Genomic DNA, 113,209 nt, shown 5'->3' with positions numbered 1-113,209 from the left:
CGACGGGCGTGGTGAAGAGCGAGGTGACGATCACGCTGGATGTCGCGCCGCAGGACATGACGATCGCGTTGACTTCTGCGACGACGTGGGACCCGGTCAACGGCACCACCCGGCCGCTGGCCTTTCCGGGCAGCAAGGGCCGGACGAGCCTGACCGTGCGCAATCCCGATCTGGTCGCGCTCGACGACGGGTCGATCGCCATCGTCTACAAGGTGCCGGCGAAGGCCAGCGTCGCGCTGGACGGCGACGGCAGCGGATCGGCGACGGTGGTCGGCTTCGCCGACGGATCGCCAGCGTCGGGAACGACGTTCAGCGCCGCGACGGACGTGTCCTATTCGGCCGACAAGGTCGATCAGGTGACCGGCACGACCAACTGGAGCTATGCGCCGGTCGCGGGCAATCGCGCGTCGGAGGCGGCGGTGACCTTCGTCCGCTTCCGCCCGCGCGGCGCGATGAAGGCCGGGACCAGCTTCACGCTGTCCGTCCCGTATCTCGTGCGCTGAACCTCAAGACTGCGGCGGGACCGCGCTCCAGCCGAGGCCCAGCGCCTTTTGCAGCGACACGAAATCGCCGGTGAGCGCGGCGAGCCCGGACGATAGGTTCTCATCGGCGGCGACACGCTGGCGTTCGGCGTCGAGCGTGTCGATCAGCGTCGCGGTGCCCGCCTGGAACCGCTGCTGCATCAGCGCCGCGGCACGATCGGCGCTCGCCTTGCTGCGCATCAGGCTGGCGACCGTTTCGCGGCGGTGGCCGAAGCGCGACAGCGAATCCTCCGCATCGCGCAAGCCGGCGAGGACCGCGCCGCGATATTGCGCCTCCGCCTCGTCGCGCTGCCCCTTCGCCTGATCGATCCGCGCGCGGTTGCGGCCGAAATCGAGGAAATTCCATTGCAGCATCGGCGCGGCGATGGCGACGAGCTTGTCGGGGCTGATATCGGACAGCTGCCTGCCGCCAAGCCCGATCAGCCCGAGGATGTTGAGCCGCGGGAAACGGGCGGCGTCGGCGATGCCGACCTGCGCGGTGCGCTGCGCCAGCTGGCGTTCGGCGGCGCGAATGTCGGGGCGGCGCTGGAGCAGTGCGGCGGGATCGCCGACCGCGACCTCGGCCGGGGGCAGCGGCACTGGGGCGGGCGTTGCAAGCACAGTATCGAGCGAACCCGGTTCCTGCCCGGTCAGCACCGCGAGCGCGTTGAGGTAGCCGTCGACCTCCGCCTGCACCGGCACGATCTGGCCGTTGGTCGTCTCGACCTGTCCGCCGAGCCGTTCGACGTCGAGTGCCGAGGCCGCGCCGCGGTCGAACCGCTGCCGGACGAGCGTCAGCATCCGTTGCTGCATCGCCGCCGACTGGCGGGCGAGCGCGATCCGGCGCTGCGCGTCGCGCAGGTTGACATAGGCCTGCGCGACATCGGCGGTCAGGCTGACCTGCGCGTCGGCGACGTTCGCCTCCGCAGCTTGCGCCTGCGCACGCGACGCCTCGACCTGACGGCGCTTGCCGCCGAACAGGTCGACCTCCCAGCTGGCGTCGAAGCCGAGATTGTAGAAGTCGACGGCGCTGGCGCCGGTGTCGGTCGCACTACCGGAGCCGCCGAGGTCGATGCCCGGCACGCGGGCGTGGAGGTAGGTCGCCGAGGCGTTGGCGCTCGGCGCCTGGTTGGCGCGGTTCAGCCGCAGCGAGGCGCGTGCCTGCCGCAGCCGCGCCTGCGCGACCGCGATATTCGGATTGGCGGCGAGCGCGCGGGTTTCGAGATCGGTCAGCGTCGCGTCGCCCAGCTGCGTCCACCAGTCGGCGACGCCGGGTGCGGCGGCGCTGGTCGTCGGGCTGACGCGCTTGAAGCCCGTGGTGCCCGCGGCATCGGACAATGTCTTCGGCGGCCCGGCATAGTTCGGGCCGACGGTGCAGGCGCCCAGCAGCAGGGCGAGCGAGAGGAGGGGGAGGGTACGCATCAATCGCCTCAATGCATCGCCGCGACTTTGCCGTGCGGCAGCGGACGGAGGAACAGGGTCAGCGGCACGACACAGCAGATGCCGACCGACAGCAGCCAGAACAGATCGTTGTAGGTCATCACCAGCGCCTCGCGCTGGATCGTCAGGCCGAGTGTACGGAGCGCGGTAGCGCTGCTGCGCAGGTAATCCTGCACGACGAGCGAATTGGCGTTGACCAGATCGTCGAGCCGGCGGCTGTGCAGGTATGATCGCTGGTCCTGCAGCGTCGCGATCCCGGCAAGCGCGAACGACCCGCCGATATTGCGCGCGGCGCTGAACAGCCCCGCTGCGTCGCCTGCCTCGGACGGCTTCACCGAGGCGATCGCCGCCTGATTGAGGAACACGAAGCCGAGGATCGTGCCGACGCCGCGCAGCAGCTGCGATTCGACGAAGGCGCTGCCGGTCGATTCGGCGGTCAGCGTGGTATCGAGGTGGCAGCTGAGCGCCATCAGCAACAGGCCGGTCGCCACCGCGAGGCGGATGTCGAGGTTGCGGATCATGACCGGTACCAGCGGCATCAACAACAGGCTGGGGATGCCGCTGAGCAGCACGACCTTGCCCGATTGCAGCGCGTTGTAATCGGCGATCGCGGCGAGGAACTGCGGGATGACGTAGCTGCTGCCGTACAGCACCATGCCGAGGACGAGGCCCATCGTCGCGACGCTGCCGAACTGGCGGTCGAGCAGCAGGCGCAACTTCACCACCGGATTGCGCGAGATGATCTGCCCGGCGAACAGCATGCCGAGCCCGACCAGCGTGAGCGCGGTCAGCTTGATGATGAGCGCCGACTGGAACCATTGTTCGCGCTGGCCCTCCTCGAGCACCACCGTCAGCCCGCCGAGACCGAGCGCGAGGCCGGCGATGCCGAGCCAGTCGGCCTTCAGCAATTCGCTCAAGTGCGCCTTCTGGTGCGGCAGGCCGACGAGCAGCAGGACGAGCAGCACCGCGCCGACCGGCACGTTGAGGAAGAAGGCGTAATGCCAGCTGACGTTCTCGGTCAGGTAACCGCCGATCAGCGGCCCGAGCACCGGCCCGAGGATCGCGGTGACGCCGAACAGCGCGGTGCCGATCGGCTGTTGCGAGCGGGGCAGGCGGGTAGCGATGATCGTCATCGCGGTCGGGATCAGCGCGCCGCCGGTGATGCCCTGGCCCGCGCGCCCGACGATCATCATCGTCAGCGAGGTCGACAAGCCGCACACCACCGAGAAACCGGTGAACAGGATCGACGCGATGAGCAGGAAGGTACGCAGGCCGAGCACCCGCTCCAGCCAGGCGGCGAGCGGGATGATGATGATCTCCGCGACCAGATACGACGTCGCGATCCATGTCCCTTCGGTGCCGCTGGCGCCGATCTCGCCCTGGATGACGGGCAAAGCGGAATTGACGATCGAGATGTCGAGCGTCGCCATCAGCGCGCCGAGGCTGCCCGCCGCGACCGCCAGCCATGCGCCGAGATCGGCGCGTCCGGGCGGGGCGGCGCGTTCGGGCAGCGACGAGCCGCGCCGGTCGGGGGCCGCGGCAGCGGCGCTCATCGGCCGCGCGCCTCGTTATGCTGGTCCTGCTCCTCGCGGATGCGTTGTACCGCGCCCTTCGCCGAACGGGTATCGACGGTAACGTCGACCGACATGCCGGGCACCAGCAGCTTGCGCGTCTCCGCGCCGGCGTCGAGCGCGATGCGCACCGGCACGCGCTGGACGATCTTGGTGAAATTGCCCGTCGCATTCTGCGGCGGCAGCAGCGAGAATTGCGCGCCGGTGCCGGGCGAGACGCTCTCGACATGACCGTGGATCTCGACGCCGGGAAGCGCATCCGCCTCCAGCGTCACCGGCTGCCCGACGCGCATCAGGCCGAGCTGCGTCTCCTTGAAATTCGCCGTGACGTAGAGCTGCTGGACGGGGACGATCGACATCAGCCGGGTGCCGGCCTGAACGAATTGCCCCGTGCGCACCGTCTTGTCGCCGACGCGGCCGTCGATGCTGGCGCGCAGGATCGTCGCGCCGACGTTGACGTTGGCGGCCTGCAGCTGCGCGCGACTCGCCTCGCCCTGCGCCTGCGCCTGTCGCACCTGCGCCTGCAGCGTGCCGACGCGGCGGGTGGCGCTGATCAGCGCGGCATTGGCGGCGGCGACCTGCGCATCGGCCTGACGCGCCTGGTTCTGCAGCTGCGACAGCTTCTCGCGCGTCTCGGCGCCCGAGGCCGCGAGCGGCTGGTAGCGGACGACCTCGGCATGCGCGAAGGCGGCGTCGCTGCGCGCGGCGGCGAGGTCCGAACGCGCCTTGTCGATCGCCGCCTGCTGTTCGCTGATCTGCGCACGGACGCCGGCGGCATTGGCGCGGGCGACATCGATCTGCGCCTCGACCTGTGCCGCCTGCGCGCGATAGTCGCGGGCGTCGATCTGGAGCAGCGGCGCGCCGGCCTTCACCTGCTGGTTGTCGGCGACGAACAGTCTGTCGACATAGCCCGACACCTTGGGCGAGATCGTCACCGCATCCGCCTGGATATAGGCGTCGTCGGTGCCTTGCATGAACTTGCCGACGCTCTGGTAGCGCACGTACCACAGCACACCGCCGATCACCGCGGCGGCGAGCACCAGCAGCAGGACGATGCGGACCCGTGGGTTCTTGAGCGGCGAGGATTTCGGCTCGCTCGTTTCCGCGGGCGCGTCGGCGGTGTCGTCCTGCGGTTGCTGCTGCTCGGCCATGCTCATCATCTTCGTCGGATCGGAGCGGCGTAAATGCTCGCACTTGCAGCATAGTGCAAGACCATTTAATGAGGGTCCTCACATATGCCCTGCCCCGAACCTCTTGCCGCTGATCTGTTCCGCCTCTTCCTGCGCCTGCACCGGCTGATGGACCGGCGGATGGCGGAGCAGGGCGCATCGCTGGCGCGGACGAAGCTGCTGCTGCTCCTCGACCGGCGGGGGCCGGCGCGCGCCGCGGATATTGCCGATTTCTTCGATCAGGCGCCACGGACGGTGACCGAGGCGATCGACGGGCTCGAACGCGACGGCCTCGTCGTGCGCAGCCCCGACACGCACGACCGCCGCGTCAAGCAGGTGTCGATCACCGACGAAGGGCGGCGGGTGACCGGCGAGACCGAACCGTTGCGGCAGGAACTGATCGACGGCGTGTTCGGCACGCTGAGCGAGGACGAGCAGGCGCGCCTGTCCGCGATGTTCGCCAAGATGCAGGCGGCGCTCGACGTCGAGGAAGCACGCGGCCGCGCCTGACGTTTCGGGCTTGCGTCCGGTTCGGCCCGTGATACTCTCTCCGTACCGCCGATAGAGCGGAAGGATAGGAGAGGTGCTGTGGAACGGTATCAGCCGACCTTGTGCCAATGCGGTTTCGGGATCCTGTGCTGCGCGAGCGGCACGGCGCTGTCGATCTGCGCGGTGACGTTCATGCTGCTGGGCTGAACGCCCTGCGATCAATGCCGACCCATGCGCTGCGCCTTAGCAGCAACGCCCGCCGTTGCGCCCGCCGTAGCGCGCCTCCTGCCGGTTCCTGAAGAAGGCGGTCTCGTCCATCACCGGCTGGTCCGGGTGCGCGGCGGCCATGTGCGCGCGATAGGCGCGATAGGACGGCACGCCGACCATTAGCCGCGCGGTGTCGGCGATGCCGCGCCACAGGCGGGCGAGCGTCATTCCGCCGCCACCGCCAGCGCGGGGATCTCGCTGGCGCTCGGGTGATCCAGGCGACGGGCGATCACGCAGGTGCGGATGCCGTAGCCGATGATCGACACCACCACGGCGAGGAACAGCGCACAGAGCGCGGCGTCGATGCGGTCGTTCATCACGACCCGGCCCATCTCGGCGAGCGACTTGGCCGGCGCCAGCGTCTGCCCCCGCGCGATCGCGTCGGAGAAGCGCGCGGCATGCGCGAGGAAGCCGACCGCGGGGTTGCTGGAGAACAGCTTCATCAGGCTGGCGGTGACGGTGCACAGCACCAGCCAGGATGCGGGCAGGATCGTCACCCAGGCATAGCGTTCGCGCTTCATGCGGAACAGCACGACCGTCGCCAGCACCAGCGCGACCGCGGCGAGCATCTGGTTGGAGATGCCGAACAGCGGCCAGAGGGTATTCACCCCGCCGAGCGGATCGGTGACGCCTTGATAGAGGAAGAAGCCCCAGGCGGCGACGCACAGCCCGGTGCCGATCAGGCCGGGCACGAACGAGGTCGCATTGCGGAAGCTGGGCACGGCGAGGCCGATCAGGTCTTGCAGCATGAACCGCCCGGCGCGCGTTCCGGCATCGACCGCGGTCAGGATGAACAATGCCTCGAACAGGATCGCGAAATGGTACCAGAAGGCCATCATGGCGCGTCCGCCGACCAGCTGGCTGAAGATCTGCGCCATGCCGACCGCGAGCGTCGGGGCGCCGCCGGCGCGGCTGATGATCGTCGCCTCGCCGACGTCCTTCGCGGTCGCGGCGATCGTGTCGGCGGTGATCGGGAAGCCCATGGCGGTGACCGCGCTCGCGGCGCTGGCGGCATCGGTGCCGACCACCGCGGCGGGGCTGTTCATCGTGAAATAGACGCCCGGATCGATCACCGACGCCGCGACCAGCGCCATGATCGCGACGAAGCTCTCCATCAGCATCGCGCCGTAACCGATGAAGCGCGCGTCGCCCTCGCTGGCGATCAGCTTGGGCGTGGTGCCGCTGGCGATCAGCGCGTGGAAGCCCGATACCGCGCCGCAGGCGATGGTGATGAACAGGAAGGGGAAGAGCGACCCCGACCACACCGGCCCGGTGCCGTCGACGAAGCGGGTCAGCGCCGGCATGCGCAGCGGCGGCGCGACGACCAGGATGCCGATCGCCAGCGCGGCGATCGCGCCGATCTTGAGAAAGGTCGAGAGGTAATCGCGCGGCGCGAGCAGCAGCCAGACGGGGAGCAGCGAGGCGACCGCGCCATAGCCGATCAGGATCCAGCACAGTTGCACCGGCGTATAGGTGAACCACGGCGCCCATGAGGCCGACGCCGCGACATCCTGCCCGTAGAGAATCGCGAGGATCAGCCCGACGAGGCCGAGCAGCGACACTTCGCCGATCCGCCCCGGCCTGATCCAGCGGCTGTAGACGCCCATCATCAACGCCAGCGGGATCGTCGCGACGACGGTGAACATCCCCCACGGGCTGCCCGCCAGCGCCCGCACGACGATCAGCGCGAGCACCGCGAGGATGATGACCATGATCGTGAAGGCACCAACCAAGGCGATGGTACCCGGCACCGGCCCCATCTCCATGCGGATCAACTCGCCGAGCGAACGCCCGTCGCGGCGCATCGAGAGGAACAGCACCATGAAATCCTGCACCGCGCCGGCCAGCACGACACCAGCGAGCAGCCACAGCATGCCGGGCAGATAGCCGATCTGCGCGGCGAGCACCGGCCCGACCAGCGGTCCCGCGCCGGCGATGGCGGCGAAATGGTGGCCGAACAGCACGCGCCGGTCGGTGGGCACGAAGTCGAGCCCGTCGGGGTGGCGCACCGCGGGCGTGGGGCGCGCGGGGTCGATGCCGACGACGACCTTGGCGAGGTACAGCGCGTAGAAGCGATAGGCGATGAGGTAGACCGAGACCGCGGCGACGACGACCCAGACGGCGTTGACCGCCTCGCCCCGCGCGGTAGCGATCACCGCGAGCGCGGCGGCGCCGACCAAGGCGAGCGCGATCCAGCCGATGCGGCCTGCGATGGTCATTGATCCGTCTCCCCTTTTGTCCTGCCTAATGGGGGCTGGGGCGAGGGACAACCCGGACCAGCGCGTTCGCAGGACAGCATCGTCCGGGACGGAGACTCATGCGGGAGCCACAAACACCCCGTCACCCCGGACTTGTTCCGGGGTCCACGGGTCCACAAACCCAACACGCCGTTGGTACGCGGCACGGTGGACCCCGGAACAAGTCCGGGGTGACGGAGGGGTTTAGGAGAGGTTCGCCCGCCAATCTTACCCGAACGCCTCAACCCACCCGGTTCGCGACCAGATCGTCGACCACGGCCGGGTCCGCCAGCGTCGAGGTGTCCCCGAGGCTCGTCACGTCCCCCTCGGCGATCTTGCGAAGGATGCGGCGCATGATCTTGCCAGAGCGCGTCTTGGGGAGGGCGGGGGCGAACTGGAGCTTGTCGGGGGTGGCGATCGGACCGATCTCCTGCCGGACCCATGCGACCAGTGCCTTGCGCAGGTCGTCATCGCCCTCGCGGCCGGCGTTCAGCGTCACATAGGCGTAGATACCCTGGCCCTTGACGTCGTGCGGCATGCCGACGACCGCGGCCTCCGCCACCGCCTCGTGCAGCACCAGCGCGCTCTCGACCTCGGCGGTGCCCATGCGGTGGCCCGAGACGTTGATGACGTCATCGACCCGGCCGGTGATCCAGTAATAGCCGTCCGCATCGCGGCGGCAGCCGTCGCCGGTGAAATACTTGCCCTCGTAGGTCGTGAAATAGGTCTGGAAGAAGCGTTCGGGATCGCCCCACACGCCGCGCATCTGCCCGGGCCAGCTTTCGGTGATGCAGAGGTTGCCCTGCGCCGCGCCGGTCAGCGCCTTGCCCTGGTCGTCGACCAGTTGCGGCGACACGCCGGGGAGCGGCTTGGAGGCGGAGCCCGGCTTCATCGGCACCGCGCCGGGCAAAGGCGCGATCATGATGCCGCCGGTCTCGGTCTGCCACCACGCGTCGACGATCGGCGCGCGACCTTCGCCGACGACGTCGTGATACCAGCGCCATGCCTCAGGGTTGATCGGTTCGCCGACCGAGCCGAGCAGCTTCAGCGACGACCGGTCGGTGCGGGTCACATAATCGTCGCCCTCCTTCATCAGCGCACGCAAGGCGGTGGGGGCGGTGAAGAGCGTGTGGACCTTGTGCCGGTCGACCACCTGCCAGATGCGGCTGGCGTCGGGCCAGTTGGGCAGCCCTTCGTACATCAGCGTCGTCGCGCCATTGGAAAGCGGGCCGTAGAGGATGTAGGTGTGCCCGGTCACCCAGCCGATGTCGGCGGCGCACCAGAAGACCTGGCCGGGCTCGTGGTCGAAGGCGATCTTGAAGGTGTAGTCGGCCCAGAGCAGGTAGCCGGCGGAGCTGTGCAGCACGCCCTTGGGCTTGCCGGTCGAGCCGCTGGTGTAGAGGATGAACAACGGATCCTCCGCCGCCATCCGCTCCGCAGGGCAGTCGGCGCCGACGCTCGCCGCGGCGTCATGATACCAGACGTCGCGATCGGTCATCGCGACCTCGGCGCCGGTCGCCTTGACGACGATCACCTTTTCCAGTGTCGGCGCGCGCGTGGCGGCTTCGTCGACGCAGGCCTTGAGCTTGATGCGCTTGCCGCCGCGGCGGCCTTCGTCGGCGGTGACGACCACCTTCGACCCGCAATCCTCGATCCGCCCGGCGAGCGCGTCGGCGGAAAAACCGCCGAACACCACCGAATGGATCGCGCCGATCCGCGCGCAGGCGAGGACGGCGAACGCCGCCTCCGGGATCATCGGCATGTAGATGGTGACGCGGTCGCCCTCACCGACGCCCTGACCCTTCAGCACGTTGGCGAAGCGGCCGACCTCGGCATGGAGCTCGCGATAGGTGATGTACCGTGCGTCTTCGGTGGGGACGTCGGGTTCCCAGATGATCGCGACGGTATCGCCGTTTTTGGCGAGATGGCGGTCGAGGCAATTGGCGGCGACGTTGAGCGCGCCGTCGGCGAACCATTTGATATGAAAGTCGGCCTTGGCAAACGACCAGTCGCCCGCGATCGTCGGTTCGGCGATCCAGTCGAGCCGCTTGGTCGCCTGATCGAGCCAGAAGCCGCCGGGGTTGCTCGCCGCGGCTTCGCAGAGTTCGGCGTATTTCTTGGCGTCGAGGCTGGCATTGGTCCAATCGCCGCTGATCGGATAGATTTCTGAATCGGTCATCACGCATCCCGACAAGGCACCGCGGACGCCGGACGGCGCCCGCGGCACTGCTTAGTCAAGCGACCCGCGGTGCGCCAGCCGCTGAAAACTTCCGTTCGTGCTGGGCTTGTCGAAGCACGTTGAGACTCACCTGCCCTTCGACAGGCTCAGGGCGAACGGGCGGGGCATCACCGACCTAGGAAGGTCAGCAGGTCGTTGGTCAGGCGGTCGCCATGCGTCGCGAACAGGCCGTGGGGGGCGCCGTCATATTCGACCAGCTGGCTGTTCGCGATGCCCGCCGCGGCGGCGCGGGCGGAGGCGTCGATCGGCACGGTGTGATCGGCGGTGCCGTGGATGATGAGCGTCGGCACGTTGAACGCCGCCAGATCGGGGCGGAAATCGGTATGGCCGAACGCCTCGGCACAGGCGAGCGTAGACTTGAGCCCCCCCTGCAACGCCAGCGAAGTCGCCCAGTCCAGTACGTCGTCGCTGACCGGATGGCTGATGATGCCGACGCCGAAGAACTGCTTGACGAAGGTGTCGCGGAAGAAGTGCGGGCGATCCGCCTTGATGCCGTCCGCGATCCCGGCGAGCGCCTCTTCGGGAACGCCGTGCGGATTGTCTTCGGTCTTGAGCATATATGGGACGACGGACGAGACCAGCGCGGCGGCGATCACGCCCTTGCCGCCGTGGCGGCTCATGTAGCGCGCTACCTCGCCGCCGCCCATCGAGAAGCCGACCAGCGTCGCCTCGCTGTCCGCGCCGGTCGCCGCCATGACGTCGGCGAGATCGTCGGCCAGCGTGTCATAGTCATAGCCGTTCCACGGCTGACCCGACCGCCCGAAGCCGCGCCGGTCGTAGGCGATCGCGCGGAAACCCGCGTCGGCGAGCGCCATCGCCTGCGGGTCCCAGCTGTCCGACGACAGCGGCCAGCCGTGCAACAGGATCACCGGGCGGCCCGATCCCCAGTCCTTGACGTAGATGTCGGTGCCGTCGCGGGTCTTTACATAGGGCATGGGCCGGTTCCTTTTCGCAGGTGACGGTTTAACGACGACCGCCCCTCCGCGTTCCCGCCGAGCGGACGGACTGGCGCAGGTGCGCGGCCGGTGTCAGGATCGCGCCGACGCATGATCGGGAGTTGGACGATGCGATTCGGGATGACGGCATCGGTGCGGGCGCTGGCGATCGGCGCGATGCTGGCGGGATGTTCGGTGGGCGGAAATGCGGCGAACGAGCCTAGGGCCGCAGCTGCGACGCCCGAGGCGACAGCGACGAGCGGCTGGTCGAAGTTTCGCGACGGATTTATCGAGGGCTGGTTCAAAATCGATCCTGCCAATGCGGTCTATCAGGGCCGCCACGACTTCGACGGCCAGCTGCCCGACTGGAGCGCGCCAGGGTTGCAGCGCCAGTCAGCCTATCTGCATCAGGCGATCGACCGCGCGCGGGCGTTCGGCGATGCCGATCTGAAGCCCGACGAACGGTTCGAACGCGACTATCTGATCCGCGTCGCCGAGGGGAAGCTGTTCTGGCTCGACGATGCCGACCAGCCGCATACCAACCCGGCCTATTATGTCGGCGGCGGGCTCGATCCCAACGTCTATATCGCGCGTCCCTACGCCGATTCGACTACGCGGCTGAAGGCGCTGATCGCCTTCCTGCAGCGCGTGCCCGCGGCGGCGGGTAATATCCGCGCGAACCTCAAGACGCCGATGCCGCGATCGTTCGTCGATTATGGCGTCGCCGGCTTCAACGGCTTCGCGGACTATTATGTCGGCGATGCAAGGAAGGCGTTCGCCGACGTCGCCGATCCCGCGCTCCAGCAGCAGCTGACCGACGCGTCGACCAAGGCGAGCGCGGCGATGCGCGCGCTCGGCGGCTGGCTGGCGAGCCAGCGCGCCACCGCGACCGGCGACTTTGCATTGGGTGCCGATCGCTTCCAGCGGATGGTGCGCGCAACCGAAGGCGTCGATACGCCGCTCGACCGGCTGGAGGCGGCGGGGCGCGCAGACCTCAAGCGCAACCAGGATGCGCTCGCCGCCGCGTGCAAGCTGTTCGCGCCGGGCGCCACCATCCCCGCGTGCATCGACAGGATGAACGCCAACAAGTCCGCCGACGGCCCGGTCGCCGAGGCGCGGCGGCAGATCCCGACGCTGCGCGCCTTCGTCGTCGCCAAGGACCTCGTCACCATTCCCGGCACCGAACAGGCGAAGGTCGAGGAAAGCCCGCCCTACAACCGCCAGAACAGCGCCTATATCGACCCCGCCGGGCCGTATGAAAAGAACGTGCCCTCGGTCTATTACATCTCGCCGCCCGACCCGGCGTGGGACAGGAAGACGCAGGATGCGTTCGTACCGGGGCGCAAGGACCTGCTGTTCACCTCGGTGCACGAGGTGATGCCGGGGCATTTCCTGCAGTTCCTGCACGCCAACCGATCCAGGTCGATGTTCGGGCGGCTGTTCGTCGGCTACGCCTTCGCCGAGGGCTGGGCACATTATGCCGAGGAGATGATGTGGGAGGCGGGGCTCGATGACGGCGATCCCGAGACGCACATCGGCCAGATCAGCAACGCGCTGCTACGCGACTGCCGCTACCTGTCCGCGATCGGGCTGCACGCGCGAGGCATGACGCAGGAACAGAGCCTCAGGATGTTCCGCGAGCAATGCTATCAGGACGAGGGCAATTCGCGGCAGCAGGCGGCGCGCGGGACATACGATCCGGCGTACCTCAACTACACGATGGGCAAACTGATGATCCGCCGCCTGCGCGCCGACTGGACCGCCAGCCGCGGCGGGCGCAAGGCGTGGAAGGCGTTCCACGACCAGTTCCTGAGCTACGGCGGCCCGGCAATTCCACTGGTGCGCCAGCGGATGATGGGCGAGGCCGAGGCGAAGGCGGTGTTCTGATCCTCCCCGGCACGGGGAGGGGGCGCCGCTCCCTCCTCAGCCATGGCCGATCCTCAAATCCTCCGTCACCCCGGACGTGTTCCGGGGTCCACCGGGCCGCGGGCACACGACAAGAGGCTCCAGCCTTACGCCAGCCGCACCGTGGACCCCGGAACAAGTCCGGGGTGACGCAGGGAAGGGGGCGACGGCATAGCCATCCGATCGGCCACGGCTCAACCTCCGCCGACAAGGCGCTTAGCGGCTGACCTGCGTCCCCGGCTGTTCGTCCTCAGCCTCTTCGCTACGCGGGTTGCGGATCGAGGGGCGCAATCGCGCGAGGCTGCACAGCCCCGCGACCAGCGCCAGCCCGGCCGCAACCAGCGGCGGCGTCGTGCCCGCGCCGACACCCATCGCCAGCAATGCCGCAACCAACGTCGCGCCCGTCGTCTGCCCGACCAGCCGCACCGTGCCGACCAGCCCGCCCGCTGCGGCGGCGCGCTCGCGCGGGGCGGAGCCGATGATGAGCCGCGCGTTGGGCGGCAGGAACAGCCCGAACCCCGATCCGCACAGCGCCATCCGCCACGCGATGTCGAAATAGGTCGCATCGACCGGCAGCAGCGCGATCAGCGTCAGCGCGACGATCGACACGCCCATGCCGATCCCGCCGAGCAGCCCCGCCGGCACCCGGTCGGACAGCCAGCCGGCGAGCGGCGCGACGATCATGTTGGTGAGCGGCCAGGGCGCGATCGCCGCGCCGACCTCTGCCGCGGTGAAGCCATAGCCGTGCTGCAAGCGGAACGGCGTCGACAGCAGCAACGTCATCGACGCGGTGAAGGCGGTGTACGCGCCGATCGCCGACAGCGCGATCACCGGCCGGGCGAGCAGGTCGATCGGCAGGATCGGCTTCGCCTCGCCGCGCTCGCGCCGGATGAAGAACCAGCCGATCGCGACGCCGACCGCAACGATCGCCGCGGACACGACCGGGCTGTCGCCGTGCACCGCGCTTTCCGCGCCCGAGATGACAAGGCCGATCATGCTCGCGCACAGCACCGCGCCAAGCACGTCGAACGGCTCGTCGCGCGGCTGCGGCGCGGGCAGGGCGCGGCCAAGGATCAGGCTGAGGATCGCGAACGGCACCGCGCTCGCGAATACCCAAGGCCAGGGCGCGATACCGAGCACCAGCCCGCCGATCGTCGGCGCCAGCGCCGCCGAACTCGACACCACCACCGAATTGATGCCGAGCCCGCGGCCCAGTTGCTTGGCGGGATAGATCGAGCGGATCAGCGCCGACGATACGCTCAGGGCCGCCGCCGCCCCCAGCGCCTGCGCTGCGCGGACGACGAGCAGGAACGGCAGGCTCTTGGCGAAGAAGCAGAGCAGCGTCGCGACGGTGAAGACGGCCTGCCCGAACTGGTACGTGCGCTTCAGCCCGAATTTGTCGCCGAGGCCGGCGAACGGCAGGATCATCATCGCCAGGATCAGCTGATAGACGGTCACCACCGCCACCACCGCGCTGTTGTCGACGTGCAGGTCGCGCGCGATCGTCGGCAGCGCGACCGTGGCGATGCCGCCGTCGATAATGACCAGCGCGGTGCCGGCCGAGATCGCGCCGATCGCGACATAGCGGCGGGGAAGGGGCAGGCCGTCGATCATGAACACTCCATCGGATGGCGGCGCATTGCGCGCTCGCGCTTTGCCGGGCAAGCTCGGGCGATTTCAGGAGATTTCGACCCCATGATCCTTCGCCCGCTGCTGATCGCCTCGACCCTGCTTGCCGCCGCGCCGGTGCTCGCCCAGAGCGCACGGATGACCGATAACGATCCCTATATCTGGCTCGAGGACAAGGACGGCGCCAAGCCGCTCGCCTGGGTCGAAACGGAAAACGCCCGCACGCTGCCGCGGTTGCAGAACGATCCGCGCTATGCGGCCTTCCATGCCGAGGCGCTGGCGATCGCCGCCGCCAAGGATCGCATCCCGATGCCCGACCAGCGCTTCGGGCGGATCTACAATTTCTGGCGCGACGCCGATCATCCGCAGGGTATCTGGCGCTGGACGAGCGAAGCGGGCTACGCCGCGCCCGCGCCGCAATGGACCACGGTCCTCGACCTCGACGCGCTGTCGAAGGCGGAGGGGAAGAAATGGGTGTGGAAGGGCGCGACCTGCCTGCAGCCCGACGAGCGATTGTGCCTGGTCGCACTGTCCGAAGGCGGCGAGGATGCGATCACCTATCGCGAATTCGACCTCGGCATCGGCCGGTTCGTCGCGAACGGCTTCGTCCTGCCGAAGTCGAAGCAGGGTGCCAGCTGGCTCGACAAGGATACGCTGCTCGTCAGCCGCGACTGGGGCGCGGGCACGATGACCGCATCGAGCTATCCGTTCGTCGTCAAGACGGTCAAGCGCGGCCAGCCGCTCGCCGCCGCGACCGAGATCTTCCGCGGCGCGGCCGGCGACCAGCTCGGCACCTATGCCGGCGTCATGACCGACGGGCAGGGCAACCGGCTGGTGACGATCGTCCGCCGCACCACTTTCTTCGGCGGCGAGACGCACGTCTGGACGCCGGCGGGAACGAAGAAGCTCGACATCCCCGCGCGCACCTTCCCGACCGGCATGGTCGCCGGGCAGGTGCTGTTCGAGACCAGCGATCCCTGGGGCGCGGTACCGGCAGGCGGAGTCGCCTCGGCGCCACTCGCCGCGGTGCAGGCGGGCGCGATCACGCCGACCGTGCTGTTCGCGCCGACGCCGCGACAGTCGGTCGACGAGGTGGTGACGACCAAAGACCATGTCGTGCTGATCTACAACGACAACGTGCGCGGCCGTGCGGCGATCTATACGCCCGGCAGGAACGGCTGGACGTCGCGACCGGTGGCGCTGCCCGACAACGCCTCGCTCGGCGTCGCCAGCGCCGACGACAAGAGCGACCATGCCTATCTGACCGTCACCGGCTTCCTGACGCCGACGACGCTGCTGCCGCTCGACGCCACCACCGCGACCGCCGCTGCGCCGGTCAAGACGCTGCCCGCCAAGTTCGACGCCAGCGGCCTCGTCGTCGAACAGCATGAGGCGACCTCGACCGACGGGACGAAGGTCCCCTATTTCATCGTCCACAAGAAGGGCATCGCGCTCGACGGCAGCACGCCGACGATCATGACGGCCTATGGCGGGTTCCAGCTGCCGATGTTGCCGAGCTATTCGGCGATCACCGGCAAATTGTGGCTGGAGCGCGGTGGTTCCTACGTGCTCGCCAACATCCGCGGTGGCGGCGAGTTCGGCCCGGCATGGCACGATGCCGGCCGCAAGACCAAGCGGCAGGTGATCTATGACGATTTCGCCAGCGTCGCGAAGGACCTGTTCGCGCGGAAACTGACCAGCGCGCAGAAGCTCGGCATCTACGGCGGGTCGAACGGCGGCCTGCTGATGGGCGTCGAGTTCAACCAGCACCCCGATCTGTGGAAGGCGGTGACCATCCAGGTGCCGCTGCTCGACATGATCCGCTACGAGGGGATCGAGGCGGGCAAGTCCTGGGTCGACGAATATGGCTCGGTGAGCGTGCCCGAGGAGAAGGCGTTCCTCGAGACGATCTCCCCCTATCGCAACATCCGGAAGGGCGTCGCCTATCCCGAACCCTATATCTGGACGACGACCAAGGACGACCGCGTCGGCCCGCAGCACGCGCGCAAATTCGCCGCGCGGCTGAAGGAATACGGCCTGCCGTACCTCTTCTACGAGGACACCGCCGGCGGCCATTCGGGCGACGCCGACATCGCGCAGGGCGCCCGGTTGCAGGCGCTGCAGATGACCTATTTCGCGCAGAAGCTGATGGGGCCGCCCGGGGCGCAGACTGCGGCGAAGTAATTAAGCCGTTCCTCATATCCTCCGTCATGCCGGACTTGTTCCGGCATCCACCGGGCCGCGAGCTTCGCGCTTGCGGCCCGGTGCCTCCCGGAACAGGTCCGGGGTGACGGGGGACTGTTGGCGAGGCGCGAGAATGAAAAAACTGGCGGAGGGAGTGGGATTCGAACCCACGGTAGGCTTCCACCCACGGCGGTTTTCAAGACCGCTGCCTTAAACCACTCGGCCATCCCTCCGCGCGGGCCTTCGGATAGTCGCTCCACGGCTGCCCGTGCAAGCCCTGCGACGATAAGAGGTTCACGCCGCCACACCCCTGTGGCACGACGATTCCCATGTGGGGGACACGATCGCAACGCGGGCTGCGGGCCGGCATCATGGCAGTAACGCTGGCGCTGGCATCCGCCGGGCCGGCGACGGCGCAGGACGAACAGGGCTTCCAGTCCTACCTGGCCACTCTCCGCCAGCAGGCGCTGGCCGAGGGCGTGACGCAGCGGACGGTCGATGCCGTCTTTCCGACGCTGACGCTCAGCCAGCGCACGATCGAGCTCGATCGCGCGCAGCCCGGCAATCCGGGCAGCACCGCGACGCCGCCGTTCGCGCCGTACAGGGCGAGCCATGTCGATGCGGCGCGGATCGGGCGCGGGCGATCGACCTATCAGGCGCAGCGCGCGCGGCTGGCGCGGGTCGAGCGCGAGACGGGCGTGCCCGAATCGATCATGGTCGCGATCTGGGGTCATGAGACCAATTACGGTGCCTATACCGGCAATTTCGACCTGCTGCGCAGCCTCGCCAGCCTCGCCTATGAAGGGCGCCGGCGCGAGCTGTTCGCGGGCGAGTTCATCGCCGGGCTCAAGATCCTCGACCGCGGCATCTCGCGCGAGACGCTGAAGGGCAGCTGGGCGGGGGCGACCGGCAATCCGCAGTTCCTGCCCTCCGTCTATATCCGCCTTGCACGCGACGGCGATGGCGACGGGCGCGCCGATATCTGGACGAGCCCGGCCGATACGCTGGCATCGATCGGCAATTACTTTGCCAATGCGGGGTGGCGGCCGGGACAGCCATGGGGGCTGGCGGTCAGCGTGCCGGCGGGGCTCGATCGCGCCGGCCTGACCAACCGGCTGGTCAGTCCACGGTGCCCGCGCGTGTTCGAACGGCACAGCCGCTGGCGGACGATGGCCGAATGGCGCGCGGCAGGGCTGGTGCCGCAGGGCAGGGGCTGGCCCGCTGACAGCGTGCAGGCGACGCTGATCGAGCCCGATGGCCCGGGCACGACCGCCTATCTGCTGACCGGCAATTATCGGGTGATCCTCGACTATAATTGCTCGAACTTCTACGCGCTGTCGGTCGGGCTGCTCGCCGACGCGATCGAGGGCTGACGCCGCGCATCCGCGGCGCTATGCCATCCGCAATCCTGCCTGATCTTTCCGGAAAGCCGAAGTCGCCGTCATGAACACGCTGATCGCCACCCCGCTCGCCATCGTCGCTGCCGCAGTCCCGTCGGTCGCCGCGGCGCCCCAGTTCCAGGGGACGGCGCCGATCGCCTATATGGAGGATCTGTCGTCGGGGGCGGTGCTGTACCAGCGCGACGCCGACCGTCGCATGCCGCCCGCGTCGATGGCCAAGATGATGACCGTCTATGTCGCGTTCGACATGATAAAGAAGGGCGAGCTGAAGCTCGACCAGACGTTCCAGGTGCGCCCGGAGACGTGGCAGCGCTGGCACGGGCCGCAGGCGGGATCGACGATGTTCCTGTCGACCGGCGAGAACGTCAGCGTCGAGAACCTGCTGAAGGGCATCGTGACGCTGTCGGGCAACGACGCCTGCGTCGTGCTGGCGGAGGGGATTTCGGGGACCGAACAGACCTTCACCGACCGGATGAACCAGCAAGCGAAGAAGATCGGCCTCGCCAACAGCCATTTCGGCACGTCGAACGGCTGGCCCGATAACGGTGTCACCTATGTCACCGCGCGCGATCTCGCGCACCTCGCCGCGGCGACGATCAAGGACTTCCCCGACCTCTACAAGCGCTTCTATTCGCTGCGCAGCTTCACCTGGGGCAAGACGCTGGGCGCGGGCGCCGACATCACCCAGGCGAACCGCGATCCGCTGCTCGGCCGCGTCGCCGGGGCCGATGGCCTGAAGACCGGGCATACCGACGAGGCGGGCTATGGCTTCACCGGCTCGGCCGAGCAGAACGGGCGCCGGCTGGTCATGGTCGTCGCCGGCCTCACCTCCTTCAACGGCCGCGCCGAGGAATCGGTGAAGTTCATGGATTGGGGTTTCCGCGCGTGGCAGGCGAAGCCCGTCGTCGCGGCAGGCAAGCAGGTATCGACCGCCGAGGTGCAGATGGGCAGTTCGAGCAGCGTCGGCCTCGCCGCCCCGAAGCAGCTGACCGTGACGTTGCCCGCCGGCGCGGTGCCGCAGATGAGCGCCAAGGTCGTCTATGAAGGCCCCGTGCGCGCGCCGATCAAGGCGGGTCAGCATATTGCCGACCTCGTGGTGAAATCGCCCGAGATGCCCGAGCAGCGCCTGCCGCTGGTCGCCGCCGCGGACGTGGGCGAGGCGGGCTTCTTCGGGCGCGCCTGGGCGGGGCTGACCTCGCTGTTCGGCTGAGCCGGAGCGCGTGACGGAGGTATTCGGTAACGCTGAAGCGCAGGCCGCTTTCGTCGCGGCGCTGCGCAGCGGGGCGTTGCACCATGCGTGGCTGCTGGTCGGACCCGAAGGCGTCGGCAAGGCGCGCTTCGCGCAGGCCGCGGCGTTGCGGATGCTGGCGGAGGCGAGCGCGACAGGCGTGTCCGCCCCCGGCCTGATCGTGCCGGAGGGGCATCCGACGCGTGCGCTGGTGGATGCCGGATCGCACCCCGATCTGCGCGTACTGCATCGCCTGCCCAAGGATGCCGAAAAGCCCGATCAGGATTTCGCACGCAGCATTACGATCGCGCAGGTGCGCTCGCTCCAGCCGATGTTCGCGACGACGCCGTCGATGGGCGCACGCCGCGCCGTCATCATCGATGCCGCCGACGATCTCGAGCGCAACGGCGCCAATGCGCTGCTCAAGAACCTGGAGGAGCCGCCGGTCGGCACGATCTTCCTGCTCGTCAGCCATGCGCCCGGGCGGCTGCTGCCGACGATCCGTTCGCGCTGCCGCGTGCTGCGGTTCGGGCCGCTCGACGATGGCGAGATGGGCGATGCGTTGCGGACCCTGCTGCCCGACGCGGACGCTGAGGAGATCGGATCGCTGATCGCCAGCGGCGAAGGGTCGCCGGGGCGGGCGATCCGCTATGCCGGGCTCGACGTGCAGGGGCTCGACCGCGCGATTGTGGGAATCGCGCAGGACGGCGACCCGATGAACGCACGTCGCGCCGCGCTCGCCAAGGCGCTGGCGGGGAAGGGCAATGCCGCGCGCTACGAGGCATTCCTCGACCGCGTTCCCGCGATGATCGCGCGCGAGGCGCGAACCCGCAGCGGCGCGCGGCTCAAGACCGCGCTCGACGCGCAGGCCGCGGCGCGCGATCTCGCCGGCGCTGCCATGGGCTTGTCGCTCGACGCACAGGCGACGGTGTTCGAGATGATGGCGATCGTCGCGACGCTGCGCTGACGCCGCTTCACCTCGCGCGGGGAAACGACTAGAACGCCCGCCATGGCCGATCCTTATTATATCACGACCGCGATCCACTACCCGAACGGGCGCCCGCACATCGGCCATGCCTATGAGATGATCGCCGCCGATGCGATCGCGCGTTTCCAGCGACAGGCGGGGCGCGACGTCCGCTTCCAGACCGGCACCGACGAGCACGGGCTGAAGATGGCGCAGACCGCGCGCGCCAAGGGTGTCGAAGTGCGTGCCTTCGCCGATGAAATGTCGTCACATTTCAGCGCGATGGCTGATACTCTCAACATCTCGTACGATCGCTTTATCCGCACCGTCGAGCCCGACCATTATGCCGCCAGCCAGGCGATCTGGCAGGCGATGCGCGACAAGGGCGACCTGTACCTCGACCGCTACGAAGGCTGGTATTCGGTGCGCGACGAGGCCTTCTACGACGAGAAGGAACTGGTCGACGGGGAGGGGGGGCAACGCCTCTCGCCGCAGGGAACGCCGGTCGAGTGGACCGCGGAGGAGACGTGGTTCTTCCGCCTGTCGAAATACCAGCAGCCGCTGCTCGACCTTTACGCCGCCAACCCCGATTTCATCCGCCCCGAGGCGCGGCGTAACGAGGTCATGCGCTTCGTCGAGGGCGGGTTGTCCGACCTGTCGGTATCGCGGACCAGCTTCGACTGGGGCGTGCCGGTGCCGGACAGCCCCGGGCACGTCATGTACGTCTGGGTCGATGCGCTGACCAATTACCTGACCGGTGCCGGCTATCCCGACAACGCGGAGGAACTGGGGCGCTTCTGGCCGGCCGATCTGCATCTGATCGGCAAGGATATCACGCGCTTCCACACCGTCTATTGGCCGGCCTTCCTGATGTCGGCCAACCTCGCATTGCCGAAACAGGTGTTTGCGCACGGCTTCGTGCTGCACCGGGGCGAAAAGATGTCGAAATCGGTCGGCAACGTCGTCAGCCCCGACGAGCTGACGCAGGCGTTCGGCGTCGATGCGGTGCGCTACTTCCTGCTGCGCGAGGTCAGCTTCGGGCAGGACGGCAGCTATTCTGCCGAGGCGATCGTGACGCGGGTCAATGCCGAACTCGCCAACAGCTTCGGCAATCTGGCGCAGCGGACGTTGTCGTTCATCGCCAAGAATCTGGGCGGCGCGCTGCCGGACGCCGGGCGCAGCGATCCCGCCGATGCGATGCTGATCGAAGAGGTCGTCGTCGCCTGCGCTGGCCTCACGACCGCGTTCGACGACCTGATGCTGAGCCAGGGGATCGAGGCGTGGATGCGCGGCGTCTTCGCCTGCAACCAGTATATCGATGCACAGGCACCGTGGGCGTTGCGCAAGACCGACCCTGAGCGGATGCATGCGGTGCTCGGCACGCTGGTGCGCGCGATTCGCATGCTGGCGATCGCGATCCTGCCGGTGGTGCCGGATTCGGCGGCCAAGGTGCTCGACCAGATCGGCGCGACCGAGCGCGATCATGCCGCGGTCGACGACGACGGCTGGTACGCGCGCCATGCCGCCACCGGCTTCGTGATCGCACCGCCGTCGCCGGTGTTTCCGCGGCTCGAGATGCCTGCCGTGGCGGAGGCGTGATGTTCGCCGACAGCCACTGCCACCTCAATTACAAGGGCGTCTTCGAACAGCAGGGCGAGGTGCTGGCGCGCGCGAGGGCGAGGGGGGTGGGCGCGATGCTCAACATCTCGACGCGCGAGAGCGAGTGGGACGCGGTGGTCGCCACCGCCGAGCGCGAGCCCGACGTCTGGGCCTCGATCGGCATCCATCCGCACGAGGCAGACCAGCATCCACACGTCGATCTGGCCAAGCTGGTCGATCGCGCGAGCCACCCGCGCGTCGTCGGCATCGGCGAATCGGGCCTCGATTATTATTACGACCATTCCGACCGCGCCCGGCAGCAGGCGAGCTTCCGCACGCATATCGCCGCCTGCCGCGAAACCGGCCTGCCGCTGATCGTCCATACCCGCGATGCCGAGGACGATACGCTGGCGATCCTGCGCGAGGAAATGGAGCAGGGGGCCTATAAGGGCGTCATCCATTGTTTCACTGCGAGCGACGCGTTTGCGGATGCCGCCATGGCGCTGGGCTTCTACATCTCGATTTCCGGGATCGTCACGTTCAAGAACGCGCGTGATTTGCAGGAAACCGCGGCACGACTGCCGATCGAGCGGCTTCTGATCGAAACCGACGCGCCGTTTCTTGCCCCGGTGCCGAACCGCGGCAAGCCAGGTGAACCGGCGTTTGTGGCCGATACCGCCGTCTTCCTCGCGAAGCTCCGCGACGAGCCGATCGATGAACTGGCGGCCAGAACGGCGGATAACTTCTTCACATTGTTCGACAAGGCCCGGCAATGAAGATCCGCATCCTCGGCTCCGGCACGTCGTCGGGGGTGCCGCGGATCGGCAACGACTGGGGGGCGTGCGACCCTATGGAACCGCGCAACCGGCGCACGCGCGCGTCGCTGCTGGTCGAGCATGACGGCACGCGGGTGCTGATCGACACCGGCCCGGACATGCGCGAGCAGTTGCTCGCCGCCGACGTCGCGGCGGTCGATGCGATCATCTGGACGCACGATCATGCCGATCACTGCCACGGCATCGACGACGTCCGCCAGATCTTCCACGCGCTCGGGCGGCCGGTACGCGGCTATGCCAGGCCGCGGACGCTGGAGGCCTTGCGCGAACGCTTCACCTATGTCTTCGCCGGGCGGCAGGGCTATCCGCCGACGATCGATGCCGCATCCTTGCCGGACCGGCTGACGATCGGCGGCATCACGATCGACGTCGTCGACCAGCCGCATGGCAGCATCACTTCCGCCGGCTTGCGCTTCACCGCCGGCGATGCGGTCGTCGGCTATGCGACCGATTTCCACGCGCTGACCCCGGCGATGCGCACGCTCTACACCGGTCTCGACGTGTGGATCGTCGATGCGTTGCGCTATGCGCCGCACCCGACGCATCCGGACGTGCCAACCGTGCTCGGCTGGATCGAGGAGCTGCGACCGCGCCGGTCAGCCTTCATACACATGGATCATAGCATGGATTATGCGACGCTGGTCGCCGCGCTGCCGCCGGGCGTCGAACCTGGCTATGACGGACTCGAATTCGCTCCATGAACATCGATCTGGGCGGTCACGCGCTCCTGTATCTGCTGCTGCTCATCCTGCCGGTGTCGGCGCTGATCGCGCGGCGCGTGCCGGTCGTGCGCGTGCTGCTGTCGCTGGCAAGCTGGGCGATCATCGCCGGCCTGCTGGTGATGGTGGTTAGCCAGCGCGAGCGGTTCGATCCGTACCTCCAGCGCGTCGCCAGCCTGCTCAAGCTCGACGATCAGAATGTCGTCGGCAAGGAAACGCGCATCCGCATGGCGGCGGACGGGCATTTCTGGGCGCGCGTGACGCTGGACGGCGTGACGCGGCGGATGCTGGTCGACAGCGGCGCGACGGTGACGGCGCTGTCGACACCGACCGCACGGGCCGCGGCGCTCGATATGCAGAAGAGCATCTTTCCGATGATCCTCAATACCGCCAACGGTCAGATCAGCGCGCAGACCGCGACGGTGCGCGAGCTGAGGCTGGGCGACATCGTCGCACGCGATCTGGGCGTCGTGGTGTCGCCGGCGTTCGGCGATACCGACGTGCTCGGCATGAATTTCCTGTCCAAGCTGAAGTCGTGGCGGGTGGAGGGAAACACGCTCATTCTCGAACCACACCACCATCAGGAATTTACATAATGTATATTATCGATCTTGATATGGTGCATGTGAGAGGGGTGCCGGCGTGATCGAACGGCTGGTCGCGATCATGGCGCGGCTGCGCGATCCGGTGAACGGTTGCGAATGGGACGTCGCGCAGACATGGGCGACGATCGTACCCTATACGATCGAGGAAGCCTATGAGGTCGCCGACGCGATCGCGCGCGACGATGCGGGCGATGTAAAGGACGAACTCGGCGACCTGCTGCTCCAGGTCGTCTTCCACAGCCGCATTGCCGAGGAAGCCGGTGCCTTCGCGCTGGCGGACGTCGTCGCGGCGATCAGCGACAAGATGGAACGCCGTCACCCGCATATCTTCGGCGATGCCGCCGCCAGTCCCGGCTGGGAGGAACTGAAAGCCGCGGAACGGCACGGCAAGGACGACCCCAGCGCCCTCGCCGGAGTCGCCGCGGGATTGCCGGCACTGATGCGGGCGGTGAAGTTGCAGAAGCGCGCCGCACGCGTCGGCTTCGACTGGCCCGACGCCGATGGCTCCAAGGCCAAGGTCATCGAGGAAATCGAAGAGGTTACCGACGCTCCTGCCGATATGGTGGAAGAAGAGGTCGGCGATTTGCTGTTCGCCGTCGTCAACTGGGCACGGCATCTTGGAATCGACCCGGAGGCCGCGCTGCGTGCCGGCAACGCCAAGTTCGAACGGCGCTTCCGGGCGATGGAGCAGGTGGCCGGCGATGGGTTTGCCGCGCTCAGCCTGGATGACAAGGAAGCACTCTGGCAGCAGGTGAAGCGCGGCTGATCCGGCTCAGCGTTGCAGGAACCGTTCGTAGTCGCGTTCCGCCAGCCGGACCTCGTAAAAGGTCTCGAGGCCCTCGCTGCTCTGCCCGAGCACCTCGCCATGCGCGTGCAGCCACGCGGCGCCCGCGCCGTCGCCGGCCTCCAGCGTGATGCGGTAGCGGCGATGGCCGGCGGTCAGCTTGGCCGCGACCTCCTCGATCATCGTCTCGACGCCCTCGCCGCTCAGCGCCGAAATCGCGACGACGTCGTCGCGGCGCGCCGCCTCCGCCGCAACCGCATCGTGCCGTTCGGGGTCGAGCAGGTCGAGCTTGTTCCACGCCTCGAACCGCGGCGTCATCTCGGACACGCCGATCTCGGCGAGCACCGCCTCGACGTCGGTGCGCTGCGCCTCGGTATCGGGGTGCGCGATGTCGCGGACGTGGATGAGGAGGTCGGCGGACACCACCTCCTCCAGCGTCGCCTTGAACGCGGCGACGAGTTGCGTCGGCAGGTCCGAGACGAAGCCGACGGTGTCCGACAGGATCGCCTTGTCGATCCCCGGCAGCGCGATCTGACGCAGCGTCGGGTCGAGCGTCGCGAAGAGCAGGTTTTCCGCCATGACGTCGGCACCGGTCAGCCGGTTGAACAGCGTCGATTTGCCGGCATTGGTATAACCGACCAGCGCAATGATCGGCCAAGGCGCACGCTGGCGCCGGTCGCGGTGCAGCCCGCGGGTGCGGCTGACCTGTTCGAGCTCGCGGCGCAGGCGCGCCATGCGGTCGCGGATCAGCCGGCGGTCGGCCTCGATCTGCGTCTCACCAGGACCGCCGAGGAAGCCGAAGCCGCCGCGCTGGCGTTCGAGGTGGGTCCAGCTGCGCACCAGCCGCCCGGCCTGATAGTCGAGATGGGCAAGTTCGACCTGCAAACGCCCCTCGGCAGTTGCGGCGCGCTCGCCGAAGATTTCGAGGATCAGGCCGGTGCGATCGATGACCTTGGCCTCGAGCGCGGTTTCGAGATTGCGCTGCTGCACCGGGGTCAGGCTGGCGTCGAACACCACGAGGTCCGCCTCGTCCTGTCGTACCTGGACCGCCAGCTGTTCGACCTGGCCGCTGCCGATCAGCGTCGCGGGCTTGGGCGCCCTCACTCGCACCGCGACCTTGTCGGTGACGACGAGGCCGATCGCGGCGGCAAGGCCGGCGGTCTCTCCCAGACGCGCGTCGGCGTCGCGGTGCGCGTCACCCTGATCGGGCAGGACGATCAGCGCACGTCCGCCGCGGGTGAATTCGTCGCGATCGCGATCGAAACCGGTGGTCATGATTATTCGTCCGTCTCGCCCTCATCGGCGAGGTTGAGCGCGCGCGCCGGCTGGATGGTCGACACCGCGTGCTTGTAGACGAGCTGCGCCATGCCCTCGCGCTGGAGCAGCATGCAGAACAGGTCGAACCCGGCGATCTGGCCCTGCAGCATGACGCCGTTGATGAGGAACATCGTGACCGAATCTTCGGATTTGCGCACCGCGTTGAGGAAAATCTCCTGCAGCAACGGCTGTTTGCGCTGCGCTTCTCCCACCGATTCGACCAAGGCGGCGATGTCCATCGGACCCGAGGGCATGATCGTCGAAATGGCGTGCTTGTAGATCAGCTGCGACTGGCCGTCGCGGCGCAGCAGCACCGAGAAATTGTCGAACCAGGTGACGATGCCTTGCAGCTTGACGCCCTTCACCAGGAACATGGTGACCGGGGTCTTGGAACGACGCAGAGCGTTGAGGAAGAGGTCCTGTAGCGAGCCTTGCTTTTCGGCCATGGATTGAGCCTTTCGCTTATTGGCGGGCCGTTCGCCCGCTATCGCGCCGTTTCCCGGCGTCGGATGGCGCCCGGGTCGGGCGCACCTTCCATCTATGAACGATGCACCCCCGCGTCCAGCGATCAATCCTCCCGCAGGTCGGTGATGCCGAGCAGCTTGAGCTTGCGATGCAGCGCCGAGCGCTCCATACCGATGAAGCTCGCGGTGCGGCTGATATTGCCCGAAAAGCGACGGATCTGGACGCGCAGATATTCGCGTTCGAACGTTTCGCGCGCCTCGCGCAAGGGCGCGCCCATGATCGCGCCGCCCCCGCCGCTGCCGAGGTCGCCTTGATCGCCGAGCACTTCGGCGGGCAGCAGGTCGAGGTCGATGCGGCCGATGCGATCACCCGGCGCGAGGATGATCGTGCGTTCGACGACGTTGCGCAACTGGCGGACGTTGCCCGGCCAGTCGTAGGACTGGAGCGCCACCATCGCATCGGCGGCGATTTCCGGCGTCGGTACGCGGCGGTCGGCGGCGTAATGCGCCATGAAATGCTCGACCAGCGCCGGGATATCCTCGCGCCGTTCGGCGAGCGCCGGCAGGACGACGGGGACGACGTTGAGCCGGTAGTAGAGGTCCTCGCGGAAGCGACCCTCGGCGATCTCGTCGGTCAGCACGCGCGACGTCGCCGAGACGACGCGGACGTCGACCTTGACGGTGCGGGTGCCGCCGATGCGGCTGAAGCTCTGGTCGGTCAGCACGCGCAGGATCCGCGCCTGCGTCGCGACCGGCATGTCGGCGATCTCGTCGAGGAACAGCGTGCCGCCGTGCGCCTGTTCGAGCAGGCCGGGGCGGACGAGGTCGCCCCCCTCCTCCACCCCGAACAGCTCCTCCTCGACGCGTTCGGGCGTCATCCGCGCGGCGCTGACGATGACGAAGGGCGCTTGCGCGCGGTTGCTCCAGCCATGGAGCAGACGCGCGGCGACCTCCTTGCCGACGCCGGCGGGGCCCATGATGAGCACGCGGCTGCCCGTCGCGGCGACGCGCTTCAGCGTCGCGCGGACGCCGTTGATCGCGGCGGAACGACCGGTGAGATCGTCCTCGCGCCCGGCGGAGACGCGCAGGCTGGCGACCTCGCGGCGCAGGCGCTCGGTCTCGGTCGCGCGGGCGACGAGCAGGAGCAGGCGTTCGGCCTCGAACGGCTTTTCGATGAAGTCGCTGGCACCGCGGCGGATCGCGGCGACCGCGGTGTCGAGGTTGCCGTGGCCCGAGATCACCAGCACCGGGATCGACGGATCGCGGCGCTTGATCTCGTCGAGCAGTTCGAGGCCGTCGAGCCGCGAACCCTGCAGCCAGACGTCGAGCAGCACCAGCGACGGGCGCCGCGTCGCGATCGCCTCCAGCGTCGCGTCGCTGTCGGCGGCGGAGCGGGTGTCGTAGCCCTCGTCTTCCAGGACGCCGGCGACCAGTTCGCGGATGTCGTGTTCGTCGTCGACGACGAGGATGTCGAGCGCCATAACTTAATTCCGATTGCGTGTGAGGGCGGCGAGCTGGTCGGTGCCGGTTTCGTCGGGGGTGGCGGCGCCCTGGTCGAGCGCGGCGAGGGCGGCGGCGTCGAAGGTCATGCGCACGACCGTGCCCCCGCCGTCGCGGTCGGCGAAGGTCATCAGCCCGTGATGTTCCTCGACGATCTTCTTGACGATGGCGAGGCCGAGGCCGGTGCCACGGGCGCGGGTGGTCATGTATGGCTCGACGATGCGGTCGCGGTCTGGGGGCAGGCCGACGCCGGTGTCGGCGACCTCGACGGTCGTACCTTCGCCATCTTCACGCACACGCATCACCACCGATCCGCTCTCGTCGCCTTTGCTTTCAATGGCTTCGACGGCATTCTTGACGATGTTCGTGAACGCCTGTCCCAATTGGCGGCGGTCGCAGACGAGGATCGGCGCGGGAAAGCTGTGGTCGAGTTCGAAGCGGACGTTGGGATGCGCGACCTCGTGCAGGAACAGCGCCTGGCGCGCGATGTCGACAAGCGATTCCTCGCGGAAGACGGGTTTGGGCATCCGCGCGAAGGAGGAGAATTCGTCGACCATGCGGCGCAGGTCGCCGACCTGGCGGACGATCGTATCAGTGAGGCGCGCGAAGGTCGTGTCCGCGGGGTCGATCTTGCTGCCGTAGCGGCGCTGGAGGCGTTCGGCGGCGAGCTGGATCGGGGTAAGCGGGTTCTTGATCTCGTGTGCGATCCGCCGCGCGACGTCGGACCAGGCCGCACGGCGCTGATCGAGCAGCTGCTGGGTGATGTCGTCGAAGGTCAGGATCGGGCCGGCATCGGTACGCGCGATGCGGACGGCGAGCGTGCGCGCGTCGCCACGCCGCGCCATCTGCACGATCGCCTCGCGATCGCCGTTCGCGACCAGCTCGGCGAGTTCGGGCGCGACCTGATCGAGCGGATGGCCGACCAGTCCGTCGGCACCGGCACCGATCAGTTCCGTCGCCGAGCGATTGACGATACGGATCGTGCCATCGACCGCCGTTGCCACCACGCCCGCCGATACGCCCGCCATGACCGCCTCGATCAGCGCGCGGCGGCTTTCCGCCGCGGCATTGGCGGTGACCAGCGCGCCGGTCTGCTCGCCCAGCCGCTCGGTCATGCGGTTGAACGCGTGCGCAAGCATGCCGATCTCGTCGGCCGAACGCGGCACCGCGACGCGCGAGGTCAGATCGCCGCCGGCGACGCGGTCGGCGGCGCTCACCAGCTCCCCAACCGGATTGGCGAGCCAGTCGGCGACTTTCAACGCGATCCATGTCGCCAGCCCGACGATCAGCAGCGCCACCGCGAACAGCGCAAGATTGAAGCGCAGCTGCAACGTGCGCGCGCGCGCCTGTAGGCTGTCATAGGCAGCAAGCTGTTGCGTCGCGGCGAGGTTCTGCTTGTTGAGAAAATCGACGTTGTTGGGCGTGGCGACGTAGAGAAACAGGCCCCGCGATCGATCAATCGGCGTGACGACCCAGATCATCCGCGTGTCGAAATTGGTATAGCTATCCTTATCGGTCAGCATGTTCAGCACGCGGCCGGAGACCCGCTGTTTGAACAGATCGGGCGCCGGAACCTCGTAGCCGTATAGCGCTTCGATCGTCTTGCCGCCGACGATCTGAAACAGCAGCGCCTGATAGAGCGACCGGTTATAGGTCTGTTGCAGGAAGAATTTGTTGAACTCGCGATTATCGCGCGGGATCGTCGGGTAAAGACGACGGGTGTCCTCAGCCATGGCGCGTGCCTCACCCGTCCAGCGTTCGACGACGAGATCCTGTCCCTGTTTCGCCAACGCGATGGTCGCATTGAACGCGCCGCGCGCGCGTTCCGACCCCCAGAACTGGATACCCGACTGGAACAGGATCGAGGCGGCGACGACCGCCAGGATGATCGGCACGCTGGCCATCAGCGAGAAGGTCGCGACGAGCCGGACATGCAGCCGACCACCGCCGACGAGCGACGTCCGCGCCGCGCGGCGCAGCGCGATGCGGCGACCCAGCAACGCGACGAGCAGCACCGCCCATAACAGGTTCGCCATCAGCAGCGTTGCGGCCACCGCCGGACTGAGCAGCGAGACCTCCGCCTTGGTGCCGGAGATCAACCGCCATGACGTCAGCACGGTCACCATCGCAATCGCGAGGACCAGCAGCTCCACCGCAGGCGTGATGCGCAGCCGGCTGGCCGGGGTCGTGTCGGTCGGATCGGGCGTCGGGGCCGCGTGCATCACGTCTTCCGTACAACGGCGATTGTTGCACGGAAACCACATAATTCTCGATTGCGGTGGTTTGGGGCCACAGTGCGGCGAGGCGGGCGCGTGGCCCGCGCGCAGTCAGTCGTCGCCGCGGGTGCTGATCCCCAGCGTATCCAGCCGCTTGCGCAGCGTATTGCGGTTGAGGCCGAGCGCGCGGGCGGCGCGCAGCTGGTTGCCGGCGTGGCGCGCCAGCATCGTCTCGATCAGCGGGCGTTCGACCTCGCCGATGACGCGATCGTAGAGCGTGCCGTCGTCGAGCGCACCGGGACGTTCGCGGGCGATGCGTTCGACGAGGTGACGCACCGCCTCGGCGATACCGGTGTCGGGGGCGTCGGGGATCGTGCCGGGCGCGCCGAGCAGGTCGCGGATCGTCGCGGCGTCGACCAGTTCGTCGCGGGCGAGCACGGCGAGGCGGCGCATCAGGTTTTCGAGCTCGCGGACGTTGCCGGGCCAGTCGTGCGCGGCGAGCGCCGCCTCCGCCGCATCGCTCAGCTGGCGGCGCGGCAGCCCCTGCGCGACGGCGCTGTCGAGGAAGTGGCGGGCGAGCAGCGGAATATCCTGCCGCCGGTCGCGCAACGCTGGGAGCGCGACGGGGACGACGTTGAGGCGGTAGAAGAGGTCTTCGCGGAACTGGCCCGACGCCACCTGCTGGACGAGGTCGCGGTTGGTGGCGGCGACGACGCGGACGTCGGCGCGCAGCGTGCGGGCGCCGCCGACGGTGGTGAATTCGCCCGACTGGAGGACGCGGAGCAGGCGCGTCTGCGCCTCCATCGGCATGTCGCCGATCTCGTCGAGGAACAGCGTGCCGCCCGCCGCCTGTTCGAAGCGGCCGGCGTTGCGCTGGCCGGCGCCGGTGAAGGCGCCGCGTTCGTGGCCGAACAATTCCGCCTCGATCAGCTCGCGCGGGATCGCGGCCATGTTGATCGCGACGAAGGGCGCGGCGCGGCGCCCCCCGAGATCGTGGATCGCGCGCGCGACCAGTTCCTTGCCCGTCCCCGATTCGCCCGAGATCAGCACGGTGAGATCGTTGGAGAGAACGCGCGCGATGATGCGATAGACGTCCTGCATCGCCGGCGACCGGCCGATCAGCGGCAGCGCCGGGTCCTCCCCCTCCCCCCGCTGCGGCATGGCGGCATGGCGGGCGAGCGCACCGGCGACGGCGCGGGTCAGGTCGTCGAGGTCGAAGGGCTTGGGCAGATATTCGTACGCGCCGACCTCCGCGGCGCGCACCGCGGTGGTCAGCGTGTTCTGCGCCGACAGGATGATGATCGGCAGCTGCGGCAGGCGCTCGCCGATCTCCTGCGCGCGCGCGATGCCGTCGCCGTCGGGCAGGACGACATCGGTGACGAGCACGTCGGGAACGCGCGTCGCGAGGATGCGATCGGCCTGCGCCAGCGTCTCGGCGGTCTGCACGTCGTGGCCGGCGCGGCGCAGCGCCTGCGCGACGACGGTGCGGATCGCGGCATCGTCGTCGACGACGAGGATCCGGCTCATGCGGCGAGCCCACGCGGCAGCAGCAGGCGGAGCGTGGTCATCTCTGGGCTTCCTTCGCGGGCGTATTGGACGATGCCGCCCATGTCGCGCATCAGTTTGTCGACGAGCGCGAGGCCGAGCCCCTGCCCCTCCGGCCGGCCCGACACGAACGGGTCGAACAGATGGTCGGCGATGTCGGCGGGCGCACCGGGACCGTTGTCGACGACGCAGATCTCGATCGGCAGCGGCACGCGCGGTTTGCCGGACGCGGCGGCGACCGACATGCCGTGGCGATAGGCCGTGGTGATCGTGATGCGCGGATTGCGCGTCGTTCGCGTGGCTTCGCCGGCGTTCTTGAGCAGGTTGATAAGAATCTGGAGCAGCGCGTCGCGGTTGATCGCGGCGGGCGGCAGCGAGGGGTCGAACCGCTCCTCGATCGCGATGCCGCGCGCGAAGCCGGCGAGCGCGAGGCGGCGGGCATGGGCGATCAGCGGATAGATGTTCTCCGCCGCGATCGGCAGCGGGCGGGTGTCGCTGAAATCCTGCATCCGGTCGATCAACGCGGCGATGCGGTCGACCTCGGTCACGATCAGCGCGGTGAGTTCACCGGCGTCGAGCAATTGCGCCGCGCCGCGGATGCCGGACAGCGGGTTCTTGATCTCGTGCGCGAGCATCGCCGCGGCACCGCTCGCCGCGCGCGCGCTCGCGCCGCGGCCGGCGAGCTGGCCCAGGCCCCGCGTGCCCGCCGCGGTATGCAGCGTGATCGCGCGCCAGCCGGGGCGATCGGGAACCACCGCCTCGACGAAATCGACGCGGATCTTCGGGCCGTGCGGCGTCGCGATCTCGGTATCGTAGAAGGCGAGCCCCTGCCCTTCGCGGCGGTCACCGGCGGTAGGCGGCGGCAGGATCGCGGCGAGCGGCTGGCCGCGCATCACCCGTTCGGACAGGTTGAGCAACTGTTCGGCAAGCGCATTGGCGTGCGCGATCCGGTCGTCGGGATCGACGACGACGACCGCCACGGGAAGCGCGGCGAACAGCTCGGCGAAGCCGGGACGGCCGGAGGTGAAGCCGCTATGCCGCTCCATTGGGGTGTCAGGCGGCCTGCCGCACGGGCTGGTCGCGGTGCGGCGCGTAGAAGTCGGCGAGCATGCGCTTGACCACGGCGGCGTCGGGCTGCTGGTTGACCGCGTTGCGGAACTCGGCCGATCCGGTCAGCCCCTTGGTGTACCAACCGATGTGCTTGCGCGCCATGTTGACGCCGGTGATCTCGCCATAATGGTCGAGCATCGCGTCGTAATGCTCGGTAATAACGCGATATTGTTCGTCGAGCGAGGGATCGGGACGACGGTTGCCGGTGGCGAGATAGTCCATCACCTGCCCGAGCAGCCACGGCCGGCCATAGGCGCCGCGGCCGATCATGATGCCGTCGGCGCCCGACTGGTCGAGCGCGGCAACCGCGTCGTCGATGCTGCAGATGTCGCCATTGGCGATCACCGGGATGCTCACCGCGTCCTTGACCGTGCGGATGAAGCGCCAGTCGGCGACGCCCTTGTACATCTGGTTGCGGGTACGGCCGTGGACGGTGATGAGTTGGACGCCAAGGCCTTCCGCGATCCGCGACAGTTCCGGCGCGTTGAGGCTGTCGAGGTCCCAGCCCATCCGCATCTTGAGCGTGACCGGCGCCTTCACCGCCTTCACCACCGCATCGACGAGTTGCGCGGCGAGTTTCAGATCACGCATTAGCGCCGAGCCGGCGTCGCCGTTGGTGACCTTGCGCACCGGGCAGCCCATATTGATGTCGATGATCGCGGCGCCGCGGTCCTCGGCGAGCTTCGCCGCCTCGGCCATCTCATACGGCGTACAGCCGACGAGCTGCATCGAGACGGGCTCTTCCGACAGATGCCATGCCGCCTTCTGGAGCGACTGGCGCGTCTCGCGGATCGCCGCCTGGCTGGCGATCATCTCGGTGACGTTGAGGCCCGAGCCGTAGCGGCGCACGAGCGTGCGGAACGGCATGTCGGTGACGCCGGTCATCGGCGCCAGGACGACGGGCTGGTCGATCCGCACGGGACCGATCTGGATGGGCGTGAGAGCTGCCATGATCTGCCTGAAAAACGGGCACGCCCTACCCCGTCCGGCCGGCGCTGGCAAGGTCGCGCGGCTTGGGCTAGGCGGCGGGCATGACAGAGAGCCACAGGACGGTGGCGCTGATCGTCGCGGCGGGCAGCGGCTCGCGCGCCGGGGGCGCGGTTCCCAAACAATATGCGATCGTGGCTGGCAAGCCGTTGATCGCGCACGCCTACCATGCCTTTGCCGCGCATCCTGCGGTGGACGAGGTGGTGGTGGTGATCGCCGACGGGGCTGAGGCGCTGGCGGAGGCTGCGCTCGGGCTGGTGCGGACGGTGGTCGGTGGGGCGACGCGACGCGAGTCGGTGGCGCTGGGCCTCGCGGCGATCGATGCTGACTACGTGCTGGTGCATGATGCGGCGCGGCCGTTCGTGCCCGCGGGCGTGATCGACCGGGTGCTGGCGGCGCTCGACGGGGCCGAGGCAGCGATGCCGGTGCTCGCGGTCGCGGATACGCTGGTGCGCGACGGCGCGGTGGTGCCGCGCGATGGCCTCTCGCGCGTGCAGACGCCGCAGGGCTTCCGGGTCGATGCCTTGCGCGCGGCGCATGCCGGCTGGCCGGCGGGCGAAGAGGCGACCGACGATGCGCAGATGGTACGGCGGCTTGGCGGGAGCGTCGCTTTGGTGCAGGGCGATGCGATGCTCGACAAGGTCACCCATCCGGACGATTTCGCCGCCGCCGAAGCGCGTGTGACGTGGGAGACGCGCAGCGCGTCGGGGTTCGACGTGCACCGGCTGGAGGCGGGCGAGGAATTGTGGCTGGGCGGCGTGCTGATCCCGCACGACAAGGGATTGTCGGGGCATAGCGATGCCGATGTCGGCCTGCATGCGCTGACCGATGCGCTGCTCGGCACGATCGCGGCGGGGGATATCGGGACACATTTCCCGCCGTCCGACCCGCAGTGGAAGGGCGCCGACTCCGCGCAATTCCTGCAGCATGCCGCGTCGCTGATCGCCGCCAAGGGCGGGCGGATCGACTTCGTCGACCTGACGCTGATCTGCGAGGCGCCCAAGATCGGGCCGCATCGCGAGGCGATGCGGGCACGGATCGGGGCGTTGCTGGGGCTCGGAGACGATCGCGTGAGCATCAAGGCGACGACGACCGAGCGGCTCGGCTTTACCGGGCGTGGCGAGGGCATCGCCGCGCAGGCGGTGGCGACCGTGAGCCTGCCGCGATGAGGGCGCTGGTCGCGATCGTCGCCTTGCTATCCGCCTCGTCCGCCGAGGCGCAGACGCGCTGCATCACCACGCCCGAGGCGGAGGCGATGACGCTCGTCGCGCTGCCCGATATCATCCAGCAGACCGGGATCATCTGCGCGACGCGGCTGCCGGCGACCAGCCTGGTACGGCGGACGGACAGCGATTTCCTCGATCGCTATCAGGCTGCCGCCGATCGGGCGTGGCCCAATGCGCGGGCGGCGATCGTCAAACTGTCCGATCCGATGATCGATTCGCTGCTCCAGTCGGAATTCGCGCGGCCGTTGCTCACCGCGGCGCTGGCGCCGTTGCTGGTCGGGCGAATCAATCCGGCCGATTGCGGGACGATCGACCGGTTCGTGATGCAGCTGGCGCCGCTGCCGCCGCAGAACACCGCGGGGGTGATCGTCACCACGCTGCGCTATTTCAAGGCGGAGAAGGCGAAGGGCAAGGCGATCGCGGTGCCCGACCTGCCGCTGTGCGCGGAAGGGGCGCGGTGATGGATATCGTGCTTCCCCCTGAACTGATCGCAGCGGCGACCCGCGTCGTCGAGGCGAACCGTGCCGCCGGGCGCACGATCGCGCTGGCGGAAAGCTGCACCGGCGGGCTGGTCGCTGCGGCGATCACCGAGGTGCCGGGATCGTCCGACGTGTTCGGCGCAGGCTTCGTGACCTATTCGAACGATGCCAAGATGAAGCTGCTCAAGGTCAACAGCGACGTGCTGGAGACGTTCGGCGCGGTGTCGATCGCGGTGGCGTGGAGCATGGCGCAGGGGGCGCTCGCCAACAGCGGCGCCGATGTCGCGGTGGCGATCACCGGGATCGCCGGGCCGGGTGGTGGGTCGATCAAGAAGCCGGTCGGCACCGTCGTCTTCGCGCGGGCGGAAAAGGGCGGCGATCCGTCCGACGTCCATGCCGATCGCAAGGCGTTCGGCGATCTGGGGCGCGGCGGGATCCGGCTTCAGGCGGCGCTGGTCGCGCTCGAACTGCTGCTGCCGTAGAGGACCCTGGCGCGATCCTCGAACGCGCCGATCATCCGGCGCAGCGCGACGCCGAAAACCTGTCCCGCCAGCATCTCGAACATCCGGTTCTTGAACTGGAAGTCGACCGCGAAGTCGACCGCGCAGCCACCCTCCTCGCTGCGAAAGCGCCAGTCGTTGTGGAGGTATTTGAGCGGGCCGTCGATATATTCGACGTGGACGCTCTCGGGGCGGACCTTCTCGACTTTGGACGTGAAGGTCTCGCGCAAGCCCTTGAAGCCGACGATCATGTCGGCGAGCGTCGCGGTGTCGCTGTCGGCGCGCACGCGCATCGCGCTGACCCAGGGCAGGAACTCCGGGTAGCGCTTCACGTCGGCGACCATGTCGAACATCTGCTCAGGGGTATAGGGCAGATGGCGCGTTTCGCTGTGCTTAGGCATGCTGGGCGAGCTTGGCCTCGCGGTTCGCGCGCATCTTCGCGAAATCGTCGCCGGCGTGATAGCTCGACCGGGTCAGCGGCGACGAGGCGACGAGCAGGAAGCCCTTGGCGCGCGCGATCGCGGCATAGCTGTCGAACGCCTTGGGGGTGACGAATTCGGCGACCTTGGCATGGCGCGGCGTCGGCTGGAGATATTGCCCCATCGTCAGGAAATCGATGTCGGCCGAGCGCATGTCGTCCATCACCTGATGCACCTCGAGCCGCTGTTCGCCCAAACCCAGCATCACGCCCGACTTGGTGAAGATCGACGGGTCGAGCTTCTTGACGCTCTCCAGCAGGCGGATCGAGGCATAGTAGCGCGCGCCGGGGCGGATCGTCGGGTAAAGCCGCGGCACGGTTTCGAGATTGTGGTTGTAGACGTCGGGACGCGCGGCGACGATCGCCTCGACCGCCGCCTCGTGCTTGTTGCGGAAATCGGGGGTGAGGATCTCGATCGTCGTCTTGGGGTTCGAACGACGGATCGCCTCGATCACCTTGACGAACTGCTTCGCGCCGCCGTCGGGCAGGTCGTCGCGATCGACCGAGGTGACGACGATATGTTCGAGCCCCATCTGTGCCGCGGCATCGGCGACGTTGTTGGGCTCCATCGGATCGACCGCGCGCGGCATGCCGGTCTTGACGTTGCAGAAGGCGCAGGCGCGCGTGCAGGTGTCGCCGAGGATCATGACGGTGGCATGCTTCTTCGACCAGCATTCGCCGATGTTCGGGCAGGCGGCCTCTTCGCACACCGTCGTCAGGCTCTTCGAGCGCATCAGCGCGCGCGTCGCGGCGAAGCCGGCGCTGGTCGGCGCCTTGACGCGAATCCAGTCGGGCTTGCGCAGACGGGGTTCGGGGCGATCCGGGTGGGCGAGCGGCGTCATCTCGTTCATCGCCGCGAGATAGCGTCCCCGGGCCTTCCGAACAACCTTTGCGGAACCGCAGCGGGACCAAGCGCGGCTTTCTGCGTTATGGACGCCGAAACCGACCCGAGACGGAGGCACAATGACCGACTTTTCCGACATGATCGAAGGCTATCGCCGTTTCCGCTCGAAGGGGTGGACCGAACAGCGCGAACGCTGGAGCGAGCTGAGCGAGGGGCAGGACCCCAAGGTGATGGTGATCGCGTGTTCGGACAGCCGCGTCGATCCGGCGCAGATCTTCGACACGTCGCCGGGCGAGATCTTCGCGGTGCGCAACGTCGCCAACCTCGTGCCGCCATATGAGGTCGGTGGCGGCTATCACGGCGTCTCGGCGGCCCTGGAGTTCGCGGTGACGCAGCTCGAGGTGCCCGAGGTGGTGGTGATGGGCCATGCCTCGTGCGGTGGCTGCGCGGCGGCGCTGTCGCAAGGGTTTGCCGACGCCAAGCCGGGCGAGGGCAAGTTCATCGCCGACTGGGTCGGGCTGCTCGACGATGCGCGCGCGCGGGTGGTGGAGAAGTTCGGCGAAGGCGCGGATGCCAAGCGCGAGCTGGAGCATGAGACGGTGCGGGTGAGCCTCGCCAACCTGCGCACGTTCCCGTTCGTCGCGGAGCGCGAGGCGGCGGGGACGCTGACGCTGCGCGGCGCGTACTTCGCGATCGCCGATGGCGTGCTGCATGTGATGGACGACGAGGGGGTGTTCGCGGAGGCTTGAGCGGTTGGCGGGTTTGGCGGAGGGGTACGGTTCCCCCGCTCCCTCTGTCACCCCGGACTTGTTCCGGGGTCCACCGGGCCGCGGGCTTAGGCCCTCCCCTCGTTCCGTACGCCTCGCCGCGGAGTGGACCCCGGAACAAGTCCGGGGTGACGAGGGGGTGGTGGGAGCGTTGGTGCTCTATAAGTTGCGTGCGTAGATGAGGTCGTCGCACAGGGTGCTGCCGACCAGATACTGGCGCTTCCCGGCGATCGTGAAGCCCTGACGTTCGTAAAAGCCGCGGGCGCGGGTATTGCCCGCATAGACCCCGAGCAACAGGCGCGTCTTGCCCATCGTGCGGGCGTCGGCGATCGCTTGCGTCATCAGCGCCTGCCCGAGGCCGATCCCCTGCGCGAGCGGCAGCGTGTAGATGCGGCGGAGTTCGGTATCGCCCTCGCCCGTCTCGATCGGCAGGTCGGGCGTGGTCAGCAGCGTATAGCCTATCGGGGCGCCGCCCTCGGCGTGTTCCGCGATCGTGACGATGCTGGCGGGGTCATCCGCCCAGTGCGCGAACCGATCGACCGAGCTGTTCTTCGCGACGTGGGCGACGATGTCGGCGCCGTCGAGGATGCCGGCGAAGGTGGCGAGGAAGCTCGCGCCCGCGACCAGCGCGACCGCGGGCGCATCCCGTTGGGACGCGCGCCGCAGCCGCCAGTCGGTCATCAGCCGACGATCTCGTCGGGTGCGAAGAAGTACGCGATCTCGATTTCGGCATTCTCGTCCGAATCCGAACCGTGGACGGTGTTCGCCTCGATCGATTCCGCCAGTTCCTTGCGGATCGTGCCGGGCTCGGCGTTCGCCGGATTGGTCGCGCCCATGATGTCGCGGTTGCGCTGCATCGCGTTCTCGCCCTCGAGCACCTGCACGACGACGGGGCCGGAGATCATGAATTCGACGAGGTCGTTGAAGAAAGGACGCTCGCGATGGACGTCGTAGAAGCCCTCGGCCTGTTCGCGGGTCATCTGGATGCGCTTCGACGCGACGACGCGCAGGCCGGCCTCCTCGAGCATCTTGGTAACCGCACCGGTCAGGTTGCGGCGGGTGGCGTCGGGCTTGATGATCGAAAAGGTACGGTTCGCGGCCATGATGGTCACGGGCTCCTGTGGTTTTTGGGCGGATCTTTGAAGTGGCGCCGCCCTAGTCGGGGGGCGTCTGGTTTGCAACCGGTTCGGCGGTCGGACGAAGAAGGTGTTTCACGCGGAGACGCGGAGACGCGGAGGTGTTGCGCTCGCCGCGTCGCGGCCATCCTATCACGGCCGTGGTGAAGGAACCGCGGGTCCCCGGTGCGAGACATCTCTGCGCCTCTGCGCGAACATATTTTCACGCGAAGACGCGAAGACGCGAAGAGGTTGGTCAGGCTGTCCTGCCGGCTTGCATGACCTCTTGGCGTCTTCGCGTCTTCGCGTGAATCTAGGCGGCCTGTTCCCAGCGACCGGTGTCGGTCTGCTTCCAGTAGCGGCGCTCGACGCCGTCGCGGCTGCCGAGCGCGCGCCAGGCGTCGCGGGCGGGGCGGATGTGTTCGTCCTCGAAGAAGTGGAAGGTGCGGTCGAAGGCGAGCGCGCCGTCGCGCCATTCGCCGTCGACCAGCGCGATGTGGCGCGCGGCGTTCGCCTGCGTGATCTCGCCGGCGAGGAGGATCGGCTGGAGGCTGTCGTCGCCTGCGCCGGCCTGGGCATGGGGAAGGAAGCTGTCGGTTTTATAGGTCCACAGCAGGCGGTCGAGGTCGACGCGCTGGTCTTCCTTGCCAGAGACGATGAGGAGGCGTGCGCCGCTGTCCACCACTTTCGCCGCGATCTGCGGAAGGGCGCGGTCGAGCGGGGTGGCGGTGAGGTGGTAGAAGTCGACCTGCATTGCGGATGGGTAGCGTGGTGGCGGCGGGGGGCCAACACGGAACTTTCGGTTCCGTGAGCTTGTCGACGGGGGCGAGTTTCAAGGTGCTTCGACAGGCTCGGCACGAACGGGGGTGTTGGGGGTCTGAACGTCCATTCCCCCGTCATGCCGGACTTGTTCCGGCATCCACTGTTCCGCTGGCGTATCGCTCTGATCGTGAACGATCAGCCTCGCCGCGGAGTGGACCCCGGAACAAGTCCGGGGTGACGGAGGTGGTTTGGTGGGGCTTAACCATCAAACGCGCCCGAGGCGATAAGGGGCGTTGGCCGGTCTTTACCCCTCGAACATATCCGCGACGAACCGGTCGAGCAGCTTGACGCCATAACCCGTCGCGCCCTTGTCGTAAGTAGCGCCGGGCTTGTCGCTCCACACCATGCCGGCGATGTCGAGGTGCGCCCAGGTGACGCCGTCGTCGACGAAGCGCTGGATGAACTGCGCCGCGGTGATCGATCCGGCGCCGCGCGGGCCGACGTTCTTCATGTCGGCGATCGGACTGTCGATCAGCTTGTTGTACGTGTCCGACAGCGGGAAGCGCCACAGCTTGTCGCCCGTCGCGAGGCCGGCGGCGAGCAGCGTGTCGGCGAGCGCGTCGTCGTTGGCGAACAGGCCGCCATATTCGTTGCCGAGGCTGACGATCATCGCGCCGGTCAACGTGGCGAGGTCGACGATCGTCTTCGGCCGGAACGTCTTCTGCGTCCAGGTGATCGCGTCGGCGAGGACCAGCCGGCCCTCGGCATCGGTGTTGAGGATCTCGATCGTCTGGCCCGACATCGACGTCACGACGTCACCGGGACGCTGTGCATTGCCGTCGGGCATGTTCTCGACGAGGCCCATGACGCCGACGACGTTGACCTTCGCCTTGCGCGCGGCGAGCGCCTTCATCGTGCCGGCGACCGCGCCGGCGCCGCCCATGTCCCACTTCATGTCCTCCATGCCGGGTCCGGGCTTCAGCGAGATGCCGCCGGTGTCGAAGGTGACGCCCTTGCCGACCAGCGCGAGCGTGGGATCGCCCTCGCCTGCGCCGTTCCACTTCAGCGCGAGGATGCGCGCCTCGCGCACCGAACCCTGGCTGACGCCGAGCAGCGCGCCCATGCCGTGGTCCGCCATCTCCGCCTCGTCGACGACGACGATCTCGAGCCCGAGGCCCTCGACCTCCTTGCGGACCAGTTCGACGAAGCTTTCGGGGTAGAGGATGTTGGGCGGCGCGGCGACGAGGTTGCGGGTGAGGTCGAGGCCGCTCACCACCGCCGCCTGCTTCCCCCACGCCTCGTCGGTGCCGGCGGGGGCGCCGGCGATGGTCAGCGTGGTCAGCGTCGCCTTCTGCTTTTCGGGCAGCTTGGTGCGATATTGGTCGTAGCGCCAGCTGCGCTGCGCGGCGGCGGCGGCGAAGCGGGCGGCGGCTTTCGGCGTCGGGCTGGCGGCGGAGAAGTCGGCGGTGACCTCCGTGGCACCCGAGGTCAGCAGCTTGGCGACCAGCGCACCGCCGGCCTTTTCCCAGTCCGCCTCGCCGCCGGCGCCGACGCCGAGCAGCAGGACGCGGGCGGTGCGCCCTTCCTCCGCGGCGAACAGTTCGACGATCGCGCCGGCCTCGCCTTCGAAGCGGGCGGCAGCGGCGGCGGCGGTGGCGAGCGCCTGATGCGCGTCGCCGAGGCCTGCCCAGCGCTCACGGCCGGCCACGTCCTTTTCCACCGGCAGCGCGAGGATCGCGGGCGCGGCGGACAAGGTGGGAGAAAAGGCGATCTGCATCGGGCGGGGGCTTTCTGGGATGAAGGACAAGTGACTGATCTAGGGTGCCCCCCGGCGAAGCACAACGATTGCAGCGCCGCGCGGGGGGTGCGATAGGCAGACGTGAACGAGGCACCGTCAGGGCGGTGCCGGTCGCGCCGAAAGGGTGTTCGGATCATCGTGTTGCGTTTCGACCTATTGGCCGGCTGTGCCCTCGCGGCGGCGCTGTTCGCCGCCCCTGCGACCGCGCAGGACCTGCAGAACCGGCCCGTCGCGCCCCCCCCGGTGAGCGATCCGCCGATTCCCGCCGCCCCCCCTGCCGCCGCCGACGCGGATCAGGTGCAGTTCAGCGCGGGCAGCCTGGAATATGACACCGACAGCGACGTCGTCACCGCGTTGACCGAGGTGCGCATGTTCCGTCAGGGCGACCGGCTGCGCGCGGACAAGGTCGTGTGGAACCGCAAGACCGGCAAGGTCGTCGCGACCGGCAATATCGCCGTCACCAACCCCGAGGGCGACGTCGCTTACGGCGATTCGATCGAGCTGACCGATTCGCTGAAGGACGGCATGGTCCAGAACATGCTCGTCGTGCTCGAACAGGGCGGGCGGATGGCGGCGGAGCGCGGCACGCGGCTGCCCGATGGCACGATGCAGCTCGACAAGGCGGCCTATACGCCGTGCGCGGTGGAGACGTCGGCCGGCTGTCCGAAGGAGCCGTCGTGGAAGATCACTGCGGTTCGCATCACCTATCGCCCCGATCGCGAGCGCGTGTTCTTCGGCGGCGGGCGCTTCCACCTGTTCGGCCTGCCCGCGCTGCCGCTGCCCGCATTTTCGATGCCGATCGGCGGGAGTTCGGAGAGCGGCCTGCTCGCGCCCGACGTGCAGCTCGACCGGGTCAACGGGCTGGAATTCGTCGCGCCTTATTACTTCCGGCTGGCGCCCAACAAGGGGCTGACGCTGACGCCGCACGTCTTCACCGCGGTGCTGCCGATGATGCAGGCGCAATATGACGCGCTGGGGACGAACGGCGCGTTCCGGGTGACCGGCTATCTCACCGAGAGCCGGCGCAGCGACGACCTCAACACCGTCACGCCGACCGATACCGAACGCGCGCTGCGCGGCTATATCGACGGCGTCGCGCGCTACCAGCTGTCGCCGTACTGGAGCGTCAGCGGCTCGGCGCGGATCGCCAGCGACCGCACCTTCCTGCGCCGCTACGACATCTCGCGCGACGACCGGCTGCGCACCACCGCGTCGCTCGAGCGGATCGATCCCAATACCTATTTCGCGCTGACCGGCTGGTATGTGCAGACGCTGCGGGTCAACGATTCGCAGGGCAACCAGCCGATCGCGCTGCCCGAACTCGATTTCCGCAAGCGGATCGATCTGGGCGGCGGCAAGCTGCAGCTGCAGGCGAACACGCTGGCGATCACCCGCACCGCCGGGCAGGATACGCAGCGCGCGTTCGTCGCGGGGCAATGGGACCTCAGGCGGCTGACCGACTGGGGGCAGGAGGTGACGCTGACCGCCTATGCCCGTGCCGACGCCTACAATACCAACGATGCGCAGCTGACCAGCGTCGCGAGCTATCGCGGGATCGAGGGGTTCCAGACGCGCGCGATCGGGGCGCTCGCCGCCGACGTCAAATGGCCGTTCGTCGGCAGCTTCCTCGGCGGGACGCAGCGGCTCACCCCGCGAGTGCAGATCGTCGCGGCGCCGAAGATCGCCAATCTCGACGTCCCCAACGAGGATGCGCGCGCCGTCGACCTCGAGGATTCGAACCTGTTCGCGCTCAACCGCTTCGCGGGGTACGACCGGTTCGAGGATTCGAGCCGCGCGACCTATGGCGCCGAATGGGCGGTGACGCTGCCCGGCATGACGCTGGATGCGGTGATCGGCCAGAGCTATCGCCTGTCGACCCGCCCGACGATCTTTCCGAGCGGCACGGGGCTCAGCGATCGCTTCTCCGATTTCGTCGGTCGCACGACGCTGCGCATCCGCGATTTCGTGTCGATCACCCACCGCTACCGGCTCGACAAGGACGGGTTCGCGGTGCGGCGCAACGAGATCGACGCGACGGTGGGATCGCGCAACACCTATGTCCTCGCCGGCTATCTGCGGCTCAACCGCGACATCTTCCCGACGATCGAGGATCTGCAGGATCGCGAGGAGGTGCGGCTCGCCGGCCGCGTGCAGTTCGCGCGCTTCTGGTCGGTGTTCGGGTCGACCGTCGTCGACCTGACGGATCGCAGCGAGGATCCGCAGTCGCTGTCCGACGGCTTCGACCCGATCCGCCACCGGCTGGGCGTGCAATATGAGGACGACTGCATCCGGCTGGGCGCGACATGGCGGCGCGATTACCAGGACACCGGCGACGCGCGCTCGGGCAACAGCTTCCTGTTCACGCTGGCGTTGACCAACCTCGGCCGCTAAGCCCAAGTTCAGCTGGAACGGGGCAATGCCAGGATCAAGGGGCACGCGCGACCGCGCGACGCCCGCGCTTTGAGGTAACGGAACAACGTGACGCACAACATTCGACGCAGCGCCCGCCTGATGGGCTGGGTTGCCCTGACCGCTCTTGGCACCGGCGCGCTGGCGCAGACGGTGGCCGACCAGCAGGTTCCCGACACCAACCTCAACATCCCGGCCAACCTGCAGATCTTCGGCAAGCTCGACCCCAACGTCCGCAAGCCCACCGCGATCGTCAACGACACGGTCATCACCGGCACCGACGTCGACCAGCGACTGGCGCTGACCGTGTTCAACAACGGCGGCCGTGGCCCCGCGCCCGAGCAGGTCGACGAGTTCAAGCTGCAGATCCTGCGTCAGCTGATCGACGAGACGCTGCAGATCCAGGAAGCCAAGAGCGCCGAGATCACAGTGACCGCGGCCGAGCTCGACCAGAGCGAGGCGGGCCTCGCCAAGCGCTTCAACATGACGCAGCCGCAGCTGCGCGCCGCGCTGCGCAAGGCGGGATCGTCGGAGCGTTCGCTCCGCCGCGCGATCGAGGGCGAACTCGCGTGGAGCCGCTACCTGCGCCGCAAGATCGAACCGTTCGTCAACGTCGGCGACGAAGAGGTCACCGCGATCCAGAAGCGGATCGAGGCATCGCGCGGCACCGAGGAATACAACCTCCGCGAAATCTACCTGAGCGCCAACGACGCCAATCGCGCCGAGGTATTCGCCAAGGCCAAGCAGATCATCGCCGAGATCCAGAAAGCGCAGCAGCCGTTCGAGCTGTTCGCGCGCAATTATTCGGAAGCGTCGACCAAGGGCGTCGGCGGCGACCTCGGCTGGATCCGCCTCGTAACGCTGCCGCAGCCGCTCGCCGATGCGACGCAGCAGATGCAGGTCGGCCAGGTCGCCGGCCCGGTCGAGACGCCGGGCGGCTATTCGATCCTGTACCTCACCGACAAGCGCACGATCGGCGCCGCCGACCCGCGCGACGCCAAGCTCAGCCTCAAGCAGCTGACCGTATCCTTCCCGCCGGGCACGACGCAGGCGCAGGCGCAGACCCGCGCGGCGACCTTCGCCAAGACGGTGCAGTCGATCCAGGGCTGCGGCACGGTGGAGAAGGTGGCGGCGACGATCGGCGCCGAGGTGGTCGACAACGATTCGATCCGCATCCGCGACCTGCCCGCGCCGCTGCAGGCGATCATGGTCAAGCTGCAGGTCGGCGAGGCCACCCCGCCGTTCGGTTCGCCGTCCGAGGGCGTGCGCGCGCTGGTGCTGTGCGGCCGCGACGATCCGCAGCAATCGTCGGTGCCGGGCGCCGCGCAGATCCAGGGCCAGCTCGAGCAGCAGCGCGTCAATTTGCGTGCGCAGAGCAAGTTGCGCGATCTGCGCCGCGATGCGGTGATCGAGTATCGCTGACATGACCACCGCCCCGCTCGCGATCCCGATGGGCGATCCTGCGGGAATCGGGCCGGAGATCATCGCCAAGAGCTGGGCGGTGCGGGCTTTGCGCAAGCTGCCGCCGTTCGCGCTGGTCGGCGACCCCGGCGCGGTGCGGCGCGTGTGGAACGGCCCGGTCGAGACCGTCGGCGCGATCGGCGAGGCGGCGGCGGTGTTCGACCGCGCGCTGCCCGTGCTGGCGGTCGCGGACGCCGGTTCGATCACGCTGGGCACGCCCGAGATCGGCGGCGCGCGCGCGGCGTTGCAGGCGCTCGACCGCTCGATCGCGCTGGTCCGCGACGGCGAGGCGCGCGCGCTGGTCACGGGGCCGGTATCCAAGGCGCAATTGTACGGAATCGGCTTCAACCAATCCGGCCAGACCGAGTTCGTGGCGGAACGCTGCGGTGTCGCGGCGGAGGATGCGGTGATGATGCTCGCCGGGCCGTCGCTGCGCGTCGTGCCGATCACCGCGCATGTGCCGCTGGCGCAGGTGTCGGCGATGCTGTCGGTCGAGCTGATCGTCGCCAAGGCGCGGACGACCGCGGCGGGGCTGCGCCGGGACTTCGGCATCGCCGCACCGCGGCTCGCCTTCGCGGGCTTCAACCCGCACGCCGGTGAGAGCGGCATGATCGGGCGCGAGGAGATCGACATCCTCGCCCCCGCGATCGCGCAGCTGCGGGCCGAGGGGATCGATGCGACCGGGCCGTTCGCGGCCGACACGCTGTTCCATGCGCGGGCGCGTACCGGTTACGACGTGGTGCTGTGCTGCTATCACGATCAGGCGCTGGTGCCGATCAAGACGCTGCATTTCGACGAGGGTGTCAACGTCACGCTGGGCCTGCCGATCGTGCGCACTTCGCCCGATCACGGCACCGCCTTCGGCATCGCCGGCACCGACCAGGCGCATCCCGGCGCGATGATCGCGGCGATCGCGATGGCGGGCCAGGCGGCGGATCGCCGCGCGCGGGCATGAGCGAGGCGGTGCCGGGCGTCAAACTGCCGCCCCAATTGCCGGCATTGCGCGAGGTGATCGCCAAATACGGACTGAACGCCAGCAAGGCACTGGGGCAGAACTTCCTGTTCGACGGGCAATTGCTGACGCGGATCGCGGCAGTCCCGGGGGATCTGCGCGATGCTGAGGTGCTGGAGGTCGGACCCGGCCCCGGCGGCCTGACCCGCGCGCTGCTCGCCGCGGGAGCGCGGGTGACCGCGATCGAGCGCGACCGGCGCTGCATCCCGGCGCTCGCCGAACTTAGCGAGGCCTATCCCGGCCAGCTGCGCGTGATCGAGGGCGATGCGCTGGCGATCGACGCGCCGGCGCTGTTCGCCGGGCGGCCGCATATCGTCTCCAACCTGCCCTACAACGTCGGCACCGCGCTGCTGGTCGGCTGGCTGACCGTGGATTGGCAGCCATGGTGGCAATCGTGCACGCTGATGTTCCAGAAGGAGGTCGCGGATCGGATCGTCGCCTCGGCGAACGACGATGCCTATGGCCGGCTGGCGGTGCTCAGCCAGTGGCGGTCGACCGCGCGGATCGCGATGCCGGTGCACCGGTCGGCGTTCACGCCGCCGCCCAAGGTGATGTCGGCGGTGGTGCATATCATGCCCGGCGAAGCGCCCGAGGGCGTCGAGGTGCGTGTGCTGGAACGGATCACCGCGGCGGCGTTCGGCCAGCGGCGCAAGATGCTGCGACAGAGTTTGAAGGGCGTGCCGGGGGCGCTCGTGGCGCTGGAGCGGATCGGGGTGGACGCGACGCGGCGTGCCGAGACGGTGAGCGTGGCGGAGTTCGTGGCGCTGGCGCGGGAGGTGGGGTAATCACCCTCACCCTTCCCCCCCGCCTGCGGCGGCGGGCCCCTTCCCTCCCCCGATGGGAGAGGGAGAGACGGCGTAGCCGGCGACGGGTGAGGGTGAGCGCGATGCGCCGCCGATTACTCTTTGGCCACCGCGGGCTTGGCCTCGACCTGCGCGGTCGTCACCGGCGGGCCCTTGGCGATCGTCGCCGCGAGCTGGTTCGCCTCAGGGCACCCCGCCTTGCAGAGCGTGCGGATCCTGGCGAGATTGCCCTTGGCGATCGCGACCGCGCCCTTGGCGACGAGTGCCTCGCCCTGCCCCTGCAGCGCCGCAATGTCGTTGGGTTCGAGCGTCAGCGCCTCGCGGTAGAGGCGGATCGCCTTGCCGGGCAGGCCGCGCGCCTCGGCGACGTCGGCGAGGACGATGAACGCCTGCCGGTTGCGCGGATCGACCGCGAGCGCGGTTTCGATCAGGTCGGTGGCGCCGTCGAGATTGCCCGCCGCCTTGGCCGCGCGACCCTGCGCGAGCAGTTGCAGCGAGCGCGCGTCGATCTGGTCGTCGGGACGCTGGCCGTTCAGCGAGGTGGACACGCATACCAGGGTCAGCGCAGCGGCGATGGCGACGGACGTAACGCGCATGAAGGTCTCCACGGGGGGCACGACCGCGAGGTTAGCAGGGGCGGATGAGCCGCGCGACAAAAAAGCCATCGGTGCCGTGGCTTGCCGGATCGAGCCGCAGGCCGTGGCCGTGGCGCGTGCCGGCGGGCAGATCGAGCGGCTCGGCGGTCCAGTCGGGATGGTCGGCGAGGAAGGCATCGACCTGATCCCTGCCCTCGGCATCGAGCAGCGAGCAGACGATATAGACCAGCGCGCCGCCGGGGCGGACGAGCGGCGCGCCGACGCTGAGCACATGGCGCTGTTGCTCGGCGACGCGGCGCAGGCGATCGGGGGTCAGCCGCCAGCGCGCCTCGGGGTTGCGGCGCCACGTGCCGGTGCCCGAACAGGGCGCGTCGATCAGCACGCAATCGGCGGTATCCTGCCAGTCGGCGAGCGCTTCGTCTTCGCGTTGCGGATCGAGCAGTCGCGGTTCGACGATCGTTACCCCTGCCTTCGTTGCCCTCGGTATCAGCCGCGACAGGCGGGCGCGGTCGATGTCGGTGGCGAGGATGCGGCCGTCGTTGGCCATCGCCGCGGCGAGCGCCAGCGTCTTGCCGCCGCCGCCGGCACACAGGTCGATCACCGACTGGCCGGGCGCGGCGCGGGCGGCGCGGCTGACGATCTGGCTGCCGGCATCCTGCACCTCGACCTGCCCCGCGAGCGGATCGAGGTTGGTGCCGGCGGGCAGGCGCAGCGCGTCGGGGAGGCCGGGGATCGGCGTGCCGCCGAGCTGGTCGGCCAGCGCCTGCGGGTCGGCGAGCAGGCGGTTGACGCGGACGTCGAGCGGGGCGCGATCGATGAGCGCGGCCTGCTGGTCGGCGGCGATACCCGACGCGGACAGCGCCTCGGCGAGCCACGCCGGCATGACCCCACCGCTGGCGGGTGCCTCGTCGGGATCGATCGGCGCGGGGCCGTGGGTCGAACCGTCGAACCGCGCGGCCAGCTCGGCATCGTCCGCCGCGACGGCGAGCATCGCGGCGCGGCCCGAGGCGGGGATCTCGCCGGCGCGGCGGATCGCGGCGTAGACGAGCTCGCGCACGGCGCGGCGGTCCTTCGACCCGGCGTAGCGGCGGGTCGCGAAATAGCGGGCGATCAGCGTGTCGGCCGCGGCACCGCCACCGCGCGCGGCGGCGATCACCTCGTCGAGCAGTTCGATCGCGGCCTGGGTGCGGGCGGCGGGGGTCATGCCTCGACCGTCATGCGAGCGGAGGCTGGCATCTCATGCGGCATGCGCTCGCGCTCCCCAACGAAAAGACCCCGGCGTGCGCTGGGGTGACGGTAGGTCGCGGGCATCACCGCGTCGGATAATTCGGCGCTTCCCGCGTGATCGTCACGTCGTGGACGTGGCTCTCCTTGAGGCCGGCACCGGTGATCTGGACGAATTGCGCACGGCGTTGCAGGTCGGGGATCGTCGCCGATCCGGTATAGCCCATCGCCGCCTTGATGCCCCCGACGAGCTGGTGGATCACGTCGCGTGCCGGGCCCTTGTAGGCGACCTGCCCCTCGATGCCTTCGGGGACCAGCTTCATCTGGTCCTTGATGTCGCCCTGGAAATAGCGATCGGCCGAGCCGCGGCCCATCGCGCCGACCGAACCCATGCCGCGGTACGATTTATAGGCGCGGCCCTGGTACAGGAAGGTCTCGCCCGGCGCTTCCTCGGTGCCGGCGAGCAGCGAGCCGACCATGCAGGTCGAGGCACCCGCCGCTAGCGCCTTGGCGAGATCGCCCGAGGTACGCAGCCCGCCGTCGGCGATCACCGGCACGCCGTGCCTGGCGGCCGCCTCGGCGCAGTCCATCACCGCGGTCAGCTGCGGCACGCCGACGCCGGCGACGACGCGGGTGGTGCAGATCGAACCCGGGCCGATGCCGACCTTGATCCCGTCCGCACCCGCGTCGATCAGCGCGCGCGTCGCCTCACCGGTCGCGACGTTGCCGGCGACGACCTGCACCGAATTGCTGAGCTTCTTCACCCGCTCGACCGCGCGGGCGACATCGCGATTGTGGCCGTGCGCGGTGTCGATGACGATCAGGTCGCATTCGGCATCGACCAGCGCCTCGGTGCGCTCGAAGCCCTTGTCGCCGACCGTGGTGGCGCTGGCGACGCGCAGGCGGCCGGCGGCATCCTTGGTCGCGCTGGGATAGGTCACCGCTTTCTCGATGTCCTTCACGGTGATGAGGCCGACGCAGCGATAGGCGTCGTCGACCACCAGCAGCTTCTCGATGCGGCGCTGGTGGAGCAGCACGCGCGCCTCCTCCTGCCCGACGTCGGTCGACACGGTGGCGAGGTTGTCGTGCGTCATCAGTTCGGCGACCGGCTGCTTGGGATTGCCGGCGAAGCGGACGTCGCGGTTGGTGAGGATGCCGACGAGCTTGCCGTCGCGCTCGACCACCGGGATGCCGCTGATCTTGTGATGCGCCATCAGCGCCTGTGCGTCGGCGAGCGTCGCGGTGGGGGCGATGGTGATCGGGTTGACGACCATGCCCGATTCGAAGCGCTTGACCTGACGCACCGCCGCCACCTGTTCCTCGACCGACAGATTGCGGTGGAGGACGCCGATGCCGCCCAGCTGCGCCATGACGATCGCCATGTCCGCCTCGGTCACCGTGTCCATCGCCGATGACAGGATCGGGATGTTGAGCGCGATGCCGCGCGTCAGCTGCGTGCGCGTGTCGGCGGTGCTCGGCAGGATGTCCGACTCGCCGGGCACGAGCAGCACGTCGTCGAAGGTGAGGCCGAGCCGGATATCCAAGGTGCCGTTTCCTCGCGGGAGGGGAGAAGTGGCGGGCCATGTAACCGCACCGACGCCTCTGCGCTAGGGGGCGCTGTGACGTGGCGCGGGGTGTGCTATCGTCGCGCCACGGCGCCTTGCGGACTCGCGGGCGGAACGGGGACATATGATGGGTATCACGATCGCCGCCTTCGCACTGGTGCTGGTGCTGTTCTACCTGTTCTCCAGCATCAAGATCGTCCGGCAGGGCTATCAGTACACGATCGACATTTCGGCCGCTACACCAACACCGCGAGCCCCGGCTTCAACTTCTACCCCGCCTTCTTCTATCGCGTGGGGCGCAAGGTGAATATGATGGAGCAGGTGATCGATATCCCGGGGCAGGAGATCATCACCAAGGACAATGCGATCGTCTCGACCGACGGCGTCGTCTTCTTCCAGGTGCTCGACGCGCCCAAGGCGGCGTATGAAGTGTCAGACCTGTATGTCGCGCTGCTCCAGCTGACGACGACCAATTTGCGCACGGTGATGGGGTCGATGGACCTCGACGAGACGCTGTCGAAGCGCGACGAGATCAACGCGCGGCTGCTGTCGGTGGTCGATCACGCGACGGTGCCGTGGGGCGTCAAGATCACCCGCGTCGAGATCAAGGACATCCGCCCGCCCGCCGATATCGTCACCGCGATGGGCCGGCAGATGAAGGCGGAGCGCGAGAAGCGCGCCAACATCCTCGAGGCCGAAGGCACGCGCGCGTCGGAGATCCTGCGCGCCGAGGGACAGAAGCAGGCGCGCATCCTCGAATCGGAAGGGCGCAAGGAATCCGCCTTCCGCGACTCGGAAGCGCGCGAACGCGCGGCGGAGGCCGAGGCGAAGGCGACGCTGGTGGTGTCCGAGGCGATCGAGCGCGGCGGCACGCAGGCGATCAATTACTTCATCGCGCAGAAATACGTCGAGGCGATCGGCAAGTTCGCGACCAGCCCCAATGCCAAGACGATCCTGTTCCCGGTCGAGGCGACGCAGCTGATCGGTACGCTGGGCGGGATCGGCGAGCTGGCCAAGGATGCGCTGGGCAAGGCGGCCCCTGCCCCCGCCGCCAAGCCCGAACCCAAGCGCGGGCCGTTCGAGCTGCCGCAGCCGTGACGCTCGACACGATCGGCGGCGCGGGCGAGGCCTGGCTGATCGGCGCGCTGGTGCTGGGGATCGCCGAGCTGCTGATCCCCGGCGTCTTCGCGATCTTCCTCGCGATCGCCGCGGCGGTGGTCGGCGTGACGACGCTGGTGCTGCCGGGCCTGCCGCCCGAGGCACAGATCGCCGCCTTCGCGCTGTGGAGCGCGGTCACGGTGCTGATCGGCAAGCGCTGGTACAAGGATTTCCCGGTGGCGAGCAGCGATCCCCAGCTGAACGATCGCGCCGCGCGGCTGATCGGCGAGACGGTGATCGTCGAGGTTGCGATCGGCACGGATGACGGACGCGTGCGGATCGGCGACGGGTCGTGGCCGGCGCGGGGACCGGTGGCGGCGATCGGCGAGCGGATGCGCATCGCCGCGGTGCGCGACGGGCTGGTGATCGTCGAACCGATCAACGGATAATTTCCGCGTTTGCGCCCGCCCCGCCCCTGTCAGCGGGCGTGCGATATGCTATATAGGCGGGTGTGACCCACAGCATCCCCCACGCCTTCCCGATCGGTATCGATCCGGCCGACATCGACTTCATGGGGCACGTTAACAACGCCAGCTATCTGAAGTGGGTACAGGACGCGGTCGTCAGCCATTGGCAGAAGCTCGCGCCAGCCGAGGCGGTCGCCACGCACCTGTGGGTCGCGCTGAAGCACGAGATCACCTATCGCAAGCCGACCTTCCTCGGCGACGACGTCATCGCGACGGTCCTGCTCGAAAAGGTGCAGGGCGCGCGCGCCTTCTACGAAACGGTGATCCGGCGCGGCGAGGACGTGCTCGCCGAGGTCAAGTCGAGCTGGTGCTGCCTCGACGCCGAGACGCTGAAGCCGGCGCGGCTGGCGCGGGATATCGTCGAGCAATTCTTCCAGCGCGGCGACGAGCCGTTGCCAGCGACGGGATTGGTCGAGCGGCGCTAGTCGCTGCGGTTCGTTGATCCCACTCCCCGCCATTCGCCCTGAGCTTGTCGAAGGGCCTGAGACTCATCTGTGCTTCGACAGGCTCAGCATGAACGGGTCTGGCCAGATCTCCGTGCTTTGGGTGATCGCCGCCTGACAGGCATGGCCTCGCCGCAGCGATTGTGCCTGCCACGAGCGCGCCTCGTCCTGGCCAGCCGGTCGACCTGCTGCAATGGCAGGATCGGCCGCCCTCCGCCGAGGACGGCCGGTGCACGGTCAGGCGGCTTGCGGCGTCCGCGTCGTCTGCGGCGCGGCCTGGCGGACGCCCTCGTCGACGTGATCGGCGAACTGCGCGAAATTATCGACGAACAGATCCACCAATCGCGCCGCGGTCGCGTCATAGTCCGCGGGGTTCGACCATGTGGCGCGCGGATCGAGGATCGCGGCATCGACGCCCGGCACCGCGACCGGCACTTCGAACCCGAAATTGGGGTCGGTGCGGAACTCGGCGTCCTTCAGGCTGCCGTCGAGCGCGGCGTTGAGCAGCGCACGCGTCGCCTTGATCGGCATGCGGTTGCCGACGCCGTATTTGCCGCCGGTCCAGCCCGTATTGACCAGCCAGCAATCGACGCCGCCGCGCGCGATCCGCTCCTTCAGCAGATTGCCGTAGACCGACGGGTGGCGCGGCATGAACGGCGCGCCGAAACAGGTCGAGAAGGTGGCGTCGGGTTCGGTGACGCCGATCTCCGTCCCCGCGACGCGTGCGGTATAGCCCGACAGGAAATGGTACATCGCCTGATCCGGCGTCAGCTTCGCGATCGGCGGCAGCACGCCATAGGCGTCCGCGGTGAGCATCACGATATTCTTCGGCACGCCCCCCATATTCTCTTCCGAGGCATTGGGGATGAAGTCGATCGGATAGGCGCCGCGGCTGTTCTCGGCCAGGCTGTTGTCGTCGAGGTCGAGCTGGCGGGTGACCGGGTCCATCACCACGTTCTCGAGCACGGTGCCGAACCGCTTGGTGGTCGCGAAGATCTCGGGCTCGGCATCGGACGACAGGCGGATCATCTTGGCGTAGCAGCCGCCTTCGAAATTGAAGACCGCGGTGTCGGACCAGCCGTGTTCGTCGTCGCCGATCAGCGTGCGGCTGGCGTCGGCGCTGAGCGTCGTCTTGCCGGTGCCCGACAGGCCGAAGAACACCGCGGTCGATCCGTCCGCGCCCATGTTCGCCGAACAATGCATCGGCATCACGCCGGTCTTGGGCAGCAGATAGTTCAGTAGCCCGAACACCGACTTCTTCATCTCGCCGGCATAGCGCGTGCCGCCGATCAGGATCAGCTTCTCGGTGAAATTGACCGCGATCACCGTCTCGCTGCGCGTGCCATGGCGCGCGGGATCGGCGCGGAAGCTCGGCAGGTCGATGATCGTATATTCGGCCTCGAACCCCTGCAGTTCCTGCTCCTCAGGGCGGACCAGCATCGTGCGGATGAAGAGGTTGTGCCAGGCGAGTTCGTTGACGACGCGCACCCGCACCCGGTTCTCGGGCTGCGATCCGCCGTACAGATCCTGGACGTACAGATGCTCCTTGTCGCGCAGCTGGCTGAGGAAATCGGCCTTCAGCGCGGCGAAATGTTCGGGCGCCATGCCCTTGTTGGACTTGCCCCACCAGACGCTGTCCTCGGTCTCGGCATCGCGGACGATGAACTTGTCCTGCGCGGAACGGCCGGTGTGCGGGCCGGTCTCTACGACCAGCGGGCCGTCGGCGCTGAGCTTGCCCTCGCCGCGCGCGACCGCGGCCTCGACCAGTCGCGCGGTGACCAGGTTCCAGTGCAGGTCGGCGCGCGTCTCGATCCCCTGGCTCGCAAGACCCGCCTGCGGAATACGCTCGTTCACTGACATCCTCCCAATGGATTTCGGCCCGCGACGGCGGGCTCGTTCTATGCGGTCGGCGCAACGCATCCTGGGGAGGGTCTGCACGCGCGCCGATGATGCGACCGACATACCCCCCGGCGTTTAACACGTCAAACAGATGCCGTAGCGGCGACGGCCGCAAACCATCCGCGCGGTTGAGCCTGGCGCCACTTTGCCCTACCGCAGCGCGATCATGGTCCCGAGGCTATCCCCCGCATGACGGCGACGATCGCGCTGGTTGACGACGACCGCAACATCCTGACCTCGGTCTCGATCGCGCTGCAGACCGAAGGGTTCCTGACGCGCGTCTATTCGGACGGGGAAACCGCGCTCAAGGCGCTGACCGACAATCCGCCCGACCTTGCCATCTTCGACATCAAGATGCCGCGGATGGACGGGCTGGAGCTGTTGCGGCGGTTGCGCGAGAAGAGCCAGGTGCCGGTGATCTTCCTGACCAGCAAGGACGACGAGCTGGATGAGGCGCTGGGCCTGGCGATGGGCGCGGACGATTATATCGCAAAGCCGTTCAGCCAGCGTCTGCTCATCGCGCGCATCCGCGCCATCCTGCGCCGTACCGAGCCGGCGACCGCCCCGGCCGACGGCAGCGAGGAGGCGGGCGCCGGGCCGCTGGTGCGCGGCCGGCTGTCGATGGACCCGGCGCGGCATCGCACCACCTGGGCCGAGGACCCGGTGACGCTGACCGTCACCGAATTCCTGATCCTCGAGACGCTGGCGCAGCGGCCGGGGATCGTGAAGACGCGCAACCAGCTGATGGATGCCGCCTATCAGGACGACATCTACGTCGACGACCGGACCATCGACAGCCATATCAAGCGCCTGCGCCGCAAATTCCGCGCGGTCGACCCGACCTTCGACGCGATCGAGACATTGTATGGCGCCGGATACCGATTCTCCGACGAATGATCCGCCCCTCGCCGACCGGCGAGGCGAAGGCGGCGATCTGGCGCTGCGCTGGTCGGGGCAGATCTCGCTCACCCGGCGGATCCTGGCGGTCAACATCTTCGCGCTGCTGCTGCTGGCGGGCGGGTTCTTCTACCTCGATTCGTACCGCAGCCGGATCGTCGACGGGCGTGTCGAACAGGCGAGCCGCGAGGCGCGGCTGATCGGCGAGGCGCTGGCGATGGTGCGCAGCGACCAGCGCGACGACCTGCTGATGCGGCTGGCGGAGGATACCGGCGGCCGGCTGCGCGTGTTCGACGCGGCCGGGCGGACGGTGGCGGACAGCCGCGCGCTCGGCGTGCGCAACGCGGTACTGCTCGATCCCGACAAACAGGCGTGGAACCAGACGATCGCGCGCTTCCTTGACGCAGGGATCGACACCGTCGTCGGCGCGGCGCGCCCGCCGCTCTATCGCGAGCGGCGCAATGGCCGGCAATGGCCCGACGTCGCCGCCGCGACGGAACGGCGCGTGGTGTCGGCGCGGGTGTGGCGGGCGCCCGATCGCACCCCGGTCATCACCGCCGCCGCGCCGCTGCCCGCCGGCGGCGTGGTGATGACCACGGTCAACGCGCGCGACATCACCCAGACGGTGCGGATCGAGCGATTCCGGCTGAGCCTCGTGCTGCTCGTCGTGACGATCGTATCGGTGCTGTTGTCGCTGTTCCTCGCGCGCACGATCGTGCGGCCGTTGCGGCGACTGGCGCGCGCGGCGGTGCGGGTGCGGCTGGGTCGCGCGCGCGAGGTGGTCGTGCCGCGCCTGCCCTCTCGGCGGGACGAGATCGGCAGCCTAGCGCGTGCCCTCTCCGACATGAGCCTAGCCCTGCGTGCGCGGATCGACGCGACCGAGGCGTTCGCCGCCGACGTGACGCATGAGATGAAGAACCCGCTTGCCTCGCTGCGCTCCGCGGTCGAGGGGCTGGGCGCGGTCAAGGACCCGGAATTGCAGGCGCGGCTGCTGGCGATCGTGCGCGACGACGTCCACCGACTCGACCGGCTGATTACCGACATTTCGGAGGCGTCGCGGCTGGATGCGCAGCTGAGCCGCGCCAATTTCGAACCGCTCGACGTCGCGGCGATGCTGCGCGCAATCGTCGAACAGCGGATCGCGCGCGAGGTCGAGCGCGGCATCCGCCTGCGCTTCGACGACCAGGGTGTGCCGCTGGTGACGCTGGGCGAGGGCGCGCGTCTGGAACGGGTGTTCGAGAACCTCATCGACAACGCGCTCTCCTTCTCGCCCGACGAAGGACTGATCGCGATCGCGGCGTCGCGTGACGCGGTGGAGCTGATCGTGCGCGTCGAGGACGACGGGCCGGGCGTGCCCAAGGAAGCGCGCGAGGCGATCTTCCGCCGCTTCCAGTCGATCCGGCCGGAGACGGAGGCGTTCGGGCAGCATTCGGGCCTGGGCCTCGCCATTGCGCGAACCATCGTCGAGGCGCATCAGGGCAGCATCGTCGTCGAATCGCGCGAGGATCGGCTGGCCGGCGCCCGTTTCGTCGTCCGCCTGCCGCTCGCCGATCGCCAGTCGTCAGCGGACTGAACCGTATCATGGCCATCCTCTCGTCCGAAATGCTGCACGCGACCAGCGTCGCGATCGACGGCCGCGCGGTGCTGCTCGAAGGCGTGTCTGGCGTCGGCAAGTCGGACCTCGCGCTGCGGCTGATCGATCGCGGCGGCGTGCTGGTCAGCGACGACCGGACGCTGGTGGTGCGGCAGGGCGACATCTTGGTGGCGCGCGCGCCCGACGCGATTCGCGGCCGAATCGAACTGCGTGGCCTCGGGATCGTCGTCATGCCGCATGTCGAGGACGTGCCCGTCGCGCTGATCGTCCGGCTGGGTGGCGAACCGCAGCGCATGCCCGAACGGCGGCAGCGGCGGCTGGCGGGGATCGCCGTGCCCGAACTCGCGTTCGATGCGTTTCATGCTTCGACACCGGTCAAGATCGAATGGGCGCTGCGCCAGCCCGAGGCGACGCCGCTGTGATCGGTGCCCGTATGAAGCGTATCGCGTGAGGAAGGGTCGATGACCAAGGACATCCTGCTCGTCACCGGCCTGTCGGGCGCGGGCAAATCGACCGTGCTCCGGACGCTGGAAGACCTCGGCTGGGAGGCGGTCGACAATTTGCCGCTGGTGCTGCTCGATCGGCTGCTCGAGGCGCCGCTGGCGGGGAGCGCCGATGGCGTGCAGCCGCTGGCGATCGGCATCGATGCGCGGACGCGCGATTTCGATCCGGCGCGAATCGTCGAGCGCATCCGCGCGCTGCGCGAGCGGCACGGGCTCGACGTCGGCATGCTGTTCCTCGACTGCGCCGGGACCGAGCTCGAGCGGCGCTTTTCGGAGACGCGGCGGCGGCATCCGCTCGCCCCCGATCGGCCGGCGAGCGACGGGATCGGGCGCGAGCGCGAGCTGCTCGCCCCCTTGCGCGACTGGGCGAACCGGCTGATCGACACGACGACGCTCACCGCCAACGCGCTGGCGCAGCAGGTGCGATCGACCTTCGCCTCCGCCGACAGCGACGCGCCGGTGCTGTCGATCCAGTCGTTCGGCTTCGCCCGCGGCCTGCCGCGCGGCGCCGACCTCGTCTTCGACATGCGATTCCTGCGCAATCCACACTGGGACGCCGCGCTGCGGCCGGGCACGGGGCTCGACGCCGACGTCGCCGCCTATGTTGCGGCCGACCCCGCTTATCCGGCGGCGATGGCGCAGATCGGCGACCTGCTCGAACTGCTGATCCCGCGCTATCGCGCCGAGGGAAAATCCTACGTGACCGTCGCGATCGGCTGTACCGGGGGGAGACACCGGTCGGTTCATGTCGCCGAGCATCTCGCTCGCCGGTTGCGCGACGCGGGTTTTTCCCCCACGATCACGCATCGCGACCTGGGGGCCGCACCGCAGGACTCGCTCGAGGGGCCGCCGGCCAGCAAATGAGTAACGTATCTGAGATGATTGGCCTCGTTCTGGTGACGCACGGGCGGCTCGCCGAGGAATTCGTGACCGCGATGATCCACGTCGTCGGCCCGCAGGAGCGGATCGCGACGATCTCGATCGGTCCCGACGACGATATGGAGGAACGCCGCGCCGACATCGCCGCCGCGATCGCCGCCGTCGACGTCGGCCGCGGGGTGATCGTGCTGACCGACCTGTTCGGCGGCACGCCCTCCAACCTCGCCATCTCGCTGATGCAGCGCGGGCAGGTCGAGGTGATCGCGGGGATGAACCTGCCGATGCTGATCCGTCTGGGTTCGGCGCGCAAGTCGATGAAGGTGGTCGAGGCGGTCGCCGCGGCGCGCGAGGCGGGACGCAAGTACATCTCGGTCGCCTCCGAGGTGCTGGGCGAGGCGGCGGCATGAGCGTCGAGCGCACCGTCCTCATCACCAACAAGCGCGGGCTCCATGCGCGGGCCAGCGCCAAGTTCGTGACCCTCGCCTCGACCCAGCCGGTCGAGGTGCAGGTGCGCAAGGATGACGGATCCGTCACCGGCACGTCGATCATGGGGCTGATGATGCTCGGCGCCGCCAAGGGCGATTCGATCACGATCAGCGCGGTCGGCGACGGCGCCGAGGCGGCGGTGGCCACGCTGTGCGAGTTGGTCGAGGCGAAGTTCGGCGAAGATTGACGGCGATGGCGCCGCGGCAAGGCCGCGCCGGCGGGGCGCGTCGTTTTCGCCTTGCGCACGCCTGCGGCTAGCGCGAAGGCCGACGCGCCATGCCCCGTGAAATCACCGCCTTCTCCAATCCGCTGGTCAAATACGCCCGCGAGCTGCGCGACAAGAAGCACCGCCGCGGCGCGCGCCAGTTCATGGCGGAGGGCTTGCGCATCCTCACCGAGGCACGCGACACCGGGCGGCTGCCGCGCATCCTGTTCTACGCCGCGGGCAATGCCGACCATCCGCTGGTCCATGCGCTGTCGATCGACGTCGAGATGGCGGGCGGCGAATCGATCCATACGACGCCCGACATCCTCTCCAAGCTGTCCGGCAAGGACAATCCGCAGGCGGTCGTCGGCGTGTTCGACGAGTTCGACCGGACGCTCGCCGATCTCGATCGCGGGACCTCGGGGATCTGGCTGGTGGCGGAGCGGCTGCGCGATCCGGGCAATCTGGGGACGATCCTGCGCACTGCCGATGCGGTCGGCGCGGGCGGGCTGATCCTGATCGGTGAGTGCGTCGACCCCTTTTCGGTCGAGGCGGTGCGCGCGAGCATGGGGGCGCTGTTCACCATCCCCGTGGTGCGCAGCGAATGGGCGCCGTTCCTCGACTGGCTGCGCGAGGGGCCGGGACAGCTGGTGGGGCTCAGCCTCGATACCGAGCACGACTATCGCGCGGCACGATACGAGACGCCGACCTTCCTGCTGACCGGCAACGAGGCGCAGGGGATGCCGGCGGACTATGCCGCGGCGTGCGACCTGCTGGTCAAGATCCCGATGCTGGGCAAGGCGGACAGCCTCAACGCCGCGGTGGCGACGGCGGTGATGGCGTATGAGGTGCTGGCGCAGCAGCGCGGCGGTTCGTCCGCAACATAGACAACATGAACACCCTGATGGAAACGATTCGCGCCGGTCGTTACGTTTCTGGCGATGATCGGGGCGGCAACGATAAGAAGGAGCGTTGCTTCCGGGTCTACCCCGTCATTCGGCCGTAGGACAGCGCCCGGCCGATCGGCGTTCGTTATCAGGGTGTTGCGGGACAACGCCTCCTATACCGCAGTCGGATGGCGTCAGCCGCAGCTTCTCAATCGGGAGCCGATGGAGCGACGCCGCAATGGCGGTCACCCTGCATCGGTCAGGGCGTGCGGTGGTCCCTCGATCGCCAACGCGTCGGTTACGGCCGGGCGCATCGCCATCCGGCCAAAGAAGTCGGCGAGATTCCGCCATGTCGTCAGGTCGAGCCCCAACCTGCCAGCCCATGTCAGCATCGTGAAGAGGTAAGCATCGGGCGCGGTGACACGGTCGCCGGAAATGTACGAACGCCCTTCCATCTGCCGGTCTACCCAATCAAGCCGAGGCGATACATGGATGCGGGTCTGCTCCTGCCCCTTACGGGTCTTGGACAGGAAGTTTGCCGCAATGCCGCCATGCCGTTCCGGCGTGATGAAGTTCTTGTGCAGCTCCGTCGCGATGAAGTTGAGCCATTCAAGAGCATGGTAGCGCGCCGGTGAGCCCGCTGGCGGGAGCAGATGCCGTTCGGGAACCTGATCGGCAATCCATTGAAGGATGATCGCGCATTCGGTGAGCAGATCACCGTTGTCGAGTAGAAGGGCGGGTACGTACCCCTTGGTGTTGAGCTGTCGATAGTCGCCGTTCGCCCAATGGTGGGTGGCGAGATCGACCCGTTCCAGAGCGAATGGCAATCCGGCTTCCCGCAGCAGGATGTGCGGCGCCTGCGAACTGGCCCCGGCGGCATAGAACAGGATCATCGGCCTTCTCCCATACAGAGGATGAGAGCTGGCTAGCAGAGGGCGTCGGCCGCCAAAACGCGTGATTCCGAGAACGAAGCGTGCAAAAATGCAACCATGTTCGACTGGCAAGACATGCGCTGCTTTCTGGCCGCCGCGAAAGTCGGTTCGTTGACGGGCGCAGCCGTCGAACTCGGCGTCGATCATGCCACCATCGGCCGACGGGTGGCGAAGCTGGAGGCCGCGATCGGCGTAAAGCTCATCCACCGGTTACCGCGCTCAATGCAGCTCACCGATCAGGGTGCCGCTCTGCTCGCCGCTGCGGGACCGATGGGGGATAGCGCCGAAGCGATCGGTCGCCACCTGCGCGGTCAGGTAGAGGGGCTATGCGGTCGCGTGACCGTCAGCGCGTTGCCCGCGCTTGCCGCTTTCGTCATCGCGCCCCGCCTGCCGCGGCTGTGCGAGGAGCATCCTGGCCTCCGCCTGATCCTCTCGGCCACATCGATGGTCGCGTCGCTGGAACGGGGTGACGCCGATATTGCGATCGGGTTCGTTCGGCCTGCACTGGCGGGCCGCATCGTTCGGCGGATCGGGAATCTCCGCTTTTCGCTCTACGGCGCAGCGGCGATGGCAGCGCAGCGTCCGGAGGACTGGCAGTTCGTCGGCTTTGAGGAGTCGCTGGCCGGCATCGTGCAACAGACGTGGTTGGACGACTTCGCGCTAGCCCGCCCCTTCGTGCTACGCACGAACGATGTGACGACGCAGTTGGCGGCGACTCGTGCCGGACTGGGCGCGGCATTGCTGCCCTGCATTCTGGCTGATGCAGACGGCGGGCTGGTTCGGCTGGATACCGATCGCCCCCCTCCCTCACGTCCGTTGTGGATGTCCGTTCATGGAGACGTGCGTCGATCCCCCGTGGTGAGGGTCGTCATGGACCATATGATCCGAACATTCGCCGACTGACAGCCCGGCATTCCCGGACCACGTCCCGACAGGACGGTCGCGGGGTCTATAATGCGATTGAGACCGTCCACTGACCAAACCCGACACGCGGCCGTCGCTGTCCATGACCGGATCGCCAGCGCGCATGCCGCGCCTCCTGGCGTAGCCTATTCCGCCGCATCGGGCAGGCGCAGCGCCTCGTCGCCATAGCGCGCCATCGCCTCGACCGGTTCTACGACCGAAATCTCGCGCGCGCCCGGTTCAATGTTGAGGTCGCGGAACTTGCGGGCCGAGACGAGCGCCCGGCTTTCGAAGCTCGAGATGAAGCCGTTGTAGTTGTTGACCGCTGTGGTGAGGCCGCTGCCAACCTTGCGCAGGTCCTCGCCGGCCTTGGCAAGGCGGTCGTAGAGCTCTTTCCCCAACGCGCCGATCGCGCGGGCTTCGGTCGCCAGCTTCTCCTGCCGCCAGACCGCCGCGACGGTGCGGGCGATCGCAACGAGGTTGGTCGGCGTCGCGAGCAGCACGCGCTTGTCGAAGGCGAACTGCCAGATGTCGGCGTCATATTCGAGCGCGGCGGACAGGAAATGTTCGCCGGGGATGAACATGATGACGTAGTCAGGCGTATCGGTAAACTGCGACCAGTAGCTCTTGGCCGACAGCCCGTTGACGTGCGCGCGGATCGAGGCGGCATGCGCCGCCAGGCCGGTGCGGCGGTCGGCATCGTCGACCGCGCCGAAGGCGTCCTGATAGGCGTTGAGCGATACCTTGGCGTCAATAATGAGCGATTTGCCCCCCGGAATGGTGACGATCGCATCGGGACGCAGACGACCGCCCTCGCCGTCCGCGACGCTGACCTCCATCGCGAAATCGGTATGTTCGGCGAGGCCGCAGCTTTCGAGGACGTTGCGCAGCTGCTGCTCGCCCCAGCGGCCGCGCGCCTTGGGGGCGTTGCGCAGCGCGTTGACCAGCTTGGCCGCCTCGCCCGAGACGCGTTCCTGACCGAGGCGCATCTGTTCGATCTGGCCCTTGAGGTCGCCGAAGGCATCGCGGCGCTCGGCCTCGACCTTGGCGACGCCCTCTTCGTAGCGGGTGAGGCGGTCGTTGACCGGCTGGAGCAGCGACTTGAGGTTGGTGCCGGCAAGTTCCTCGGACTGGCGGAAGCGCGCTTCGGCGCGGTCGAGGAACGCCTTTTGCGCGTCGGTCAGCGCCTTGTTGGCGAGATCGTTGAACTGCGCCGCCATCTGCTCCTTGGCGTCGCGCATGTCGGCGAGCCGCGCCTCGAACGCCTCGATCTGCGCGTGCGTGGTGGCGAGGCCGGTGCGCGCGGCGTCGCGATCGGCGCGGATCGTGGCGAGTTCGTCGCGCAGGGCGTCGAGCGTCGCGGCGCGGTCGTCGGACTGGGCGCGGAGTGCGGCGAGGTCGCGCATCGCCTCGTTGCGTTCGCGCTCGACCGCGTCGCGGGTGCGGGCGGCAAGGTCGGCATCCGCGGCCTTGCTCTGCGCGACGGCGAGGTCGGCGGCGAGGCCGCCGGCCTTGCGGTTGGCGAGCAGCCAGCCGACCAGCAGGCCCGCAGCGAGCGCCAAAACGGCGATGACGACGATCGACAGGTCCACGTTCCATCCCTCGGAAAGTCACAAAGGTCACACGCGCGAGGGTGTCGTGCTGGTGACGATCCGCTCGCTTGGGTGGGGAACATAGATCGAACGCGATGTGTAGGACAGCCCCTAAATGCGGCTGCGGATGCCGACCGGAACGCTGCCTCCCCCCACCGTCACCCCGGACGTGTTCCGGGGTCCACCGGGCCGCAACGGCAAGGTTTTCGCCTCAAGCCCTTCGCCTCGTCGCGGAGTGGACCCCGGAACACGTCCGGGGTGACGAAGGAAGTAGGGCGGGCGGCCGCCTCAGCGGCGCAGTTTGGCCAGCTTCTTCATGACCATGTCCCGCTTCAACCGGCTGATATGGTCGATGAAGAGCACGCCGTTGAGATGGTCGATCTCGTGCTGCATGCAGGTCGACAGCAGGCCGGTCAGCTCCTCCTCGTGGCCTTCGCCGTGTTCGTCGAGCCAGCGGACGCGGCAACTCGCAGGGCGGGCAACGTCGGCATATTGTTCGGGGATCGACAGGCAGCCTTCGTTATAGCTGCTGAGGTCCTCGCTGACCGAAAGGATTTCGGGGTTGATGTAGGCATGTGGCGCCTTGATCGGCTTGTCGTCCTCGTCCTTCTCGTCCTGCAGGTCGATGACGAGGATGCGTCGATCGACGCCGACCTGGATCGCGGCGAGGCCGATGCCGTTGGCGGCGTACATCGTATCGATCATGTCCTGCACGAACGCCCGCGTCTGGTCGGTGACCTGTTCGACGGGCTTGGAGATCAGGCGCAGGCGCGGATCGGGGACTTCGACGATGGGGAGGACTGCCATGCGGGGTGAGCTAGGTGGCGGGGCGTTTGGCGTCAAGTTCGGGCTTTATCCCTCCCCGACACGGGGAGGGGGACCATGCGCCAGCATGGTGGAGGGGGCTTTCGTCATAGGCCAGCGCTTGTGGAGCCCCCCCTCCACCACGCCTCTGCGAGGCGCGGTCCCCCTCCCCGTGCCGGGGAGGATTTAAGAGACCGGCCGTCGTGCGCGCAGCGCCTGTGCGAGCGTGCCTTCGTCGAGATAGTCGAGCTCGCCGCCGACGGGCAGGCCGTGGGCGAGTTGCGTCACCCTGACCGGGAAGCGCTCGATGCGGTCGGCGAGGTAATGCGCCGTCGTCTGTCCCTCCAGCGTCGCGTTCATCGCGAGGACGACCTCGTCGATGCCACCCGCCTCGATGCGGGCGACGAGCGTCTCGATCGCGAGGTCCTCCGGGCGGATGCCCTCCAGCGCCGACAGGCGACCGCCGAGGACGTGAAAGCGGCCGGGGAACAGGCGCGAGCGTTCGAGTGCCCACAGGTCCGCCACTTCCTCCACGACGCACAGCGCACGCGGGTCGCGGCGCGGGTCGGCGCAGATCGCGCAGGGGTTGGCGGTGTCGACGTTGCCGCAGGTGGCGCAGGTCTCGAGCCGTTCGTCGACCGCTTCGAGCGCGGCGCGCAAGGGCCCGAGCGCTGCCTCGCGCTTCTTGAGCAGGTGGAGCACCGCACGCCGTGCCGATCGCGGCCCGAGGCCGGGAAGACGCGCGAGCGCCTGGGTCAGGGCTTCGATTTCGGGAGAGGCCATGGTGGAACAGATAGGGGGTTGCGCCGCCGCCCGCCAGCGCGTTGAAGGCACGCCATGCGGATCATCTTCATGGGAACCCCCGACTTCGCCGTGCCGACGCTGGAGGCGCTGGTCGCGGCCGGGCATGACGTCGTCGCGGCCTATAGCCAGCCGCCTCGCCCCGGCGGGCGACGCGGGCGCGAGACGGTCGCCTCACCGGTGCAGCAGCGAGCCGAGGCCTTGGGGATCGCGGTGCGGCATCCGGTCAGCCTCAAGGGCGCGGAGGAGCAGGCGGCGTTCGCGGCTCTGCATGCGGATGTTGCGGTGGTGGCGGCTTATGGGCTGATCCTGCCCAGGGCGGTGCTGACGGCGCCGCGGTTCGGGTGTCTCAACGTGCATGGTTCGCTGCTGCCGCGCTGGCGCGGGGCGGCGCCGGTGCAGCGTGCGATCCTCGCCGGCGATGCCGAGACGGGGGTCGGGATCATGCAGATGGAGGCGGGACTCGATACCGGGCCGGTGCGGCTGGAGGGGCGCGTGGCGGTCGACCGCAAGACGGCGGGCGAGCTTACCGCGGAACTGGCGGCATTGGGCGCGCGGCTGATGGTCGAGGTGCTCGGCGATCTCGACGCGCATCCGCCGGTGGCGCAGCCTGACGACGGCGTCACTTATGCGAGCAAGATCGACAAGGCGGAGGCGCGGATCGACTTCACCCGTGGCGCGGTCGAGGTAGAGCGGCTGGTGCGCGCGATGAACCCGGCGCCGGGGGCTTGGCTGGAGATCGCGGGCGAGCGGGTGAAGGTGCTCGACGCGGACGTGCTGCCGTTCACCTTTCCCGGCGGCGAGGGGACGACGGTGGACGATGCTCTGACCATTGCGTGCGGCGACGGGGCGATCCGGCCGACGCTGCTGCAGCGTGCCGGGCGTGGGGTGACGAGCACCGCGGAACTGCTGCGCGGCTTTCCGGTGCGATCGGGTACGCAGCTTTGACTCGGTTCGCGCTGACGGTGGAGTATGACGGCCGGCCGTTCATGGGCTGGCAGCGGCAGAAGCATGGGCCGAGCGTGCAGGCCGCGCTGGAGGAGGCGGTGTTCGCGGTCACCGGCGAGCGTACCGTGGTCCATGCGGCGGGGCGGACCGACGCCGGGGTGCATGGACTGGGGATGCGGGCGCATGTCGATATTGGGAAGGACATTGCGCCGTTCCGACTGATGGAGGCGCTGAATGCGCGGGTGCGGCCGGCGCCGGTGGCGGTGCTCGACTGCGTCGTCGTGGCGGACGACTGGCATGCGCGCTTTTCGTGTCTGGGGCGGGGTTACGAATATCGCATCGTCAACCGCCGCGCGCCGCTGACCTGGGAAGCGGGGCTGGCGTGGCAGGTGCCGCAGCTGCTCGATGCCGCAGCGATGGCCGAGGCGGCGGCGGTATTGGTCGGGCGGCACGACTTCACCACGTTCCGCTCGGCGCATTGTCAGGCGGACAGCCCGGTACGGACGCTGGACGTGCTGTCGGTGGCGCGCGACGGTGAGCGGATCGCGGTGCGGGCGGCGGCGCGGTCCTTCCTGCATCATCAGGTGCGTTCGATGGTAGGATGTCTGGCGCTGGTCGGCATGAGGCGCTGGTCGGTGGACGACGTGCGGGTCGCGCTGGAAGCACGGGATCGGGCGCGGCTGGGGTTGAACGCGCCGCCGGACGGGCTGTTCTTCGTGTCGGCGGTCTATTGATTCACGCGAAGGCGCGAAGAGGTCGCGATTGGCGAAGCGTGAGCACATTCCTCATGCCGTTGCGGGTCTTCCGGTCGATCCGTTATCGCTTGGTGGGACCTCTCCGCGTCTTCGCGCGAAATCACCGCACGAAGCGCGCCGCGAGTTCGACGTGGGTGGACCAGCGGAACTGGCCTACGGGCTGGATCCAGTCGAGGCGCCAGCCGCCTTCGACCAGCAACCTGGCGTCGCGGGCGAAGCTCGACGGGTTGCACGAGACATAGCCGATGACCTTCGCCTGACAGGCGGCGAGCGCTTCGGCCTGATCGCGTGCGCCGGCGCGCGGCGGATCGATGACGATCGCGTCGAAGCGGTCCAGTTCGGCCACCGTCAGCGGGCGGCGGTAGAGGTCGCGGTGTTCGGTGAAGACCGGGAGTTGGCCGCGACCCACCGCCGCCTTGAGCGCGAAGAGAGCATCGCGGGCGCCCTCCGCGGCATAGACGCGCGCGGGGAGCGCGAGCGTGAAGGTGCCCAAGCCCGCGAACAGGTCGGCGATCGTGGTCGCGCCGCTGGTCGCCTCTCGCATCGCGGCGACGAGTGCGTCCTCGCCCTCCTGCGTCGCCTGCAGGAACGACGCGGGGGGCAGCGGCACCGGATGGCCGCCCAATGTGATCGTCACCGGCTGCGGCTCCCAGCGCGTCTCGGCGCCGATGCCGCTGTCGAGCGTGAAGCGGGCGATGGCGTGGCGTTCGCAGAAGCTCGTGATCGCCTCGGCGGCGGCGAGGCCGTCGGCGGTGAGGTTGGTCACCATCACGTCCGGGCCCTGATCGGACAGCGTCAGGTGGACGTCGCCGCGCCGCTTGAAGCCGAGCTTCTGGAGCAGAGTGCGCAACGGGGCGACGACCGCGAACAGTTCGGGCGCGAGGATAAGGCATTCGCGCATGTCGACGATCGCATGGCTCTTTTCGGCGGTGAAGCCGAGACTGACGCGACCGCCCTTCCCCTCCGCATGCAGCGTCGCGCGGCGGCGAGTGTTGGGCGGCGAGACGAGCGGCGGGCGCAGCGTGGCGGTCAGCTCCTGACCGTCGAGCGCGCTCGCCACGCGGTCGGTGACGAAGACGGCATAGGCGGCGTCGTCGAGATGCTGGAGCTGGCAGCCGCCGCATTCGGGGAAGTGACGGCAGGGCGCCGCCTGATGGTGCGGGCCGTGGGTGAGCGTGCCGTCGTCGTTCAGCAGGTCGCCGGGCGCGGCGAAGGCGGCGTGGCGGCCGTCGGCGGTGACGCCGTCGCCGCGCGCCGCGACGCGCAGGATCGTATCGATGGAGGTCATGCGCCGGCTCTGGCCGGGGTGAGCGCGTTTGCCAAGTCGTCGGCGATGAAGCTTTTCCCCGCGATCCATGCGGCGCGGGCATGAAGCCAGACGCCGGCATCCGCCGCGGCCATCGGATCGGCGTGGGGATGCGCGAGCTGCGCCGCGATCGTGCCGGCGAGGACGTCGCCGGTGCCGGCGGTGGAGAGCCATGGGTTGCCGGCGAGGTGGATGCGGACGCGGGCGGCGTCGGCGACGATCGTGGTGGGGCCTTTGAGGACGACGATGACGCCGGCGCGGGCGGCGGCTGTGCGCGCCCGATCGAGCAGCGAACCGTCGGGCGTACCGAAGAGCGCGTGGAATTCGCCGGCGTGGGGGGTGAGGACGACCGGATTGTGGCGGCGGCGCAGCGCGTCGGGATCGAGCAGGTGGAGCGCGTCGCCGTCGATGACGAGCCGGTGGGTGTCCGCCTCGATCAGCGCTTGGAGGTGCGCGCGCGCCTCGTCGTCGCGGCCGAGGCCGGGGCCGATGAGGATCGCGCCGATCCGCTCGTCGGCGAGTGCCTCCGGTTCGTAGGGGCGGTGGACGATCGCGTCGGGGCCGCCCTGTCCGCTGCCGCCGTAGAGCGCGACGTAGCCGGCGCCGCTGCGCAGCGCGGCGACGGCGGCAAGGCGGGCGGCGCCCTCCATCGCGCCGGCGACGATCGCGACCATGCCGCGGGTGTATTTGTGCGAGGCCGGGCCGGGCTGCGGCAGCGCCGGCCTCGCGGCCACCGTGACGGCGTCGGGGCGGTCGATGCCGAGGTCGATCAGGCGGATCGTACCGCAGGCGGCTGCGGCGGGGTGGAGGCCGTGCGCCGGCTTGAGCGCGCCGAGCGCGAGCGTTAGCGCGGCAGGACGGGCCTTCGCCCAGTCGGGGGCTTCGGCGGTGTCGGCGTTGGTGCCGCTGGGCAGATCAGCGGCGATGACGAGACGCGCGGCGTGCGACAGGCGGGCGAGTGCGGCGTCGATCTCGGGCGCAAGCGGGCGGGTCAGGCCGGTGCCGAACAGGCAGTCGAGCAGGATCGGCGCGGGCGTCGCGTCGGTGAGCGCTTCGATCGGGCCGGTCCAGCCGGCGCGCGCGGCGATCGCGGCGTCGGTCTTCGGCGGGCCGCTCGCGGCGACGCGGACGGGATGGCCGAGGCCGGCGAGTGCGGTCGCGGCGACATAGCCGTCGCCGCCGTTGTTGCCGGGGCCGCAGACGATCAGCACCTCGGCCCCGGCGACGAGACGGCGCGTGGCCGCGGCGATGCCCTCCCCTGCCCGCTGCATCAATGCGGTGACGGAGCTGCCGGCGGCGATCGCGGCGTCTTCGGCGGCGCGCATCTGCGCGGCGGTGAGGATCGGCTGGCCGTCGATGGCGATCATCGTGCGGCCTTGATCGTCGCGGGGAGGCGGTAGCGGTCGCTGCCGATCGCGACGTCGATCGTACCGGGTTCGGCAATCGTCACCCGCGCCGGCTCGGCGCCATCCGCCGCGACCACGCCGCGGCCATCACGGGTGACGAGCAGGCGGTGGAAGCCGCCGTCGGCATGACGCACGGTGAGGATCAGGCCGCGTTCGCTCTGCGTCTGTTCGATCGCGCAGTCGCGGCGCAGCGGCGCGCTCTCGCGAGAGCAGCGGATGCGGCCGTCGTCATCGGCGGCGCGGCGCTGGTCGGCCTCGACCTGCGCGAGCACGTTGGTGTCGGCGGTACGCGCGGCAGGATCGCCGCAGGCGGCGAGGAGCAGCAGCGCCGCTCCCGCGCCGCGATCAGATATCCGCGTAAACGTGGGTTTCGGCCTTGGCGCCGGGATGGGTGACGGCACCTTGCCAGGCGGGACCGACGTTCTGGGCATAGCGCCACAATGCGCCCGAGCCGTAATCGTTCACCCGCGGCTGCCACGTGGCGCGGCGCGCGGCCATCGTCGCGTCATCGACCAGCAGGTCGATCGTCCCCGCCTCGGCATCGATGCGGATCGTGTCGCCGTTCTCGACCAGCGCGATCGGGCCGCCCTCGGCCGCCTCGGGGCCGACATGGCCGATGCAGAAGCCGCGCGTCGCGCCCGAGAAGCGGCCGTCGGTGATGAGCGCGACCTTCTCGCCCATGCCGAGGCCGTAGAGCGCGGCGGTGGTCGACAGCATCTCGCGCATGCCGGGGCCGCCCTTGGGTCCTTCGTAGCGGATGACCAGCACCTCGCCCTCCTCGATCGAACGCGCCTCGACCGCGGCGAAGCAATCCTCCTCGCAGTCGAAGACGCGCGCCGGCCCCTCGAACTGGAGGCGGTGCATGCCGGCGACCTTCACGATGCCGCCGTCGGGCGCGAGGGAGCCACGCAGGCCGACCACACCGCCGGTGGGGCTGAGCGGCGTATTGACGTCGTAGATGACCTTCTGGTCGGGGTTCCACGTCACCTGGTCGATATTCTCGCCCAGCGTCTTGCCGGTGACGGTCATGCAGTCGCCGTCGAGCAGGCCGCCGGCGAGCATCGTCTTCATCAGCATGTAGACGCCGCCCGCCTCGTACATATCCTTGGCGACATACTTCCCACCCGGCTTGAGGTCGGCGATGTAAGGTGTTGATTTGAAGGCCTCGGCGACGTCGAACAGGTCGAAATCGATCCCCGCCTCGCTCGCCATCGCGGGCAGGTGCAGCGCGGCGTTGGTCGAGCCGCCGGTGGCGGCGACGACGCGGGCGGCGTTGATGAAGGCAGCGCGCGTGCAGATGTCGCGCGGGCGCAACTGCCTGGCGACCAGTTCCATCACCTGCGCGCCGGCGGCGACGGCGATCTGCTCGCGCGTGGAATAGGGCGCGGGGACCATGTTGCTGTTGGGCAGGCTGAGGCCGATCGCCTCGCCGACGCAGGCCATGGTGTTGGCGGTGAACTGGCCGCCGCAGGCGCCGTGGCCGGGGCAGGCGACCTTTTCGAGCTCGTGCACCTCGGACAACGGGCAGGCGCCGGCGGCATATTTGCCGACGACCTCGAAGACGTCGACGACGGTGACGTCGCGGTCGTGGAAGCGGCCGGGCAGGATCGAGCCGCCGTAGACGAAGATCGACGGAATGTTGAGGCGCAGCATCGCCATCATCATGCCGGGCAAGGATTTATCGCAGCCGGCGAAGCCGACGAGCGCGTCGTAGCAATGGCCGCGCACCGACAGCTCGACCGAATCGGCGATCACCTCGCGGCTGACCAGCGACGCCTTCATCCCCTGATGGCCCATCGCGATGCCGTCGGTGACGGTGATCGTGTTGAAGCGGCGCGGCATGCCGCCGCCCTGGATCACGCCGGCCTGCGCGGCATCGGCCTGACCGTCGAGCGTCGTGTTGCACGGCGCCGAATTGTTGCCGGCGCTGGCGAGCGCGACGAAGGGCTTGGCGATATCCTCTTCGCCGATGCCCATGGCGTAGTAATAGCTGCGGTGGGGAGCGCGCTCGGGGCCGACGGAGACGTGACGGCTAGGCAGGCGGGACTTGTCGAACTGGGTCATGGCGACGCCCTATGTCGCGAGAGGCCCCTTCAACGCAAGCTTGTTACGCGTAATAGCGGATACGCGCTCGACGCAGGATGCGGTCCTCCAGCGAAAAGTACAGCGATATCATACCGTTCTCGATCACGGTAGAGGCAGCGAAGGCGATGTCGGTCTTGGTGCGATCCTCCGGCGGTGGCGGCAGGATGACGGGTTCGAGGCCGCGACCCGTCACCACGGCGAAGTCGGGTGCGAAACTGATCCAGCCGATCCGCCAGCGCGCATCGACCGTCGCGCCGTTGTAGAACATCACCGGATCGGCGCCGGGCAGCTGGCAGATGGGGCCGGTAGAGAGATGCCAATTGTCCCATGAATCGGGCCGGATCGGAAAGGGATCGGCGAGCGACGTCCAGGGATCGCCGAGCTGCGCGGCGGAGGCGATGCCGATGCGCGAGGCGCCGATGCCGCGCTCCTCCGCGGCGGCATATTCGTAGAACAGCCGCCAGTCGCCATTGGAGGTCTGCGCGAAGGTGGCTTCCTTGATATTGCCCTCTCCCGCCGGCGCGGCGAGCGCGACGCGACGTTTGACGAGCCAGTCGAGCGCGGGTCCGCTGGCGGCGATCAACACTCCCTGCGTGCGCGCGGCATCGACGCCGGTATAATAGACGACATAGCTGCCGTCGTCGGCGACCAGCACGGTCGGGTCCTCGCAACCGCCGGCATCGGGATCGGCGGGGTCGGTGCCGGGGGCGATCGCGAGCTGCGGATCGAGCGTGAAGTGGAGGCCGTCGTCGCTCCAGCCGCTGGCGATCAGCCCGGTCGGATCGTGCGGCCCCAGCGGATCTGGGACGCCACGCACCAGCATGCGATAGCGGCCCTGCTCGCGCCAGACGAAGGGGCTCATCAGGTCCATGCCGTCGATCGGCGACCCCGGCGCGATGGTGACGGTGTCGAGCGCCTCGACGGCGTAGGTCGGCATCAGCCTCTCAAGCCCCTTGGGCGATGACGAGCGACAGCGCGCCGTCGATCGTCACGGTGGTGCCGGTGATATAATCGGCCGCGGGCGACAGCAGGAAGGCGACGAGCGTCGCGACCTCGTCGGCGCTGCCGGCGCGACCCCAGGGGATGTTGGCCTCCAGCTTCGCGCGATAGTCGCGATCGGCGACCGCATGCGCGTTCATCGGCGTCAGGATCATGCCGGGCGCGACGCCGTTGACCGCGATCCCCGACGGCGCGAGTTCGAGCGCCAGCGTCGCGGTCAGCTGCGCGAGCCCGCCCTTGGCCGAATCGTAATCGGCGCCACCGGGCCGCGGGGCGCGTTCGTGGATCGACGAGATATTGACGATGCGGCCGCCCGCCCTGGCGGCCTCCGCGGCGCGGACGAAGCGGCGGCAGGTCAGGAAGGGGCCGTAGAGGTCCGAGCGGATGACGCGGTCGAACTGGTCGAGCGGCATATCGACGAGCTTGGTGCCGGTCATGTTGAGGCCGGCGGAATTGACCAGCCACGTCGCGGTGCCGAAACGGCGCTCGGTCTCGGCGAAGAGCGTCTCGACCGCAGCCTCGCTCGAGACGTCGCATTGCACGGCGTGCACGCGGGTCTCGCCGCCAGCGGACTGCGCCACCGCTTCGGCGGCGTCGGCATCGCGGAAATAGGTGAAGACGACGCGGGCGCCCGCCTTGGCGAGGGCCGCGACGCAGGCGGCGCCGATCCCGGATTCGCCGCCGGTCACTACGGCGATCGGGTCGTCTGCCACGTCCGTTCCTTTCGAAAGTCCGGAACGTCAATGCGGGCAGGAGGGCTTCGTTCCGGTGACAAATGCGTCATGGGAAGCGGGCGCGCGCGCCGTGGAGCGATCGCGTAGGACGACGATCAGTGGGATTCGATCGATCGCCCCGAACGACCCGTCACCCCGGACTTGTTCCGGGGTCCACCGGGCCGCAAGCGTGAAGCCGTCCTCTCCAGCCACTCGCCTCGCCGCGGAGTGGACCCCGGAACAATTCCGGGGTGACGGGGGGATTGCGGCACCCGATGGGCTCACGCGAGCGGGCGCGAGCCTCACCTGCCCTTCCATAGGCTCAGGGCGAACGACGCCGCGTCGCGATGCTCAGAGCGCGTCGAGGGCCTTCGCGACGCCGTCCATCGTGAACGGTTTCTGCAGCACGGGGCGGTCGCGGAACTGCGCGTCGACGCTGTCGTCGCTGCCGCCGGTGGCGAAGACGAAGGGGATGTCGCGCGCCGCCAGCGCCTCGGCGACGGGGGTGCTCTTCTCGCCGCCGCGCAGGTTGACGTCGAGGATCGCCGCGTCGATGCCGCCGTCCTCGACCCGCGCGAGCGCACTGGCCACGGAATCGACGGTGCCGACGGCGGTTTTGTCCAGCACTTCGAGGAAATCCTCGAGCATCATCGCGATCAGCGGTTCATCCTCGACGACGAGGATCCGGGTGGGGGAAGGCATGCCCCGCCATAACCACCGTTGTTGCGCTATGCCAACAACTTATTGGGCCAGCACCCGTGTCGGGTCAGCGCCCGGCCAGCACGTCGCGCGCCGCCTCGGCGAGCTGCTGCACGCTGAACGGCTTGGGGAGGAAGGCGACATGGTCGAGATCGATCGACTTGCGCAGCTGTTCCTCGGCATAGCCCGACATGAAGATGATGGGCAGGTCGGGATAGCGTTCGCGCGCGTGGCGGACCATCGTCGGGCCGTCCATCGTCGGCATCACCACGTCGCTGATGAGCAGATCGGGCCGGCCGTTGCGGGTCAGCAGGTCGAGCGCGACCTCGCCGTTCTCCGCGGTCATCACCGTATAGCCCTGCCGCGTCAGCGCGCGTTCGGCGACGGCGCGGACCATGTCCTCGTCCTCGACGAGCAGGATGGTGCCGGTGCCCCAGACCTCGACCGGCTTGGCGGCGGGGCGCGACGCGGCGGGGGCGCGGGTCGCGGTGCCGGCGGCGTGGACGGGCAGGTACATGGTGAAGGTCGCGCCCTGCCCCGGCTTCGAATCGGCGAAGATCCAGCCGCCCGACTGTTTGACGATACCGTAGACGGTCGAGAGGCCGAGACCGGTGCCCTTGCCCACTTCCTTGGTGGTGAAGAAGGGTTCGAAGATCTTGGGCAGGATATCGGGCGGGATGCCGCCGCCGGTGTCGCTGACGACCAGCGCGGTGTAATCGGCGACGGGCAGGATGTCGGACGCCATCGCGCGGACCTCGGCGGCGGTCACCGCCTTGGTCTGGATGGTGAGCGTGCCCTGCGCGCGCGGATTGTGGCTGACCATCGCGTCGCGCGCGTTGACCGCGAGGTTGACGACCACCTGTTCGAGCTGCCCTGGATCGGCGCGCACCGCCCCCAGTCCGCGGCCGTGCGTCACGTCGAGGCGCACCGTCTCGCCCATCAGTCGCTTCAAGAGGTTCGAGACTTCGGCGACGACGTCGGGCAGCTGCAGCGTCTGCGGGCGCAGCGTCTGCTGGCGGCTGAACGCGAGCAGCTGGCGCGTCAGGCCAGCGGCGCGGTTCGAATTGGTGCGGATCTGCTGGATGTCGTCGTAATCGCTGTCGCCGGGCGAATGGCGCATCATCATCAGGTCGCAATGGCCGATGATCGCGGTCAGGATGTTGTTGAAATCGTGCGCGACGCCGCCCGCCAGCTGGCCGACCGCCTGCATCTTGGTCGCCTGCGCCACCTCGCGCTTCAGGCGGCTTTCCTCGCTGTTGTCCTTGAGGCTGAGCAGCACCGCCGCATCGCCCAGGCCCCGCGCGCCGGCGATGGTCAGTGCGACCGGCTCGTCGGGATGGTCCTTCAGCCGCACCGCCATGTCGGACGAATGCGTCGCGCCGGTGGCGAAGCGGCGGATCGCGTCCGCCACCGCGGCCTTGTCCTCGCGTACCACCAGATCGCCCGGATAGAGCGGCGGGCTGCGCGAATCGACGCTGGCGGCGCGGATGAAGGCGTCGTTCATCTGCAGGAAGCGCCCCTCGCGATCGACCAGCGCCATGCCGAACGGCATCAGGCTGACGAGGCTGCGGACGTGTGCCGAGGCGCTGGCGCCGATCGCCGGCGCCGTATCCTCGTCGTCGAGCAGCGCGACGAGGACGGGCGCATCCTCGGCATCGATGAACGGGATGCGCAGCACGCGCAGCGGCGTGCCGTCGAGCCCCTCGCGCTCGAAGCGCACGAGGCCGCGGCTGTCGGTGATGAGCAATCGCGCGAAATCGCGTCCCTCCAGCCCGCCGTCGCCACCGATCGCGCGCTGGCTGAGCACGCGGTTGGCGGCGCGGACGCGGCCGTCTGGTCCGATCAGTGCCGCCATCACCCCCGCACCGCCGAGCCGGTCGCCAGTGGCGCCGCAGATCAAGGTCTCGGTGGAGGCGGCGACGTCATGCTGATGGAGGATCGCGAACCGCCAGACGAGCATGTCGCCCTCGTCACCGGCACGCGCGATATGCGCGGTCAGGCGATGCGCGCCGATGCGAAGCCCCCGCACCTCGCCATTGCCGTCGCGCCACGCGATCCGTCCGGCGTTGCCGAGCTCGGCGACGCCCTCCCCCGCCAGCGGCAGGCCCGGTGGGGTGGGAAAGCCGGCGAACAGTGCCTCATAGGCGTCGTTGGCGCAGACCAGCCGTCCGGCACGGTCGGTGATCGCGACGGCATCGCCGCTCGCCTGCGCGACGGCGCGGGTGAACTCCCAGTCGATCGCGCGCGGCGCCGCAACGGGCGCCGGCGCGAGCAGCCGCCATGCGATCACGCAGGCCCCGGCGATCACCCCGATCGCGAGGAACCCGGCCGCGGCGACGATGCTGCCGACCACCAGCAGCACGAGCGCCGTCGCGGCCAGCGTCGCGGCCCCGGCGACGATGGCGGCGGTGCGGGTCGGGTTCCAGGTGGAAGGGGTCGGGAGCGTCGCCATGCTGGCGATGTCATCGCGGGGACAGGCCGGTGGCGTCAAGCGATTGATGTCGCTGGCCCTCCGCCGTCCGGGCGGACGAGGGCGCGTTTCCCGCGCCACGTCCGCCGGTCGTCGAGACGCCGCCCGCCGGGATGGCGGACGGCGTGTGTTCGCTTACCAGATCTTGATGCGATCGGCGGGCGCCAGATAGTATTTCTGGCCCGGCTTGACGCTGAACGCCGGATACCAGGCGTCGAGGTTGCGGACGACATAGGCGCGCCACTGGCCCGGCGTGTGCGGATCGGTGGTCAGCTGGTTCTTGATCGCCGCCTCGCGCGCCTTGGTCTGCCAGACCTGGCCGAAGCCCATGAAGAAGCGCTGGTCGCCGGTGAAGCCGTCGAGCACCGGCGCCTTCTTCCCCTTCAGCGACAGCTTGTAGGCGTCATAGGCGACGTTGATGCCGGCGAGATCGGCCATGTTCTCGCCCAGCGTCAGCTTGCCGTTGACGTGCGTGCCCGGGATCGGTTCGTAGGCGCCATATTGCGCGACGACCTTGTCGGTCAGCGCGGTGAAGCGCTGGACGTCGGCGGGCGTCCACCAGTCGGCGAAATTGCCCTTGGGGTCGAACTTGCGGCCCTGATCGTCGAAGTGGTGGCTGAGCTCATGGCCGATCACCGCGCCGATCGCGCCGTAATTGACCGCCGGATCGGCGTTGGGGTCGAAGAACGGCGGCTGCAGGATCGCGGCCGGGAAGACGACCTCGTTCATCAGCGGGTTGGCATAGGCGTTGACCGTCTGCGGGGTCATGAACCATTCGCTGCGGTCGACGGGCTTGCCGATCTTGTTGAGCTGGCGGTTGTATTCGAACTCGGCGACGCGGTCGGCGTTGCCCAGCACGTCGCCCTTGACGACGCGCAGGTTCGTGTAGTCGCGGAACTTGTCGGGATAGCCGATCTTCGGCGTGAAGGCGGCGAGCTTCGCACGCGCCTTCACCTTGGTCTCGGGCGCCATCCATTCGAGCTTGGCGAGCCGTGCGTCCATCGCACTGATGAGGTTGCGGACCAGTTCGTCGGCCTTGGCCTTCGCCTCGGGCGGGAAATACTTCTGGACATAGACCTGCCCGACCGCCTCGCCGAGGCTGCCGTTGACGAGGTCGACGCCGCGCTTCCAGCGATCCTTCAGCTTGGGCGTGCCGTTGAGCTGCGTGCCGTAGAAGGCGAATTGCGTGTTGACGAAGTTCGACGACAACAGCGGCGCGGCGTTGGAGATGGTGTGGAACGCCAGATATTCCTTCCACACCGGCAACGGCGTGGCGGCGATGATCTTGGCGGTGCCGGTCAGCGCCGAGGGCTGGCCGACGATCACGCGGGTCTGCGCGGCGAACCCCTGCGTGTCGAGCATCGCCTTCCAGTCGAAGCCGGGCATCGCGGTGGCGAGCTGCGCCACCGGCATCGGGTTGTAGCTTTTCTCGACCTGGCGCAGCTCGGCGCGCTCCCAATGGACCTGCGCGATCTGCTTTTCGAGATCGTAAATGCGCTGCGCCGACCCTTGCGGATCGGGCTGGCCGGCCATGCGCAGCATGTCGGCGATGTAGGTGACGTACTTGGTCCGCGCCTCGGCGAACTTGGCGTCGTCCTTCAGGTAATAGTCGCGGTCGGGCAGGCCCAGGCCGCCTTGGCCGAGGTAGACGGCATAGACGGTATTGTCCTTGAGGTCCTGCTCGACGCCGGCGCCGATCGGCACGTCGATGCCGTGCTTGGTCGCGTCGCCGAACGCTCTGGCGAGGTCGGTCGGCGTGGCGATCGCGGCGATCTTCGCGAGATAGGGCTTGAGCGGCGCGGCGCCCGCCGCCTCGATCGCGGCGGCGTCCATGAACGTCGCATAGGTGTCGCCGATCTTGGCCGAGACGGGGTCGCTGCCCGGGTTCGCCGCCGCACCCTCGATCACCGCGCGGGTGCGCGTGTCGGACAGGTCGCGCAGGATGCCGAAGCCGCCCCAGCTCGCCTTGTCGGCGGGGATCTCGGTGCGCGCCATCCAGGCACCGTTGATGTAATTGTAGAAATCGTCACCCGGCGCGACGGCCTTGTCCATCGCGGTGAGATCGACGCCGAAGCTGCCGAGCTGCGGCTTGCCGGGCGTGGCAGGTGCGGTGGCGGCGGGCTTGGTGCCGCTCTGGGCGTAGACGACGCCGGATGCGGCGGAGGCGAGCAGGAAAGCGGCGAGAACCGTATTGCGCATCGATGGTCCTTCTGAAGAAAACTACGGAAATTCGAAATTCAGGATGAACGGTGTTGTAGCCAGTTAGGACGCCTCGTCAAACGGGCTTTATCGCGTGGCGATGCCGCCACTTGCGCGCGATCCACAGCCGCCAGCCAAGCGCGCTCAACGCATAGCCCAGGCCTGCGCACGCCGCGGTCAGCACGATCAGGCCCAGCCCGAACGCCGGCCCCTGCCGCCACAGCCAGTCGAACGCGCCGGTCAGCCATTGCAGCCACCCGGTCGCCTCCGCCGCGGGCTGCGCGATCGCCGCTGCGTCGCTGTGCAGCATCCATGCGCCGATCTTGTAGGCGACGAACCACAGGAACGGCGTGGTGAAGGGGTTGGTGATGAAGGTGGTCAGCGCCGCTACCGGCACGTTGGCGCGGAACGGCAGCGCGAAGAGCGCGGCGATCGCGATCTGCGCGACCGGGAACAGGAAGCCTGCGACCATGCCGAGCGCGACGCCGCGCGGCACCGATCGGCGGTTGAACCGCCACAGCCCCGGTTCCATCACGCGATGCGCGACCGGGCGCAGCAGCCGGTTCGATTCCATCGATTCGCGCGTCGGCATGTTGCGGGCCATCCACGCGACGCTTCTCTGGAACATGCGTTGCGCCTTCGACCCCGTCAGCCGCGGTCGCGCAGGATGCGACCGGCCTCGCGCTTCCATTCGCGCTCCTTGATCGCGGCGCGCTTGTCGTGGTCCTTGCGGCCCTTCGCCAGCGCCAGCTCGACCTTCGCGCGGCCACGACCGTTGAAATAGACGCTGAGCGGCACCAGCGTCATGCCCTCGCGCGCGACCGCACCGTGCAGCTTGTTGATCTCGCGCTCGTGCAGCAGCAAGCGGCGCGGGCGCTTGGCCTCGTGGTTGAAGCGGTTGCCGTGGCTGAATTCGGGGACATTGGCGTTGACCAGCCAGACGATGCCGTCGCGTACCTCGGCATAGCTTTCCGCGATGCTGCCCTCGCCGAAGCGCAAGCTCTTCACCTCGGTGCCGGTCAGCGCGATCCCCGCCTCGTACACCGTGTCGATGCTGTACTCGAACCGCGCCTTGCGATTCTCGGCGACAATCTTCTTCTTGTCGAAGGTGGCGGGTTTGGGACGCGACATTGAGGGGCGATGTAGGAGGTGTCGGGGCGAAGGGGAAGCGGGCGTTGAAGAGGATCGCCAACGATCGACCAATACCATTGCGCCATCGAAACGACCGGCAAATATTTGCCGTTTTCATGTCTGTTTAACCATGCTCGCCAACCGACTGGTCATCGTGCCGCGGATAAACCCCGATGAATGCGGGGCTTTCTTCCCAGATGCGGCATGTGGGCCGCTGCAACATTCGGGGCAACGCTGGTTGCCGCTCCGCTGCCCGCGGCGGCGGGATTGCTCGACTATGTCGGCCAGTGCGTGCCCTTCGCACGCGCCGCGTCGGGCATCCAGATCTATGGCGATGCCTGGACGTGGTGGGGGCAGGCCGACGGCCGCTACGACCGCGGCCATGCGCCGCGTACCGGTTCGGTGATCGTCTTCGCCAAGACCAGCCGCCTGCCGCTCGGCCATGTCGCGGTGGTCAGCCGCGTCGTCGAAAAGCGCGTGCTGATGCTGACCCACGCCAATTGGTCGCGCCAGAACGGCGTGCGCGGCCACGCCGAACAGGACGTCACGCTGTACGACGTGTCCCCCGACAACGACTGGAGCGAGGTCAAGGTCTGGTTCCGCGCATCCGAAGGGCTGGGCAGCAGCGTCTATCCGGTCAAGGGCTTCATCTACGGCGGCCGCCCCTCGCCGCAACTGACCAGCACCAACCCCGATTACGTCGGCGCGCTGATCGACGCCTACGTCCCGGGCGCGGGGCGGTAGACAGCATCGGGGACGCCCCTAAGATAAGGCCATGTTCCTGAACTTCCTCGACGAGCTGCGCGCCGCCGGCATCCCCGCCAGCCTGAAGGAGCATCTGATCCTGCTCGAGGCGCTCGACGCCGAGGTGATCGACGCAACGCCCGAGGCCTTCTATTATCTCGCCCGCGCGACCTACGTGAAGGACGAAGGCCTGCTCGACCGCTTCGACCAGGTCTTCGCCAAGGTCTTCCGCGGTATCGCCACCACCTATGGCACGCAGGCGACCGAGCTGCCCGCCGACTGGCTGAAAGCCGTCGCCGAGAAGTATCTGACTCCGGAAGAGATGGAGCGAATCCAGTCGCTCGGCTCGTGGGACGAGATCATGGAGACGCTGAAAGAGCGGCTCGCCGAGCAGGAGGGCCGGCATCAGGGCGGCAGCAAGTGGATCGGCACCGGCGGCACCAGCCCCTATGGCAATTCGGGCTACAATCCCGAGGGCGTGCGCATCGGCGGCGAGAGCAAGCACGGTCGCGCGATCAAGGTCTGGGACCAGCGCGAATTCAAGAACCTCGATTCGACCCGCGAGCTCGGTACGCGCAACATCAAGGTGGCGCTGCGCCGCCTGCGCCGCTTCGCGCGCGAAGGGGCGGCGGACGAACTCGACGTCGAGGGGACGATCGACGGCACCGCGCGCGCCGGCTGGCTCGACATCCGCATGCGGCCCGAACGGCGCAATGCGGTGAAATTGCTGCTGTTCCTCGACGTCGGCGGGTCGATGGACCCGTGGGTCAAGCTGTGCGAGGAATTGTTCAGCGCGGCTACCGCCGAATTCAAGAACCTCGAATTCTTCTATTTCCACAATTGCCCGTACGAGGGCGTGTGGAAGGACAATCGCCGCCGCTTCGCCGAACGCACGCCGATGTGGGACGTGCTGCATAAATTCGGCCACGACTATAAGCTGGTCTTCGTCGGCGATGCGTCGATGAGCCCGTACGAGATCACGCATCCCGGCGGCTCGGTCGAGCATTTCAACGAGGAGGCGGGCGCGGTGTGGATGCAGCGGCTGACCAACACCTATCCCGCCGCGGTGTGGCTCAATCCGCTCCCCGAGGGGCAATGGGGCTACAGCCAGTCGATCCGTACCTTCCGGGAGCTGATGAGCGATCGCATGTACCCGCTGACGCTGGCAGGACTCGACGAGGCGATGCGCGAGCTGACCCGCAAGCGCTGAGAGCCTGTTTGGAAATTGGCGAAAAAGCCAATTTCAAGCGGTGCCGGCCCGCTCCCCCTCCCGAGGGCGCCCAGCAAAGTATTACTTTGCTGGGACCCGTCGGCCGCCCATCAGGATACCGTGTGGGTGGCCGGGAGGGGGAGCGGGCCGGCACCGCCGAAATGCGCCTGCAGCGCATTTCCAAACAGACTCTGACTACCAGGCGGTCGCGACGCCGATCCGGAGGTTGCGCGGCCGCAGCGGCGTCGTCTGGTCGCGCGTCGCGAGCCCGAACGGATTGCCGAAGGCGAAGCGGTTGACGCGGGCGTTGGTCAGATTGTCGAGCCCCAGCGTCACGTCGAGCTCGCGCCACCGAGCCCCCGCGGACAGGCCGAGCAGCAGGTAATCGCCCTGGCTGACGTCGAGCAGATCGCCGGTGCCGAGCACCGAGCGCCCGACATAGCCGATCGTCGCGCCGACCCGCGGCGTCACCGTCCCCTCGGGCCAGGCGTAATCCAGCGCGGCATGCGCGGCGAACGGCGGGGTTTCGGGCAACCGCCGGTTGTCGAGCCGCGACTGGTCGGCGATCGGGCCATAGACGGTGTTGTGTGTGTACAGCGCCGATGCGGCGATCGTGAACCGCGGCACCGGCACCCAGTCGAGCGACGTTTCCACCGTCTGGATGCGCGCATCGCCGAGGTTGGTGGTGAACGGCTGTCCGCGGCGGTTGAGCAGATCGGCCTGGATCCCCGTCCAGCGCGCCGCGGACCCGCTGAGCGACAGGCCCAGCCCCGTCGCGCCGTGGCGCAGCCGGCGGACGCCGACCTCCGCGAAATCGATCGAATCGGCGTCGAAATTGGCCACTCGCCCCACCCCTTGCGCCACCGCCAGCCCGCCGGTGCGAAACCCGGTCTGGTAGCGGGCGAAGGCGGCGAGATCGGGTGCGATCCGGTACGACAGCGCGACCGTGGGATCGAAGCGCTGCGTCGAGCGACCCTTGATGAACGCGACGGGGCGCCGCGTGCTCGACGGTTCGCCATCGACGCGGGCGCTGGTGTAGCGGCCGCCGAGGGTGACCGACAGGTCCGGCGCCAGCGCCGCGGTCGCCTCGGCGAAACCGGAAGCCGCACGGGTGACGTTGCTGACCCCGACGATGTCGATCGCCTCGCCCCCCGATCGCAGCGAGCGGGTCAGGATCGACCGGTCGCTGACCAGGCTGAACCCGGCGAGCCAGGAACGGCCATCGGCGAGCGATCGCGACAGCCGCAATTCCTGCGACAGCAGCAGTTTGTCGTTGTCGAGACGATACAGGATCGGCGTCCGCGCCGCGGGGCCGGTGGGCGGGGTCGCGTCGAACACCTCGTCGGTGCGATAGTCGGCGACGCCGGTCGCCGACACCAGGTGCAGGCCGCTGTCCCAATCCTTGACGATCGTCAGCCGGCCGAACAGGAACCGGTCGGTGAACGGCTGCGCGACAGCGGTGCTGCGCGTCAGTGGCCCGTCGCCGCGCTGCGCATATTGCCCGTCGCGCGATGCGATACGCTGCGCGACGCCGCCCGTCTCGACCCGCCAGCCGTCTCCCGGATCGGCACGCAGCGCCAGTCGCAGGCCGACGGTGTCGGTGCGGTTGACGTTGCGTGCACCGCGCCGACGGTCGTCGATATATCCGCCGTCGCGCACCGCATAGACGACGCTGCGCAGCGCCAGCCGGTCGTCGACCAGCGGCAGGTTGACCATGCCCGCCAGATCGTAACCGGGTGCGCCGCTTTGCGTCGTGGTGACGCCGACGCCGAGCGATCCCGCCACCCGGCCGAGTTCGGGCGCGTTCGAGGTCAGCCGCAGGACGCCGCCGATCGCCCCGGCGCCGTACAGCGTCCCCTGCGGCCCCTCCATCACCTCGACCGTCCGCATGTCGTAGAGGCGCAGGCCCGGATCGGGTCCCGAGGCGTTGAGCTGGACGTCGTCGAGATAGACGCTGGCGGTCGATTGCGTGGTGCCGTTGAAGCTGCTGTCGGCGATGCCGCGGATGAACACCTTGTTGCGGCCGGGGCCCAGCTGCGTGCTCTGCAGGATCGGCAACTGGCGGGCGAGATCGGTGACGTCGCCGGTGCCGCCGTCGGGGCGGCGCGGCGTTCCCGTGACGAGCGTCAGGCTGCCCGGATAGCGCAGCAGCGGCACGCGCTGCTTGCTGGCGGTGACGACGATGTCGGCGGGCACCGGCGCGGGTCGCTGCGGCGGCGGCAGGACGGGGCGCGGCCGTGGCCGGCGCAGCGGTGTGGCGACGATACGATACCCCCCCGCCCGCCCGGCCACCGCGCGATAGCCGGTGTCCGCCAGCAGGCGGTCGAGCGCGCGCGCGATCGTCATCCGGCCGGCGAGCGGCCGGGTGCGGACGGTGCGCAGGCCGGGTTCGGTACTGACGATATCGACGCCGCCCGCACGGGCCAGCGCCAGCACCGCACGATCGAGCGTCATGGGCGTAAGCGCGATCGCGACGGTGCGATCCGATTCGGCCGCAGCAACCGCCGGCGTGACGGCGGCGAGGGCGATCAGGACCGGTGCGAACCTAAGGCGCGGGGTTCGCGCGCTCCGCCAATACCCACCCTTCGCCGTCACGCCGCCATGTCGCCCCGATCAGATCGGCCAGATGCGGTATGTCGCGATCGGCAGCCCCCGTGACGTGGACCATGCCGGTAAACGGCCGTTTCGACAAGTCGCCGGCGAGTCTGACATCGATCCCGTAGCGGTGGCGCAAGGCAGCGGCGACCTCCGCGACCGGCGCGGCATCGAAGCCGAGCAGGCCGTCGCGCCAGCCGCCGACCGCTTCGGGCGCGATCGTGCCGCGGACGATCCGCCCGCCGCGCGTCATCGTCAGCGCCTGTCCCGCCGCCAGCGTAACCGCCGCGCCATCGGGCTGGAACAGCACCGATCCTTCGGCGACCGCGACCGACAGCCCGCCGTCGCCGCGGGTGACGTCGAACGTCGTCCCCATGTCGCGGATCACCTGATCGCCGGCCCGCAGCGTGAACGGATGCGCGGCGTCGTGGACGACGTGCAACGTCACCTCGCCGCGCTCCAGCCGGACGCTGCGCGGATCGGCGGGATCGAGGCGCAGCGTCGTGCCGCCGTTCATCGCGATCTGCGTCCCGTCGGTGAGGCGCACATCGCGGCGCTCGCCGTCGCGGGTCGTGAACGTCTTGGCGGCCAGCCGCGGCGCGGTCGCGACCGGTACCAGCCACAGGGCCAGCGCCGCCGCGATCGCGGCCCCGCCGGCGAGCGGCCACCAGCGTCGCGGCTGGTCGTCGTTGGCGGCGACGATCGCCGGTGCCTCGGCCGGGAACGGGACTTGCGCGATCAGCCGGTCCTGCACGGCGATCGCATCGAACGCCTCGGCATGCGCGGCGTCCGCCTCCAGCCATGCGACGAACGCGGCCCAGTCGTCCGCGGCCATCTCATCCTGGCGCAGATGCCATGCGATCGCCTGATCGACGATATGCGCTGCGGTGCGATTCACTGGCGATGGCCCCTTCCATCGTCATGACGATGCGCCCCGGGCGAATCCGCAGCATCCTCCGCGATCCGCGCGTGGATGATGCGATAGGCGCGGGCGAGCAGTTTCTCGACGCCGCTCACGCTGATGCCCAGTTCTTCGGCGATGGCGCGCTGGCCGCGCCCTTCGATGCGGAACAGACGCAGCGCGCGGCCCATCCGGTCGGGCATGGCGTCGATCGCCTGCTCGACCACCCGCAGCGCGTCGCGCGCGACGAGCGTGCGTTCGGCGTCGGGCAGATCGTCCGCGCCCGGCTGGTCGGCGAGCCACGCCGCATCGCGCGCCCCGCGCCGCGCACCCGCGATGCGGCGATCGGTCGCGAGATTGCTGGCGACGCGATAGAGGAAAGCGGCCGGCTGCGCGATCGGCTGACTGGCGAGCTGGTCGAGCCGCAGCCACATGTCCTGCAGCGCATCCTCGGCATCGTCGCGATTGCCCAGCCGCGCGGCGAGCAGGCGCAACAGCATGGCGCGCTGTTGGAGGAAGACCGCACGCAGTCCCCCCGCGGCGGCATGTCCGTCAGGCGTGCGTCCGTCCGCCAATCTGCGCTCAAGTCCCTCATCTCAGGCCGGAAACGCCAGCCCCTGGGCTGCCGCCATGTCCGCAATCGACCATTTCCGCAAGGCATCGGCCTCGCGCGGGCGCGCCTTCGCGATCGCATCGCCGGGCCGCACGCCCGCGCCGGGATGGCACATGACGAGGTGCATGCCGCCCGCCTTGCGCAGGAAGCGAGGAAACAAGTTACGGTAATCACTGGCGAAATCGTAATGACCCGCGAAACTGTCGTTGCAGCGCAGGCCATAGCGCGCCGCGGCATCGCGCAACCCGCGCGAATGATAGGCGCTGCCGATCGCCTTGCCCGAAAACGGCCGCGCCAGCATCGCAGCCACCCGATCGACGCAGTCGCGCACCCATGCCTTCGGCGCGCGGTTGGCGGTTTCGAACAGCACGATGTCGCGGATGCCGGGCAGCGCGTGCGAATGCTGGTGGCCGTCGACGAAGTCGGGCGCGCGGCCCATCGCTGCGACGAAGGCGTCGAACTGCGCCGCGACTTCGCCCGCGATCTCGTCCAGCGGCACCTGCCCGCGCGACGCCATCCGCGCCAATGGGTCGATCTCGGGTAACATGCCGTCGGGCGCCAGCATCGGCATCGCGGTCAGCGGCCGTTCGCCGGTCAGCGTCAGGTGCAGGCCGATCTCGACGTGGCGCGGCAGGTCGCGCAGCAGCGCGGCATCCTCCATCCAGCCGGGCATCAGCGTCATGCAGCTGGTCGCGTTGAGCTTCCCCTCGCGCGCCAGCGCGGCGATCGTCTCGCTGACCTCGCGCGAGAAGGCGAAATCGTCAGCGCACAGGATGAGACGAGGCATAGGCCGGCCTTTCGCTGGTCGCCTGCGGGACGGTGGCGGTCTGAAAGGCGCGTTCGCGCATCTGGACGCTCATCAGCCGGCGCCGTTGCAGCCGGCGCGCGAGGAAGCGGTAGAAGAACCAGCTGCCCGCCCAGGGCGCGGTCGCCGCATAGACCAGCCGTTCGAACAGCGTCCAGCGGATCGAGGCGCGGTCGCGCTCGCGCGGCGAGGGCATGCACCACAGGTCGCGCGAATACAGCATCGTGCCCTGCGTCATCGTGCGGTGGATGACCTCGTGATCCTCGAGGATATAGCCCCAGATCGCGGCATCGAAGCCGCCGACCGCGCGCAGCGCGGCGACGTCGAAACACTGGCCCGCGCCGCCTGCATGGCATTGCCGCGGCAGCAATCGCGCGCCCGTCAGGATGCGTCGCGCCTCGGCATCGAGCGCGGCCTGGTCCGCGCCCGGATCGACGAAATAGGCGCCGGCGACGACGCAGCCGTCGTGCGCCAGCAGCCGCTGCGCCTCGGCGAGATAGTGCGGCGGATAGAGCGTGTCGGCGTCGCAGGTCGCGACATAGCGCGTGCGTACCCAGCCGAGCCCGGTGCGCAGCGCGCTGACCTTGCCCGGCGTGGTTTCGGTGATGACCAGCGCGTCGACCCCGTGCGCCTCGATCGCCGCGCGCGCGACATCGGCGCTGCCGTCGGTCGAGCCGTTGTCGACGAGGATCATCGTCAGCGGCACGCTCTGCGCAGCAAGGCTGGCGATCGTCTGGGCCAGAAAATCGCGTTCGTTGAAGAAGGGGATCAGCACCGTCCACAGCGGCGCCGGCCCGCGACCCGTCCGGCGCGCGGCACGCGACGCGCCGGCGTCGGTCGGCGTGAACCGGTCCTGATCGGTGATGAGATACATGATGCCCCCGCAAGCCCTTCGCCGGTTCGCTGCATCCCCCGCATGCGATCCTGATGAACAGACGACACGGGGGCGTCCGATCCACACCGGGCCCCACGAAAAATGTCGCATGACGGGTGCGCGCGCCGCTCCTATGAGCCGCGCGATGCAGGCATGGAGCGAAGCGCGCGGGCGAAGCGGCACGGCGGGGCGGTGGGGCGGATGGCTTGGCTTCGCGCTGCTGCTCGGCTGGGCGGTTCTGATTCGCGCCCGCGATTTCGGCAATCCGATCATCCACGTCGACGAGCAATATTATCTGCTCGTCGGCGATCGCATGCTGCACGGCGCGCTGCCCTATGTCGACCTGTGGGATCGCAAGCCGGTGGGGCTGTTCGCGATCTTCGCGGCGATCCGGCTGCTGCCCGGCGATGGCATCCTCGCCTATCAACTGGTCGCGACGTTGTTCGCCGCGGCGACCGCGTGGCTGGTCGCGCGCGGCGGCATGAAGCTCGGCGCGACGCCGCTCGGCGGGCTGGCGGCGGCAGCGGCCTATATCCTGTGGCTGTCGCTGCTCAGCGGCCGCGGCGGGCAGTCGCCGGTCTTCTACAATCTGTTCACCGCCGGCGCCGCGGTGCTGACGCTGCGCCTGCCGCAGCTCGCCGCCGCCCAAGCGACGGGCGCGATCGTCGCCAACGGTGCCGCCGCCTGCCTGCTCGCCGGGCTCGCGATCCAGACCAAATATACGCCGGTGGTGGAGGGCGCTTTCTTCGGCCTCGCCCACCTCTGGTATCTGCGCCGCGCGGGCGGATCGATCGGCCTGATCGTCGCCGCCGCGGTGCTGTGGGCGCTGCTCGGGCTGCTGCCGACGGGGATCGTCGTCGGCGATTACTGGCGGCGCGGGCCGGCAGTGTTCGACGCCTTCTGGTTCTCCAACTTCGCCTCGGTCGCGTTGCGCAAGGGCTATCCCGCCGCCAAGATCGCCGCGCGCCTCGCCGGCACCACCGCGCAGCTGCTGCCGTTCATCGCCTGCGCCGTCCTCGCCGCGCGGATGCGGCCCGGATCGGCGGAGCGGCGGATCGTCTGGGGCTGGCTCGCCGCGGCCTTGGTCGCCTTCGCGATGATCGGCGCCTTCTTCGACCATTATGCGCTGCCGCTGATGGTGCCGCTGGCAATGATCGCCGCCCCCGTGCTCGGCCGCTGGCGCGCGGCGCCGTTCGCGGTGATCGGCTATGGCCTGATCCTGTTCGTCGCGCGCGTGATGCTGCCACCGACCGACGCCGCCTCGGCGCGCGCCGTGGCACAGGTGATGGCAGCGAACGACCGCGGCGAATGCCCCTATGTCTTCGCCGGCGACGCCATCCTCTACCATCTCGCCCGGGCATGCATTCCGACGCGCTACGCCTTCCCCTCGACGCTCGCCTACGAGTCCGAACGCGGTGCGTCGGGCGCGGACGAGGTAGCGGAGGTCCGCCGCATCCTTGCCGGCCGGCCGCCGGTGATCGTCACGATGGACGAGCCCATGGCGCCGTGGAACCCGGCGACGCAGGGCCTGATGACGCAGGCGCTCGCCACCCGCTACCGCCGGGTGCTGTCCGTGCCTCGCGAGAATGCGCACCTGCTCGTCTATCTGCGCCGCGACCTGCCGCTGCGGATCGCGCCGTCCGGCGTCGTCTATCCGTGATGATCCGCCTTCTCCTCGCGCTCCTTCTCGCCACCCCCGCTGCCGCCGAGACGATCGGCGAGGACGCCGCGCTCTGCAGGGCGGGCCGCGGCCCCGCGATCCAGGTCGACGTCCAGGGCCTGAAAGACCGGCAGGGCGAGATCTGGCTCGAACTCTATCCGGGGACCGAAGCCGATTTCCTGCGCGACGACACCGATCTGGTGCGCGAGGGCAAAGCCTTCCGCCGCACCCGCGCCCGCGTGCCGGCGAGCGGCGACGTCTCGATCTGCGTCCGTGTCCCGCGCGCCGGCCGCTACGCGCTGCTGCTCCGCCACAACCGTACGGGAAAGGACAAGTTCTCGTTCTGGAGCGACGGCGTCGGCTTCCCCGCCAACCGTCCGCTGGGGCGCAGCAAGCCGCCGTTCGCGCAGGCGATCGTCGACGCCGGGGCGGGGATCACCGTCGTGCCGATCCGCATGCAATATCTGCGCGGGCTGGGCGGGTTCGCCCCGCGCTGAACGCCATCCGTTGCAACACGCCGCACCATTGGCCCCTCCGCCGGACACATCACGGTGATCTGACCCCGCCATCCCGGTCGCGACATTCGACCGGGAGGGCAACATGACGGACCACCACGACCCCAATCCGCACGGCCACGGCCTCGCCCAAGACCTGCCGCTGATCGCGGCGCTGGTCGCGCGCCGCCGCGCGCTCAAATGGTTCGCCGGCGCAGGCACCGCCGCGCTCGTCACCGGCTGCGGCGGCAGCGGCACGGACAGCGGCAGCGTCGCGGTCGTCGCCGGCACCGCCACGCCCACCCCCACGCCGACCGCGACGGCAACGCCCACCCCCACCGCGACGGCGACGGCGACGGCGAGCGGCTGCATCGTCGATCCGACCGAGACCAACGGCCCCTACCCCGCCGACGGCACCAACACGTCGTCGGGGTCGACCAGCAACGCGCTGACCGCCAGCGGCATCGTGCGCAGCGACATCCGTTCAAGCTTCCTCGGCACCACCACCGTCGCGACCGGGGTCAAGCTGACGCTGACGCTGACCGTGGTGAACGTCAACGCGACCTGCGCGCCGCTCGCCGGCTATGCGGTCTATATCTGGTGCTGCGACCGGTCGGGCAATTATTCGCTCTATACCGTCGCCGCCGAAAGCTATCTGCGCGGCATCCAGGTCACCGATGCCAATGGGCAGGTGACCTTCACGATGATCGTGCCCGGCTGCTATTCGGGCCGCTGGCCGCACATCCATTTCGAGGTGTTCTCCACCCTCGCGACCGCGACGAGCGGCCGCTACGCCGCGTTGGTGTCGCAGCTCGCGCTGCCAGCGGCGGCGTGCAACACCGTCTACGCCGACACCGCGACCTATCCGGCGAGCGCGACCAATTTCGCGCGCATCACATTGGCGAGCGACAACGTCTTCGGCGACAACAGCGCGGCGCAGATCGCGCAGCAGACGCCGGTGCTGACAGGCAGCGTGGCGAACGGCTATACCGGCAGCGCGGTCATCGGCCTGGCGCGGTAAAGCCATTGGCGGCGTCGTGCGGCTCGCGCTAAGGCGTGCCCATGACGCCGCTGACGCTCTACAACAGCCTGACCCGCAGCCTCGAGCTGTTCCAGCCCGCCGACCCCGCGAACGTCCGTATCTATTCGTGCGGGCCGACGGTGTACCACTATGCGCATATCGGCAACCTGCGTGCCTACCTCTTCACGGACACGCTCGGCCGGGTGCTGACGTGGAAGGGTCATGGCCTGACCCATGTCATCAACATCACCGACGTCGGCCACCTGACCAGCGACGCCGACGCCGGCGACGACAAGATGGAGGCCGCGGCCAAGGCCAGCGGCCGCGACATCTGGGCGGTCGCCGCGCATTATACGCAGGCGTTCAAGGCGAACCTGAAAGACCTCAACGTCCGCGATCCCGCGCGTTTTCCCCTGGCCACCGATCACGTCCCCGGCATGATCGCGTTCGGCGAGGCGATCGCCGACAAGCATTGCTACCGCCTGCCCGACGGCCTCTATTTCGACACCTCGACCGTCCCCGACTATGGCCGCCTCGCCGGCACGCGCGACGAAGGTCCGACGGAGGGCCGCATCGACACCGTCGCGGGCAAGCGCCACGCCGCCGACTTCGCGATCTGGCGCACCAGCGCACCGGGCGAGAACCGCCAGATGGAATGGGACAGCCCGTGGGGCCGCGGCGCCCCCGGCTGGCACCTCGAATGTTCGGTGATGAGCCGCCAGTATCTGGGGGACCATTTCGACATCCACACCGGCGGCATCGACCATCGCGAGATCCACCACCCCAACGAGATCGCACAGAACCAGGCGATCGGCGGCACCGCCGACACCGGCGCGAGCCTATGGATGCACAACAACTTCCTCGTCGACCGGACGGGCAAGATGTCGAAATCGTCGGGCGAGACGCTGACGCTGCCGACGCTCGTCGCACGCGGTTTCCACCCGCTCGCCTATCGCCTTATGTGCCTGCAGGCGCATTACCGCAGCGAACTGGAATTCAGCTGGGACAATCTCGTGGCGGCGCAGACCCGGCTGAAACGGCTCGTCCAGACGGTGGCCGCGCTGCGTGTCCGCGGCGATGCCAAGGGCGCGGCATCGGCCTCGCCGTATGCCGAACGGCTCGACGCCGCGCTGTCGGACGATCTCAATACGCCGAAAGCGCTGCCGATCCTCGACGAGCTGCTCGCCGACAAGAAGGTCGGCCCCGCCGACCGCCTCGCCGCGCTTGCCGATTTCGATGCGGTACTCGGGCTGAACCTGCTTGACCTGTCGCGCGAGGACCTGCGCGTCCGTCCTGCCGATGCCCGGATCGACGAAGCCGGTATTGCCGCCCGCCTCGCCGACCGCCGCGAGGCGCGCGCGGCGAAGGACTTTCCCCGCTCCGACACGATCCGCGACGAACTCGCCGCGCTTGGTGTCGAGGTCATGGACGGCGATCCGCTGGGCTGGGACTGGAAGGTGACCGTATGAAGGCCGTCCTGCCCGCCATCGCCCGCGGTCTGCTCGAACCGCAGTTGCCCGCCGACATCGAGCCAGCGTGGTTCACCTCGCCCGATGAAGCGAAGGCGATGATCGCCGACGCGGAGATCGCCTGGGTCGACATGCAGCCGACCCGCCTGACCGAAGCGGCGATCCGCGCGTCGGGCCCGAAGCTGCGCTGGGTATCGACGATCTACGCCGGCCTCGACGCCTTCCCGCTCGACCTGCTGCGAGAGCGGAACGTCACGCTGACCAACGGTGCCGGCATCAACGCGGTCGCGGTCGCCGAATATGCCATCCTTGGCATCCTCGCCGCCGCCAAGCGTTTCGATCGGGTCGTCCGCGCCGCCGACCGCCACGACTGGCTGGCCGATGCGCCCGGCAAGATCGAACTCGACGGCACCAAGGCATTGGTCGTCGGCTATGGCACGATCGGCCGCCTGATCGGCGAGCGGCTGTCGGCGTTCGGCATGGACGTCACCGGCGTCACCCGCTCGGGCCGCGACGGGACGCTCACGCCCGATGCCTGGCGCGCAAGGCTAGGCGATTACGACTGGGTCGTCCTCGCCGCCCCCTCTACCGACGCGACCAAGACGCTGATCGGGGCGGACGAACTTGCGAGCATGAAGCGCTCCGCCTGGCTCATCAACATCGCCCGCGGCGACATGGTCGATCAGGACGCGCTACTCGCCGGCTTGCGCGACGGGACGATCGCCGGCGCGGTCCTCGACCCCACCGATCCCGAACCGCTCCCCTCCGATCACCCCCTGTGGACCGCGCCCAATTGCATGGTCACGATGCATCTGTCCGGCCGCAGCCAGACGACGATGTTCCAGCGCGGCGCCGCGCTGTTCCTGGACAATCTGCGCGCCTTCCTTGCCGGCGAACCGATGCGCAACGTCGCCGACCTCGACGCGGGGTATTGAGGGCTCCCGTCCCTATCCCATTCCGTCATTGCGAGCGATCGGCAAGCCAGCCGCTTACTCCAGCGGCCGCCCCGCCTCCGCCACGATCGGCGGCACGTACGGCCGCCCCGCCCCTGCCGGTATCCGCGCGATCTCCGCCTCCAGCGCCTTCGCCCGTGCCGCGGACGAGGGATGCGTCCGGCTGCGGAACAGCCCGCCGTCGACGTCGCCGCCATGCTCGCGCCAGAAGCGCACCGCGCTCTGCGGATCGTAGCCGGCGTTGCGCAGCAGGTGCAGCCCCAGCAGATCCGCCTGATCCTCGGTCAGCCGGAACAGCCGTCCGTTGCGTCCGACCTCCGACAACAGCCCGCGCTTGACCCCCGCCGCCTCCAGCCGTGCGGCATGGTGCAGGATGTTGTGCGCCAGCTCGTGCGCCACGACGACCGCGACCTCGTCGTCGCTGTAGCGTTCGAAGAAGCGCACCCCGATCTGCACGATCCGCCCGTCCGCCGAGGCGTCCATTCCCGGTCCCAGCAGCACCTCGAACGCGCTGCGGCACCCCGGCGACGCCGCGATGCTCACCATCCGCGTCCGCCCGTCGCGCAACAGTCCGACCTGCAACGGCCGATCCGCGGGCAGCCCGGCGATCCGCTCGACCGCCGCATCGCGCGCCGCGCTGCTCGTCGTCTTGCCCGCGGGCGGCTCACCCACCGGCTGGCCATCGACCGACACGATCGAATCGTCCGGCCGCACCAGCGCCGTTGCGGCGGGCGAGCCCGGCACCACCGCCTCGACCGCGATCGGCGCCTCGAACCCGAAGCTGCGCCGCGCCTGCTCGCGCAACGCCGGGTCATACTGGCCGATGGCATGGATCGCCCAGCCGGGGGTCGGCGCGCGATCCCGGCACAGCGACACGTTGGCGGTGGTCAGGCGATAGGCGATCCCCGCCATCCGCCCGTCGACATCGCGCAACGCGGCGAAGGTCGCGGCGACATCCTCGCCCGCGGTGGCCGGCATGGCGACGAGCATCAGCGACACGCACGCCGCGGCGCGCAGGAACAGGGCTTTCATGACGCCGACCCTAGAACAGCCCACCCGCCGACGAAACCACGTTCGCCGCCACCGCCACCCCGGCCATCCCGCCCCCAAGCCTTCCTTCATTGCGCGAAAACCGTTTTGGGCGCATGTCGCGCCACGTTTAGACCCGAAGGACGATAATATCATGGCCGCGAACTGGGCCCCCGACAGCTGGACCCGCGCCGAAGCCCGCCAGCTTCCCGACTATCCCGACGCCGCCGCGCTGACCCGCGCGACCGACACGCTGGCGACCTTTCCGCCGCTGGTCTTCGCCGGCGAAGCGCGCAACCTGACCGCCGAACTGGCCAAGGTCGCCGAGGGCAAGGCGTTCCTGCTGCAAGGCGGCGACTGCGCCGAATCCTTCGCGGAGCACAGCGCCAACAACATCCGCGACACGTTCCGGGTGATCCTGCAGATGGCCGTCGTCCTCACCTTCGCCTCGAAGCTTCCGGTCGTGAAGCTCGGCCGGATGGCGGGCCAGTTCGCCAAGCCGCGCTCCGCCCCCAACGAGACGATCGATGGTGTCGAGCTGCCGAGCTATCGCGGCGACAATATCAACGACATCGCCTTCACCCCCGAAAGCCGCATCCCCGATCCGCAGCGGATGATCCGTGCCTATTCGCAAGGCGCGGCGACGCTCAACCTGCTGCGCGCCTTCGCGCAAGGCGGGTATGCCAACCTCCATCAGGTTCATCGCTGGACACACGACTTCATGGGCCGCAGCCCGTGGACGAAGAAATATGCCGAGACCGCCGACCGCATCGGCGAGGCGCTCGAGTTCATGGCCGCCTGCGGCATAGATCCCGAAACCGTGCCGCAGCTGGCGCAGACGCATTTCTACACCAGTCACGAAGCCTTGCTGCTCCCCTTCGAACAGGCGCTGACCCGGCAGGATTCGCTGACCGGCGACTGGTACGACACGTCCGCGCATTTCCTGTGGATCGGCGACCGCACCCGTTTCGAGGGCTCGGCGCACGTCGAATTCCTGCGCGGCATCGGCAATCCGATCGGCGTGAAGTGCGGCCCCAGCCTGGACCCCGACGCGCTGCTGCGCATGCTCGACACGCTCAATCCCGGCCGCGTGCCGGGGCGGATGACGCTCATCACCCGCTACGGCTACGACAAGATCGAGGCCGCGCTGCCCAAGCTGGTCCGTGCGGTGACGCGCGAGGGCCATCCGGTGGTGTGGAGCTGCGACCCGATGCACGGCAACACGGTGAAGGCGGTGACCGGCTACAAGACGCGCCCCTTCGACCGCATCCTCGCCGAGGTGCGCGGCTTCTTCGCCGTCCACCGCGCCGAGGGCACGCACGCCGGCGGCATCCATGCCGAGATGACGGGGCAGAACGTCACCGAATGCACCGGCGGCGCGATCGACGTCACCGAACAGAGCCTCGCCGACCGCTACCACACGCATTGTGACCCGCGCCTCAACGCCGGGCAGAGCCTGGAGCTAGCCTTCCTGCTCGCCGAGATGCTCAACGAAGAGATGGCGGAACGCCGCAAGGCCGCTGCCTGATCGCCAATTTCGGGGAGCGCCAAGAAGTCGCTTGACGCTCCCCCCGCCCCCGCCTAGACGCGCCCCTCGACCGCGCACGGCCCCTTCGTCTAGCGGTTAGGACGTCGCCCTCTCACGGCGAAAACACGAGTTCGATTCTCGTAGGGGTCACCAGCGTTGCGATGGCATCGTGGAACGCCGCAGGCGCGTCGCAATCACTGACATATCGATAGTACGCAGCGAATTGGGCCACTTAGTCCGTCGAGCGGATCGGCCGGATGACGGGGCTGGCGGCTTCGGCGATGCTGTCGGGCGGCACGTCGTCGCGCAGCCAGACATTGCCGGTGATCCGCGAGCGTGCGCCGACCGTCAGCGGGCCGAGCAGGACCGCGCCTGCGAAGATCACGACATCGTCCTCGATCCGCGGATGGCGACGGGCATCCGGCCTGACCGCCCGATCAGTCCCGGCCGCCACCGCAGGCTCCCCGCCCAGCGTCACGCCTTGGTAGAGCCGGACACGATCGCCGAGGATCGCGGTTTCGCCGATGACGATTCCGGTGCCGTGGTCGATGAAGAAATCGCGGCCGATCCGGGCGCCGGGGTGGATATCGATTCCCGTCTCGGCATGCGCGACCTCTGCGATGACGCGGGCGACCAGCGGCGCGCCCAATGCGTGCAGCGCGTGCGCCAGCCGGTGATGGATGATCGCCGCGAGCGAGGGATAGGACAGCAGCACCTCGTCGACGCTGCGCGCCGCGGGATCGTTGGCATAGCCCGCCTCGACATCGCCATCGAGCTGGCGGCGGATACCGGGCAGGCCGGCGGCGAACGCGCCGATGATCCGTTCGGCCTCCAGCCCCTCGTCGTGGCTGGCGATGCCGGGATGGGTGATCCGGAGCTCGAGGCCGATCTGCGCCGCCAGCTGGGACAGCGTCGATTCGAGCGTCGCCGCCACCCACGCATTTTCGTTGCCCGCGGTCAGTTCGGGCGGCCCGAGGCGCAGCGGGAAGAGCGCCGCGCCCAATTCGCGCAGGATGCGTTCCAGCGCGCGGCGCGACGGAAACGCGATGCCACGCTCGGCGTGGCGGGCATGGCTCCGGCGCCAGTCGAGCCGCGCGCGCTCCAGCCCGTCGAGCACGCCGTCCAGGCCGCCGTGGATGTCGATCGGCTGCTGCATCACGCTTCCCTTTTCGAGTGTTCCGACGACACGGAAATATCCACTGACGGACTGGGAATGAACCAACTTCCGCTATCAGCGCGCCAAGCGGGCGTCGTAGCGTCGCGCGAGCGGGCGATCGGCACTGGCATCCTTCGCGCGGTCGTGCGTTGATGCGCCATGGACGAGCAGACAGAGATCGCGGACCTCCGGCAGCGGCTGGCAGCGGCGGAAGCCGCGTTGAGCGCCAGCGATGCGCGGCTCGCCGCGATGTTCGACAGCGTGCCTGTCGGGGTGGCGATGCTCGACATGGACGGGCGGATCGTCGCGTCCAATGCAGAATATCACCGCTTCTGCCCGACCGGCGTCATGCCGTCGCGCGATGCGAAGCGCACGTGGCGGTGGCGCGGCTGGGACCGCGACCAGCGCCCGCTCGACCCCAGCGAGTTCCCGGGCGCCCGCGCGCAGCGGGGAGAGAGCGTCGTGCCGGGGCAGGAGATGCTGTTCACCGACGATAGCGGCGCGGAGATCTGGGTCCGGGTCGCGACCACCCCGATCCGCGATGCCGAAGGGCGCGTCGCCGGACAGGCGAGCGTCATCAGCGACATCGATATGCTGAAGCGTAGTGCCGAGACGCTGCACGAAAGCCAGCAGCGACAGGCGTTCCTGCTGCGGCTGAGCGACGCGATCACCGCGCTCGACGATCCGGTCGCGATCCAGCAGCGGGCGGTCGATCTGGTCGCGGAGGCGCTCGGCGTCGATCGCTGCGCGTACGGCGAGATCGTCGTCACCGCCGGCGTCGAACAGATCGTCGTCGATGCCGATCACCGCCCGGTCGAGGCCACCGGCCTGTCCGGCGTACATCCCGTCGAGCGGATCGGTGCCGATCTGGCGCAGTTGCGCGCCGGGCGGATCGTCGCGGCAGATGACGCAAGGGAGCTTTCCGCCGGCAGTCGCCTGGTCGTGCCCGTGATGAAACGTGGACGATTGACCGCTGCGCTCGCCGTCTGGGACGCCGGTTCACGCGAATGGACGCCCGGCGATATCGCGTTGCTGCGCGAAAGCGCCGAACGGCTGCGCGCCGCGGTCGATCATGCCCGCACCGAAGCCCATCTGCGCCGCAGCGACGTCCGCTTCCGCGAGGCGCAGGCGCGCGCGCAACTGCTGGTCGAGGGGATCGCTGTCGCCACATGGGAAACGCCGCCCGACGGCAGCGTCGCGTCCGACAGCCCGAGCTGGCGCGCCTATACCGGGCAAACCTATGAGGAATGGCTGGGGTTCGGCTGGACCGATGCGATCCATCCCGATGATCGCGCCGCCTCGCTGGCGAAATGGCAGACGGCGCGCGACCGGGGCGATGCGGTCGACATCGAATATCGCCTGCGCGCAAAAAACGGCGACTATCGCTGGATGAACGCCCGCGCGATCGCGCTGCTCGACGATGCCGGCGAGATCCAGAAGTGGCTGGGCATGAACATCGACATCGACATGCGCAAACGGCTGGAGCAGCGCGTGCTCGACGACGAGCGGCGGATGCGCGCGTTGGTCGAGGGTGTGCCGCAATTGCTGTGGCGCGCGATCCTGCCCGGCGAATGGAGCTGGGCGAGCCCGCAATGGACTGCCTTCACCGGACAGGCGGAGCGCGACAGCCACGGCGGCGGCTGGATCGCCTGCCTGCATCCCGACGACCGCGAGGCGGTGCGCCGCGCCTGGGCGCTGGCCCCGGCGAGCGGCGGCATCGCGGTCGATCACCGCCTGCGCCGCGCCGACGGGGCCTATCGCTGGTTCGGCACCCGCGCGGTGCCGGTGCGCGACGATCAAGGCAGGATCGTCGAATGGCTGGGGACGTCCAACGACATCGACGCGCTGCGCCAGGCGCAGAACCGGCAGGACGTGCTGGTATCCGAATTGCAGCACCGCACCCGCAACCTGATCGCGGTGGTCCGTTCGCTGTGCGACAAGACGCTCGACGGCAGCACCTCGCTGGCGACGTTCGAACGGCGGTTCAACGACCGGTTGTCCGCGCTCGCCCGCGTGCAGGGGCTGTTGTCGCACGCCAGCGCCGGCCAGCGCGTGACCTTCGCCGAGCTGCTGCGATCCGAGCTGCTCGCGGTCGGCGCGATCGATCGCGACGAGGCGGCGACGAAGCTGACGTTCGACGGGCCCGCCGACGTGCCGCTGCGGTCGGGATCGATCCAGATCCTGGCGCTGGCGCTGCACGAACTGGCCACCAATGCGGTGAAATACGGCGCGTTGAAGAGCGATACCGGCCGGCTGGCGGTGTCGTGGCGGATGGTGTCGGACGACGACAACCTCCGCTGGCTGGATGTCGACTGGCGCGAAAGCGGCGTCGATCTGTCCGACGCGGGGCCGCACGCCAGCGGCTATGGCCGCCAGCTGATCGAACGCGCCCTGCCCTATCAATTGGGCGCACGCACCCGTTATGCCTTCGCAGCGGACGGCGTGCACTGTACGATCGCGGTGCCCGTGGTATCGGACCATTCGGGCAAGGAAAACATATGACGGATGAAGCACTTCTTCGGAACCGCCGGGTTCTGGTCGTCGAGGACGAATATATGCTGGCCGATGCGTTGCAGCGGAACCTGCAGCGGGCGGGCGCCGTCGTGCTGGGGCCGGTGCCGTCGGTCGACCAGGCGCTGGCGCTGATCGACCGCGAGGGCGCGATCGACGGCGCGGTGCTCGACATCCATCTGGGCGAACAGCGGGTCTATCCCGTCGTCGACCGGCTGCTGGCGCAAGGCACGCCGTGCATCTTCACCACCGGCAACGATCGCGCCGACGTGCCGCTCGGCTATGCGCACTTGACGCGCTACGAAAAGCCGGTCGATCCGTCGTGCGTCGTCCGGACGCTGGCGGGGCTTGCGGGGCCGCACGGCGCGACCGGCGCCACGGGCATGCGGCAGGCCGCATTCGCGGACATGCGCGACCAGCTGGTGCAGCATATCCGGACGTCGTCCGAATGGGGCCAGACGCTGCTCGCGGCCAAATTGTGCGAGGCGCTCGACGCGCTGGACGCGGTCGTCGACGCGCGATGCTGAAGAGGTCGGGGGACCAGCTGGGCCAGGCCGCGCGCGCGATCCTCGCGAACCGGCAGCTGCGTCAGACGATCCTGCCCGCCGAGCTGTTCGGCGAATGGCCGTGGGGGGCGCTGCTGACGCTGTTCGTCGCGGATGCGGAGGGGCGGCGGCTGACCGGTCATATGATCGCCGAACAGCTCGCCTGTCCGAAGCCGGTGATGGCGCGCTGGATCCAGCATCTATCGACGACCGGGCTGGTGGTGGGCGACGGCACGGGCGACCTGAACGACCTGCTGACGCTGTCGCCGCGCGCGATCTCCGCGCTGGAAACGTATCTCGCCGCCACCGTCGAGACGGCGGAAATGGTGTTGCGCCAGCAGACGCTGTAGTCCGCGGCGCTGCGATGACCGGATAAGGACCCCGGATGGACCTCGACGATCAGATGCGCCGCTATTTCGGGACCGCCGATCTGTCGGCGGTCCCGGCGGGCGCGCTCGCCGGGGGCATCGAGCATATGCGCGTCGATCTGGGGCTGGAGCGCGATTCGGCGCGGCGCTTCGCGCTTTGGACGTTGCTGTACATGCTCGATGCGGCGCCGGCGCTGGATGCGGTGTTCGATTCCCCCGCCGATCGCGATGCGGCGCGCGACCTGATGGAATGGTCCGAGCGGCTGGGCACCGACGACGCGCCGCCCGAGCCCGATCAGCCGCGGTAGAGCGCGACGCCCAGCGCGAGCATGCCGGCCACCGCGACCATGAGCATCGCGAGCATGACCAGGATCGCCCGGCGTACCAAAGGTCGGTTGTCCATTCCTTCGCCTAGCCGCCGTGCGTAATCGTGGCCATCCCCCATCGGGTCCGGCGTGCGGGAAATGCGATTTGCGCTTGTCGTGCGGCGCATGAACGCCCACACGGGGGACTGGTCACTACGGAGACCAGCGCCCCGTCCTACGGACAGCACCAAAGGCGGGGCGCTCATCCGTCGCTGTCGATCCGGCGATGTGAACAAGCCCCCACGCCGCTCGTTCGGTCACGGTGGACATTTCCTCTGCATCATCGCCCCCGACGTCGCGCAGCTGGCGACCGCGACGGCTGATCGCGACGCGTGCGGCGCGGGCGTTCGATCACGGTCGTGCGATCATCGCCCGTGCCGAGGCGCTCGGTATCGAGGTCGTGGCGCTGCCGGGCGACCGGCTCACCCTCGCGCTGCCCGACGATCCGCGCCGCGCCTATGCCGAGGCGAAGGCGACGCTGGCGCTGGTCGTCGCGCCGCCGTCGAAGCGGCGGCTGCAACCGATCGCGCCGAGCGCCGACTGGCGCGTCGATCTGGCCGAGGGCTGTCCGGCGCATTGCAGCTATTGCTATCTGGCGGGGTCGCTGAAGGGGCCGCCGATCACGCGCGTCTATGCCAATCTCGACGAGATCCTGGGCAGCCTTCCTGCCTATCTGGGCCGGGGCACGATCACTTCGCGCACGGCCGCCCGCGCGCATGAGGGCACGACGTTCGAGGCCTCCTGTTACACCGATCCGCTGGCGCTGGAGCCGTTGACGGGATCGCTGTCGGCGGCGATCGCCTGGTTCGGCCAGTGGGAGGCGGAGGCGCAGCTGCGCTTCACCACCAAGTTCGCCGATGTGGATCCGCTGCTCGGCATCGCGCATCGCGGCCGCACGCGGATGCGCGCGTCGATCAATCCGCGCGCCTTCGCGCGGTTCGAAGGCGGGACGGCGCCCGTCGCCGAGCGACTGGAGGCGCTGCGGCGGATGGCGGAAGCGGGATATCCGATCGGCCTGACGATCGCCCCGATCATCGCCGCGGACGGGTGGGAAGACGCCTATGGCGGGCTGGTCGACGACGTCGCCGCGGTGCTGGCCGGGGTGGCGGGGCTCGACCTGACGATCGAGCTCATCACCCACCGGTTCAATACGGGGTCCAAGGCGGTACTCGACAGCTGGTATCCGGGGTCGGCGCTCGACATGACCGCGCAGAACCGCGTCACCAAGCGGACCAAGTTCGGCAGCGAGAAGCAGGTCTACGACGCCGCGACGATGCGGATGCTGCGCGGGTTCTTCGAACGCCGCATCGCCGACACGCTGCCGTTCGCGCGGGTGTTGTACTGGACGTAGTGGGGGGGGCGTCCCGCCGCCAACACCTTCTTCTCTTACCGTCACCCCAGCGAAAGCTGGGGTCTCCCGGTGGAACGAACCGTCATTCCCTAATGGCGAAAGACCCCAGCTTTCGCTGGGGTGACGAATGCGGGAGGGATAAAGCGTCGTCCCCACACCGCGTCCTCCCCTACCCAACCGGCGCACGCACCAGCTTCGCATCGCCGATATGCCAGCGCAATTGTCCCGGCGTCGCGCCATCGACGCCGTTCACGCGGCGCACGACATACGTCCCCGTGAAACGCTGGTGCGTACCGTCGTCGAGTGTCGATTCGACCGTGACCGGCACCGGTTGGTAGATCGATCCGGCGGCGCCGTCGCCGGGTTGCAGGCGGCCGATCGTCACGCGCGTCGACCTGGTATGCGCGAAGCCCGCCTCGAACGCGGCGAAGCTCTGTCCCGGCCGGCCGTCGTCGCCCCATTGCTGCCACGCGGTCGCATAGTCGTGCGCGCCGATCGCCGCATAATAGCGCCGCACGACGTCCGCCGCCGCCTCCATGCTCTTGGGATCGGGCCCGCAGCCCTGCATCGGCGCGCCCTGTCCGTCGAACAGCGCGCAGCTGCGCGCGATCTCGTCGTCGATCATCGCGCAGCTGTTGGCGACGTTGCACGGCGGATGCGTCGCCGGCGAAACGTCGCGGCAGATCGCCGCGCGGCGGGCGGCGGCGGCCGCGCCGATCTGCGCGGCGCAGGACACCGGCCGATCGGACTGCGCTGCCGCGACGGTGCGCGGCGTCGGAACGGGCGCCGGTGCGGTTGTCGCCGTGATGCCCGCGCGCGGCGGCGTGACGTTGACCGGCGCCTCTTCCGCAGCATCGGAAGACGCGCCACAGGCCACCAGCGTCAGCAACAGGGGTAAGGGAAGCCAAAATCGGATCGGTTTCATCTGCGCCTCAAGCCGCCTTCAGGGAAATGCCATAACGCACGACCCGCCGATCGCGCGCCGCAGCACTTTCGCGTTTCGCGACGAACCGCGCACGATCGGTCGTACCCGATCGCCGCAGGCATGCGTTGGTCGTCGCATCGTTGGGGTGCACTAACGAAGGATCACCGCATGGCCGTAAAGTTCGCAGGCACGATGAACGCCATCAATCGAGGGCTCGACGGCACCAAGCCCGCCAAGGGCGTGACGATGATCGAGGATTGGGAGGCCGCGCTCGCCGATCTCGACGTACCGGGGTCGAAGGGCATCCTGCGTGACCTCACGTCGCTGCGCAAACAGCTGGAAAAGGACGAAGCCGACGCCGATCGCGTCCACGCCCTGCTCCACCGGCTGGGCGCCGCGACGACGCGGATCGCCGAAAAGGCCGATAGCGGGCAAGACAAGCTGCGCGCGCTCGGCGAGGCGCTGACCGAGGCGGGCGAGGAAGACCGCGACGAGGAAGAGGACACCGCCGCCGCCGCCGCCCCGAACCGCGCGCGCAAGAAGGCCTGACCGGTCGGGCGGCATCGCCTTCGGGTGGTGCCGCCGATCGATCCGGTTTCTGACGAAAAGTGGTGCCCCTGGCCGGACTCGAACCAGCATGCCTTGCGGCGTTCGATTTTGAGTCGAATGCGTCTACCAATTTCGCCACAGGGGCAGCGAAGCGTCGCCCGGTAGCGGGTGGCGGACGTCATCGCAAGCGCATAGCGGCATGGCGCGCGAATAATGCCGGCTTTGATTGACACAGGTGAAGGACCGATCCGGATGGCCCTGTACCGTCCGACGACATTGCAGATGGGGCGGGCATGGTGGTCGAACACAAGGAATTGCGCGATCTGCTGTCGAATGCGTTGGCCGAAGCCGATGCGCTGGGCGAGCACGTGATCGCGGCGCTGCTCATCGATTGCATCGAGCTGATGAACCAGCGCCAGCCCGCCTCGGAATGACCGCCGCGCCTGGCGATCAGGCGGTCGGCGCGCGCCGGCGATAACTGAGCGCCTCCGCGACGTGGACGCGGCCCACCGCGTCGTGGCCGGCGAGATCGGCGATGGTGCGCGCGACGCGCAATACGCGGGTATAGCCGCGCGCCGACATGCGCATCGCCTCGGCCGCCTGCGCCAACAGGCGGCGGCCGGCGTCGTCGGGGGTCGCGACCGTATCCAGCAGCGCGCCATCGGCCTCGGCATTGGTCCGCGCGGGTCCGCCGGCATAGCGTGCCGTCTGGATGGCGCGCGCCGCGGCCACGCGCGCGGCGACCTCCGCCGATCCTTCGGTGGGCGGCGGCAGCACAAGGTCCGCGGCGCTGACCGCAGCGACCTCGACGTGCAGGTCGATGCGATCGAGCAGCGGCCCAGACACCTTCGCCTGATAATCGGCGGCGCAGCGCGGCGCGCGGGCGCAGGCGAGGCTGGCGTCGCCGAGATGGCCGCAGCGGCACGGGTTCATCGCCGCGATCAGCTGGACGCGCGCCGGGAAGGTGACGTGGGCGTTGGCGCGGGCGACGCTGACCACGCCCGCCTCCAACGGCTGGCGCAGCGAATCGAGCACGGCGCGCTGGAACTCGGGCAGCTCGTCGAGGAACAGCACGCCGAGATGCGCGAGGCTGACCTCGCCCGGCTTCACCTTCAGCCCGCCGCCCGTCAACGCCGCCATCGACGCGCTGTGATGCGGGCTGCGGAACGGGCGGGCGCGGGTGAGGCGACCGCCGGCGAGCGTGCCGGCGACGGACTGGACCATCGACACCTCCAGCGCTTCGGCGGCGTCGAGTGGCGGCAGGATACCGGGGAGGCAGGATGCCATCAGCGACTTGCCCGCACCCGGAGGGCCAACCATCAACAGATTGTGACCACCGGCGGCGGCGATCTCCAGCGCGCGCTTGGCGACCTCCTGCCCCTTCACCTGGGCGAGGTCAGGGCCGTGGCCGGCGGGTTCGACCTCACCCGGCTGCGGCTGGGCGAGCAGGCCATGGCCCTTGAAATGGTTGATGAGCGCGAGCAGGTCGGGTGCGGCGAGCACCTCGATCGAGCCGGCCCAGGCGGCTTCCGAGCCTTGCGCGGCGGGGCAGACGAGGCCCCTGCCCTCCGCGCCCGCGTGCAACGCCGCGAGCAGCACGCCCGGCGACGGCGCGATGCGACCGTCGAGGCCGAGTTCGCCGACGACGACGTAATCGGCCAGCCCCTCGACGTCGATCACCCCCATCGCGCCCAGCAACGCGAGCGCGATCGGCAGGTCGAAGTGCGAGCCTTCCTTGGGCAGGTCTGCGGGCGACAGGTTGACGACGATCCGCTTGGGCGGGAGCGCGAGGCCCATCGCCGAGATCGCGGCGCGGACGCGCTCGCGGCTTTCGGCGACCGCCTTGTCGCCCAGGCCGACGACGTGGAAGGCGGGCAGGCCGGGGATGAGCTGCACCTGCACCTCGACGCCGCGCGCCTCCAGCCCCAGATACGCCACCGTCTGCACGATCGCCGCCATGCCCGTCCCCCCGTCAGCCCGCGTTCATAGCCGCTTTCGCAAGCGCGGGAACCGATCAACCAAGATTTTCCAAGGTGTCTTGTGCAAGCAATGCACCATCGCCAATTGAGGCCGTATGACCGATCGCCATCCCGTCAGCCGCGCGTTGCAGCTTGCGCTCGGCATCCTGCTGATCGTGGCGGCGGGGATCGTCGGGCCGTTGCCGGGGCCGGGCGGCATCTTCCTGTTCGCCGGCGGGCTGGTGCTGGTATTGCGCAATTCCCGCTGGGCGCAGGTGCGGTTCGCCCGCGCGAAGCGGCGCTGGCCGCGCATCGGCGGGCTGGTCGATCGGGCGATGCGGCGGCGGAGCGCCCTTCGTCGCCACGCGCGCGACAAACTGCGCCCGCGTTGACTTCCGCGGTTCGCCCCGGTAAGCGCGACGCCATCAAGGCCGTCCCGCGTGGCGGCCGTTTTCTATTTCGACGTATTCGAGGAATGAATCATGAAGCGGACCTTTCAGCCGAGCAACCTGGTGCGTGCCCGCCGCCACGGCTTCCGCTCGCGAATGGCGACCGTCGGTGGCCGTGCGGTGATCCGCGCCCGCCGCGCGCGCGGCCGCAAGAAGCTGTCGGCGTAACCGTGACGCCGGACGTCGGTGCTGCCGACGTCCATGCTTCCGTCGGCGATGCCGCGATACGGACGCTGACGCAGCGCCGCGATTTCCTCGCGGCCAATGCCGGGCGGCGTGCGCCGATGCCGGGATTCGTCCTGCTGGTGCACGACCGCAAGGACGGCGATCCCGCGATCCGCGTCGGCTTCACCGTCACCAAGAAGATCGGCAACGCCGTCGTCCGCAACCGCATGAAACGGCGGCTGCGGGCGTTGGCGCGCGAGCTGTTGCCCGCCGGCGGCATCCGCGGCGCCGACCATGTGCTGATCGGTCGCGACGGCGGGATCGAGCGCGACCATGCGCTGCTCAAGGCGGAATTCGCCAAGGCGCTCGGCAAGATCGCCCGTGGCGAGGATTCCCCGGCGCGACCGCGCGGGCCGCGCAAGCCGCGCCGATGATCGCGCGGCTGCTGATCCTGATCGCGCGCGGCTGGCAGATGGGGCCATCGGCGATCCTGCCGCCGACCTGCCGCTACCAGCCGTCGTGTTCGGCCTATGCAATCACCGCACTTCGCCGCTATGGCGCGGCCAAAGGGGGCTGGCTGGCGGCGAAGCGGATTGCGCGCTGCCATCCTTGGGGCGGGTACGGACCCGATCCCGTCCCATGAGACGCCGCCCGACCGGCAAAAGGGGCTGAGACCTTGAACAAAGACCGTCAGAATTTCGTCCTGTTCGCGGTGATCGCGGCGGTGATCCTGTTCGCCTGGCCGCTGATCCAGGGCAAGTTCTTCCCCGTCGCCAACCCGCCGGTGACGAAGATCGTCAACGGCAAGTCGGTGCCGGTGACCACCAAGACCGCCGATCCGACCGCGGACGCGCCCGCCGCGACGCGCAGCCGCCAGGCGGTGCTCGGCGAAAGCCCGCGCGTGCGCATCCAGACCCCGACCCTGCAGGGCTCGATCAACCTCAAGGGCGCGCGCATCGACGACCTCGTGCTGGTCAGGTACAAGGAAACGATCGCCAAGGATTCGCCGCCGATCCGGCTGCTGTCGCCCGCCGGCGCACCCGAAGCCTATTTCGCCGGCTTCGGCTGGCGCGACGACGGGCTGAAACCGCCCGCTGCCGACGCGGTGTGGACCGCCTCGTCGCAGCTGCTGGCCCCCGGTCGCCCGGTGACGCTGACCGCCGCCAACGCTACGGGTCAGCGCTTCGCGATCGAGCTGTCGGTCGACGACCAATACATGTTCACCGTTCGCCAAACGGTTCAGAACGCCGGCGCCGCACCGGTGCCGGTCGCGCCCTATGGTTACGTCAACCGCGTCGGCGTGTCGAAGGACCCCGGCACGTGGCAGATCCACACCGGCCCGATGGCGGTCCATGGCGGCGGCGCCGATTACGGCACCAAGTTCAAGGACCTCGACAAGGCGCCCGAGAAGTTCACCACGACCGGCGGCTGGCTCGGCTTCACCGACAAATACTGGTTGACCGCGCTCGTCCCCGATCAGGCGGCACAGTTCGACGGCCAGTTCCGCGCCGGCGCCAACACCGCCTATCAGGCGGACTATGCCTTCGCACCCAAGCTGCTGCCCGCCGGCCGCGCGCTGACCCAGACCAGCCGCTTCTTCGCGGGCGCCAAGGAAGTGAAGGCGCTCCAGCATTACGAGAACGACGCCGGCGTCACCAAGCTCGACAAGGCGATCGACTGGGGCTGGTTCGAGATCGTCGAAAAGCCGATCTTCACCTATCTCGACTGGCTGTTCCGCATGGTCGGCAATTTCGGTCTCGCGATCATCCTGCTGACGCTGACCATCCGCGGCCTGATGTTCCCGATCGCGCAGCGCCAGTTCGCCAGCATGGCGAAGATGCGTGGCATCCAGCCGAAGATGAAGGCGATCCAGGAGCGCTACAAGGACGACAAGCCGCGCATGCAGCAGGAGGTGATGGCGCTCTACAAGACGGAGAAGGTCAATCCCGTCGCCGGCTGCCTGCCGACGCTGCTGCAGATCCCGATCTTCTACGCGCTGTACAAGGTGCTGATGCTGACGATCGAGATGCGGCACCAGCCGTTCGTCGCGTGGATCAAGGATCTGTCCGCGCCCGATCCGCTGACCCCGCTCAACCTGTTCGGCTTCCTGCACTTCACCCCGCCGCACATGATCGCGATCGGCGTCGTGCCGATCATCCTCGGCATCTCGATGTACTTCCAGTTCAAGCTCAACCCGGCGCCGATGGACGACACGCAGAAGCAGGTGTTCGCGATCATCCCCTGGGTGCTGATGTTCGTGATGGCGAGCTATCCGGTCGGGCTGCAGGTCTACTGGATCGCGTCGAACTTCCTCGCGATCCTGCAGCAGCGCGTGCTCTACGCGCGCCACCCCGACCTCAAGATCGCGGCCGCCAAGTGAGCGAGGACATCGCCATTCCCGAGGACGATGGCTTCTCGGCTGAGCTGATCGAGCACGCGCGCAAGACCTTCGCGGGTCCGGTCAGCTTCCTCAAATCGGCGCCCGCGCTCGAACATCTGCCCGCACCCGTCGTGCCCGAGGTGGCGTTCGCCGGCCGCTCCAATGTCGGCAAATCGTCGCTGCTCAACGCGCTGACCGGCCGAAACGGCCTCGCCCGCACCTCGAACACGCCGGGCCGCACGCAGGAGCTCAACTTCTTCGACGTCGGCGCGCCGCTGGCGTTCCGGCTGGTCGACATGCCGGGCTATGGTTTCGCCAAGGCCCCCAAGGACGTCGTCAAAAAGTGGCGGTTCCTGGTCAACGACTTCCTGCGCGGGCGGGATACGTTGAAGCGCGCGCTGGTGCTGATCGATTCGCGGCACGGCATCAAGGACGTCGACCGCGACATTCTCGAAATGCTCGACAAGGCGGCGGTCAGCTATCGCCTCGTCCTCACCAAGGCGGACAAGGTCAAAGCGACCGAACTCGCCGACGTGATGGACAGCGTCGCCGCGGAAGCGCGCAAGCGGCCGGCGGCCCACCCTGATATCCTCGCGACGTCGAGCGAAGGCGGCATGGGCATCGCCGAACTGCGTGCGGCGGTGCTCGAGGCGGTGGGCTGATCCAGACCCAGCCACCGCTCGTGCCGAGCCTGTCGAAGCAGGGGAACTCTCAATGCGTCTCGACAAGCTCACGGCGAACGGGAGATGCGCTAGACTAAACGTCTAGGCGGGATCGACATTCAGCGGCGTAGAGACATTCCGCCCCCTTTGGCGGGCAGGGCTATTGCATATGAGTGATTGGCCGGCGGCTCCCCAATTCCTTCGTCACCCCGGACTTGTTCCAGGGTCCACGGTTCGGCGAACTTGTCGTTTCGAAGCTTGCGGCACGGTGGACCCCGGAACAAGTCCGGGGTGACGAACTATTCCAGGCTGCCGGTTGTCACGCGGCCATATGCGATAGCCCTGTCGTGGGGGGAGGACGTATCGTCGTTCACCCGTCTGAATGTCGATCGATCCTAGTCTTCGGGATGCTCCGCGCGAACGTCGCCCTCGCCGGCGACCCCGGCGCTACCGATCGAACGGTCGATCAGGCCCGACCGGCTCATCCACCAGAACAGCAGCACGCCGGGCAACGCCGCCGCGGTCGTGCCCCAGTAGAAGGCGACATAGCCGAAGCTGTCGACCAGCTTGCCCGTGGTCGTCGCGGTCAGCACGCGCCCGACGATGCTCGCCGCCGCCGAGATCAGCGCATATTGCGCGGCGGTGAAGCGCAGGTCGCACAGTGCGGAGAAATAGGCGACCACCGTCACGCCGCCGATGCCGCTCGCCAGATTCTCGAACGCCATCGCGCCCGCCAGGCCGATGTTGCTGTGCCCCGCCCCGGCGAGCAGCGCGAACCCGGCGTTGGACACCATCATCAGCACCAGGCTGAGCATCACCGATCGCTTGAGACCCATCCGCGCATACAGCACGCCCCCCAATGCGATGCCGATCCAGAACGCCCAGAAACCGATCATCACGTCGTACAACGCGATCTCGTCGTTGCTGAAATGCAGGTCGTCGAGCAGCAGCCGCAGCGCCTGCTGCCCCAGCGTATCGCCGATCTTGTGCAGCAGGATGAACGCCAGGATCACGAACGCGCCGTGCCGGCGGAAGAATTCGAGGAAGGGGTTGGCGATCGAAGCCACGATCTCGGCCGCGCCATGGCGCTTGATCGGTTCGCGCCGGCGATGCGGTTCGCCGCGGACCAGCGCGACGATCATCGCCGGCAGGGCGAAGACGACGCAGGCGAGATAGGCGACATGCCAGTTCGACCGCGCCGCGATCACCAGCGCCAGCGCTCCGGCGAGCACCGATCCGATCCGCCAGCCATATTGCGTCATCCCCGAACCGACGCCCATCTGGTTGGGCTCCAGCGTCTCGATGCGATAGGCGTCGATGACGATATCGTAGGTCGCGCCGGCGAACCCGACCAGGATCGCGGCGATGATCGTCGCCTGCAGATCGGCGGCGGGATCGACGAAGGCGAGGTTGGTCACCGCCGCGATCACCAGCACGCCCGACAGTAGCACCCACGACACGCGCTGCCCCAGCCGGCCGATCAGCGGCAGCGTCACGCCATCGACCATCCACGCCCATAACGGCTTCAGGTTGTAGACGAGGAAGCCCAGCGTGAAGGCGGTGATCGTCGCCTTGTCGAGCCCGTCCTGCTTCAACCGCGTCGTCAGCGTCGCGCCGATCATCGTGAAGGCGAGGCCCGATGAGATGCCCATGAAGAACACCGCGATCGGCCCACGCTCCGCATAGGGCGCGAGCGGCGCCAGTCTCGCGCGCACGGCGGTCGACCGTCGCATCGCGACGATCAGCAGGACGGCGATCGCCGCGACGATCAGGAAATACAGGTTACTGCCGGTCAACATGCGCGGGACACTAGCGCCAATTTCGCGGGCGACCAGCGGCTTTGCGGGGATGGGCTCAGCCGGCGGCGCGCTCGAACAATCGCAATCCGGTCGGCAGGCGCCTGGGCGGCTTGCCCGCCAGCGTCGCGTCGATCGCCTCGATCGCACCGATCAGGTCGCGCTGCTGATACGGCTTGGCGAGGCACCCGGCGGCGAGCGTCACCGCCTCGACCGGGCAATTGCCGGTGACGAACAGCACCGGCACGCCCGCCTCGCCCGCGGCACGCGCGACGTCGAGACCCGATCCGTCGGCAAGGCTGACATCGACCAGCACCAGATCGATCCCCACGCCCGACCGCAGCACGGCGAGCGCATCGGCAACCCGATCCACGGTGGCTACCACGACGTAACTCGCGTCGGTCAGGACATGTTCGGTATCGAACGCGATCAGCGGTTCGTCCTCCACGACGAGCAACCGCTCGATCCGTCGCTTCTTCTTCCCGAACAACATGCGCCCGCTCTGCCCCTCGTCCTGCCGGCGTCCATGGATTGTTACGCTCACGCAAGATAACGCGTATCGACGGCAAGCGACGCAAATAATTTCGCTCTGCCCGCACTTTGCGCGTTATGGGCGGATCATGGCCCAACCTCCCGAAACCCAGACCGGTGCCAACGCCGGCGACCGCATCGCCAAACTGCTCGCCCGTGCCGGCGTCGCCAGCCGCCGCGAGATCGAACGGATGATCGCCGAGGGCCGCGTCGCGGTGGACGGCACGGTGCTCGATACGCCCGCGACGATCCTGAAATCGCTGCGCGGCGTCACCGTCGATGGCCAGCCGGTAGCGCTGCCCGAGCCGACGCGGCTGTTCCTCTACCACAAGCCGACCGGGCTGCTCGTCACCGAGCGCGATCCCAAGGGGCGGCCGACGATCTACGATCGCCTGCCCCACGACCTGCCGCGGCTGGTGCCGGTCGGGCGGCTCGATCTCAATACCGAAGGGCTGCTGCTGCTGACCACCGACGGCGGCTTCAAGCGCCAGCTCGAACTGCCTTCGACCGGCGTCGAGCGCAGCTATCGCGCGCGCGCCTATGGCAACGTCACGCAGCAACAGCTCGAGGAACTGGCCGAGGGCGTCGAGATCGAGGGCATCCGCTACGGATCGATCGACGCCAATATCGAACGGCGCACCGGCGCCAACGTGTGGATCGAGATCACGATCACCGAAGGCAAGAACCGCGAGGTGCGCCGCGTGCTCGAATATCTGGGGCTGCAGGTCAGCCGGCTGATCCGCACGCGCTATGGTCCGTTCGTGCTCGGCGACCTGCCCGCCGGCGGCGTCGGCGAGGTCAAGCAGCATGAGGTCGTCGCCTTCCGCCGCACGCTGAAGGGCGGCGCGCCCGACGAGCCGATCGTGCAGGCGCCGCACGACGGCTTCCGCACCGCACCGACGGTGGACCGCAGCGCGCGTGCCCGCCCCCGCCCGGTCGAAACGCCCAGCAAGGCGCCCCGCGCCGCACCCGCCCCGGGTGCCCGCGCCGCCGCACCAGCGCGCGACGGCTTCCGCAGCGCACCGACCGTCGATCGCGGGGCGCGTGCCCGCACGCATGCCGCCGAGGCGCCACGGACGGAGGACCGCCCGGCGCGGACGCCCGCTCCCGCCGGCGGCCGTCGCGCGCCACGGCGTGGCGATTCCTCGGCAACCACGGATCGTCCTGCCCGCGCGGAGTCCGCAGGTGCGCGTCAGGATGGGCGCAAGACCTTCCAGCCCCGCACCGATCGCGGCGGCGACCGCGAGCCCTCCCGCAGCCGGTTCGGTGACGACCGTCGCCCGGATCGCACCGAGGCGAAGCCCGCCGGTGCCCGCCCGCCGCGTCCCGGTGCCCGTCCGCAGCGCCGCGACGACGCGGTGCCGCGGATGAACGTCCCGACCGGTGGATCGGCGATCAAGCCTTGGGAGAAAGCTGACGATCGCCAGCCGGGTCGCAGCTCCGAAAGATCACGCTCCGGCGACGCCAAGCCCGCCGGCAGCCGCCCGGCGCGGTCCGGCGCCCGGCCGCCCCGCGACGGCGACGCCCCGCGCGGCGGCC

At 68.9% G+C, this 113,209-nt stretch carries 105 protein-coding genes, 3 tRNA genes and 1 pseudogene (1 of these 109 cut by a window edge); 56 read left to right on the top strand and 53 right to left on the bottom strand.

Annotated features, from left to right (window positions below):
- Positions 1–503, top strand: partial view of a spore coat protein U domain-containing protein gene (locus M9979_RS01940; protein ID WP_254287652.1) — the final stretch only. 541 nt of this gene lie to the left of the window's left edge; 503 of the gene's 1,044 nt are visible here — the last part of the coding sequence; its start codon lies beyond the left edge, outside the window; its stop codon occupies positions 501–503.
- Between the two features lie 3 nt (positions 504–506).
- Here the strand turns inward: M9979_RS01940 and M9979_RS01935 are convergent, their stop codons facing one another.
- The 3 genes from M9979_RS01935 to M9979_RS01925 are packed head-to-tail and all read right to left on the bottom strand — an operon-like array spanning position 507 to position 4,683.
- On the bottom strand, positions 507–1,943 hold the full coding sequence (locus M9979_RS01935) for an efflux transporter outer membrane subunit (protein WP_254287651.1): 1,437 nt from the start codon (positions 1,941–1,943) through the stop codon (positions 507–509).
- Positions 1,944–1,951: 8 nt separating this feature from the next.
- Positions 1,952–3,514: an MDR family MFS transporter gene (locus tag M9979_RS01930; protein ID WP_254287650.1), complete on the bottom strand. Its 1,563-nt coding sequence runs from the start codon at positions 3,512–3,514 to the stop codon at positions 1,952–1,954.
- Positions 3,511–4,683: an HlyD family secretion protein gene (locus M9979_RS01925; RefSeq protein WP_254287771.1), complete on the bottom strand. Its 1,173-nt coding sequence runs from the start codon at positions 4,681–4,683 to the stop codon at positions 3,511–3,513. The genes M9979_RS01930 and M9979_RS01925 overlap by 4 nt, the downstream gene beginning before the upstream one ends.
- An 84-nt stretch (positions 4,684–4,767) precedes the next feature.
- Here M9979_RS01925 and M9979_RS01920 point away from each other — a divergent pair, with 84 nt between their 5' ends.
- Entirely contained in the window at positions 4,768–5,211 is a 444-nt protein-coding gene (locus tag M9979_RS01920) for a MarR family winged helix-turn-helix transcriptional regulator (RefSeq protein ID WP_254287649.1), read from the top strand.
- Between the two features lie 222 nt (positions 5,212–5,433).
- On the opposite strand, the gene M9979_RS01915 is transcribed toward M9979_RS01920, so the two are convergent.
- From M9979_RS01915 to M9979_RS01900, 4 genes are all read right to left on the bottom strand, one after another.
- A complete protein-coding gene (locus M9979_RS01915; RefSeq protein ID WP_254287648.1) occupies positions 5,434–5,625 on the bottom strand; it encodes a YbdD/YjiX family protein in 192 nt (63 codons plus the stop codon).
- A complete protein-coding gene (locus M9979_RS01910) occupies positions 5,622–7,676 on the bottom strand; it encodes a carbon starvation CstA family protein (RefSeq protein ID WP_254287647.1) in 2,055 nt (684 codons plus the stop codon). Before M9979_RS01910 ends, M9979_RS01915 begins: the two co-directional genes overlap by 4 nt.
- A 259-nt stretch (positions 7,677–7,935) precedes the next feature.
- On the bottom strand, positions 7,936–9,873 hold the full coding sequence (gene acs / locus M9979_RS01905) for an acetate--CoA ligase (protein ID WP_254287646.1): 1,938 nt from the start codon (positions 9,871–9,873) through the stop codon (positions 7,936–7,938).
- Between the two features lie 167 nt (positions 9,874–10,040).
- Complete coding sequence (locus M9979_RS01900) at positions 10,041–10,868, bottom strand: alpha/beta fold hydrolase (protein WP_254287645.1); 828 nt, start codon at positions 10,866–10,868, stop codon at positions 10,041–10,043.
- Positions 10,869–10,997: 129 nt separating this feature from the next.
- Here M9979_RS01900 and M9979_RS01895 point away from each other — a divergent pair, with 129 nt between their 5' ends.
- On the top strand, positions 10,998–12,755 hold the full coding sequence (locus tag M9979_RS01895; RefSeq protein ID WP_254287644.1) for a DUF885 domain-containing protein: 1,758 nt from the start codon (positions 10,998–11,000) through the stop codon (positions 12,753–12,755).
- A 234-nt stretch (positions 12,756–12,989) separates the two neighbouring features.
- On the opposite strand, the gene M9979_RS01890 is transcribed toward M9979_RS01895, so the two are convergent.
- Positions 12,990–14,387: an MFS transporter gene (locus M9979_RS01890; RefSeq protein WP_254287643.1), complete on the bottom strand. Its 1,398-nt coding sequence runs from the start codon at positions 14,385–14,387 to the stop codon at positions 12,990–12,992.
- 81 nt (positions 14,388–14,468) lie between these two features.
- Between M9979_RS01890 and M9979_RS01885 the strand changes: the two genes are divergently transcribed.
- Positions 14,469–16,586: a prolyl oligopeptidase family serine peptidase gene (locus tag M9979_RS01885; protein ID WP_254287642.1), complete on the top strand. Its 2,118-nt coding sequence runs from the start codon at positions 14,469–14,471 to the stop codon at positions 16,584–16,586.
- 143 nt (positions 16,587–16,729) lie between these two features.
- Here M9979_RS01885 and M9979_RS01880 read toward each other — a convergent pair.
- Positions 16,730–16,819, bottom strand: a tRNA-Ser gene (locus M9979_RS01880).
- Positions 16,820–16,957: 138 nt separating this feature from the next.
- Here M9979_RS01880 and M9979_RS01875 point away from each other — a divergent pair.
- From M9979_RS01875 to mazG, 8 genes are all read left to right on the top strand, one after another.
- Positions 16,958–17,959 (top strand): lytic murein transglycosylase, encoded by a 1,002-nt coding sequence (locus tag M9979_RS01875; protein ID WP_254287641.1) that lies wholly within the window; start codon positions 16,958–16,960, stop codon positions 17,957–17,959.
- A 70-nt stretch (positions 17,960–18,029) separates the two neighbouring features.
- Positions 18,030–19,196, top strand: coding sequence for a D-alanyl-D-alanine carboxypeptidase family protein (locus tag M9979_RS01870; protein ID WP_254287640.1), 1,167 nt, complete (start codon positions 18,030–18,032; stop codon positions 19,194–19,196).
- A 10-nt stretch (positions 19,197–19,206) separates the two neighbouring features.
- The gene (locus tag M9979_RS01865) at positions 19,207–20,181 is read left to right on the top strand and encodes a DNA polymerase III subunit delta' (protein ID WP_254287639.1); all 975 of its coding nucleotides are present in this window, start codon (positions 19,207–19,209) and stop codon (positions 20,179–20,181) included.
- Between the two features lie 42 nt (positions 20,182–20,223).
- Positions 20,224–21,780 (top strand): methionine--tRNA ligase, encoded by a 1,557-nt coding sequence (gene metG, locus M9979_RS01860; protein ID WP_254287638.1) that lies wholly within the window; start codon positions 20,224–20,226, stop codon positions 21,778–21,780.
- The gene (locus M9979_RS01855; protein ID WP_254287637.1) at positions 21,780–22,556 is read left to right on the top strand and encodes a TatD family hydrolase; all 777 of its coding nucleotides are present in this window, start codon (positions 21,780–21,782) and stop codon (positions 22,554–22,556) included. The genes metG and M9979_RS01855 overlap by 1 nt, the downstream gene beginning before the upstream one ends.
- Positions 22,553–23,317 (top strand): MBL fold metallo-hydrolase, encoded by a 765-nt coding sequence (locus M9979_RS01850; protein ID WP_254287636.1) that lies wholly within the window; start codon positions 22,553–22,555, stop codon positions 23,315–23,317. The genes M9979_RS01855 and M9979_RS01850 overlap by 4 nt, the downstream gene beginning before the upstream one ends.
- Entirely contained in the window at positions 23,314–23,931 is a 618-nt protein-coding gene (locus M9979_RS01845) for a retropepsin-like aspartic protease family protein (protein WP_254287635.1), read from the top strand. Before M9979_RS01850 ends, M9979_RS01845 begins: the two co-directional genes overlap by 4 nt.
- A gap of 46 nt (positions 23,932–23,977) precedes the next feature.
- The gene (mazG, locus tag M9979_RS01840) at positions 23,978–24,706 is read left to right on the top strand and encodes a nucleoside triphosphate pyrophosphohydrolase (protein WP_254287634.1); all 729 of its coding nucleotides are present in this window, start codon (positions 23,978–23,980) and stop codon (positions 24,704–24,706) included.
- A gap of 6 nt (positions 24,707–24,712) precedes the next feature.
- Here mazG and hflX read toward each other — a convergent pair whose 3' ends face one another.
- The 7 genes from hflX to dusB form a co-directional block, all read right to left on the bottom strand.
- Positions 24,713–25,999 (bottom strand): GTPase HflX, encoded by a 1,287-nt coding sequence (hflX, locus tag M9979_RS01835; protein WP_254287633.1) that lies wholly within the window; start codon positions 25,997–25,999, stop codon positions 24,713–24,715.
- Between the two features lie 2 nt (positions 26,000–26,001).
- Positions 26,002–26,529, bottom strand: coding sequence for an RNA chaperone Hfq (gene hfq / locus M9979_RS01830; protein ID WP_340689039.1), 528 nt, complete (start codon positions 26,527–26,529; stop codon positions 26,002–26,004).
- A gap of 80 nt (positions 26,530–26,609) precedes the next feature.
- Positions 26,610–27,986: a nitrogen assimilation response regulator NtrX gene (gene ntrX / locus M9979_RS01825; protein ID WP_254287631.1), complete on the bottom strand. Its 1,377-nt coding sequence runs from the start codon at positions 27,984–27,986 to the stop codon at positions 26,610–26,612.
- Positions 27,987–27,989: 3 nt separating this feature from the next.
- Positions 27,990–30,227, bottom strand: coding sequence for a sensor histidine kinase NtrY-like (locus M9979_RS01820; RefSeq protein ID WP_254287630.1), 2,238 nt, complete (start codon positions 30,225–30,227; stop codon positions 27,990–27,992).
- Between the two features lie 105 nt (positions 30,228–30,332).
- Positions 30,333–31,748, bottom strand: a complete 1,416-nt coding sequence (ntrC, locus tag M9979_RS01815) for a nitrogen regulation protein NR(I) (RefSeq protein ID WP_254287629.1) — start codon at positions 31,746–31,748, stop codon at positions 30,333–30,335.
- Positions 31,745–32,812 (bottom strand): two-component system sensor histidine kinase NtrB, encoded by a 1,068-nt coding sequence (locus tag M9979_RS01810; RefSeq protein WP_254287628.1) that lies wholly within the window; start codon positions 32,810–32,812, stop codon positions 31,745–31,747. Before M9979_RS01810 ends, ntrC begins: the two co-directional genes overlap by 4 nt.
- A gap of 7 nt (positions 32,813–32,819) precedes the next feature.
- Positions 32,820–33,827, bottom strand: a complete 1,008-nt coding sequence (gene dusB / locus M9979_RS01805; protein ID WP_254287627.1) for a tRNA dihydrouridine synthase DusB — start codon at positions 33,825–33,827, stop codon at positions 32,820–32,822.
- A gap of 80 nt (positions 33,828–33,907) precedes the next feature.
- Between dusB and M9979_RS01800 the strand changes: the two genes are divergently transcribed.
- Genes M9979_RS01800 through M9979_RS01790 form a run of 3 tightly spaced genes read left to right on the top strand, consistent with a single transcriptional unit; the run spans position 33,908 to position 36,050 of the window.
- Entirely contained in the window at positions 33,908–35,032 is a 1,125-nt protein-coding gene (locus M9979_RS01800; RefSeq protein WP_254287626.1) for a bifunctional 2-C-methyl-D-erythritol 4-phosphate cytidylyltransferase/2-C-methyl-D-erythritol 2,4-cyclodiphosphate synthase, read from the top strand.
- Positions 35,029–35,550, top strand: coding sequence for a hypothetical protein (locus M9979_RS01795; RefSeq protein ID WP_254287625.1), 522 nt, complete (start codon positions 35,029–35,031; stop codon positions 35,548–35,550). The genes M9979_RS01800 and M9979_RS01795 overlap by 4 nt, the downstream gene beginning before the upstream one ends.
- The gene (locus M9979_RS01790) at positions 35,550–36,050 is read left to right on the top strand and encodes a CinA family protein (protein ID WP_254287624.1); all 501 of its coding nucleotides are present in this window, start codon (positions 35,550–35,552) and stop codon (positions 36,048–36,050) included. Before M9979_RS01795 ends, M9979_RS01790 begins: the two co-directional genes overlap by 1 nt.
- On the opposite strand, the gene M9979_RS01785 is transcribed toward M9979_RS01790, so the two are convergent.
- The gene (locus tag M9979_RS01785; RefSeq protein ID WP_254287623.1) at positions 36,011–36,469 is read right to left on the bottom strand and encodes a type II toxin-antitoxin system RatA family toxin; all 459 of its coding nucleotides are present in this window, start codon (positions 36,467–36,469) and stop codon (positions 36,011–36,013) included. The two genes, M9979_RS01790 and M9979_RS01785, sit on opposite strands and share 40 nt — an antisense overlap.
- Entirely contained in the window at positions 36,462–37,397 is a 936-nt protein-coding gene (lipA, locus tag M9979_RS01780; protein WP_254287622.1) for a lipoyl synthase, read from the bottom strand. Before lipA ends, M9979_RS01785 begins: the two co-directional genes overlap by 8 nt.
- 112 nt (positions 37,398–37,509) lie before the next feature.
- Here lipA and M9979_RS01775 point away from each other — a divergent pair, with 112 nt between their 5' ends.
- Entirely contained in the window at positions 37,510–38,139 is a 630-nt protein-coding gene (locus tag M9979_RS01775; RefSeq protein WP_254287621.1) for a carbonic anhydrase, read from the top strand.
- Between the two features lie 177 nt (positions 38,140–38,316).
- On the opposite strand, the gene M9979_RS01770 is transcribed toward M9979_RS01775, so the two are convergent.
- The 4 genes from M9979_RS01770 to M9979_RS01755 form a co-directional block, all read right to left on the bottom strand.
- Positions 38,317–38,838: a GNAT family N-acetyltransferase gene (locus tag M9979_RS01770; RefSeq protein ID WP_254287620.1), complete on the bottom strand. Its 522-nt coding sequence runs from the start codon at positions 38,836–38,838 to the stop codon at positions 38,317–38,319.
- Complete coding sequence (gene ndk / locus M9979_RS01765; RefSeq protein WP_254287770.1) at positions 38,838–39,260, bottom strand: nucleoside-diphosphate kinase; 423 nt, start codon at positions 39,258–39,260, stop codon at positions 38,838–38,840. Before ndk ends, M9979_RS01770 begins: the two co-directional genes overlap by 1 nt.
- A gap of 325 nt (positions 39,261–39,585) precedes the next feature.
- Positions 39,586–40,026, bottom strand: coding sequence for a DNA polymerase III subunit chi (locus tag M9979_RS01760; protein WP_254287619.1), 441 nt, complete (start codon positions 40,024–40,026; stop codon positions 39,586–39,588).
- 312 nt (positions 40,027–40,338) lie between these two features.
- The gene (locus tag M9979_RS01755; RefSeq protein ID WP_254287769.1) at positions 40,339–41,811 is read right to left on the bottom strand and encodes a leucyl aminopeptidase; all 1,473 of its coding nucleotides are present in this window, start codon (positions 41,809–41,811) and stop codon (positions 40,339–40,341) included.
- Positions 41,812–41,970: 159 nt separating this feature from the next.
- On the opposite strand from M9979_RS01755, the gene M9979_RS01750 reads away from it, so the two are divergent.
- From M9979_RS01750 to rsmA, 4 genes are all read left to right on the top strand, one after another.
- Positions 41,971–44,223, top strand: a complete 2,253-nt coding sequence (locus M9979_RS01750; RefSeq protein WP_254287618.1) for an LPS-assembly protein LptD — start codon at positions 41,971–41,973, stop codon at positions 44,221–44,223.
- Between the two features lie 120 nt (positions 44,224–44,343).
- On the top strand, positions 44,344–45,663 hold the full coding sequence (locus M9979_RS01745; protein ID WP_254287617.1) for a peptidylprolyl isomerase: 1,320 nt from the start codon (positions 44,344–44,346) through the stop codon (positions 45,661–45,663).
- Position 45,664: 1 nt separating this feature from the next.
- Complete coding sequence (gene pdxA, locus M9979_RS01740) at positions 45,665–46,657, top strand: 4-hydroxythreonine-4-phosphate dehydrogenase PdxA (protein ID WP_254287616.1); 993 nt, start codon at positions 45,665–45,667, stop codon at positions 46,655–46,657.
- Positions 46,654–47,499: a 16S rRNA (adenine(1518)-N(6)/adenine(1519)-N(6))-dimethyltransferase RsmA gene (gene rsmA / locus M9979_RS01735; protein ID WP_254287615.1), complete on the top strand. Its 846-nt coding sequence runs from the start codon at positions 46,654–46,656 to the stop codon at positions 47,497–47,499. The genes pdxA and rsmA overlap by 4 nt, the downstream gene beginning before the upstream one ends.
- A 113-nt stretch (positions 47,500–47,612) precedes the next feature.
- Here rsmA and M9979_RS01730 read toward each other — a convergent pair whose 3' ends face one another.
- The 3 genes from M9979_RS01730 to guaB form a co-directional block, all read right to left on the bottom strand.
- Entirely contained in the window at positions 47,613–48,113 is a 501-nt protein-coding gene (locus tag M9979_RS01730; protein WP_254287614.1) for a tetratricopeptide repeat protein, read from the bottom strand.
- Positions 48,114–48,144: 31 nt separating this feature from the next.
- On the bottom strand, positions 48,145–49,317 hold the full coding sequence (locus M9979_RS01725; protein WP_254287613.1) for an RsmB/NOP family class I SAM-dependent RNA methyltransferase: 1,173 nt from the start codon (positions 49,315–49,317) through the stop codon (positions 48,145–48,147).
- A gap of 106 nt (positions 49,318–49,423) precedes the next feature.
- On the bottom strand, positions 49,424–50,881 hold the full coding sequence (gene guaB / locus M9979_RS01720; protein ID WP_254287612.1) for an IMP dehydrogenase: 1,458 nt from the start codon (positions 50,879–50,881) through the stop codon (positions 49,424–49,426).
- A gap of 148 nt (positions 50,882–51,029) precedes the next feature.
- On the opposite strand from guaB, the pseudogene M9979_RS01715 reads away from it, so the two are divergent.
- The 3 genes and pseudogenes from M9979_RS01715 to M9979_RS01705 all read left to right on the top strand — a co-directional run bounded on the left by M9979_RS01715 (position 51,030) and on the right by M9979_RS01705 (position 52,952).
- A pseudogene (locus tag M9979_RS01715) lies at positions 51,030–52,000 on the top strand (SPFH domain-containing protein).
- Positions 51,997–52,449 carry an NfeD family protein gene (locus tag M9979_RS01710; RefSeq protein ID WP_254287611.1) on the top strand — a complete coding sequence of 151 codons (453 nt, stop codon included), beginning with the start codon at positions 51,997–51,999 and terminating at the stop codon, positions 52,447–52,449. Before M9979_RS01715 ends, M9979_RS01710 begins: the two are co-directional and overlap by 4 nt.
- 62 nt (positions 52,450–52,511) lie before the next feature.
- The gene (locus M9979_RS01705) at positions 52,512–52,952 is read left to right on the top strand and encodes an acyl-CoA thioesterase (RefSeq protein ID WP_254287610.1); all 441 of its coding nucleotides are present in this window, start codon (positions 52,512–52,514) and stop codon (positions 52,950–52,952) included.
- A gap of 255 nt (positions 52,953–53,207) precedes the next feature.
- Here M9979_RS01705 and M9979_RS01700 read toward each other — a convergent pair whose 3' ends face one another.
- Positions 53,208–54,830, bottom strand: coding sequence for a phosphoenolpyruvate carboxykinase (locus tag M9979_RS01700; protein WP_254287609.1), 1,623 nt, complete (start codon positions 54,828–54,830; stop codon positions 53,208–53,210).
- Positions 54,831–55,058: 228 nt separating this feature from the next.
- On the opposite strand from M9979_RS01700, the gene M9979_RS01695 reads away from it, so the two are divergent.
- From M9979_RS01695 to M9979_RS01665, 7 genes are all read left to right on the top strand, one after another.
- Entirely contained in the window at positions 55,059–55,766 is a 708-nt protein-coding gene (locus M9979_RS01695) for a response regulator transcription factor (RefSeq protein WP_254287608.1), read from the top strand.
- Positions 55,735–57,339 (top strand): sensor histidine kinase, encoded by a 1,605-nt coding sequence (locus M9979_RS01690; RefSeq protein WP_254287607.1) that lies wholly within the window; start codon positions 55,735–55,737, stop codon positions 57,337–57,339. The genes M9979_RS01695 and M9979_RS01690 overlap by 32 nt, the downstream gene beginning before the upstream one ends.
- A gap of 8 nt (positions 57,340–57,347) precedes the next feature.
- On the top strand, positions 57,348–57,782 hold the full coding sequence (locus M9979_RS01685) for an HPr kinase/phosphorylase (protein ID WP_277998350.1): 435 nt from the start codon (positions 57,348–57,350) through the stop codon (positions 57,780–57,782).
- 39 nt (positions 57,783–57,821) lie between these two features.
- Complete coding sequence (gene rapZ / locus M9979_RS01680; protein ID WP_254287606.1) at positions 57,822–58,727, top strand: RNase adapter RapZ; 906 nt, start codon at positions 57,822–57,824, stop codon at positions 58,725–58,727.
- Between the two features lie 14 nt (positions 58,728–58,741).
- Positions 58,742–59,149 (top strand): PTS sugar transporter subunit IIA, encoded by a 408-nt coding sequence (locus tag M9979_RS01675; protein ID WP_254287605.1) that lies wholly within the window; start codon positions 58,742–58,744, stop codon positions 59,147–59,149.
- On the top strand, positions 59,146–59,415 hold the full coding sequence (locus tag M9979_RS01670) for an HPr family phosphocarrier protein (protein WP_254287604.1): 270 nt from the start codon (positions 59,146–59,148) through the stop codon (positions 59,413–59,415). Before M9979_RS01675 ends, M9979_RS01670 begins: the two co-directional genes overlap by 4 nt.
- Before the next feature lie 89 nt (positions 59,416–59,504).
- Entirely contained in the window at positions 59,505–60,320 is an 816-nt protein-coding gene (locus M9979_RS01665) for a TrmH family RNA methyltransferase (protein WP_254287603.1), read from the top strand.
- 245 nt (positions 60,321–60,565) lie between these two features.
- Here M9979_RS01665 and gstA read toward each other — a convergent pair whose 3' ends face one another.
- A complete protein-coding gene (gene gstA, locus M9979_RS01660; RefSeq protein ID WP_254287602.1) occupies positions 60,566–61,213 on the bottom strand; it encodes a glutathione transferase GstA in 648 nt (215 codons plus the stop codon).
- A 96-nt stretch (positions 61,214–61,309) separates the two neighbouring features.
- Between gstA and M9979_RS01655 the strand changes: the two genes are divergently transcribed.
- Positions 61,310–62,155 (top strand): LysR family transcriptional regulator, encoded by an 846-nt coding sequence (locus M9979_RS01655; RefSeq protein WP_254287601.1) that lies wholly within the window; start codon positions 61,310–61,312, stop codon positions 62,153–62,155.
- A gap of 146 nt (positions 62,156–62,301) precedes the next feature.
- On the opposite strand, the gene M9979_RS01650 is transcribed toward M9979_RS01655, so the two are convergent.
- The 3 genes from M9979_RS01650 to recR form a co-directional block, all read right to left on the bottom strand.
- Positions 62,302–63,747 carry a DNA recombination protein RmuC gene (locus M9979_RS01650; protein WP_254287600.1) on the bottom strand — a complete coding sequence of 482 codons (1,446 nt, stop codon included), beginning with the start codon at positions 63,745–63,747 and terminating at the stop codon, positions 62,302–62,304.
- 288 nt (positions 63,748–64,035) lie between these two features.
- Positions 64,036–64,554, bottom strand: coding sequence for a peptide deformylase (def, locus tag M9979_RS01645; protein ID WP_254287599.1), 519 nt, complete (start codon positions 64,552–64,554; stop codon positions 64,036–64,038).
- A 183-nt stretch (positions 64,555–64,737) separates the two neighbouring features.
- Entirely contained in the window at positions 64,738–65,334 is a 597-nt protein-coding gene (recR, locus tag M9979_RS01640; RefSeq protein ID WP_254287598.1) for a recombination mediator RecR, read from the bottom strand.
- Between the two features lie 54 nt (positions 65,335–65,388).
- On the opposite strand from recR, the gene fmt reads away from it, so the two are divergent.
- Positions 65,389–66,300 carry a methionyl-tRNA formyltransferase gene (fmt, locus tag M9979_RS01635; protein WP_254287597.1) on the top strand — a complete coding sequence of 304 codons (912 nt, stop codon included), beginning with the start codon at positions 65,389–65,391 and terminating at the stop codon, positions 66,298–66,300.
- Complete coding sequence (gene truA, locus M9979_RS01630; RefSeq protein WP_254287596.1) at positions 66,297–67,034, top strand: tRNA pseudouridine(38-40) synthase TruA; 738 nt, start codon at positions 66,297–66,299, stop codon at positions 67,032–67,034. The genes fmt and truA overlap by 4 nt, the downstream gene beginning before the upstream one ends.
- Before the next feature lie 121 nt (positions 67,035–67,155).
- On the opposite strand, the gene M9979_RS01625 is transcribed toward truA, so the two are convergent.
- The 11 genes from M9979_RS01625 to smpB all read right to left on the bottom strand — a co-directional run bounded on the left by M9979_RS01625 (position 67,156) and on the right by smpB (position 80,063).
- Entirely contained in the window at positions 67,156–68,343 is a 1,188-nt protein-coding gene (locus tag M9979_RS01625) for a class I SAM-dependent RNA methyltransferase (protein WP_254287595.1), read from the bottom strand.
- Positions 68,340–69,728 (bottom strand): NAD(P)H-hydrate dehydratase, encoded by a 1,389-nt coding sequence (locus M9979_RS01620; protein WP_254287594.1) that lies wholly within the window; start codon positions 69,726–69,728, stop codon positions 68,340–68,342. Before M9979_RS01620 ends, M9979_RS01625 begins: the two co-directional genes overlap by 4 nt.
- Entirely contained in the window at positions 69,725–70,039 is a 315-nt protein-coding gene (locus M9979_RS01615; protein ID WP_254287593.1) for a hypothetical protein, read from the bottom strand. Before M9979_RS01615 ends, M9979_RS01620 begins: the two co-directional genes overlap by 4 nt.
- Before the next feature lie 73 nt (positions 70,040–70,112).
- The gene (ilvD, locus tag M9979_RS01610) at positions 70,113–71,831 is read right to left on the bottom strand and encodes a dihydroxy-acid dehydratase (protein ID WP_254287592.1); all 1,719 of its coding nucleotides are present in this window, start codon (positions 71,829–71,831) and stop codon (positions 70,113–70,115) included.
- Positions 71,832–71,874: 43 nt separating this feature from the next.
- On the bottom strand, positions 71,875–72,789 hold the full coding sequence (locus M9979_RS01605) for a glycoside hydrolase family protein (RefSeq protein WP_254287591.1): 915 nt from the start codon (positions 72,787–72,789) through the stop codon (positions 71,875–71,877).
- 7 nt (positions 72,790–72,796) lie between these two features.
- Entirely contained in the window at positions 72,797–73,564 is a 768-nt protein-coding gene (locus tag M9979_RS01600; protein WP_254287590.1) for an SDR family NAD(P)-dependent oxidoreductase, read from the bottom strand.
- 351 nt (positions 73,565–73,915) lie between these two features.
- Entirely contained in the window at positions 73,916–74,266 is a 351-nt protein-coding gene (locus tag M9979_RS01595; protein WP_254287589.1) for a response regulator, read from the bottom strand.
- A 64-nt stretch (positions 74,267–74,330) separates the two neighbouring features.
- Positions 74,331–76,715, bottom strand: coding sequence for a hybrid sensor histidine kinase/response regulator (locus M9979_RS01590; RefSeq protein WP_254287588.1), 2,385 nt, complete (start codon positions 76,713–76,715; stop codon positions 74,331–74,333).
- A 153-nt stretch (positions 76,716–76,868) separates the two neighbouring features.
- Positions 76,869–78,932 carry a M13 family metallopeptidase gene (locus M9979_RS01585; RefSeq protein ID WP_254287587.1) on the bottom strand — a complete coding sequence of 688 codons (2,064 nt, stop codon included), beginning with the start codon at positions 78,930–78,932 and terminating at the stop codon, positions 76,869–76,871.
- 76 nt (positions 78,933–79,008) lie between these two features.
- Positions 79,009–79,560 carry a DUF2062 domain-containing protein gene (locus M9979_RS01580; RefSeq protein ID WP_254287586.1) on the bottom strand — a complete coding sequence of 184 codons (552 nt, stop codon included), beginning with the start codon at positions 79,558–79,560 and terminating at the stop codon, positions 79,009–79,011.
- Between the two features lie 20 nt (positions 79,561–79,580).
- Positions 79,581–80,063, bottom strand: a complete 483-nt coding sequence (gene smpB, locus M9979_RS01575; RefSeq protein WP_254287585.1) for an SsrA-binding protein SmpB — start codon at positions 80,061–80,063, stop codon at positions 79,581–79,583.
- Positions 80,064–80,267: 204 nt separating this feature from the next.
- On the opposite strand from smpB, the gene M9979_RS01570 reads away from it, so the two are divergent.
- Positions 80,268–80,807: a CHAP domain-containing protein gene (locus M9979_RS01570; protein WP_254287584.1), complete on the top strand. Its 540-nt coding sequence runs from the start codon at positions 80,268–80,270 to the stop codon at positions 80,805–80,807.
- A 31-nt stretch (positions 80,808–80,838) separates the two neighbouring features.
- On the top strand, positions 80,839–82,017 hold the full coding sequence (locus tag M9979_RS01565; protein WP_254287583.1) for a vWA domain-containing protein: 1,179 nt from the start codon (positions 80,839–80,841) through the stop codon (positions 82,015–82,017).
- A gap of 195 nt (positions 82,018–82,212) precedes the next feature.
- Here M9979_RS01565 and M9979_RS01560 read toward each other — a convergent pair whose 3' ends face one another.
- The 5 genes from M9979_RS01560 to M9979_RS01540 form a co-directional block, all read right to left on the bottom strand.
- Positions 82,213–84,471: a TonB-dependent receptor gene (locus M9979_RS01560; RefSeq protein WP_254287582.1), complete on the bottom strand. Its 2,259-nt coding sequence runs from the start codon at positions 84,469–84,471 to the stop codon at positions 82,213–82,215.
- A 91-nt stretch (positions 84,472–84,562) separates the two neighbouring features.
- Positions 84,563–85,510: a FecR family protein gene (locus M9979_RS01555; protein ID WP_254287581.1), complete on the bottom strand. Its 948-nt coding sequence runs from the start codon at positions 85,508–85,510 to the stop codon at positions 84,563–84,565.
- The gene (locus tag M9979_RS01550; protein ID WP_254287580.1) at positions 85,507–86,013 is read right to left on the bottom strand and encodes an RNA polymerase sigma factor; all 507 of its coding nucleotides are present in this window, start codon (positions 86,011–86,013) and stop codon (positions 85,507–85,509) included. The genes M9979_RS01555 and M9979_RS01550 overlap by 4 nt, the downstream gene beginning before the upstream one ends.
- Positions 86,014–86,109: 96 nt before the next feature.
- Entirely contained in the window at positions 86,110–86,913 is an 804-nt protein-coding gene (locus M9979_RS01545; RefSeq protein WP_254287579.1) for a ChbG/HpnK family deacetylase, read from the bottom strand.
- Positions 86,888–87,805, bottom strand: coding sequence for a glycosyltransferase family 2 protein (locus M9979_RS01540; RefSeq protein WP_254287578.1), 918 nt, complete (start codon positions 87,803–87,805; stop codon positions 86,888–86,890). The genes M9979_RS01545 and M9979_RS01540 overlap by 26 nt, the downstream gene beginning before the upstream one ends.
- Before the next feature lie 109 nt (positions 87,806–87,914).
- Here M9979_RS01540 and M9979_RS01535 point away from each other — a divergent pair, with 109 nt between their 5' ends.
- The 5 genes from M9979_RS01535 (at position 87,915) to M9979_RS01515 (ending at position 93,384) form a co-directional block, all read left to right on the top strand.
- Positions 87,915–89,465 (top strand): hypothetical protein, encoded by a 1,551-nt coding sequence (locus M9979_RS01535; protein WP_254287577.1) that lies wholly within the window; start codon positions 87,915–87,917, stop codon positions 89,463–89,465.
- Positions 89,465–89,962, top strand: a complete 498-nt coding sequence (locus M9979_RS01530; RefSeq protein ID WP_254287576.1) for a DUF2141 domain-containing protein — start codon at positions 89,465–89,467, stop codon at positions 89,960–89,962. Before M9979_RS01535 ends, M9979_RS01530 begins: the two co-directional genes overlap by 1 nt.
- A gap of 103 nt (positions 89,963–90,065) precedes the next feature.
- On the top strand, positions 90,066–90,980 hold the full coding sequence (locus M9979_RS01525) for an intradiol ring-cleavage dioxygenase (protein ID WP_254287575.1): 915 nt from the start codon (positions 90,066–90,068) through the stop codon (positions 90,978–90,980).
- A gap of 41 nt (positions 90,981–91,021) precedes the next feature.
- The gene (gene cysS, locus M9979_RS01520) at positions 91,022–92,449 is read left to right on the top strand and encodes a cysteine--tRNA ligase (protein ID WP_254287574.1); all 1,428 of its coding nucleotides are present in this window, start codon (positions 91,022–91,024) and stop codon (positions 92,447–92,449) included.
- Positions 92,446–93,384 (top strand): D-2-hydroxyacid dehydrogenase, encoded by a 939-nt coding sequence (locus M9979_RS01515; protein ID WP_254287573.1) that lies wholly within the window; start codon positions 92,446–92,448, stop codon positions 93,382–93,384. Before cysS ends, M9979_RS01515 begins: the two co-directional genes overlap by 4 nt.
- A gap of 54 nt (positions 93,385–93,438) precedes the next feature.
- Here the strand turns inward: M9979_RS01515 and M9979_RS01510 are convergent, their stop codons facing one another.
- Entirely contained in the window at positions 93,439–94,434 is a 996-nt protein-coding gene (locus M9979_RS01510; protein ID WP_254287572.1) for a M48 family metallopeptidase, read from the bottom strand.
- Positions 94,435–94,585: 151 nt separating this feature from the next.
- On the opposite strand from M9979_RS01510, the gene M9979_RS01505 reads away from it, so the two are divergent.
- Positions 94,586–95,959, top strand: a complete 1,374-nt coding sequence (locus tag M9979_RS01505) for a class II 3-deoxy-7-phosphoheptulonate synthase (protein ID WP_254287571.1) — start codon at positions 94,586–94,588, stop codon at positions 95,957–95,959.
- Positions 95,960–96,037: 78 nt separating this feature from the next.
- Positions 96,038–96,112, top strand: a tRNA-Glu gene (locus M9979_RS01500).
- A gap of 79 nt (positions 96,113–96,191) precedes the next feature.
- Here the strand turns inward: M9979_RS01500 and epsC are convergent.
- On the bottom strand, positions 96,192–97,115 hold the full coding sequence (gene epsC, locus M9979_RS01495; protein ID WP_254287570.1) for a serine O-acetyltransferase EpsC: 924 nt from the start codon (positions 97,113–97,115) through the stop codon (positions 96,192–96,194).
- A gap of 159 nt (positions 97,116–97,274) precedes the next feature.
- Between epsC and M9979_RS01490 the strand changes: the two genes are divergently transcribed.
- From M9979_RS01490 to M9979_RS01470, 5 genes are all read left to right on the top strand, one after another.
- Complete coding sequence (locus M9979_RS01490; RefSeq protein ID WP_254287569.1) at positions 97,275–99,617, top strand: PAS domain-containing protein; 2,343 nt, start codon at positions 97,275–97,277, stop codon at positions 99,615–99,617.
- Entirely contained in the window at positions 99,614–100,153 is a 540-nt protein-coding gene (locus M9979_RS01485) for a response regulator (RefSeq protein WP_254287568.1), read from the top strand. Before M9979_RS01490 ends, M9979_RS01485 begins: the two co-directional genes overlap by 4 nt.
- Positions 100,147–100,521: a hypothetical protein gene (locus M9979_RS01480; RefSeq protein WP_254287567.1), complete on the top strand. Its 375-nt coding sequence runs from the start codon at positions 100,147–100,149 to the stop codon at positions 100,519–100,521. Before M9979_RS01485 ends, M9979_RS01480 begins: the two co-directional genes overlap by 7 nt.
- A 35-nt stretch (positions 100,522–100,556) precedes the next feature.
- A complete protein-coding gene (locus tag M9979_RS01475) occupies positions 100,557–100,847 on the top strand; it encodes a hypothetical protein (RefSeq protein WP_254287566.1) in 291 nt (96 codons plus the stop codon).
- 319 nt (positions 100,848–101,166) lie between these two features.
- Positions 101,167–102,255, top strand: coding sequence for an SPL family radical SAM protein (locus tag M9979_RS01470; RefSeq protein WP_254287565.1), 1,089 nt, complete (start codon positions 101,167–101,169; stop codon positions 102,253–102,255).
- 169 nt (positions 102,256–102,424) lie between these two features.
- Here the strand turns inward: M9979_RS01470 and M9979_RS01465 are convergent, their stop codons facing one another.
- Positions 102,425–103,144 (bottom strand): nuclear transport factor 2-like protein, encoded by a 720-nt coding sequence (locus M9979_RS01465; RefSeq protein WP_422921414.1) that lies wholly within the window; start codon positions 103,142–103,144, stop codon positions 102,425–102,427.
- 204 nt (positions 103,145–103,348) lie between these two features.
- Here M9979_RS01465 and M9979_RS01460 point away from each other — a divergent pair, with 204 nt between their 5' ends.
- Positions 103,349–103,729 carry a hypothetical protein gene (locus M9979_RS01460; RefSeq protein ID WP_254287563.1) on the top strand — a complete coding sequence of 127 codons (381 nt, stop codon included), beginning with the start codon at positions 103,349–103,351 and terminating at the stop codon, positions 103,727–103,729.
- Between the two features lie 60 nt (positions 103,730–103,789).
- On the opposite strand, the gene M9979_RS01455 is transcribed toward M9979_RS01460, so the two are convergent.
- Positions 103,790–103,874, bottom strand: a tRNA-Leu gene (locus tag M9979_RS01455).
- Between the two features lie 148 nt (positions 103,875–104,022).
- Between M9979_RS01455 and M9979_RS01450 the strand changes: the two genes are divergently transcribed.
- Positions 104,023–104,163, top strand: a complete 141-nt coding sequence (locus M9979_RS01450; RefSeq protein ID WP_254287562.1) for a hypothetical protein — start codon at positions 104,023–104,025, stop codon at positions 104,161–104,163.
- A 16-nt stretch (positions 104,164–104,179) separates the two neighbouring features.
- Here M9979_RS01450 and M9979_RS01445 read toward each other — a convergent pair whose 3' ends face one another.
- On the bottom strand, positions 104,180–105,688 hold the full coding sequence (locus tag M9979_RS01445; RefSeq protein ID WP_254287561.1) for a YifB family Mg chelatase-like AAA ATPase: 1,509 nt from the start codon (positions 105,686–105,688) through the stop codon (positions 104,180–104,182).
- A gap of 115 nt (positions 105,689–105,803) precedes the next feature.
- Here M9979_RS01445 and M9979_RS01440 point away from each other — a divergent pair, with 115 nt between their 5' ends.
- From M9979_RS01440 to yihA, 6 genes are all read left to right on the top strand, one after another.
- Positions 105,804–106,079 carry a hypothetical protein gene (locus M9979_RS01440; RefSeq protein WP_254287560.1) on the top strand — a complete coding sequence of 92 codons (276 nt, stop codon included), beginning with the start codon at positions 105,804–105,806 and terminating at the stop codon, positions 106,077–106,079.
- Between the two features lie 90 nt (positions 106,080–106,169).
- On the top strand, positions 106,170–106,304 hold the full coding sequence (gene rpmH / locus M9979_RS01435) for a 50S ribosomal protein L34 (protein WP_017978410.1): 135 nt from the start codon (positions 106,170–106,172) through the stop codon (positions 106,302–106,304).
- A gap of 2 nt (positions 106,305–106,306) precedes the next feature.
- Complete coding sequence (gene rnpA, locus M9979_RS01430) at positions 106,307–106,735, top strand: ribonuclease P protein component (protein ID WP_422921413.1); 429 nt, start codon at positions 106,307–106,309, stop codon at positions 106,733–106,735.
- On the top strand, positions 106,732–106,944 hold the full coding sequence (gene yidD / locus M9979_RS01425; protein ID WP_254287559.1) for a membrane protein insertion efficiency factor YidD: 213 nt from the start codon (positions 106,732–106,734) through the stop codon (positions 106,942–106,944). Before rnpA ends, yidD begins: the two co-directional genes overlap by 4 nt.
- Before the next feature lie 33 nt (positions 106,945–106,977).
- Entirely contained in the window at positions 106,978–108,681 is a 1,704-nt protein-coding gene (gene yidC / locus M9979_RS01420) for a membrane protein insertase YidC (protein ID WP_254287558.1), read from the top strand.
- A complete protein-coding gene (yihA, locus tag M9979_RS01415) occupies positions 108,678–109,343 on the top strand; it encodes a ribosome biogenesis GTP-binding protein YihA/YsxC (protein WP_254287557.1) in 666 nt (221 codons plus the stop codon). The genes yidC and yihA overlap by 4 nt, the downstream gene beginning before the upstream one ends.
- Positions 109,344–109,738: 395 nt before the next feature.
- Here the strand turns inward: yihA and M9979_RS01410 are convergent, their stop codons facing one another.
- Entirely contained in the window at positions 109,739–111,076 is a 1,338-nt protein-coding gene (locus M9979_RS01410; protein ID WP_254287766.1) for an AmpG family muropeptide MFS transporter, read from the bottom strand.
- A gap of 121 nt (positions 111,077–111,197) precedes the next feature.
- Complete coding sequence (locus M9979_RS01405; protein ID WP_254287556.1) at positions 111,198–111,632, bottom strand: response regulator; 435 nt, start codon at positions 111,630–111,632, stop codon at positions 111,198–111,200.
- Positions 111,633–111,759: 127 nt separating this feature from the next.
- Here M9979_RS01405 and M9979_RS01400 point away from each other — a divergent pair.
- Positions 111,760–113,209, top strand: a 1,450-nt coding sequence (locus tag M9979_RS01400; RefSeq protein WP_254287555.1) for a pseudouridine synthase, incomplete at its 3' end; no start/stop codon positions are given.

Source organism: Sphingomonas liriopis (genome assembly GCF_024211255.1).
Taxonomy (GTDB): domain Bacteria; phylum Pseudomonadota; class Alphaproteobacteria; order Sphingomonadales; family Sphingomonadaceae; genus Sphingomonas; species Sphingomonas liriopis.
The sequence above is the reverse complement of the archived record's forward strand: the minus strand, read 5'-3'. Positions and strand labels throughout refer to the sequence as shown.

Excerpts from the sequence above, each read along its gene's own strand:
- M9979_RS01935 (WP_254287651.1), bottom strand. The coding sequence starts at position 1,943 with ATGCGTACCCTCCCCCTCCTCTCGCTCGCCCTGCTGCTGGGCGCCTGC.
- M9979_RS01930 (WP_254287650.1), bottom strand. The coding sequence starts at position 3,514 with ATGAGCGCCGCTGCCGCGGCCCCCGACCGGCGCGGCTCGTCGCTGCCC.
- M9979_RS01925 (WP_254287771.1), bottom strand. The coding sequence starts at position 4,683 with ATGGCCGAGCAGCAGCAACCGCAGGACGACACCGCCGACGCGCCCGCG.
- M9979_RS01920 (WP_254287649.1), top strand. The coding sequence starts at position 4,768 with ATGCCCTGCCCCGAACCTCTTGCCGCTGATCTGTTCCGCCTCTTCCTG.
- M9979_RS01915 (WP_254287648.1), bottom strand. The coding sequence starts at position 5,625 with ATGACGCTCGCCCGCCTGTGGCGCGGCATCGCCGACACCGCGCGGCTA.
- M9979_RS01910 (WP_254287647.1), bottom strand. The coding sequence starts at position 7,676 with ATGACCATCGCAGGCCGCATCGGCTGGATCGCGCTCGCCTTGGTCGGC.
- acs (WP_254287646.1), bottom strand. The coding sequence starts at position 9,873 with ATGACCGATTCAGAAATCTATCCGATCAGCGGCGATTGGACCAATGCC.
- M9979_RS01900 (WP_254287645.1), bottom strand. The coding sequence starts at position 10,868 with ATGCCCTATGTAAAGACCCGCGACGGCACCGACATCTACGTCAAGGAC.
- M9979_RS01895 (WP_254287644.1), top strand. The coding sequence starts at position 10,998 with ATGCGATTCGGGATGACGGCATCGGTGCGGGCGCTGGCGATCGGCGCG.
- M9979_RS01890 (WP_254287643.1), bottom strand. The coding sequence starts at position 14,387 with ATGATCGACGGCCTGCCCCTTCCCCGCCGCTATGTCGCGATCGGCGCG.
- M9979_RS01885 (WP_254287642.1), top strand. The coding sequence starts at position 14,469 with ATGATCCTTCGCCCGCTGCTGATCGCCTCGACCCTGCTTGCCGCCGCG.
- M9979_RS01875 (WP_254287641.1), top strand. The coding sequence starts at position 16,958 with ATGGCAGTAACGCTGGCGCTGGCATCCGCCGGGCCGGCGACGGCGCAG.
- M9979_RS01870 (WP_254287640.1), top strand. The coding sequence starts at position 18,030 with ATGAACACGCTGATCGCCACCCCGCTCGCCATCGTCGCTGCCGCAGTC.
- metG (WP_254287638.1), top strand. The coding sequence starts at position 20,224 with ATGGCCGATCCTTATTATATCACGACCGCGATCCACTACCCGAACGGG.
- M9979_RS01855 (WP_254287637.1), top strand. The coding sequence starts at position 21,780 with ATGTTCGCCGACAGCCACTGCCACCTCAATTACAAGGGCGTCTTCGAA.
- M9979_RS01850 (WP_254287636.1), top strand. The coding sequence starts at position 22,553 with ATGAAGATCCGCATCCTCGGCTCCGGCACGTCGTCGGGGGTGCCGCGG.
- M9979_RS01845 (WP_254287635.1), top strand. The coding sequence starts at position 23,314 with ATGAACATCGATCTGGGCGGTCACGCGCTCCTGTATCTGCTGCTGCTC.
- hflX (WP_254287633.1), bottom strand. The coding sequence starts at position 25,999 with ATGACCACCGGTTTCGATCGCGATCGCGACGAATTCACCCGCGGCGGA.
- ntrX (WP_254287631.1), bottom strand. The coding sequence starts at position 27,986 with ATGGCGCTCGACATCCTCGTCGTCGACGACGAACACGACATCCGCGAA.
- M9979_RS01820 (WP_254287630.1), bottom strand. The coding sequence starts at position 30,227 with ATGCACGCGGCCCCGACGCCCGATCCGACCGACACGACCCCGGCCAGC.
- ntrC (WP_254287629.1), bottom strand. The coding sequence starts at position 31,748 with ATGAGCCGGATCCTCGTCGTCGACGACGATGCCGCGATCCGCACCGTC.
- M9979_RS01810 (WP_254287628.1), bottom strand. The coding sequence starts at position 32,812 with ATGGAGCGGCATAGCGGCTTCACCTCCGGCCGTCCCGGCTTCGCCGAG.
- dusB (WP_254287627.1), bottom strand. The coding sequence starts at position 33,827 with ATGGCAGCTCTCACGCCCATCCAGATCGGTCCCGTGCGGATCGACCAG.
- M9979_RS01800 (WP_254287626.1), top strand. The coding sequence starts at position 33,908 with ATGACAGAGAGCCACAGGACGGTGGCGCTGATCGTCGCGGCGGGCAGC.
- M9979_RS01795 (WP_254287625.1), top strand. The coding sequence starts at position 35,029 with ATGAGGGCGCTGGTCGCGATCGTCGCCTTGCTATCCGCCTCGTCCGCC.
- M9979_RS01790 (WP_254287624.1), top strand. The coding sequence starts at position 35,550 with ATGGATATCGTGCTTCCCCCTGAACTGATCGCAGCGGCGACCCGCGTC.
- M9979_RS01785 (WP_254287623.1), bottom strand. The coding sequence starts at position 36,469 with ATGCCTAAGCACAGCGAAACGCGCCATCTGCCCTATACCCCTGAGCAG.
- lipA (WP_254287622.1), bottom strand. The coding sequence starts at position 37,397 with ATGAACGAGATGACGCCGCTCGCCCACCCGGATCGCCCCGAACCCCGT.
- M9979_RS01775 (WP_254287621.1), top strand. The coding sequence starts at position 37,510 with ATGACCGACTTTTCCGACATGATCGAAGGCTATCGCCGTTTCCGCTCG.
- M9979_RS01770 (WP_254287620.1), bottom strand. The coding sequence starts at position 38,838 with ATGACCGACTGGCGGCTGCGGCGCGCGTCCCAACGGGATGCGCCCGCG.
- ndk (WP_254287770.1), bottom strand. The coding sequence starts at position 39,260 with ATGGCCGCGAACCGTACCTTTTCGATCATCAAGCCCGACGCCACCCGC.
- M9979_RS01760 (WP_254287619.1), bottom strand. The coding sequence starts at position 40,026 with ATGCAGGTCGACTTCTACCACCTCACCGCCACCCCGCTCGACCGCGCC.
- M9979_RS01755 (WP_254287769.1), bottom strand. The coding sequence starts at position 41,811 with ATGCAGATCGCCTTTTCTCCCACCTTGTCCGCCGCGCCCGCGATCCTC.
- M9979_RS01745 (WP_254287617.1), top strand. The coding sequence starts at position 44,344 with ATGGGCTGGGTTGCCCTGACCGCTCTTGGCACCGGCGCGCTGGCGCAG.
- pdxA (WP_254287616.1), top strand. The coding sequence starts at position 45,665 with ATGACCACCGCCCCGCTCGCGATCCCGATGGGCGATCCTGCGGGAATC.
- rsmA (WP_254287615.1), top strand. The coding sequence starts at position 46,654 with ATGAGCGAGGCGGTGCCGGGCGTCAAACTGCCGCCCCAATTGCCGGCA.
- M9979_RS01730 (WP_254287614.1), bottom strand. The coding sequence starts at position 48,113 with ATGCGCGTTACGTCCGTCGCCATCGCCGCTGCGCTGACCCTGGTATGC.
- M9979_RS01725 (WP_254287613.1), bottom strand. The coding sequence starts at position 49,317 with ATGACCCCCGCCGCCCGCACCCAGGCCGCGATCGAACTGCTCGACGAG.
- M9979_RS01700 (WP_254287609.1), bottom strand. The coding sequence starts at position 54,830 with ATGTCAGTGAACGAGCGTATTCCGCAGGCGGGTCTTGCGAGCCAGGGG.
- M9979_RS01695 (WP_254287608.1), top strand. The coding sequence starts at position 55,059 with ATGACGGCGACGATCGCGCTGGTTGACGACGACCGCAACATCCTGACC.
- M9979_RS01690 (WP_254287607.1), top strand. The coding sequence starts at position 55,735 with ATGGCGCCGGATACCGATTCTCCGACGAATGATCCGCCCCTCGCCGAC.
- M9979_RS01685 (WP_277998350.1), top strand. The coding sequence starts at position 57,348 with ATGGCCATCCTCTCGTCCGAAATGCTGCACGCGACCAGCGTCGCGATC.
- rapZ (WP_254287606.1), top strand. The coding sequence starts at position 57,822 with ATGACCAAGGACATCCTGCTCGTCACCGGCCTGTCGGGCGCGGGCAAA.
- M9979_RS01675 (WP_254287605.1), top strand. The coding sequence starts at position 58,742 with ATGATTGGCCTCGTTCTGGTGACGCACGGGCGGCTCGCCGAGGAATTC.
- M9979_RS01670 (WP_254287604.1), top strand. The coding sequence starts at position 59,146 with ATGAGCGTCGAGCGCACCGTCCTCATCACCAACAAGCGCGGGCTCCAT.
- M9979_RS01665 (WP_254287603.1), top strand. The coding sequence starts at position 59,505 with ATGCCCCGTGAAATCACCGCCTTCTCCAATCCGCTGGTCAAATACGCC.
- gstA (WP_254287602.1), bottom strand. The coding sequence starts at position 61,213 with ATGATCCTGTTCTATGCCGCCGGGGCCAGTTCGCAGGCGCCGCACATC.
- M9979_RS01655 (WP_254287601.1), top strand. The coding sequence starts at position 61,310 with ATGTTCGACTGGCAAGACATGCGCTGCTTTCTGGCCGCCGCGAAAGTC.
- def (WP_254287599.1), bottom strand. The coding sequence starts at position 64,554 with ATGGCAGTCCTCCCCATCGTCGAAGTCCCCGATCCGCGCCTGCGCCTG.
- recR (WP_254287598.1), bottom strand. The coding sequence starts at position 65,334 with ATGGCCTCTCCCGAAATCGAAGCCCTGACCCAGGCGCTCGCGCGTCTT.
- fmt (WP_254287597.1), top strand. The coding sequence starts at position 65,389 with ATGCGGATCATCTTCATGGGAACCCCCGACTTCGCCGTGCCGACGCTG.
- M9979_RS01625 (WP_254287595.1), bottom strand. The coding sequence starts at position 68,343 with ATGACCTCCATCGATACGATCCTGCGCGTCGCGGCGCGCGGCGACGGC.
- M9979_RS01620 (WP_254287594.1), bottom strand. The coding sequence starts at position 69,728 with ATGATCGCCATCGACGGCCAGCCGATCCTCACCGCCGCGCAGATGCGC.
- ilvD (WP_254287592.1), bottom strand. The coding sequence starts at position 71,831 with ATGACCCAGTTCGACAAGTCCCGCCTGCCTAGCCGTCACGTCTCCGTC.
- M9979_RS01605 (WP_254287591.1), bottom strand. The coding sequence starts at position 72,789 with ATGCCGACCTACGCCGTCGAGGCGCTCGACACCGTCACCATCGCGCCG.
- M9979_RS01595 (WP_254287589.1), bottom strand. The coding sequence starts at position 74,266 with ATGCCTTCCCCCACCCGGATCCTCGTCGTCGAGGATGAACCGCTGATC.
- M9979_RS01590 (WP_254287588.1), bottom strand. The coding sequence starts at position 76,715 with ATGGCGACGCTCCCGACCCCTTCCACCTGGAACCCGACCCGCACCGCC.
- M9979_RS01585 (WP_254287587.1), bottom strand. The coding sequence starts at position 78,932 with ATGCGCAATACGGTTCTCGCCGCTTTCCTGCTCGCCTCCGCCGCATCC.
- M9979_RS01580 (WP_254287586.1), bottom strand. The coding sequence starts at position 79,560 with ATGTTCCAGAGAAGCGTCGCGTGGATGGCCCGCAACATGCCGACGCGC.
- smpB (WP_254287585.1), bottom strand. The coding sequence starts at position 80,063 with ATGTCGCGTCCCAAACCCGCCACCTTCGACAAGAAGAAGATTGTCGCC.
- M9979_RS01570 (WP_254287584.1), top strand. The coding sequence starts at position 80,268 with ATGTGGGCCGCTGCAACATTCGGGGCAACGCTGGTTGCCGCTCCGCTG.
- M9979_RS01565 (WP_254287583.1), top strand. The coding sequence starts at position 80,839 with ATGTTCCTGAACTTCCTCGACGAGCTGCGCGCCGCCGGCATCCCCGCC.
- M9979_RS01560 (WP_254287582.1), bottom strand. The coding sequence starts at position 84,471 with ATGACGCTCGATCGTGCGGTGCTGGCGCTGGCCCGTGCGGGCGGCGTC.
- M9979_RS01550 (WP_254287580.1), bottom strand. The coding sequence starts at position 86,013 with ATGCTGTTGCGCCTGCTCGCCGCGCGGCTGGGCAATCGCGACGATGCC.
- M9979_RS01545 (WP_254287579.1), bottom strand. The coding sequence starts at position 86,913 with ATGCCTCGTCTCATCCTGTGCGCTGACGATTTCGCCTTCTCGCGCGAG.
- M9979_RS01540 (WP_254287578.1), bottom strand. The coding sequence starts at position 87,805 with ATGTATCTCATCACCGATCAGGACCGGTTCACGCCGACCGACGCCGGC.
- M9979_RS01535 (WP_254287577.1), top strand. The coding sequence starts at position 87,915 with ATGACGGGTGCGCGCGCCGCTCCTATGAGCCGCGCGATGCAGGCATGG.
- M9979_RS01530 (WP_254287576.1), top strand. The coding sequence starts at position 89,465 with ATGATCCGCCTTCTCCTCGCGCTCCTTCTCGCCACCCCCGCTGCCGCC.
- M9979_RS01525 (WP_254287575.1), top strand. The coding sequence starts at position 90,066 with ATGACGGACCACCACGACCCCAATCCGCACGGCCACGGCCTCGCCCAA.
- cysS (WP_254287574.1), top strand. The coding sequence starts at position 91,022 with ATGACGCCGCTGACGCTCTACAACAGCCTGACCCGCAGCCTCGAGCTG.
- M9979_RS01515 (WP_254287573.1), top strand. The coding sequence starts at position 92,446 with ATGAAGGCCGTCCTGCCCGCCATCGCCCGCGGTCTGCTCGAACCGCAG.
- M9979_RS01510 (WP_254287572.1), bottom strand. The coding sequence starts at position 94,434 with ATGAAAGCCCTGTTCCTGCGCGCCGCGGCGTGCGTGTCGCTGATGCTC.
- M9979_RS01505 (WP_254287571.1), top strand. The coding sequence starts at position 94,586 with ATGGCCGCGAACTGGGCCCCCGACAGCTGGACCCGCGCCGAAGCCCGC.
- epsC (WP_254287570.1), bottom strand. The coding sequence starts at position 97,115 with ATGCAGCAGCCGATCGACATCCACGGCGGCCTGGACGGCGTGCTCGAC.
- M9979_RS01490 (WP_254287569.1), top strand. The coding sequence starts at position 97,275 with ATGGACGAGCAGACAGAGATCGCGGACCTCCGGCAGCGGCTGGCAGCG.
- M9979_RS01485 (WP_254287568.1), top strand. The coding sequence starts at position 99,614 with ATGACGGATGAAGCACTTCTTCGGAACCGCCGGGTTCTGGTCGTCGAG.
- M9979_RS01480 (WP_254287567.1), top strand. The coding sequence starts at position 100,147 with ATGCTGAAGAGGTCGGGGGACCAGCTGGGCCAGGCCGCGCGCGCGATC.
- M9979_RS01475 (WP_254287566.1), top strand. The coding sequence starts at position 100,557 with ATGGACCTCGACGATCAGATGCGCCGCTATTTCGGGACCGCCGATCTG.
- M9979_RS01460 (WP_254287563.1), top strand. The coding sequence starts at position 103,349 with ATGGCCGTAAAGTTCGCAGGCACGATGAACGCCATCAATCGAGGGCTC.
- M9979_RS01450 (WP_254287562.1), top strand. The coding sequence starts at position 104,023 with ATGGTGGTCGAACACAAGGAATTGCGCGATCTGCTGTCGAATGCGTTG.
- M9979_RS01445 (WP_254287561.1), bottom strand. The coding sequence starts at position 105,688 with ATGGCGGCGATCGTGCAGACGGTGGCGTATCTGGGGCTGGAGGCGCGC.
- M9979_RS01440 (WP_254287560.1), top strand. The coding sequence starts at position 105,804 with ATGACCGATCGCCATCCCGTCAGCCGCGCGTTGCAGCTTGCGCTCGGC.
- rpmH (WP_017978410.1), top strand. The coding sequence starts at position 106,170 with ATGAAGCGGACCTTTCAGCCGAGCAACCTGGTGCGTGCCCGCCGCCAC.
- yidD (WP_254287559.1), top strand. The coding sequence starts at position 106,732 with ATGATCGCGCGGCTGCTGATCCTGATCGCGCGCGGCTGGCAGATGGGG.
- M9979_RS01410 (WP_254287766.1), bottom strand. The coding sequence starts at position 111,076 with ATGCGACGGTCGACCGCCGTGCGCGCGAGACTGGCGCCGCTCGCGCCC.
- M9979_RS01405 (WP_254287556.1), bottom strand. The coding sequence starts at position 111,632 with ATGTTGTTCGGGAAGAAGAAGCGACGGATCGAGCGGTTGCTCGTCGTG.